Origin of the sequence: Dyadobacter koreensis, from assembly GCF_900108855.1 — a bacterium.
In the GTDB taxonomy this organism is placed as follows: Bacteria; Bacteroidota; Bacteroidia; order Cytophagales; family Spirosomataceae; genus Dyadobacter; species Dyadobacter koreensis.
In genome coordinates this window covers 519044-634386 of the sequence record NZ_FNXY01000001.1, presented here as the reverse complement: position 1 = coordinate 634386, position 115343 = coordinate 519044, and the positions used below count along the sequence as shown (strand labels likewise).

90 protein-coding genes and 1 pseudogene (2 of these 91 running past the window's edge) are annotated in these 115343 nt (G+C 43.0%); 51 read left to right on the top strand and 40 right to left on the bottom strand.

The window, feature by feature from the left end; genetic code table 11:
* The 3 genes in view from BMY70_RS02610 to BMY70_RS02600 are tightly spaced (at most 10 nt apart) and all read left to right on the top strand, a layout consistent with a single transcriptional unit that may run on beyond the window.
* Positions 1–444 carry the 3' portion of a cupin domain-containing protein gene (locus tag BMY70_RS02610; RefSeq protein ID WP_090332605.1) on the top strand. It extends 54 nt beyond the left edge of the window, so only the last 444 of its 498 coding nucleotides appear in the window; the start codon falls outside the window, past its left edge; it ends in the stop codon at positions 442–444.
* Between the two features lie 10 nt (positions 445–454).
* Positions 455–943 carry a cyclophilin-like fold protein gene (locus BMY70_RS02605; protein ID WP_218148554.1) on the top strand — a complete coding sequence of 163 codons (489 nt, stop codon included), beginning with the start codon at positions 455–457 and terminating at the stop codon, positions 941–943.
* Positions 944–948: 5 nt separating this feature from the next.
* Entirely contained in the window at positions 949–1524 is a 576-nt protein-coding gene (locus BMY70_RS02600) for a DapH/DapD/GlmU-related protein (protein ID WP_090331650.1), read from the top strand.
* Between the two features lie 186 nt (positions 1525–1710).
* Here BMY70_RS02600 and BMY70_RS02595 read toward each other — a convergent pair whose 3' ends face one another.
* A complete protein-coding gene (locus BMY70_RS02595; RefSeq protein WP_090331648.1) occupies positions 1711–2010 on the bottom strand; it encodes an antibiotic biosynthesis monooxygenase family protein in 300 nt (99 codons plus the stop codon).
* A 301-nt stretch (positions 2011–2311) separates the two neighbouring features.
* Complete coding sequence (locus BMY70_RS02590; RefSeq protein WP_090331646.1) at positions 2312–3544, bottom strand: PQQ-dependent sugar dehydrogenase; 1233 nt, start codon at positions 3542–3544, stop codon at positions 2312–2314.
* 847 nt (positions 3545–4391) lie between these two features.
* Between BMY70_RS02590 and BMY70_RS02585 the strand changes: the two genes are divergently transcribed.
* From BMY70_RS02585 to BMY70_RS02570, 4 genes are all read left to right on the top strand, one after another.
* Positions 4392–6863 carry a TonB-dependent receptor gene (locus BMY70_RS02585; RefSeq protein ID WP_090331644.1) on the top strand — a complete coding sequence of 824 codons (2472 nt, stop codon included), beginning with the start codon at positions 4392–4394 and terminating at the stop codon, positions 6861–6863.
* Positions 6864–6874: 11 nt separating this feature from the next.
* Entirely contained in the window at positions 6875–8218 is a 1344-nt protein-coding gene (locus tag BMY70_RS02580; protein WP_090331643.1) for a DUF4374 domain-containing protein, read from the top strand.
* Between the two features lie 122 nt (positions 8219–8340).
* Complete coding sequence (locus BMY70_RS02575) at positions 8341–9888, top strand: ankyrin repeat domain-containing protein (protein WP_090331641.1); 1548 nt, start codon at positions 8341–8343, stop codon at positions 9886–9888.
* An 86-nt stretch (positions 9889–9974) separates the two neighbouring features.
* Positions 9975–10460, top strand: coding sequence for a DUF2271 domain-containing protein (locus BMY70_RS02570; protein ID WP_090331639.1), 486 nt, complete (start codon positions 9975–9977; stop codon positions 10458–10460).
* Between the two features lie 305 nt (positions 10461–10765).
* Here the strand turns inward: BMY70_RS02570 and BMY70_RS02565 are convergent, their stop codons facing one another.
* The 3 genes from BMY70_RS02565 to BMY70_RS02555 all read right to left on the bottom strand — a co-directional run bounded on the left by BMY70_RS02565 (position 10766) and on the right by BMY70_RS02555 (position 15032).
* Complete coding sequence (locus tag BMY70_RS02565) at positions 10766–11374, bottom strand: hypothetical protein (protein ID WP_090332602.1); 609 nt, start codon at positions 11372–11374, stop codon at positions 10766–10768.
* Positions 11375–12039: 665 nt separating this feature from the next.
* Entirely contained in the window at positions 12040–14697 is a 2658-nt protein-coding gene (locus tag BMY70_RS02560) for an ABC transporter permease (protein ID WP_218148552.1), read from the bottom strand.
* Positions 14694–15032 carry a PadR family transcriptional regulator gene (locus tag BMY70_RS02555; protein ID WP_090331637.1) on the bottom strand — a complete coding sequence of 113 codons (339 nt, stop codon included), beginning with the start codon at positions 15030–15032 and terminating at the stop codon, positions 14694–14696. The genes BMY70_RS02560 and BMY70_RS02555 overlap by 4 nt, the downstream gene beginning before the upstream one ends.
* Before the next feature lie 471 nt (positions 15033–15503).
* On the opposite strand from BMY70_RS02555, the gene BMY70_RS30785 reads away from it, so the two are divergent.
* A complete protein-coding gene (locus BMY70_RS30785) occupies positions 15504–15668 on the top strand; it encodes a hypothetical protein (protein WP_177196942.1) in 165 nt (54 codons plus the stop codon).
* Between the two features lie 482 nt (positions 15669–16150).
* Here the strand turns inward: BMY70_RS30785 and BMY70_RS02550 are convergent, their stop codons facing one another.
* The 3 genes from BMY70_RS02550 to BMY70_RS02540 form a co-directional block, all read right to left on the bottom strand.
* Positions 16151–16462, bottom strand: coding sequence for a carboxymuconolactone decarboxylase family protein (locus tag BMY70_RS02550; protein WP_090331635.1), 312 nt, complete (start codon positions 16460–16462; stop codon positions 16151–16153).
* A 213-nt stretch (positions 16463–16675) separates the two neighbouring features.
* Positions 16676–17200: a DinB family protein gene (locus BMY70_RS02545; protein ID WP_090331633.1), complete on the bottom strand. Its 525-nt coding sequence runs from the start codon at positions 17198–17200 to the stop codon at positions 16676–16678.
* 155 nt (positions 17201–17355) lie between these two features.
* On the bottom strand, positions 17356–18513 hold the full coding sequence (locus BMY70_RS02540) for an acyltransferase family protein (protein WP_090331630.1): 1158 nt from the start codon (positions 18511–18513) through the stop codon (positions 17356–17358).
* Positions 18514–18911: 398 nt separating this feature from the next.
* On the opposite strand from BMY70_RS02540, the gene BMY70_RS02535 reads away from it, so the two are divergent.
* Positions 18912–19370 (top strand): hypothetical protein, encoded by a 459-nt coding sequence (locus tag BMY70_RS02535; RefSeq protein WP_090331628.1) that lies wholly within the window; start codon positions 18912–18914, stop codon positions 19368–19370.
* Positions 19371–19384: 14 nt separating this feature from the next.
* Here BMY70_RS02535 and BMY70_RS31620 read toward each other — a convergent pair.
* Positions 19385–19567 (bottom strand): annotated as a pseudogene (locus BMY70_RS31620) (helix-turn-helix domain-containing protein); the annotation flags it as partial.
* A 546-nt stretch (positions 19568–20113) separates the two neighbouring features.
* On the opposite strand from BMY70_RS31620, the gene BMY70_RS02525 reads away from it, so the two are divergent.
* Positions 20114–20854, top strand: a complete 741-nt coding sequence (locus tag BMY70_RS02525) for an SDR family oxidoreductase (protein ID WP_090331626.1) — start codon at positions 20114–20116, stop codon at positions 20852–20854.
* 43 nt (positions 20855–20897) lie between these two features.
* Positions 20898–21797, top strand: coding sequence for a helix-turn-helix domain-containing protein (locus tag BMY70_RS02520; RefSeq protein ID WP_229209444.1), 900 nt, complete (start codon positions 20898–20900; stop codon positions 21795–21797).
* A gap of 307 nt (positions 21798–22104) precedes the next feature.
* On the opposite strand, the gene BMY70_RS02515 is transcribed toward BMY70_RS02520, so the two are convergent.
* On the bottom strand, positions 22105–22629 hold the full coding sequence (locus BMY70_RS02515; RefSeq protein ID WP_090331624.1) for an ABC transporter permease: 525 nt from the start codon (positions 22627–22629) through the stop codon (positions 22105–22107).
* Positions 22630–23057: 428 nt separating this feature from the next.
* Between BMY70_RS02515 and BMY70_RS02510 the strand changes: the two genes are divergently transcribed.
* The 12 genes from BMY70_RS02510 to BMY70_RS02450 all read left to right on the top strand — a co-directional run bounded on the left by BMY70_RS02510 (position 23058) and on the right by BMY70_RS02450 (position 35723).
* Positions 23058–23360, top strand: coding sequence for a hypothetical protein (locus BMY70_RS02510; protein WP_090331622.1), 303 nt, complete (start codon positions 23058–23060; stop codon positions 23358–23360).
* A 318-nt stretch (positions 23361–23678) separates the two neighbouring features.
* Positions 23679–23972 (top strand): helix-turn-helix domain-containing protein, encoded by a 294-nt coding sequence (locus BMY70_RS02505; RefSeq protein WP_090331620.1) that lies wholly within the window; start codon positions 23679–23681, stop codon positions 23970–23972.
* 4 nt (positions 23973–23976) lie between these two features.
* Positions 23977–25224 carry a type II toxin-antitoxin system HipA family toxin gene (locus BMY70_RS02500; RefSeq protein ID WP_090331618.1) on the top strand — a complete coding sequence of 416 codons (1248 nt, stop codon included), beginning with the start codon at positions 23977–23979 and terminating at the stop codon, positions 25222–25224.
* A gap of 389 nt (positions 25225–25613) precedes the next feature.
* On the top strand, positions 25614–25916 hold the full coding sequence (locus BMY70_RS02495; protein ID WP_090331616.1) for a hypothetical protein: 303 nt from the start codon (positions 25614–25616) through the stop codon (positions 25914–25916).
* A gap of 149 nt (positions 25917–26065) precedes the next feature.
* The gene (locus BMY70_RS02490; protein ID WP_177196941.1) at positions 26066–26602 is read left to right on the top strand and encodes a hypothetical protein; all 537 of its coding nucleotides are present in this window, start codon (positions 26066–26068) and stop codon (positions 26600–26602) included.
* A 56-nt stretch (positions 26603–26658) separates the two neighbouring features.
* Positions 26659–27198, top strand: coding sequence for an RNA polymerase sigma-70 factor (locus BMY70_RS02485; protein ID WP_090332592.1), 540 nt, complete (start codon positions 26659–26661; stop codon positions 27196–27198).
* A gap of 54 nt (positions 27199–27252) precedes the next feature.
* Positions 27253–27930, top strand: a complete 678-nt coding sequence (locus BMY70_RS02480; RefSeq protein ID WP_090331612.1) for a hypothetical protein — start codon at positions 27253–27255, stop codon at positions 27928–27930.
* Positions 27931–28051: 121 nt separating this feature from the next.
* Positions 28052–29158, top strand: a complete 1107-nt coding sequence (locus BMY70_RS02475) for a DUF4374 domain-containing protein (RefSeq protein WP_177196940.1) — start codon at positions 28052–28054, stop codon at positions 29156–29158.
* Positions 29159–29312: 154 nt separating this feature from the next.
* Positions 29313–31673 carry a TonB-dependent receptor gene (locus tag BMY70_RS02470; protein ID WP_090331608.1) on the top strand — a complete coding sequence of 787 codons (2361 nt, stop codon included), beginning with the start codon at positions 29313–29315 and terminating at the stop codon, positions 31671–31673.
* 30 nt (positions 31674–31703) lie between these two features.
* Positions 31704–32909, top strand: coding sequence for a DUF4374 domain-containing protein (locus BMY70_RS02465; RefSeq protein WP_090331606.1), 1206 nt, complete (start codon positions 31704–31706; stop codon positions 32907–32909).
* A 76-nt stretch (positions 32910–32985) separates the two neighbouring features.
* Positions 32986–34152, top strand: coding sequence for a PepSY-associated TM helix domain-containing protein (locus tag BMY70_RS02460; protein ID WP_090331604.1), 1167 nt, complete (start codon positions 32986–32988; stop codon positions 34150–34152).
* A 1325-nt stretch (positions 34153–35477) separates the two neighbouring features.
* Positions 35478–35723 (top strand): DUF3253 domain-containing protein, encoded by a 246-nt coding sequence (locus BMY70_RS02450; RefSeq protein ID WP_090331600.1) that lies wholly within the window; start codon positions 35478–35480, stop codon positions 35721–35723.
* Positions 35724–36033: 310 nt separating this feature from the next.
* On the opposite strand, the gene BMY70_RS02445 is transcribed toward BMY70_RS02450, so the two are convergent.
* Positions 36034–36909 carry a helix-turn-helix domain-containing protein gene (locus BMY70_RS02445; protein ID WP_090331598.1) on the bottom strand — a complete coding sequence of 292 codons (876 nt, stop codon included), beginning with the start codon at positions 36907–36909 and terminating at the stop codon, positions 36034–36036.
* 374 nt (positions 36910–37283) lie between these two features.
* Between BMY70_RS02445 and BMY70_RS02440 the strand changes: the two genes are divergently transcribed.
* Both BMY70_RS02440 and nhaA read left to right on the top strand, forming a co-directional pair.
* The gene (locus tag BMY70_RS02440) at positions 37284–39386 is read left to right on the top strand and encodes an alpha-L-fucosidase (RefSeq protein ID WP_090331594.1); all 2103 of its coding nucleotides are present in this window, start codon (positions 37284–37286) and stop codon (positions 39384–39386) included.
* Between the two features lie 538 nt (positions 39387–39924).
* On the top strand, positions 39925–41235 hold the full coding sequence (nhaA, locus tag BMY70_RS02435; RefSeq protein ID WP_090331592.1) for a Na+/H+ antiporter NhaA: 1311 nt from the start codon (positions 39925–39927) through the stop codon (positions 41233–41235).
* A gap of 486 nt (positions 41236–41721) precedes the next feature.
* On the opposite strand, the gene BMY70_RS30780 is transcribed toward nhaA, so the two are convergent.
* Positions 41722–41865 (bottom strand): hypothetical protein, encoded by a 144-nt coding sequence (locus BMY70_RS30780; RefSeq protein WP_177196939.1) that lies wholly within the window; start codon positions 41863–41865, stop codon positions 41722–41724.
* Positions 41866–42172: 307 nt separating this feature from the next.
* Here BMY70_RS30780 and BMY70_RS02425 point away from each other — a divergent pair, with 307 nt between their 5' ends.
* Positions 42173–43594: an alanine/glycine:cation symporter family protein gene (locus tag BMY70_RS02425; protein ID WP_090331589.1), complete on the top strand. Its 1422-nt coding sequence runs from the start codon at positions 42173–42175 to the stop codon at positions 43592–43594.
* Between the two features lie 641 nt (positions 43595–44235).
* Here BMY70_RS02425 and BMY70_RS02415 read toward each other — a convergent pair.
* The 6 genes from BMY70_RS02415 to BMY70_RS02390 all read right to left on the bottom strand — a co-directional run bounded on the left by BMY70_RS02415 (position 44236) and on the right by BMY70_RS02390 (position 49920).
* On the bottom strand, positions 44236–45153 hold the full coding sequence (locus BMY70_RS02415) for a helix-turn-helix domain-containing protein (protein WP_090331585.1): 918 nt from the start codon (positions 45151–45153) through the stop codon (positions 44236–44238).
* 30 nt (positions 45154–45183) lie between these two features.
* The gene (locus tag BMY70_RS02410) at positions 45184–45942 is read right to left on the bottom strand and encodes an SDR family NAD(P)-dependent oxidoreductase (protein ID WP_090331583.1); all 759 of its coding nucleotides are present in this window, start codon (positions 45940–45942) and stop codon (positions 45184–45186) included.
* Between the two features lie 107 nt (positions 45943–46049).
* Positions 46050–46958, bottom strand: coding sequence for a helix-turn-helix domain-containing protein (locus tag BMY70_RS02405; protein ID WP_090331581.1), 909 nt, complete (start codon positions 46956–46958; stop codon positions 46050–46052).
* 17 nt (positions 46959–46975) lie between these two features.
* Entirely contained in the window at positions 46976–47320 is a 345-nt protein-coding gene (locus BMY70_RS02400) for a hypothetical protein (protein ID WP_090331579.1), read from the bottom strand.
* A 145-nt stretch (positions 47321–47465) separates the two neighbouring features.
* On the bottom strand, positions 47466–48254 hold the full coding sequence (locus BMY70_RS02395) for an SDR family oxidoreductase (protein ID WP_090331577.1): 789 nt from the start codon (positions 48252–48254) through the stop codon (positions 47466–47468).
* 388 nt (positions 48255–48642) lie between these two features.
* On the bottom strand, positions 48643–49920 hold the full coding sequence (locus tag BMY70_RS02390) for a sensor histidine kinase (protein ID WP_090331575.1): 1278 nt from the start codon (positions 49918–49920) through the stop codon (positions 48643–48645).
* A gap of 246 nt (positions 49921–50166) precedes the next feature.
* On the opposite strand from BMY70_RS02390, the gene BMY70_RS02385 reads away from it, so the two are divergent.
* Positions 50167–51051 carry a response regulator gene (locus BMY70_RS02385; RefSeq protein ID WP_090331574.1) on the top strand — a complete coding sequence of 295 codons (885 nt, stop codon included), beginning with the start codon at positions 50167–50169 and terminating at the stop codon, positions 51049–51051.
* A gap of 325 nt (positions 51052–51376) precedes the next feature.
* On the opposite strand, the gene BMY70_RS02380 is transcribed toward BMY70_RS02385, so the two are convergent.
* Positions 51377–51727, bottom strand: a complete 351-nt coding sequence (locus tag BMY70_RS02380; RefSeq protein ID WP_090331573.1) for a winged helix-turn-helix transcriptional regulator — start codon at positions 51725–51727, stop codon at positions 51377–51379.
* 137 nt (positions 51728–51864) lie between these two features.
* Between BMY70_RS02380 and BMY70_RS02375 the strand changes: the two genes are divergently transcribed.
* Complete coding sequence (locus tag BMY70_RS02375; protein ID WP_090331571.1) at positions 51865–52785, top strand: ClpXP adapter SpxH family protein; 921 nt, start codon at positions 51865–51867, stop codon at positions 52783–52785.
* 330 nt (positions 52786–53115) lie between these two features.
* Here BMY70_RS02375 and BMY70_RS02365 read toward each other — a convergent pair whose 3' ends face one another.
* Positions 53116–54591: a SusD/RagB family nutrient-binding outer membrane lipoprotein gene (locus BMY70_RS02365; RefSeq protein WP_090331567.1), complete on the bottom strand. Its 1476-nt coding sequence runs from the start codon at positions 54589–54591 to the stop codon at positions 53116–53118.
* A 20-nt stretch (positions 54592–54611) separates the two neighbouring features.
* Positions 54612–57947 carry a SusC/RagA family TonB-linked outer membrane protein gene (locus tag BMY70_RS02360; protein WP_090331565.1) on the bottom strand — a complete coding sequence of 1112 codons (3336 nt, stop codon included), beginning with the start codon at positions 57945–57947 and terminating at the stop codon, positions 54612–54614.
* A gap of 1161 nt (positions 57948–59108) precedes the next feature.
* On the opposite strand from BMY70_RS02360, the gene BMY70_RS02355 reads away from it, so the two are divergent.
* A complete protein-coding gene (locus tag BMY70_RS02355) occupies positions 59109–59543 on the top strand; it encodes a hypothetical protein (RefSeq protein WP_090331562.1) in 435 nt (144 codons plus the stop codon).
* Between the two features lie 81 nt (positions 59544–59624).
* Here BMY70_RS02355 and BMY70_RS02350 read toward each other — a convergent pair whose 3' ends face one another.
* The 4 genes from BMY70_RS02350 to BMY70_RS02335 all read right to left on the bottom strand — a co-directional run bounded on the left by BMY70_RS02350 (position 59625) and on the right by BMY70_RS02335 (position 63967).
* Positions 59625–60866, bottom strand: coding sequence for a sensor histidine kinase (locus BMY70_RS02350; RefSeq protein ID WP_090331560.1), 1242 nt, complete (start codon positions 60864–60866; stop codon positions 59625–59627).
* Between the two features lie 95 nt (positions 60867–60961).
* Entirely contained in the window at positions 60962–61576 is a 615-nt protein-coding gene (locus tag BMY70_RS02345) for a response regulator transcription factor (RefSeq protein ID WP_090331558.1), read from the bottom strand.
* Positions 61577–61845: 269 nt separating this feature from the next.
* A complete protein-coding gene (locus BMY70_RS02340) occupies positions 61846–63042 on the bottom strand; it encodes an FAD-dependent monooxygenase (protein ID WP_090331555.1) in 1197 nt (398 codons plus the stop codon).
* 46 nt (positions 63043–63088) lie between these two features.
* Positions 63089–63967, bottom strand: coding sequence for an AraC family transcriptional regulator (locus BMY70_RS02335; RefSeq protein WP_090331553.1), 879 nt, complete (start codon positions 63965–63967; stop codon positions 63089–63091).
* A 179-nt stretch (positions 63968–64146) separates the two neighbouring features.
* On the opposite strand from BMY70_RS02335, the gene BMY70_RS30775 reads away from it, so the two are divergent.
* Together BMY70_RS30775 and BMY70_RS02330 are read left to right on the top strand one after the other, a co-directional pair.
* Entirely contained in the window at positions 64147–64284 is a 138-nt protein-coding gene (locus tag BMY70_RS30775; protein ID WP_177196938.1) for a hypothetical protein, read from the top strand.
* 49 nt (positions 64285–64333) lie between these two features.
* Positions 64334–64918 (top strand): DUF4142 domain-containing protein, encoded by a 585-nt coding sequence (locus BMY70_RS02330; protein ID WP_090331551.1) that lies wholly within the window; start codon positions 64334–64336, stop codon positions 64916–64918.
* Positions 64919–65138: 220 nt separating this feature from the next.
* Here the strand turns inward: BMY70_RS02330 and BMY70_RS02325 are convergent, their stop codons facing one another.
* A complete protein-coding gene (locus BMY70_RS02325; RefSeq protein WP_090331549.1) occupies positions 65139–65393 on the bottom strand; it encodes a CBU_0592 family membrane protein in 255 nt (84 codons plus the stop codon).
* Between the two features lie 171 nt (positions 65394–65564).
* Positions 65565–66158, bottom strand: a complete 594-nt coding sequence (locus BMY70_RS02320; protein ID WP_090331547.1) for a TetR family transcriptional regulator — start codon at positions 66156–66158, stop codon at positions 65565–65567.
* A 215-nt stretch (positions 66159–66373) separates the two neighbouring features.
* Here BMY70_RS02320 and BMY70_RS02315 point away from each other — a divergent pair, with 215 nt between their 5' ends.
* From BMY70_RS02315 to BMY70_RS02305, 3 genes are all read left to right on the top strand, one after another.
* Positions 66374–69652, top strand: a complete 3279-nt coding sequence (locus tag BMY70_RS02315) for a SusC/RagA family TonB-linked outer membrane protein (RefSeq protein WP_090331545.1) — start codon at positions 66374–66376, stop codon at positions 69650–69652.
* A gap of 18 nt (positions 69653–69670) precedes the next feature.
* The gene (locus BMY70_RS02310) at positions 69671–71470 is read left to right on the top strand and encodes a RagB/SusD family nutrient uptake outer membrane protein (RefSeq protein ID WP_090331543.1); all 1800 of its coding nucleotides are present in this window, start codon (positions 69671–69673) and stop codon (positions 71468–71470) included.
* A 71-nt stretch (positions 71471–71541) separates the two neighbouring features.
* Complete coding sequence (locus tag BMY70_RS02305; protein WP_090331541.1) at positions 71542–72795, top strand: alkaline phosphatase family protein; 1254 nt, start codon at positions 71542–71544, stop codon at positions 72793–72795.
* Positions 72796–73270: 475 nt separating this feature from the next.
* On the opposite strand, the gene BMY70_RS02295 is transcribed toward BMY70_RS02305, so the two are convergent.
* Positions 73271–73561 (bottom strand): hypothetical protein, encoded by a 291-nt coding sequence (locus BMY70_RS02295; RefSeq protein WP_090331538.1) that lies wholly within the window; start codon positions 73559–73561, stop codon positions 73271–73273.
* A 299-nt stretch (positions 73562–73860) separates the two neighbouring features.
* On the opposite strand from BMY70_RS02295, the gene BMY70_RS02290 reads away from it, so the two are divergent.
* Positions 73861–74445, top strand: coding sequence for an alpha/beta hydrolase (locus BMY70_RS02290; protein WP_090331536.1), 585 nt, complete (start codon positions 73861–73863; stop codon positions 74443–74445).
* A gap of 179 nt (positions 74446–74624) precedes the next feature.
* Here the strand turns inward: BMY70_RS02290 and BMY70_RS02285 are convergent, their stop codons facing one another.
* Both BMY70_RS02285 and BMY70_RS02280 read right to left on the bottom strand, forming a co-directional pair.
* The gene (locus BMY70_RS02285) at positions 74625–75176 is read right to left on the bottom strand and encodes a dihydrofolate reductase family protein (RefSeq protein ID WP_090331534.1); all 552 of its coding nucleotides are present in this window, start codon (positions 75174–75176) and stop codon (positions 74625–74627) included.
* Between the two features lie 252 nt (positions 75177–75428).
* Positions 75429–76379: an SMP-30/gluconolactonase/LRE family protein gene (locus BMY70_RS02280; RefSeq protein ID WP_090331532.1), complete on the bottom strand. Its 951-nt coding sequence runs from the start codon at positions 76377–76379 to the stop codon at positions 75429–75431.
* A 246-nt stretch (positions 76380–76625) separates the two neighbouring features.
* Here BMY70_RS02280 and BMY70_RS02275 point away from each other — a divergent pair, with 246 nt between their 5' ends.
* On the top strand, positions 76626–77126 hold the full coding sequence (locus BMY70_RS02275; RefSeq protein ID WP_090331530.1) for a cupin domain-containing protein: 501 nt from the start codon (positions 76626–76628) through the stop codon (positions 77124–77126).
* Between the two features lie 235 nt (positions 77127–77361).
* On the opposite strand, the gene BMY70_RS02270 is transcribed toward BMY70_RS02275, so the two are convergent.
* From BMY70_RS02270 to BMY70_RS02260, 3 genes are all read right to left on the bottom strand, one after another.
* Complete coding sequence (locus BMY70_RS02270) at positions 77362–78021, bottom strand: carbonic anhydrase (RefSeq protein WP_090331527.1); 660 nt, start codon at positions 78019–78021, stop codon at positions 77362–77364.
* 397 nt (positions 78022–78418) lie between these two features.
* Positions 78419–78901, bottom strand: coding sequence for a DUF4385 domain-containing protein (locus BMY70_RS02265; RefSeq protein ID WP_090331525.1), 483 nt, complete (start codon positions 78899–78901; stop codon positions 78419–78421).
* 313 nt (positions 78902–79214) lie between these two features.
* On the bottom strand, positions 79215–79670 hold the full coding sequence (locus BMY70_RS02260) for a PA2169 family four-helix-bundle protein (RefSeq protein WP_090331523.1): 456 nt from the start codon (positions 79668–79670) through the stop codon (positions 79215–79217).
* 214 nt (positions 79671–79884) lie between these two features.
* Between BMY70_RS02260 and BMY70_RS02255 the strand changes: the two genes are divergently transcribed.
* From BMY70_RS02255 to BMY70_RS02215, 9 genes are all read left to right on the top strand, one after another.
* A complete protein-coding gene (locus tag BMY70_RS02255) occupies positions 79885–80352 on the top strand; it encodes a hypothetical protein (RefSeq protein WP_143072036.1) in 468 nt (155 codons plus the stop codon).
* Positions 80353–80795: 443 nt separating this feature from the next.
* The gene (locus BMY70_RS02250) at positions 80796–83549 is read left to right on the top strand and encodes a PQQ-dependent sugar dehydrogenase (RefSeq protein ID WP_229209443.1); all 2754 of its coding nucleotides are present in this window, start codon (positions 80796–80798) and stop codon (positions 83547–83549) included.
* A gap of 674 nt (positions 83550–84223) precedes the next feature.
* The gene (locus tag BMY70_RS02245) at positions 84224–85414 is read left to right on the top strand and encodes a n-acyl-d-glucosamine 2-epimerase (protein ID WP_090331519.1); all 1191 of its coding nucleotides are present in this window, start codon (positions 84224–84226) and stop codon (positions 85412–85414) included.
* A 1-nt stretch (position 85415) separates the two neighbouring features.
* Complete coding sequence (locus BMY70_RS02240) at positions 85416–86666, top strand: sugar MFS transporter (protein ID WP_090331517.1); 1251 nt, start codon at positions 85416–85418, stop codon at positions 86664–86666.
* The gene (locus tag BMY70_RS02235) at positions 86663–88279 is read left to right on the top strand and encodes a DUF4127 family protein (RefSeq protein ID WP_090331515.1); all 1617 of its coding nucleotides are present in this window, start codon (positions 86663–86665) and stop codon (positions 88277–88279) included. The genes BMY70_RS02240 and BMY70_RS02235 overlap by 4 nt, the downstream gene beginning before the upstream one ends.
* Before the next feature lie 110 nt (positions 88280–88389).
* Positions 88390–91470, top strand: coding sequence for a SusC/RagA family TonB-linked outer membrane protein (locus BMY70_RS02230; RefSeq protein WP_090331513.1), 3081 nt, complete (start codon positions 88390–88392; stop codon positions 91468–91470).
* 4 nt (positions 91471–91474) lie between these two features.
* Positions 91475–93169: a RagB/SusD family nutrient uptake outer membrane protein gene (locus BMY70_RS02225; protein ID WP_090331511.1), complete on the top strand. Its 1695-nt coding sequence runs from the start codon at positions 91475–91477 to the stop codon at positions 93167–93169.
* A 47-nt stretch (positions 93170–93216) separates the two neighbouring features.
* On the top strand, positions 93217–94929 hold the full coding sequence (locus tag BMY70_RS02220) for an FAD-dependent oxidoreductase (protein WP_090331509.1): 1713 nt from the start codon (positions 93217–93219) through the stop codon (positions 94927–94929).
* Positions 94930–95087: 158 nt separating this feature from the next.
* A complete protein-coding gene (locus BMY70_RS02215) occupies positions 95088–96293 on the top strand; it encodes an ROK family transcriptional regulator (protein WP_090331507.1) in 1206 nt (401 codons plus the stop codon).
* Positions 96294–96721: 428 nt separating this feature from the next.
* On the opposite strand, the gene BMY70_RS02210 is transcribed toward BMY70_RS02215, so the two are convergent.
* A complete protein-coding gene (locus BMY70_RS02210) occupies positions 96722–96973 on the bottom strand; it encodes a hypothetical protein (RefSeq protein ID WP_090331505.1) in 252 nt (83 codons plus the stop codon).
* Between the two features lie 307 nt (positions 96974–97280).
* On the opposite strand from BMY70_RS02210, the gene BMY70_RS02205 reads away from it, so the two are divergent.
* Complete coding sequence (locus BMY70_RS02205; protein WP_090331502.1) at positions 97281–98369, top strand: Gfo/Idh/MocA family protein; 1089 nt, start codon at positions 97281–97283, stop codon at positions 98367–98369.
* A gap of 126 nt (positions 98370–98495) precedes the next feature.
* Here BMY70_RS02205 and BMY70_RS02200 read toward each other — a convergent pair whose 3' ends face one another.
* Positions 98496–98702 (bottom strand): hypothetical protein, encoded by a 207-nt coding sequence (locus tag BMY70_RS02200; RefSeq protein ID WP_090331501.1) that lies wholly within the window; start codon positions 98700–98702, stop codon positions 98496–98498.
* A gap of 531 nt (positions 98703–99233) precedes the next feature.
* Here BMY70_RS02200 and BMY70_RS02195 point away from each other — a divergent pair.
* The 3 genes from BMY70_RS02195 (at position 99234) to BMY70_RS02185 (ending at position 100785) form a co-directional block, all read left to right on the top strand.
* Positions 99234–99488 (top strand): hypothetical protein, encoded by a 255-nt coding sequence (locus tag BMY70_RS02195; RefSeq protein WP_090331499.1) that lies wholly within the window; start codon positions 99234–99236, stop codon positions 99486–99488.
* Positions 99489–99534: 46 nt separating this feature from the next.
* Complete coding sequence (locus BMY70_RS02190; RefSeq protein ID WP_090331497.1) at positions 99535–100062, top strand: hypothetical protein; 528 nt, start codon at positions 99535–99537, stop codon at positions 100060–100062.
* A gap of 180 nt (positions 100063–100242) precedes the next feature.
* On the top strand, positions 100243–100785 hold the full coding sequence (locus tag BMY70_RS02185) for a Riean_0653 family protein (RefSeq protein WP_090331495.1): 543 nt from the start codon (positions 100243–100245) through the stop codon (positions 100783–100785).
* 75 nt (positions 100786–100860) lie between these two features.
* Here the strand turns inward: BMY70_RS02185 and BMY70_RS02180 are convergent, their stop codons facing one another.
* The 3 genes from BMY70_RS02180 to BMY70_RS02170 form a co-directional block, all read right to left on the bottom strand.
* Positions 100861–104628 carry a DUF4347 domain-containing protein gene (locus tag BMY70_RS02180; protein WP_090331493.1) on the bottom strand — a complete coding sequence of 1256 codons (3768 nt, stop codon included), beginning with the start codon at positions 104626–104628 and terminating at the stop codon, positions 100861–100863.
* Between the two features lie 315 nt (positions 104629–104943).
* Positions 104944–105528, bottom strand: coding sequence for a phage tail protein (locus BMY70_RS02175; RefSeq protein WP_090331491.1), 585 nt, complete (start codon positions 105526–105528; stop codon positions 104944–104946).
* 54 nt (positions 105529–105582) lie between these two features.
* The gene (locus BMY70_RS02170; protein ID WP_090331489.1) at positions 105583–106551 is read right to left on the bottom strand and encodes a methionyl-tRNA formyltransferase; all 969 of its coding nucleotides are present in this window, start codon (positions 106549–106551) and stop codon (positions 105583–105585) included.
* 654 nt (positions 106552–107205) lie between these two features.
* Here BMY70_RS02170 and BMY70_RS02160 point away from each other — a divergent pair.
* On the top strand, positions 107206–108963 hold the full coding sequence (locus BMY70_RS02160; protein WP_090332584.1) for an alpha-L-rhamnosidase-related protein: 1758 nt from the start codon (positions 107206–107208) through the stop codon (positions 108961–108963).
* 278 nt (positions 108964–109241) lie between these two features.
* Here the strand turns inward: BMY70_RS02160 and BMY70_RS02155 are convergent, their stop codons facing one another.
* Together BMY70_RS02155 and BMY70_RS02150 are read right to left on the bottom strand one after the other, a co-directional pair.
* Positions 109242–110021: a polysaccharide biosynthesis/export family protein gene (locus BMY70_RS02155; protein WP_090331484.1), complete on the bottom strand. Its 780-nt coding sequence runs from the start codon at positions 110019–110021 to the stop codon at positions 109242–109244.
* A 518-nt stretch (positions 110022–110539) separates the two neighbouring features.
* A complete protein-coding gene (locus BMY70_RS02150; RefSeq protein WP_090331482.1) occupies positions 110540–111904 on the bottom strand; it encodes a sugar transferase in 1365 nt (454 codons plus the stop codon).
* A 2010-nt stretch (positions 111905–113914) separates the two neighbouring features.
* Here BMY70_RS02150 and BMY70_RS02145 point away from each other — a divergent pair.
* Positions 113915–115343, top strand: partial view of a GumC family protein gene (locus BMY70_RS02145; protein WP_090331481.1) — the 5' portion only. The gene runs 935 nt beyond the window's last position; the window shows 1429 of its 2364 coding nt (coding positions 1–1429); its start codon is at positions 113915–113917; its stop codon lies beyond the right edge, outside the window.

Sequence of the window (115343 nt, the reverse complement as noted above, 5' to 3'; positions counted from 1 at the left end):
CTCTCTGCTGAGGATACCTTCGGTCAGTCCCCGCCAAAGCAGATAAATGTAAGTCAGGGTATTTTCCCCAAAGGTCAAAAGGGACCGGCATCCAATTTCACGGGTAATGCTTTCACTTACAGTTTGGTGAGTGCAGACACTACTTATTCTTCGGTTGTAGGAAACGTGTACTTTGAGCCGGGCGCTCGCAGCAACTGGCATACGCATCCGGCCGGTCAGATACTGATCATTACCGATGGTGAGGGTTTTCATCAGATAAAAGGTAAACCAAAAGAATATCTCAAAAAGGGGGATGTAGTTAAATGTCCGCCCAATGTGCTGCATTGGCATGGCGCAAGCCCAAATAGTGGTATGCAACAGCTTTACATCATACCCAATACAGAAAAAGGTATTGTCAACTGGATGCAGCCTGTGACACAGGCAGAGTATAACAGTGAAAATTGATTTGTTAAATATGCGTAGATCGCTCATTCCGATCATAAAACTTATGTTTGTGCTGACCGCTTTGATGGCCTGCAATACCGATGCTGCTTCCCCGGCCCAAAATACGGGGATAGACCAACAGGAAGATGCAGTAGATTCAACCCCGACAACCCGGATCATCGTCCGGGTTGGTTCGCAAACGTTCACCGCCAGCCTTGCTGATAACGCCACAGCCAAGGCATTCAAAGCGCGGCTTCCGCTTGTCATTTCGATGGCTGAGCTTAACGGGAATGAAAAGTACTATAATTTTTCTTCCAGCCTGCCCAGTAATCCAGCCACTGCGGGCAGGGTTGCTGCCGGAGACTTGATGCTCTACAATGCCAATACACTTGTACTGTTTTATGAAGCATTCAATACCTCATACCGCTATACCCGCATTGGAAAAATTGATGACGTATCTGGCTTGGTTGCTGCACTGGGATCAGGAAATGTAACGGTTAGTTTCACATTGGAACAATAGCTAAAATGGAGACCCTAGATCAATCAAAGGACATCTTTGCCCGCATGCAAGCCGGCGAAGTAATAAGAAAAACCGATCCGGGCTATGGCGAGTTTGGAAAAGTTGTTGCCCGGACCATTAAGTTATGTGTGGAAATGAATGCAAGTGCATCTCATCTTGATGATGTACGGCAAAGGTTAGGTGAGATCATGGGAATCCGTATTGATGAATCTACAACCATATTTCCTCCATTTTATATTAATTTCGGGCGTTTTACTACCTTGGGCAAAAATGTGTTTATCAATCACGCCTGCTCGTTTCTGGACATTGGTGGCATCACAATTGAAGATAACGTAATGATCGGGCCACGGGTAAATATCACATCTGAAAACCACCCGTTAGATCCATCGGATAGAGAAGCATTGATTCCTAAGCCGGTCATCATCTGCAGAAATGCCTGGATCGGGGCAGGTGCAACGATTTTGCCCGGCGTGACTATTGGCGAAAATGCAGTGGTAGCGGCAGGTGCTGTGGTGAGCCGCGATGTAGTTGCCAACACAGTAGTTGCAGGCGTTCCAGCCAAGCTTGTAAAAGAGTTATGACAAAGTTAGATAGCCTATGTTGGTTATTCTGGTGCAAAAAGCGTGGTGGTGAAAAGGCGATTCCGATGGCTTGTTAAATCGTCATAAAGATTGCGGTGAAAGTGGCTGATCGTCACTTTTGGTGAAAACATTTTAAATGTTGTAGCAGACTATAATATCTAGTATTTTTTGTAGACAGATTTGTTATTACGGGTTTGTCAATATCATTTCAAAGTGTTCTACAACTGGAAATGGATCGTAATAATGGTGTAACAGACGCTTCCAATCTTTATAGGCGTCAGATTCTCTAAAACCGATTGTGTGGTCTTCAAGCTTATTCCATTCTACCAGTAGTAAGTACTTATTAGATTGTTCAACACATTTTTGTAGCGTGTGCCTTATATAGCCAGTTGTCGAACTGATGTGTTTACCGGCTAATGCAAAGTCTCTTTCAAATTCAATTTCTTGATTCTTTTTGACATGTAGGATCGCTACTTCTAATATCATAGACAGAATGAAATTGTTCGAACAATATTTTTCGTCAGGGTTATGCAAAGATATAAAACCGGAATCGATTTATTTTTCACCAAAAGTGACGTAGAGCCGTGAAAGCGAGTCAGCACTCCGGGAATAGAATCGCACAGCAAAAAGGGAAATTTATAAATGCTGTACAAAATAAACGGTTTTTTATACGAAAAGCAGTGGCCTGAAAACAAGAAAATTCTCAAACAACGTATCTGGGCACGGGTTTGAGAATTTTCTGACCGAAGCTCAAACCTGATGTTAAAGATAGGTTTGAAATCTTATTTTATTTTTTGTAAACACGGTATAATCTGCCCTGGTCAGTCACGGCATAAAGCGCACCGTCTTTTCCTTCGGTAATATCACGGAAACGCTGGCCCTCGCCCGAAAGCAATCGTTCTTCGCCAACCACTTTATTATTTTCGATGATAAGTCTTGCAATATGCATACTGCTTAGTCCACCTATGAAAAGATTATTTTTCCACTCAGGGATACTGTCGCTGCTGTAAAAGGTAATACCGCTTGGCGAGACAACAGGGTCCCAGTAGTATACGGGTTGCTCCATGCCTTCCTTAACCTGGATTGAATCGCCAACTTTTTTGCCGCTGTACTCGATACCGTAAGTGATTGTGGGCCAGCCGTAGTTTTTTCCGGCTTCAATACGGTTCAGCTCATCGCCTCCTCTTGGACCAAATTCCACTTCCCATAAATCGCCTGTGACCGGATGAAAGGCCAGTCCCTGAACATTTCGGTGTCCATAAGAATATAGCTCTGGCTTAGCGCCACTTTTACCTTCAAATGGGTTTCCTGAGACCGCCTTACCCTCCTTGGTGATCCGGATTACCTTTCCAAGACTGGAATTCAGGTGCTGGGCCTGGGGTCTGGTAACAGTATCAGAACGCTCACCGGTACTAATGATCAGATTGGCGTTTTTGTCAAAAAGAATGCGCCCTCCGTAATGAAGATTTCCGGCATAGGCAGGAGTCGCCCGGTAAATGACTGTTGCTCCTTCGATTCGTTTTTCGTCCGAAGATAGTTTTCCTTTTGCAACCGAGGTCAGATTTCCGTCGGGGCGTTTCTCTGAAAACACCCAATAGACCATTCGGTTCATGCCAAAATCCGGATCTACCCGAATACCTAACAGACCACCTTGCCCGTCTGCATTTACCGGAGGGATACCCATGATCGGTGCACTCAAAATGCCTTCGGTAGTGGCTATTCGCATGGTGCCTGCTTTTTCAGTGATAATAAGACGGCCATCGGGAAGTGTTGTAATGCCCCATGGGCTTTTCAGTTCACTGCTTAATACTTTGCCTTCATAGGCGGTAGCCGACTTAACGCCTATGATCCGGGTTTGACCTTCAAAAGCAGGTTTGTAATCTGAATTGGCCTTCTGGGTCTCGACCGGTCCCGAGATGCTGTCGGTCTTAACGGCATCGGAGGTTTCGGAGGATTTTTTCTGGCAGGATGCAAAAACAAAAGCCGCTCCGGCGATAGTCACCAAAATACTTTTATGCATTGAATTTGAGTTAAAAGGTTTCAAAATATTACGCGAAAGGCAATGGACTTGCCCATATTGTATGCCAACCTACAAAGATTGACTTTAGGATCAAAAAATATATACCTATATTCAAAGTAGTCCTTCTAAAATTCAAATTACGAGTTGGGTGAGCCGGGCTGCAAAGAATCTGAATTAAGGAAAAGGTATTTAAAAAAAATAAAGAAACGACAGAACAGCCAAAAGGACCTTTTCTGCTGCAAGCAGCGCACATTGACGTGCGTGGTAAGGCCATTTCTTTTAGTAGCAAAGTCCGTACGATTGTCATTCTATAAAAATACTTCCAAAGCTGCTAAAACATAGAGAAGCGACACGGTCGACGAAGCATTATGTGTTGGATGGATTGCCAACATCGCAAAACCTGAGGCAAGACCGCCTAAGACGTGTTTTACAAGAGCAAACCAATGACTGATTAGTCAGCTTTTTTGTCCTTACCAGCAAGGCGGGCCGCCTAACTTTAAACGGGATGGAGATTTAAAGAAAAATTAGCTTTTTTCAGCCCTTCCATGCTGTGGCTGGCTGTTCGCACAAAACGGTCTTGGCAAGTGTAATTGTAAAGATTTTTTAAATCCGCCGGATCAAAAGAATATTTCTGTTGATTCATTCCTGTTTTTTACAAACAGACTCTTCTCTTAACCTAAAAAACTCCCGATTACGTCATCGGAATTCTCTGAAACGTCATTTTTACTCCATTTACCCATCTATATTTGCGTTCAGTATATTTAGTCTAAATAAGACCGAAAGGTAAGCCCTGCTTACTTGGCTTAACCGGTGCGGCTGCCAGGCAAATTAATATTAAGAAAAAATAATGTTATCGAAACATTCTTTACTCATTACAGCTATTGTAACGCTATTGAACCTGAATCTGTTTGCACAGACAACCGTTGCGAAAAAGGCGATTATCAAAGGTAAAGTAAGAGACGAAAAAGGTTCGGTGGTAAGCTTTGTGACCGTAAGGGTGGAAGGAACCAGTATTGCCACGTTTTCAGAAACAGACGGTACATTTCTGTTGAAAGATGTGCCTTACGGAGAGCAAACTATCGTCATTACTTCGATTGAAATTAAATCTAGAACCTCGAAATTTCACATAAACAGACCTATTCATGAATTTAATCCGGTTGTGTCAAGAACCGATCAGGAGCTTAATGAAGTGAAGATTGTTCAAAAAACAGAAAAGAAGGAAATTGAAACAACCGGTTTTGCAGTTGCAGTCATTGAAACCAAGGAAGCATCACTTAGAAATCTGACAACCAATGAATTGCTGGACAGGGCGGTGGGCGTGCGCGTTCGTCAAAACGGTGGGGTCGGTTCACGTGTTGAGTATAATCTAAATGGTATGTCAGGCAGTGCGGTGGGAATGTTTTTGGACGGAATTGAAATTTCCACTTACGGTTCTTCTTTCAATCTGAACAATATTCCTCCTGCGATGATCGAGCGCATTGAGGTCTATAAAGGGGTACTTCCTTCGCACCTGACAGGGGATTATGTCGGCGGGGCCATCAATGTGGTGCTGAAAAAAGATGCTTCGCAAAATAATATCACCGGGGCGATGTCGTATGGTTCATTCAATACATTTCAGGCTGATCTGTCGGGAATTTACCGAAATAAAACCACAGGCTTTACTACCCGGGCATCGGGCTTTTATACGTATACAGATAACAGCTACGAAACATGGGGGAAATTTTCCAAGTTTGTACACCCTGACCGAACGCTGGAACGCTACTACCGGGCTAAAAGATTCAACAACCAGTATAAGTCTGTCGGCGCGCGTTTTGAAGTGGGATTCACCAATGTCAAATGGGCTGATCAGTTCTTTTTAGGGTATAATATCTCTGATACGTACAGTGAAATACCGCATGGAACGACCATGGCCCGGCCTTACGTGGGTAGGTTTGGCGAATATCAGGCTCATGTGGCAAGTCTGAATTACAATAAGAATAATTTTCTGGTCAAGGGTTTGGCAGTCAACGTAAATGCCGTCAGAAGTTACAGAAGCACTTATGTTCAGGATACAGTTGGGCAGGTCTATAACTGGGATGGAAATCCGCGTATGCTGATCCGAAACGGCGCAATTATTCCTGTTCCGCCCACTGCGGGAATGGGCCAGCAGGGACCCAAAAGCATTGTTCAGGTGGACAGACAAATCACCAACATGAGAACCAATTTTGGTTATACGATTTTTCCTGGACACCGTATTTCGGTAAACCACAAGCTGGAAACCACCGACCGGGATGATAAGGATTTGCTTAATCCGGTTAACAAAGACTTGATTACGGTCAGCAGCGTGATGAATAATATCCTGGCATTTAACTACGAAGCCCAGCTTTTCAGCGACAAATTGAAGACAAATTTACTTGGTAAATATACATCAAACAGAACCATTCAAACGCGTCCTGAGCTCGTTGAGCAGGATGGTATCAATGTGGTCAACCGGATTGAGAAAAAGACAGTCAACAATAATAAAGGTTACGGCGCGACGGTTTCCTACAATGCAGTTTCAAAAATGTACATTATCGGCTCTACCCAAAATTCGTATGTGGCTGCTACTGAAAATCAGCTTTATGGAGATCCGGAAAATAATATCTTAGAAAACCAGGGTCTGGTTCCAGAAAAAAATGTGAACTACAATCTGGGTTTCCGGCACGGCCCGATGCAGATGGGCAAGCATAAACTTACACTATATGCGAGTGCGTTCTGGCGAAATGGCTTCAATAAAATCACCCAGCAGGCCGTGGAAGACCAGATCGTGCCGGGAAGAGAAAGTGACGCAGATATTCAGGTAACAAAATTTGTAAATATCGGAAGAACGCAGTCGAAAGGTTTTGAAGGGGAGATTATTTATGTGTATGACAACCGGCTGAATGCACTGTTTAATTTTTCCAAATTCAATACCTTATTCAAGCAGAAATTTGATCAAAAGGGTAACCCTCACGATCTATACAATTTACAGCTGCCCAATGAGCCATTTTTTACTATGAATGGCAGTGTGCAGTACCGTCTCAATGACAAGTTTCAAAAGAAGTCGATTCTTAATATCTATTATAATTCCGGCTTTGTTGGGCCTTTTGGAACCGTCTGGATGGAGTCAGAATGGTTCACAACCCCAACGCAGTTTTACCACGACATCGGTGCAAGCTACCGGTTTCCGAATGGGAAAATGGTTGCGAGTCTGGACTTCAAAAATATCCTGAACGCTGAAATGTATGACAATTTCGGTGTGCAAAAGCCAGGAAGAGCAATCTCCATCAAGTTAAATTATACCATAAGTAAATTTCTATAACCAATTTCAAGATGAAAAAAAGTCTCTTTAAAGCAATTGTATTAGGTGTTACATTGATATTTGCCGGTTGCAAGGACGACGACAATTCAAATCCTGCACCAGGAGAAGAAACACCAGGAAGCGCAAGAGAATTTATCTCATTAACAGCTTCTATTCCGGATGATGCAGGAACAGCAGGAAACGGAGGAACAATGGCGTATGCAATAACGCATGCACAGGCGATTGACCCTAATTTTGCAGTAAATATTTACGCCAACGGATTTGGTCTGAGGTCTGCGCGCACGGCCCGTGTGCAGGCATCTGAGGACGGAACAGAGCTATACAACATTCAGTATACAGGAGAAGATGGCGGCGTGTTTAATAAGTATCTGGTAAAGGGTGCGAAGGATTTTCAGGACACTGGCAACGAACTGGATTTATCCGATATTATCGGAACGTCTCCGCGCTGGACAAAAGCAGCTGAAAATATTGGCATCGGCGTTCATTTGACCGGGAGCACTACGGTGACAGAAGGTGTAGCGCCAAACCATGTTTTCAAATATACAAGAGGCAAAGTCAGAATTGCTGTCATTGATTTGGAAAATGCCAGAGTACCTAACTCAACGGAATTTGACTTTCCTTTTCCGGCCGATCTGGAAGCACAGGGTTATTCGGTTGGACGTATCGATGTGCCGGTATTAAATGAGGCGAAAGACAAGATTTACATTGGTTGCAATGTCAGCAAAATTGATCCTGCAAAATTGTCTTACAACACCAGCGGAAATCCGGTGTGGGCAAATGATGCCGCGAACAGAACACTTGGAACAACGACGCTTGTTGTGGATTATCCGTCTTTGCAAAATCCGAAACTGATTTACTCTACGGTTTCTAAAACAAACAACCATTCCTACCGCACCATGACGCAGTACGTAGGCTCAGACGGTCATGTTTACCAGGCTACTGCGACCGGCGGGAAAGATATTCTGCGAATCAGCAAAAGCACGAACGATTATGATAACACTTATAACTTCAATCTGGACGCAGCTTTGGGCGTAACCGATGCACGTATCCAGGCTTTCAGATATATCAATGACGGTATTGGGATGGTTTTGTATAATATCGCAGGAGATGGCGGCTATCTCGCGCTTGTTGACTTGAATGCCAAAACGGCGACTAAGATCAGCAGTGATTACGAAGCGGGACTGGACTTCGGTCAGTATCAAAATCTGGCGGTTAGCGGAGATTATATTTATGTGCCTTTGACTCCAACAGGTGAAGCCGGTAAATTATACGTAATCAACTGGAAGACAAAAGAAGTCATCAAAGGAGCAACACTTTCAGGACAGTCAGGATCAAGCTATCTGGGCTCTTACTAAGATTTGGCAGCTTTCAGCCAGAAAAAAAGTAAGATGATCAAGGATTGAAAAAATGAGATACAGCACGCAAATGCGGTATCTCATTTTTGGTAAAACAATAACATCCAACAACCTTTCCGTATATGAAGAAGATATTTCTTACAGCATTCATAGTCTATGCTTTACAGGTAAATGCGCAGCAGTCCGGGATGCCGCACGCTAGTACTTCTCAGACCAACACGCTGATGAGCGCAGACTTCTGGAAAACAAAGCCTGACGTGGCCGCGGTCAAGGCAGAAATTGCAAAAGGGAACAGCCCTTCCAAGCCCGATGCAGCGTCTTGGGATCCGACAGCCCGGGCCATCTTAAACGGTGCACCTTTGGAGACAATTAAATTTATGGTCGAGCAGGAAGGAAATGGTGTTAAGAAAAAAACGCACCACAGCGCATCGTATCTGCACTGGGCGGTATCCCGGGGTAATGCAGAGCTGGTATCCTATCTGATCGAAAAAGGTTCAGATGTGCATCTGACAGATAGTCACGGAAGCAGTGTGATCGGCAATGCGGCCTCAAGTGGAAATCAGGATAAGGGAGTTTACGAGGCTTTATTTAAAGCAGGAGTATCTCCAAAGACTAAATATGAAAACGGAGCTACGGTACTTATGCTGGGTGTGGCGGCAGATCCGGACCTTACGCTGACGGACTATTTTATTTCAAAAGGGCTTTCTATAAACGATAAAGATGAGTATGGCCGCACCGTTACCGACTATGCTGCCAGAACGGGCAATAAAGAACTTATCGAAAAGCTGATCAAAAGAGGTGTGAAACCAACAGGAAATGCTTTGTTCTTTGCTTCACAGGGATCAAGAATGTCAAGTAATGGCATTGAAACTTACAAATATTTGGTGGAGACCTTGAAACTGGATCCGAAAATGATCAATAAAGACGGCGCTACGATTCTTCACCAGCTGATCCGAAGACCGAACACAGAAGTGATTTCTTATTTTATTGACAAGGGTGTTGACTTGGAAAAGGCAGACAATGAAGGCAATACTTTGCTTATACTGGCTGCATCGGGAAGAGATATGACCCTAATTGAAAATACATTACTACCCAGCGTGAAGAATATCAATGCTGTTAATGAAAAGGGTGAATCTGCTTTGACCAAGGCCATCGCAGGCGGGTCTTCACAGGTAGCAGCATTGCTTTTGAAAAATGGAGCAGATGTCAGAGTGCTCGATAAAGATGGCAATAATCTTGCCTATTACTGGCTGGATTCTTACCGGCCAGGCGGGCCAGGTGCCGCTGGTGGACAAGCTGGAAATGGCAGAGAACGTGCTGAACAGGAATTTGAAAAAAAACTCGAAATACTAAAAGGCGCAGGTCTGGATGTTTCTGCACCGCAGAAAAATGGAAGTACGCTTTTTCATCTTGCCGTGGGCAAGGGAGATATGAATTTGTTTGAAAAAGTATCAAGACTTGGCGTTAATATCAATGCTCAGGATCAGGAAGGAGCAACGCCGCTGCATAAAGCAGCGCTTACAGCCAAAGACGATAAGGTTTTGAAAACACTGGTTTCGTTAGGCGCGAAAAAAGAGCTTAAAACCGAGTTTGGTGAAACGGCTTATGATCTTGCCAAGGAAAATAAATTCTTGGCAGATAACAATGTTACGCTTGATTTTCTGAAATAAAAATATCGGTTTCGCCGCACGAATGCAATTTAAACCCAGTCCGCGCGGCGAAACCTTCTCACTAATCTTAATAATAATACGAATCGATGAGCCGCTTTTTCAAACATCTTTTTTTCGCCGTTTTTATTTTCTTTATCGCTTTAAATGCTTCGGCCCAGACAAGTAAATTCAAATGTATGGTTCAGATGAATAGCTATCAGGGCGAAGCAGCTTATGTAGTGATTTCATTGATAAATCCGCAAGGCGCTTATGAGAAAACACTTTACGTTCTGGGATCTGATAAGCAGTGGTACAATACGGTAAAAGAATGGCACAAATATCAAACGAAAGCGAAGGCCAAGATCAGCGCAATTACGGGCGCATCGGTGGCTGGCGGAGACCGGGCTGTTCATGTGATCGAGGTGGAAGATGCCAAAATAGGAAAGGGATATAAGCTTCGTTTCGAATCAGCCGTCGAGGAGCAGAAGTATTACGCAGCAGACGTAGAGATTCCATTGACAACAGAAGCGATGGCCGAACGTACCAATGGAACCGGCTATATCCGGTTCGTACGACTTAGCAAAGTGCAATAAACTCATAAGGGCGCTTACAATAAGTAAGTTATCCTTTAAAACTTGATTCAGCTTTCATAGACTCATTGCAATGGGCACAATAAGAAACAGCGAGCTTATCTAAATCGTAGGAGATAGTGCCAAATAGGCTGATTTGGGATCTTTATGGTGCTTAAAAATAGAAGGATAATCTCTTGGAACCCTATGCTCCCATAGCGGTGCAGGTCAGACGTTAAATTTCCATGTGCATTTTATCGTGGCAATATAAAAAAAGTTATTCCGTAAATCAGAATAAATGGAAACCCTGGCCCATCGAGTTACTAATGCTACCTGTTTTTCTTACTACTGGTGACTTCAATGGTTTTTATACTTCCTACCGGGGCTATTTTTAAATTTTTATTGCCTTTTGTTATATAAAAATAGTATGAGCTATTTGAATTAATGAGAAAGACTTCTTCTTGTTTGTCGGACTCAAAATTGAATTTGTAATCGTAGGACAGATCATTATTCTGTATTTTTTTTGCCACCTTTTCGCCATTACTAAGACCTATGCCCACAAAAAAAGTAGCAAGGGCAACCATTAAAAAAACGATTGATTGTTGAATCACGATGTTTTTTATTTCGTCTTTCTGCAAATCAATTTCAGTAGGTTTTAGACCGAGTATTTTTCTAGCCCATTCTTTTTCGCTATTCTTTGTGAGCACTGTCTGAAGGATTAGGGACATCGCCAGCAAAAAAAGCGTTGCGTAAATGATGATGGGGCTTGATGTTAACTCGGCTATGGGACTTATTAAAACATCCATTAGCGAACAATACTTTAAAATATTTATATTCAGCTGATAGTAATATAAACTTTCTTTCATGATCCCTAACACAATCAGATACAGGTAGCCCAAGGGAAGTAAGCTCTGAAATTTTTCTAAAGGTCTCTCCAATTTTTGTTGATTTAGATGGATGCAATCAAAACAAGCGTTTGTTTTGTGTAGAAAAGAATTGGGGAAGCTACTTAATTTGTCAATTACTGACAAATTGAAAATGTAATTTCATTTAGCCAATAAATTGTAAAATAGTTAAAACTAATCTTTCAAAAGGATCGAGAAATAAACTTGTTACTATCAAAATCGAGATGCCAGAATAATCATAAAGCAGCGATCGATGCTAAATCTTATGATCTTATACACTCACCGGGTCGGATTGGAGTTGCAGCTATATTTACCTGTTTTGTGATTTGAAAGTAAGTAACACATTATTGAAACAAGACTTTTGGAAATTATTATGTATTATTTGGAGCAAAATCTGCCCATATTCTTGCAGTTGAATAACGAACAATCAAAAAGTATCTAGGCTAAAATTTATTAATTTAAAGATAAAAAAAGTGACTGCCGATTCGATGCTGTTCAAATTTCTTTGATAAAAAATACCAATGGAATATTAAGTGATGGCCCACGGAAAAACCAAGTCAGATGATTGATGCTGCATCATTGGTGAAGCCACAGCAGCTGTAAGTTGTTTTTTCTTCCAACGTCGAGCAGCAGATTAGGCGCAAGCTGTTCGGTTCTGCAATCCTGGCACCGAATAACTTACGCCTAATATAACAGTCTCATTCACTTTTGAGAGACGATACCGGATTCATTAGCGCTGATTTTATGGATTGGTAGCTGATGGTGAGTGCTACGATTAAAAAGGCGATCAGCCCTGCTAAAACAAAAATCCATAGGCTGATCTGCACCCGGTAAGCGAAACCTTCAAGCCACCGGTTCATCACATACCATGCTATCGGAGTCGCAATCAGAATGGCTATGACAACTAATTTTATAAAGTCGCTTGAAAGCAGTAGGACGATGGTCCGGAAATCTGCTCCCAAAACTTTTCGGATACCGATTTCTTTTGTGCGCTGCTCTGCCATATACGTGGCCAAGCCAAGCAGTCCCAGACATGCAATGGCTATGGCAAGGCAAGAAAATGTGGTAAACAACTTTCTGAAAATAAAATCATCCTTGTACTGGCGATTAAAGTCTTCATCCAGAAAACTATAAAGGAAGGGCCTGTGCGGTTCTATCTCACTCCACACGGCACCCACCTGCTGAATCGTTTTTGTCAGATCTTTTGACTTAACTTTAATGGATAGATACCGGCTTGCATAAGCCTGGAAAGGCAGGGTGAGCGGTTCAATTTTTTGATGCAATGAAGTGAAATTAAAATCTTTCACAACCCCGATCACAACACCTTTTCTTCCCCACTGACTGAATTTTTTGCCTATGATTTCTTCAGCATTTTTATATCCGTATTGTTTTGCTGCTGCTTCATTAATGACCAAAGCACTGCTGGAATCCGCGGGAAATTCCCGGGAGTATGATCTTCCTGCAACGAGCTTGAGCCCAAAATGGGGTATAAAGTCTATCCCGACTTCAAAGATTGGCTGTCCCATCATTTTCATTTCGCCATTCTTGGTTTCGATCTCTGTGCCGGCATATGGAAAAAAGCTTCCGGGAACACTTCGTGAAAACGCGACTGAAACAATAGATGGGTTTTCTTCCAGACTTGTTTTTAAAAGCTGCGACTTAGCATTCACGGCTTCATCGTAATTGTAGTCGATTACCAGCATACTTTCTTTATCGAAGCCTAAATCTTTATCCAGCAAATGATTCATTTGTGTATAGACGATAATGGTTACCGCGATGAGTAGTATCGAAAGACTGAATTGAAAAACCACCAATCCTCTTCTCAGATTTACGCCCCCGGTTGACTTGGTCATACCTTTCAACACATGCACCGGACTGAATCCCGAAAGAACCAATGCCGGATAAGAGCCCGCCACGAAAGCGATTAACACCATGGCTCCTAAAATGATAGGAATACTTTTCCATTGGATCAAAATGCCAGGTTCAAATTCTTTTCCTGTTAAGCCCGTCATAAAGGGTAATGAAATCACCACCAGAATTACTGCCGTTATCATCGATAACGAAACGATGACAAAGGATTCACCTAAAAACTGAGAGATCAAGCTACTTCTGGCAGCACCAATGGATTTGCGGATGCCGACCTCTTTGCTGCGTTCCATGGAACGGGCGGTAGATAAGTTCATGAAGTTGATCATGGCAATCGCCAAAATGAATAACCCGATGATCGAGAAGATGTACATGTTCGATAAGCTACCGGTTTCTCCCGGTTGGCGATCCGCATCAGATTTCAGGTAAACGTCCTTTAGCGATTCCAGCTCTATGACATATCTTGTCTTCGGGTCCTTGCGTTGCCGCTTCACAAATTCAGGCAGCTTTTCTTTAAAGGCGGCTTCATCGAATTGTTCCTTTACCAGAAAGTAGGTGTAAAAATCAGCATAGTCCCACATATCGAAGACTTCCGGATTCGAATTTTTAAACGTACTTAAAGAAAGGAGAGCATTAAATTTAAAGTGCGAATTACTGGGAAGATCGGCCATGATGCCCGTCACAATGTACTGACCGGCATTGGCTCTCCCGGGCGAATCGCTGCCTTTCAGCGTTTTACCTAATGCATTTTCATTGCCGAAATATTTCCGGGCCGTGCTCTGTGTCAATACGATGCTATACGGGTTTACCAATGCAGTTTTAGGATCACCTTGCAGCAAATCCCAGCTGAATACATCAAACACGGTGGAATCCATGAAGAATACCCCGTTCTCCTGATACTTTTTATCATCGTTCGTCAGCAGGATGTCGGATCTGCCGGAAAACTGTACTACTTTTTCTATTTCAGGAAATTCATTTTTTAATGTCGGTCCGACAGGTGCATTACCCCAAACCCAGGAGGGGCCTTCTTTAGATAGATTTCGGGGATCTTCAGAGACTCTCGTTCCATGAGTCACACGGTAAATTCGGTCGCGCTTTGTATGATATGTATCGTAAGAAAGCTCACTTTGCACAAACGTAAAAATCAGAAAGCAGCAGGCAATGCCTACCCCCAATCCAAGAATATTAATGGCCGAATACGCTTTCTTCTTAATCAAATTTCTCCAGGCGATCAGAAAATAATTTTTATACATGGCATAAGTCGTAAAGGTGTAAGATGATTTAAAATTTCTTAATAAGGCCGGACGAAGCAACTTGAGCATTTCCCAAGTATAAATTCGTTTTGCTTTCGGGATAGAATATTGATGAAGATTATCCTGAAAAATCTCCTCCATATCTCCTTCAATTTCTTCCAGGTATTCCGTCTTTATAATAGTCCGCATCAAACGAAGCGGCCATTTTGGCGGTTGAATATTTTCAGGCGCACTCATATCATCTTTAATTCAGAGGCTGTTAAAGGAATTGATCTCCACAGATCCGCGCGTATTGCTCTTATTTCTTCCAATACTTTAAGTGCATGGGAAGTAGTATAGTAAATACGTTTTCGTTTACCCCCTCTTTTCAAAGTGGCTTCGCCAAAGGCTGAGGTAAGAAAGCCTTTTTCTTCCATTCGTTTCAGCGCCGATTGAATGGATCCTACACTTAGTCTTTCTCTCAACCGTGTTTCCAACTCCCGTTTTATTTCCACACCGTACGCATCTTGCTGTAAGGCTGCTACGGTAAGCAATACAAGTTCTTCAAACTCTCCCAGTTTCGTCTTCTTCATAATCACCTATTATTCGTAATTGCAGTTAATATAGCGACATTATTTTATTCTTAATTGCAGTAGATATTAATTGAAACAAAATTTTGAATACAATGTACTGTATATCAGAGTTTTAAATTATAAAAAAAATATTGAGTTTACAAGTGAAATGATTGTGACGTTGAGGTTTTATTTAGCGTAGTTTGGCAGTACGGCTAATATCCCTTTCCGAACCAAAAATCAATGTGGATGAAATTTTTTATAATTGAAATATTAATGTGTTGCTTTAAAAAGGTTGAAATGAGGAAGCCAACTATGCTCAGAAATAGATATTTTTCAAAGAAATATTTCGGATATGGGAAGGATTTTGTCGCGAATATCTCTATGAAGTATGCTAAATTATTCTTTCAGTAACGATTTAATCCTAAAATCTCAAAGATAAGAAGAGAAAATAGTGTACTTTATCGTACTATTGGAGCATGTAGTAGACGAATGAGAAGCCAATTTCTGGATGCTCAATACGGGCTGGGCAGATGGCATTATGGGACAAGTAGCCAAACCAAAGGCTACAACCGCGTGATGGTCAATGCGGCACTGGAAGAAAACTCGGCAGGAGGCGACATTCACTGTTGTTACAAGATTTTGTCCGGTAGGTGAAAAGCCTTATAAAAGAACGATTGCATCCTAAAAAGTTTTAAATGGTATACTCTAATCTTGTTACAAATTTCAAGGGATGTAGAACGGCGTTAATTTTGCTGACGCATTTTGATTTAGCATCCCTTCCAAAAGCAAGAACCCCCACGCAACCAGTCAATTAAGTAGAGGTCTTCAATGCCTGGTAACAGACCCAATTCTTGATGTGTTAATTTTTAATTACCTTGTCCAGCCATGTTTCAAATTGCAGCAATTCGCGCGGGTCGATAAAATCGGGCATATTTGATTTGAAAATTTCAATACAATCATTCCGGTCTGATGCTGTATAGTCTCTGATAAGTGTCAGTTAATTTCTGAGTGGTCAATTCAATTTATTTTGGTAACCCATATGGCCGATGTTGTTGCTTTTCAAGGATGGGATTTTGATATAGCAATACGATGAAAAAGTTTCATGCATTTTTTGTAAAAATGTGCCTAGAACATGTTTAACAACGATCATAGCTGTCTAATGCCGGCAGCAGGCATGTATTGATCCCTTTTAATCCACAAACAGTTAAGGTTAGCAGAATCGTTTCCTTTATTTCATCCCTGCTGGCTCCCAATTTTTTTGCCATTGGAACGTGAAACATGATGGCTGTGTGATCTCCCTGAGCTGCCTTAATACCCAGGTAAATTAATTGTTTTGTTTTCGGATCAAGTGCTTTGGTATTCATAAGTGATTCGACCAGGCCATCGAAACCTTCAAAGACTTCGGGTGCTTCTTTTTGAAAAACCTCGTAAGGATTTTGTTCTTGCATCTTCTATTGTTGTATCGTATATCAATTAAAAAACCTGCGGATAAAAGCTATTCGCTATATGATAATGCCGCTGATGGTGGTGTAAAATTAATTATTGCCATGAAAAGAAATGATGACTTTTATCAGCTTCCTCGCTGAGAAATTTTTTTCTCGCAACGGCACAGAGAATTTCTCAAAGAGGTGGCAATAGGGCTGTTATGGACGTACACGTGCTTATTTTGAAAGTTTTAAACCAAAATCATAACGCTGGTCAACAATTCGCCTAAGCATACCAATTTGCCCGCAGTGATACATTGTGTGTTTAATGTTCCAGTCTATTGCTTCAAATTTTGTTGTTGCAATGGGATGGGGTGTTGGCGTAGGTTCCAATGGACTGTGCAGGTCAGAATCAGATAGCGCTGTCAGAATGTTCATCGACTTTTGTTGCATGACTTTCAGATCCTGCAATAATTTCAGTGAGTCTGTTTTTCCTACGGAAAGAATCGGAGATGACACCGTAAACCAGTCACTATAATCCTTGATCGGAAGCTTTTGCAGAATATCCATCTGATGTCCTTTGATTACCATAACGGAATGAAAGTAGTGACTGATGATCAAATGCCCAACCTGCCAATTGATACTGGATTCAATAGTATCAGGAATAATTTCCCATTTTTCATGCGGGATCGTCTCAATGAGCTTATTTGTCCAATCATAAGCACTTAAAGTCTGGCTGATCAAAATTTCTTTTTCTGTCATCGGAAGTAATATTTTTTGATTGTCAATTTGCTGGATTTATCCTTGTGGATCTTTAATTAGGAAAGTGGAGTGGCAAACCTGGCAGGTGGCTTTCATGTCCTCTCATGCAATAAAGTGAATGATGCTAGAACTTCCTGCCTAACCATATTTTCGCGCTAGACGAGTTGATTAACACCCGGGATCTTCACAACAGCAAAGCCTAGTAAGAAGCTGGCTGTAACGCCAAGCGGGGCGACAATTAAGAATTTAATAGACGGATCTACTGCCCAGTCTTTAAGCAAAAGCGATAGTGCCACCAAAACCAACGGATGGAGAATATACACTGCAAAGGCGCAGCGTGACATTTTATTCATAAAATTAGAAGACTTATTTAACCTTTTCTTTCCAAAGGTTAGCAGTGCAGCCATCAGGGAAACACCAATTATTTGTTCCCAGAGTGCATAAAGCAGTGCGGCAATATGCCATCCCCCGACAAACCATTCCAGCGGTTGTCCAAAGATAATCTTAAGAGAAAAAATAAACGGAAAGCCGATGAAAATCATACAAAAAACGAAAATATGGAGCTTCCGGTAATGCTGCTGATCGATCCGCGAGATCCAGTGGTTTTCTGCGGCAATTAATCCAAAGATAAACATGGCGATATATTGTGGAAAATGCCCTAGCTGAAAGCCCAGCGGTTCTAAAACCCAGCCTACAGCAAAAACAGTCCTGATCAAAAAAGTTATGAGTCCAAGCACTGCAGCGAAAAATAGAATTTGTTTAATAGATGGTAATGACCAGTCTTTAAAATCAGGCTTAGCTATTTTGGTATAAATAATGTAGCACAGCGTGAACAGCAGCAGAGCGAGCACAAACCATAGTACACCTACATCAATCCAGCCGTCGTAACCTAAGAGAAACTGTTTAAAGGTAATGTCATGGTTTTCTGCATAGCGGTAAACGAGAAAATTCATGATCGTTGCCTGCAATAAGGAGTAATAAATCAACGGAATTCCTAGTCTGAAAAATCGGTCTCTGACGAAAACCGCACTTCCTTTACGTTTCAGGGACCCGGGAATAAAGAGTGCAGAAAGAAAAAAGAAAAAGCCCATAAAAAAAGACTGGTCAATGCTAACGGCCATCGTCATCGCAATGACTGCGCCAGTTATTTCTGTTTTCTCAAAATAATACCAACCGCCGGGTGCTCCGTAAGTTACCAGGGCATGATGTATGATTACAAGTGCAGTCAATAGCACTTTAAGATGGTCAATATAAAGCAATTTGCCTCTAAGCGGCGGATCTGTCGAAGCGGATTGAGTAAAGGATGCAGACATTGATTACATTTTATTACTTAAATGGAAATTTGAAATGACATCCAATCCAACTACGGCTGATATATCTCTTCAATGGTATAGATTTTAGCATCGCCAAACTTGTGATAGCTTGGACATTGATTGATCGCAGATTGATGTTGTCTTAAATTGTAAAAGTCAGCTCGAAAGCTTACTGGTAATAAGGTTAGTGATTTGAAAGCTGAAATTACCTTCTTTTTTAAAATTTAGGGTTAATTCGCGGTCAAATTGAGAGATTCCTGCTATAGCTTCACACTATGAAAACAGCCGTTTTTCATTTATTAAAGTGAAATTAACAAATAGATTTTCTTATTATCTTGTATTCTATTAATGAATCCTAATAATAGCTGGCGTAATCTTCAATCAAATAGATCCTTTCCATGAAACAAACCATCTTCGTCCTACTCTCACTCTTTGTATCTTACAAAGCCTTCTCCCAGATTGACACAACCAGTTATCCAAAAGAAAGAGCGCAAATCAAGGAGCTGATGCGAAACAGAAAGCCAGATTTACAAATTGATTGCAAGGATTTCATTGCAGTGGGCGCAAAAGGCGATATATCTTTTTCACACGAAGCATGGCAGGGCGTGCAGTCGAAGCAAAAAGTTGTTTTTAAATCGGTTAGGCCGGTGCCAGGCAATGAATTTATCCGAATTTACGACGGTAATATGGCAGTTGTCAATTTTCTGATCAATGTCCTGTTGGAAGTAGACGGCCGCGAGGTGAATATGAAGGTGAGAAGGCTTGAGGTTTTTCACAAAACGGTCACTGGCTGGTGTCGCGTAGCAGGGCAGGGTACCGAAGTAGATGAGAAGCTTTTTCCGGTAAAAGCCAATTGAAGTACGCGCACTACTCAACTGTTAGCAGCCCTGAATTCCAATGGCGTTTGCCTGGTCTTCTTTTTGAAAAGCTTGCTAAAAGATTGCGGATAATCCAAACCTAACTGATAGGCAATTTCGCTGACAGATAGCTGTGTAGTCGAAAGTCTTTCCTTTGTGTATTCAATTAATTTTTCGTGGATGAGTTGTTGTGTCGTGCTGCCTGTAAGTTGTTAGAGGCAATCGCTCATATACTTCGATGATAAATTTAATTCTTCTGAAAGGAACTGCGCTGAGGGTAATCCGTTGTTCGCCTGATCCGACTCAAAGTAATTGTTCAAAATCTTTTCGAATCTGCTTAAAAGCTCGTTGCTTAATGTTTTACGCGTGATAAACTGTCTGTTGTACTGCCAAAGCTTCATCAATCCCGCCCGAAGCCCCGGTTATCAATGTATATTTCATTTTTTCTCTTCATTAATTGATCCTGCAAAGGATGCTCGTAGACGCAGAATAACTTGTAAATAAAAGTCGGTTTGTTGTGTTCGATGTGCGTACAAAGACGAGTAACTCCTTTTGGCTATTACCTTTCAAAGAACGACCGCGCTACATCTGCAAAGCAAAAAATCCGCTAGAATTTTCACGTCGTTCTCAAAAGATATAGGGATTGCACCAATATACCGATCATGACTACACATTATACCAGGATGGCTACACTTTGCCGCTGGTTCGTTCGCAGCTTTGTATCAACCAAATCTTGATACAATATGAAAAACGGAATTAAAGGAAAAGTTGTTGTCATCACTGGTGCAAGCAGCGGAATGGGTGAGGCTATGGCAGAGTTGCTTTCGGGCTGTGGCGCAAAAGTCGTGCTGGGCGCCCGGCGGGCAGATCGGCTGGAATCGTTGGCAAAACGAATTGAAGACACAGGTGGAGAGGTGGTATGGCTGCAAATGGATGTGACGCGCAGGAAGGAAGTACAAAATCTTGCAGACCTGGCAGTTGCTGCTTTTGGAAGGCTGGATGTGATGATTAACAATGCGGGTATCAGTCAGCTGCACCGCATGGAAGCGCTGGATATAGAAGGCTGGGAACAGATGATCGATGTCAATGTAAAGGGTGTGCTCTATGGTATTGCGGCAGCATTACCTATATTTCAGTCGCAGGGGTCAGGGCACGTTATTAATATTATCTCAACGGCGGGCATCAGCATTGTGCCAACAATGGGCGTGTATGCTGCTACAAAAAATGCAGTGCGGACAGTTAGCGAGGCACTGCGGCAAGAATCCGCCGGACGCTGGCGCGTGACAGGGATTTCGCCAGGTTTTGTAGCCACAGAATTTATCAGTAATATCCGCGATGATAGCTTGCGAACTGCTATTCAGAACAAAGCGGACGAAATTGCAATCCCGGCCAAAGCCATTGCCCACGCCGTTGCATATGCGATAGGACAGCCGGACAATGTGGATGTAGGTGACATTATCATCCGTCCGACTATTCAGGAATGAGCCGCCGCGTATAAATTTTTACAAAACTGTAAGTCATTAAGCCATGTTACCAATCGTTTTTGACAATATTTCTTCATTAATGCAGCGGCTTGATTTACCCAAGCCGCTGCATCCGCTTGTTGCCCTTGTGCATTATGACCAGACCAAACCAGACATCAGCGACGCGGGAAGCCCATATTTACTGCATTTTTATAAGATCGCGTTCAAATCCAAGTTTAGCGGGCGGGCAAAATACGGGCCTGGTACCTATGATTTTCAGGAAGGAGGCATCGCATTTGTCGCGCCAAACCAGTTGGTCGAATTATCAGCAGACCTTGATGAGCACGAGGGGTATGCCTTGTATTTTCATCCGGATCTGCTGTTTCGGTATCCGCTTGGTAAGAGCATTCATCAGTATGGATTCTTTTCGTATTCCGTTTCAGAGGCATTGTTTCTTTCAGAAAAGGAAAAACAAATAATTTCCGCGTTGTTCGAATCTGTCCGGATTGAGCTGGAACATAATATTGACCGTTTCAGTCAGGACGTACTCGTGTCGCAGATCGAGTTGCTGTTAAATCATTGCAATCGTTTTTACAACCGTCAATTCCTGACGCGTCATGTACTACATCACAATTTGATTGATCAGATGAATCTGTATTTAAACGTTCGTTCTGCAAATCAGCAGGCACTTACTAGCGGATTACCGACCACCCGGGAAATAGCAACACATTTAAAAGTTTCGCAGCGCTATTTATCTGATATGCTCAAATCTTTGACGGGGAAAACCACTCAGGAGCATATTCACCTTCATCTGGTTGAGAAGGCAAAAGAATTGCTGGGCAGCCAGCCGCTGACAACCGCGGAGGTGGCTTATCAATTGGGTTTTGAACATCCACAATCGTTCAATAAGCTTTTTAAACAAAAAACTGGCCTGTCTCCGGCATCTTTCCGGCAAGGACTTTAAAAGCTGCGGTAGCCATTCTTGCTACCCCCACAGTCGCGCTACGAATGAGGGATGTGAGCCGGATTTTAAGCAGCTTTATCTGCACAGCCTGACAGAGACAGTCCAGACTACTGGCTGAAATCTTCGGCTGCGCATAAGTGAACTGTCCGAATGCAGATACCAAGGATTTTTGAGAGGCCTGGATGATGATTCCATCGTAAAGCCAACAAAACTGGACAATTCGTAAAGTCAAAATGGCCCTCAGATCCGATAAATTCTTCAAGTCTGTCACCCGAAGGATTTATGTCAACTGTAAAATCGTGAAGTTTTAATAACTTCTTAAACTTCTAACCGTATCCATCAAAGCTGCTTTAATACTTTGCCACGATACAGTTAAGATTGACACTACCATTGTCAGTAATCCAGATAGAGCGAAGACCCACCATTTAATTTCAATTTTATATGCAAAACCCTCAAGCCAGCGTTGCATGCCAAACCACGCAAGCCGGGAAGCAATCAAAATTGCTAGTAAAATTAAGATCAGAAATTCTTTTGGTAGCATTCCTGCAACCGGGGCCCCCAGCACCTTTCGTACACCGATTTCCCTTGTCCATTGCCTAGCTGAGAAAGTTGAAAGGCCGAACAGCCCCATATAAGCGATCATAATGGCAATAACGGTGAAATACCACATAATATCAGCAGTACGCTGGTCTTTCTCATACCGCCGATCATTCAGGAGAACTTTTTGCTTGTGGGTCATCCTGACTTCGATACTAAAACATTGCATAGGTATATTACTGAAGGCAATATGGATAAGGCTGAACGCCTGCTTTCGAACTGGAATGGTACGCATACAGTAGCGATCTCGCCATCATAAGGCGGTTCTGGCTGGAAAATTTTAAGAAGCGTCCGGCAATAAAACCCCGTTTTATCATTCCGACTTCAATTCCATCATAAAGGGCATCAGTTGTGGTAGAGATATTACTATTGCATCGGATTACCTTGTGAAAGACTAATTGGAACAAAAGCAGTTGAAAGAAATATGGAAGGGCAAAAACCCGACACCGAATACCATCTACCTGACCTATAACAAAAATAATGTGACTACAGAGCAGATAGAAATGGTACGCAAGGTTTTACAGGTAAATTAAGTCTGTATGCAATTTCTTCATTGCAGTTCTTGTAAAGGATGTACTTAGATTAAATTGTATTGTCGTAAATAAAGCTTTTGGTTTGTCCCGTACTGGATTTTCTTTGCAGATTTTGTAGGATATTGATCCAATGGACTACGGTACGATAAAAGCAGAAATAGAGGAAAAGCTTGTGCGTTTGGAAGCTCGGCTAACGGAGATGATAACCAGCGTCGGAAGCCCTGTAAATCTTGAAAAGATGCTGGATAAGGCACTGAGCGCACTTTCGACTACTGACCTTGTATTTACAAGATCAGATACAAATCAGAAGCGTGAGATCATTGGTTCGATAAATCCTGAAAAACTGGTGTTTTCAGAAAATGAATATCGAACCACAAAAATCATTGAAGCTGCGACTCTTATCTTTCAGATAAACAGTGACTTAGATCAATAAATAAGCCGAAATTTAAGTGATTTCTTACAAGAGTTCGGCTTAGTACCCCTCCCGGAACAGTTGTCGAACCATTTTTTAGAAAGATTTAGAAAAAATAGTTAAGCTGATAGCATAAACAATTGATATTATTTATGATTGTAGCTGGTATCTTTCAAATGATAATTTTTTCCACTTGGTCGAAAGGACATTTAATCTAGGATGATTACTTCAATTTATAAATGTTGACGTTATGGGGAGGTTAGTGAACGTCAAATAATTTCTTTAAATGTTGTTTATAATCAACAATTATGTTATTATTGTTGATTATAAACAACATTTATGAACAGAAAACAGATCCTACTACCCAGATTTGCACAAATCCTTGGACAGTTAGGGGAGAATATTAAACTGGCACGGAAGAGGCGCAAACTTACGACAATACAGGTTGCTGAAAGAGCTGGTATTGACAGGACTACATTATATCATATCGAAAAGGGCAACCCAAGTGTATCATTGGGCGCGTATTTCAATGTGCTGAGGGTTCTTGGATTACAGGATGATTTTTTGAAATTAGCCGCTGACGATACTTTTGGACGAAAATTGCAAGATTTGGAATTGATCGGCAAATCATAATAGTATGGCAGATAAGACAGACATCTGGGTTTATGCCGACTGGATAGGAATGTCTGGTCCAAAATGTATCGGTATACTGGCTGCCCAGCAAGCGAAAGGAAGAAAATCTTTTAGTTTCACATACGATCCTGATTGGATACAGTCCAATGAACAACTGCTTTTGGATCCGGACATTGCCTGGTTTGGTGGCGCTCAATATCCAAATCAGAAAGAAAATTTCGGTGTATTTCTTGATTCAATGCCAGATACCTGGGGACGTACCCTGATGAAAAGAAGAGCCTCTATTCAGGCCAAAGAAAAAGGCAATACATCGAAGACATTGTATGACATTGATTTTCTTCTGGGCGTTCATGATGAAAGCCGCATGGGAGCTTTGCGTTTTAAACTTGATCCACAAGGACCTTTTCTTGACAACGATCCGGTGTCACCCACTCCCCCCTGGGCCACAATACGTGAATTGCAACATGGAGCATCCCTGATCGAGTCCAACGAAGACACCGCAGAGGTCAGAAAATGGCTGGCAATGCTGATGGCTCCGGGATCTTCTTTGGGAGGAGCCAGGCCTAAGGCTAACATTCTAGATGAGTACGGGCAGCCCTGGATTGCTAAATTCCCTTCAAAAAATGACAGCACCGACAAAGCTGCATGGGAATATCTCGCTTACCAGCTGGCGGATAATGCAGGTATAGAGATGGCTGAAAGTAAATTGGAGCATGTCGCCGGCCAGTACCATACTTTTTTTACCAAACGTTTTGATCGTGACAGGCAGGCACGAGTCCACTTTGCCTCTGCCATGACAATGACTGGAAAAAATGAAGACTTGATCCGGGACGATGCGCCGTCGTACCTGGATATGGTTGAATTTATACAATTTTCCGGAAGTAGTGTAGACGAAGATCTTAGTCAGCTCTGGCGGCGAATGGTATTTAATATAACAATATCCAATACCGATGATCACCTGAGAAATCATGGATTCATTCTGACTGCCAAAGGGTGGCGCCTGTCTCCCGCTTTTGACATTAATCCATCCATTGACAAAGATGGCCTTGCAATCAATATTGACATGGAAGACAATCGACTTGATATGGAAATAGCAAAACAGGTTGGGGTGTATTTCAGGCTGGGAGAGAAACAGATGGACCAAATTATAGATCAGGTCAAATCATCCGTTTCACAATGGCAAAAACGGGCAGGTGAAATAGGAATTTCAAGAGCTGAACAGACAATGATGGCACCGGCTTTCCGGTTGTAACATTTGGTATTTGTAATGAGAATATCGACTTCATTGTAAAAAGACGTCTTAATACAAAAAGGAAGATGAATACGGTTCAACAAAAGCTGGATATATGCAAGTCGCTTTTCAAAGGACGCGATGACGTATTTGCCACGTACTGGGAAAAAGATGGCAAAAGGGGTACTTACAAATTTTCGATACATTTGCTGTTTGTGTTAGTTGGAATTTGTCGTTTTATCCACCGAACTCAATGTGTATTGTCCTGATATTACTAGACTGCATAAATTCCGTTGAATAAGAATGACAACTGAAAAAGTGATTCGATAATTTGTTATCTTATATTAGCTACATAAAAAAGCTCCTAAGCTAAATGGTACCTTAAAGTCCTTCCTGAAATCTGGGCTAAAATGTATTATGTCTCTATTATTGCAAAGACATTTGTTAAATTAATTGGTGATCTCACTGAGAATCCCGCACAGAAAAATCTTAATCCACAGAAACATTTCCATGAAGCTATTTCATTAGTAAGTACCGTAACACGAAATGCGAAGGAAAGAAAATCACTACCACTTCAGGTAATTAATTTCAATGTTGCAGGAATTGATGTCGGTTCTCGAAGTCATCTGGTCGCGGTGGATCAAAACCAAGATAATGTCCGCACATTTGGGATTTACACTATAGATCACGAGCAGCTGATCCAACATCTTTAAAATCATGGTATCTCCTCAGTTACAATGGAAAGCACAGGCACTTATTGGCAGACCCTATTCAGTGCGCTTCAAAAAGCCGGTTTTAACGTTCTGTTAGATGGAGGAAGCCAAACTAAGAACGTGCAAGGGCGTAAAACAGATGTAATTGATTGCATTTAGATTCAGAAACTACATTCGCTGGGTTTATTGTCAGGTGCTTTTTACTCAGTGATGTGCTTCAGGAACTTCGTACCTATTATTACCATCGGCAGCATTTAATTGAACAAATTGCAAAGTATACGCACAAGATGCAAAAGTCGCTTCGGCTAATGAGCGTCAGTTTAGATGTGGCTATTCGGGATATTACGGGAAAATCTGGTCTGGCAATCATTGATGCTATTTTATCTGGAAATAGGGATCCACATTATCTGGCACCTCTTGTTGATATTCGGATGAAAAAGTCAAAGGAGGAAATCGCTGATTCACTGCAAGGTTGGTGGCGCGATGAACTGCTTTTCGAACTTAGCGCATCAATGGATTTTTACAGATTATATGAAAAAGCGCTTCAAGAATGCGACAAAGTTATTGAAAGGTCTTCGTTGGAATTTGCTCCTGATAGTACACTTTTGGAATCCGTTACGGAAAAGCCAAATAGAAGCAAGAAAAAAGTCAGCGAAAATGCCCCCAACAAGATTAAATATTGTTAAATCTTATTTGGACTATTTCTATTATATGGTATTTTTGTCTCAACAAGAGTTACGCTATGCCAGAGGTAAGTTCAATTAAGTCCTTAGTGAGAATCGACGAAGCCAGTTTTACAGAAATTTACAATAGTTACTGGAAAAAGGTTTACAGCATTTCTATGGCCAAACTCAATGACTCTGATTTGGCAAAAGGCATTGTACAAGAAGTGTTTAAATCGCTGTGGGAAAGAAGGGAAAGTATCGAGGTAATCCAGCAGATCGATCATTATCTTATACGTTCTGCAAAACTTAAAACGCTCGAATATCTGCGTAACCAAAGTATACGGTCAAAACATCACGAGGCTATTGCCTTGAAACAAACTTCTTTCAGCAACGATATGGAGAGTGAAATCATCCATAGTAATTTGCTCGATACATTATTACCTCTCATAGAAGCGCTACCACCCAAATGTAAAGAGGTTTTTAAAATGAGCAGAGAGAAGGAGCTTTCCAACAAGGAAATAGCGTCGATACTACTTATTTCCGAACGGGCAGTGGGTCATCATATTGCTAAGGCTGTAAGTATTTTAAGACTGCGTCTGGAGGGATTTTCGCTTTGATGTAATCTGGATTACCTTAATTTCTGCTAAATTTGTTTCCAAGACTCTTATCAAATGAAAGTTACCACGGAACTGATTGAAAAGTTTAATAGGAAGGAGTGTTCTGCTTCTGAAATTAGCGCTATTGAGCAATGGCTATTGAACGATGATTACGAAGATGAAGTAGAGATTTCAGAAGAATCAGAAAAGCAGATTAAGGCAGAAATCTGGGATGAGGTTTCCGCAGTTTTACCTTCCAAAAACAAGGAATGTGTATTAAATTTATTTCAACAAAATTTCAAATGGATAGCAGCAGCAGCTTCGGTTTCTATATTGTTAGTAATTTCAGTTGTTTTACTCTACAGTTTTGATATAAATAAACAAGGTGAGTCTGCTCTTATTAAAACACCGACAAAACAACTCGGGCAACAGAAGCAGGAAATATGGAATAAGGATTTTAATATTGTTTTGGGTGATAAAAGCAAGGCAAGTTTTGATTCTGATAAGAGGCTTGTAGATTTTTGCGGAGTCATTAAGATCAGTCCCAAAAAAGATATATCACTGTCGTTTAATGATATATGTTCGGGGGATAAGCCATCATCTAAGGGAATAGAATTTAAGAAAGGGGAGACGTATTTTGCTTTGAACTACAAAAATCAAGAATCCGATCAACTTGTGATCATGAACGAAAATCTTATTTTCGAATTACCACCATTACTTAAATACGAACTTTCGGACCAGTTTGATATATAGAAACCTTACTAAATCTTTCATTAACAGGAATTTATTGTCTTTCTGTGCTTTTTGTAGCATGTTATTGATGTTACTCGGTTGTTCCGGGCAGACTTCGGAAAACAAAAAAAAGTATAGCATCATGGTCATGTCGAAAGATAATGTTCAGTATATTATTCAGACTGATACGCTTGATGGCGGAGTGGCCTATCCGATTAAAAACGGAGCGCCAGTGCTTGCACCGCCCAGGATATGGTACTATATGATGGTAAAAGACGGGAATTACTTTTTTATCAATCGCAAAACTGAATATCTCATTCGTAATCAGGTTAAAGACAACAAATTCACAGCCATTGATTCTGTATCAGTACCGGGCATGAAGTTTCTTGAAAATTATAACTGGTATCATCCGGATTCACTCCTGATCATTTCCTGGCCAGGCGAAAGGAAGTCTCCCCGTTATGCACGCATCAATACGCGTACAATGAAAGCCAGCACAGGCGTTTTGCCTCTGCCGGCACCTTTTCTCCCTTTCAACAATATGACCGTTGGATTTTCTGAGTTTCGTAATAATCAGCTATGGCTCGGTTATTCGTATCATTATAGTAGTCCGACACAAGGTTATGGATCCAGTGACACCGTATATGTAGCCAGCTTGGATTATCCGGCTTTGTCCTTAAAGCAAATTTTTAAAGATCCAAGATCGGCATATCCGGGAAATGTCAATACAGCCCAGCAGAATACTTTCAGGGATGACCAAGATGATTTTTATTATATGGCGTGCCCGGGTATTGCCAGGGGCGCAAACCCTGGACAGCCTACGGCTATTTACCGGATTAAGGCCAATGAAAACAAACCCGACAGCAGTTATTTTTTTAACATTTCAGCATCGCCGATTGACAATCATGCATACGGAATGTGGTATATTGGAAATAATAAGGCCATTGTAAGAAGCGAGCGGCAAGGGTTGTTTAAAACATTTGAAGAACATTATTTAGTACCGCATATCGATTTTTTCGAAGTTGATCTTCAAACCAAAACCTTGCATAAGTTAGATCTTCCGTTAGACAAAGGAACTTCGCGCTCTTGCGTACTTGTCGAAAACGGCTTAGTTTATATTTCAATTAATTCAGACACCGAGGGGAATTATATTTGGGTGTATAATCCTAAAAGTCAATCTTTAAAAAAGGGTTTGAAGCTCGAAGGTAAGGTGGACTATATTTTTCGTTTAGAAAAATTGCACGGATAACTATTTGATGTTCTGGGTTATATATTCATTTAGAAAATAAATAGATATTTTTTTCTACACCAAGGTTCCGAAAGTATTGTGTTGTGCAACTTGTTTTAGGTGTGACAAACCGAAACGGGAATGTCATTACTGTATCAGGTAATGAGCTAACACAATGTATCGATCTCAAATTTTACGAAAAAGCCTTCCATTATTTTTAATTATTTGGTCTATCTGCGCTTATGGCCAAAGTGGAACTTTCCTGACCGGAACAATCAAAGAAGAAAGTGGTGGGTTGCTGGCCGGTGCCAGTATTGTTATCAAAGGTACGTCCACCGGGGTCACTGCCGACGAAAAAGGATTTTTTAGAATCGGGCTAAAAAAGGCCGGATCTTATACAATAGAGATTTCTGCCGTGGGATTTATAAGCCAGACCCAAGTAGTAAATTTAGCAGCAGGACAAGAATCAAACATTACATTTCTTTTAAAATCAAATGTAAAAGAGATGAATGAAGTGACGGTTCATGGGAAAGGTGAGGCACAGGAGTTGAGAGAACAGGGATTCTCGGTTAACGCAATTGATACCCGGAAATTAGCAAATACAACGGCCGATCTTGGGCAGGTGCTGAACCGGTCCACGGGTATAAAAATGCGGGAACAGGGAGGCGTTGGTTCTGATTTTGAATTTTCTATTAACGGCTTATCAGGTAAATCGGTAAAACTTTTCCTGGATGGCGTGCCGCTTGATGTGCTGGGTAGTGCCATGAACCTTAATAATATACCCATTAACCTGGCGCAACGCATTGAAGTCTATAAGGGCGTGGCTCCTGTAGAACTTGGTTCTGACGCATTGGGCGGATCTGTGAATATTATTACGAATAAGTCGCTGGATAGTTACCTTGACGTCAGCCACAGCTACGGGTCTTTCCAAACACATCAGTCAGCGCTTACCGGTCAATACGTCTACAAACCGGCCGGATTGGTTTTAAAAGCAAGTACTTTCTTTAATTATTCGAAAAATAACTACCTCATGAAAGGGGTGGAAATATGGGACGGGGAAAAATACGAGTATGTCACAAGGGATTTTCGCCGGTTTCATGACCGATATAAATCTCTGATGGGACAGTTGGAAATTGGACTTGTCAATAAAAAATGGGCCGATTTACTCTTTTTAGGATTTGGATACACTACCTATGACAAGCAGGTGCAAACGGGTGTTCGTCAAAGTATTATATACGGGGGTGTAGTGAAAGATGGTACCGGAAAAAACGTAAGTCTACGCTATAAAAAAGATAGCCTTCTTAATAACAGATTAAGTATAGGGCTATACGGTACCTATTCTTATGACCAATATGTATTGTCGGATACTACGCTGAGAAAATATAGCTGGGACGGTTCTTATGTTCCCGGCAACCCGGAGACAGGAAGTTTCCGTATGACACAGGTGAACCGCCCGAGGTTGTTTACAAGATTCAACGGAAACTATAATCTGGCCGAAAATCATGATCTGAATCTGAACTATACTTTTGATCAGGTAGAAAATCAAACTTATAATTCGTTGTCTTCTTCCAGGGATGATATGCCGGGAAAATTAGGGAAACACATCATTGGTCTGGCATATCAAATGAAACTCACTCCGAAATGGACGAATACTTTTATGAGCAAATACTACGGTATAGCCCTCAATAAGAAACAGTATGATTATAGTTTGTCCAAAACGGTGGTGCTGCGGGATTTTCAAAACTATTTCGGGTATGGCTGGGCATCGGTTTACAAGCTCAATAATAACAGCGGCGTAAAAGCTTCATACGAACATACCTATCGTTTGCAGGATGTAAATGAAGTTTATGGCGATGGTTATCAGGTATTGAACAACATGACATTGAAACCTGAAGCAAGCGATAATGTTAACATGGGCGGATTCTATGGTGGTAATAACGGCCGGCAGGAGTGGTTCGTTGAGGCATCAGCATTTTACCGGAGTGCCAAAGGATTCATTTATGCAAATCAATATGATAACAATCAGCTGCAATACCAGAATCTTTCCAATGTACTTGTGAAAGGTTTTGATGCGGAGGCCAGATACAATTATGGTAATTTGTTCAATGCTCTTCTTAATGTTACCTATCAACAGGCGCTGGACAATACCCGCTTTGTAAACAATAGCGGTAACGGGGCAGTATCTGCGACCTATAAAAACAGGATACCCAATCAACCGTGGTTATTCGGAAATCTGGATCTTGGTGTGGGCAAAAATCTTCGGTATGCCGGAAGTGGTCGACTGCAATTTACGTGGAGTACCCAATACACACATTATTATTACCGGTCATGGGAAGGTTTTGCTACCGCAAATTCGCTCGCAACGATTCCAAAACAGTTAGTCCATAACGTGATGCTGTCTTATTCTATGGCGAAGGGGCGTTACAATGCTTCCTTGGAATGTAGAAATCTTACAGACCAGTTGGTTTACGACAATTTCCGTTTACAGAAACCCGGCAGGGCTATCTTTTTTAAGCTTCGTTTTTTTATTATTTAACCGATACATTTTCGATAATCTCTAATCAATATGTTTAAATTCAATAAGTTCCTCCTTGGAGCCATCGCGATCGCCGCCACTTTTATTTCATGCAGTGACGATAGTCCGGTAACGGAAACTCCGGAAACGGAGCCTTCATCTTTTGCCGTTTGGGCACAGCTGGGCAGCTGGCCAAATACGAATTATTATATTATGGGTGTCAGCAGTCTTACCGAAGGATCTTTTAAGCTGGAGGGTAATGGTATTGATGTCACCACCGTTCTAAACAATTCAGTAATTACAAAAGGTGGGTTTTATTATTTTTACAATACCACTGAGGCTAAATTTGGCAAATACAAAATCGAAAATGGTAAAGCTACGGTTGTGAAAGAGTTTCCATTTACATACATGTTGTCCTTGGCCGGTCATACCTGGATCGATGATAATACACTCGTAATGGTCGGTGGCGTAACAGGCGGAAAAGCGGTAAACTATGCCATCATTAACACCAATGACATGACCGTGACCAGAAGCGGTTCGGTAAGCGGCTTACCAACGGCACCTGAAAGTCATCCGTTAACCCGGGTTGGTGGCGACATCCAGTACAAGGATGGCAAATTGTTCTTCTCTGTTATCCATTATAACGGTTCGGATTACACTTTGTATAAACAGCTTAACACCCTGGCAGTTTCCTATCCGGATTTTGCAGTTACAAAAACATCTGTGGATACGCGGACGGCTGGTTTGGGTAACACCTCAGGATACTACGCTACTTCGTTTGTTGACGAGGCGGGTGATATGTATTTTATTACCAGCTGGAACGGGATTGCCGATGGCGTTAATACAAAGAAAAGTATTTACCGTATCAAAAAAGGAGCTGATATACTGGACCCGACCTATTATATGGACGTTGAGGCTGAAATCGGATTTGTACCATCCTCTGGTTTGTTCATGAATCTGGGTAATGGCAAAGCAATTATCAAGTATATGACCAGCGCTGATGTTAATGCTAAGACAAGATTCTCGATTATCAATATCACTACCGGAAAAGAAATAAGGAAACTGACAGAGGTACCGGAGGCTGCGTCCAGCGAAAGAAATGTATATGTCGAAGACGGAAAAGCTTACATCGCTGCATTGTCGGGAACCGGGAAGGACTATATCTGGATCTATGATGCGGCTACCGATAAAGTGACGCAAGGACTTCGGCTCGAGGGAGGTTACACATCTTTCTCCCGTATCGATAAGTTAAACTAACCGACTTGGGTCATGTAAGTGTGCTCTTCTTCCATCAGGAGCACAATTACAATTTTTTACTGCTATCTCAATCACCATGGAAAAGCCTGCATTGCTTAAAGAAAAACAGACCGTAGCTGCCAAATCAAAGCCATTATGGCTAAGAAGGTTTAACGACTGGTTTCATTTATGGATTGGTATTGCAGCAGGTATTCCGGTGATCATCATCAGCCTGACTGGTTGTATATTAGTTTTCGAAAGAGAAATAGTGGAAATGACCCGCGCCTGGTGGGATGTAGAAGTTGCTGCGCACGGGGAACAACTTCCGCCATCAGTCATCCGGACGAAAGTACTGGAACAATTACCGGATATGAAAATTCGCCGTCTATGGTACTATGGCGAGGGTAAACCTGTAAAGATTTCGCCTGACAATTCGGACTCACTGATTTTTGCTAATCCTTATACTGGAAAAGTCCTCGCGCTTGAAGATCATGAAGATATATTTGAATTCATTGATGAAGGTCATCGTAATTTGTGGTTTCCTTCCAAAATTGGCAAACAGGTGGTAGGTTGGAGTACTGCTATATTTCTATTATTAACAATCACGGGAGTCGTGCTATGGTGGCCAAAAAACTGGAATACTCGTGAATTGAAACAGGCCTTTACTATCAAATGGACTGCGAAGTTTAAGCGTGTAAATTATGATCTGCATAACGTCCTTGGTTTTTACTCGTTGTCTTTTGCACTGATTATGGCTTTCACAGGTCTGATGATGAGTTTCAGATTTGTTCACAAATCAGTTTTAGAGCTTTTGGGGACAAAGCAGGATGAGCAGAAGGTTTTTGTTGTTCAGCCTGGACCTAAATTAGTGCCTGCGACGATAGAAGGAAAAGTTGACCTGGTTTGGAAGTTGGTAACGACTGAAATCGGGGAGTTTAACAGGGGCGAGATCAGTATACATTTTCCAAGCGAAGACAGCAAGTCAATCTATGCATGTACAGATATGTACCTTGGAACCTGGCGGGAATTGAATTTCGATTTAAACACGCTTGCATTACTTTCTACCTCGCATGCTAAACTCGCGCATGATACCACTGCCAACTGGATGAGACGTTCGAATCTTTCACTGCACGTGGGCTCATTCGGAGGCTTGTTTACCAAATGGTTATTTTTCTTTGCAAGCCTTATATGCGGCACGTTGCCGGTTACCGGATTTTATATTTGGTGGGGTAAATGGAGAAAACAGAACAAATCTAAAAAGTAAGTCACCGCCATTTCCACCGATCTGGACCTGCTACATTTAAGAGGACATTAAGTTAAGGGAAACTTTTATACCCTTACACATATGTCTTTAAAAAGAAGAATATTTGACAAGTAGTTCAAACTGATGAGCGTTGAACTGAGTAACAAGCGCACGGACCTTGGTGCACTGGCGAAAGAATTAGATATTCCGGCAGCAATGTTATACCGTTGCGAAGAGAATTTTCAACTAAACAAAACGTGAGTTTCCCAGGAAACGGAAAGGTGATTTTAAGCGAAACGGAACAAGAATTAGCTCTTTTAAGGAAAGAACCTCGCGATACACAACTTGAACGCGATTTCCTAAAAAAAAGGCTGTCGGCATTTTCACCAGGAGCGATGGCAAATATTCGGGTTCATAAAGAATCATAGAAAATTATTTCCCGTTGAGAAAATGCGTGTGGTTTTTAAGGTAAGCAGAAGCAGATTTTATACCTGGCTAAACAATGGTTTGTTAAACAATACTATTGAAAATCAAACTCTTACAGAGGAAATAAGAATTATTCATGGCAAAAGTAGACAAACTTACAAGCCCTAGAATCACTTCCGACTGCCTGGAGACAGGTTCGACCTGTGCGTATTCTGCATTGATCATATTGTAGATCAAATGAGGAGCCAAAGTGCCCCTTAGGTTTCTTAATTCTGCACGGATCACTTTGTTTTCTGCACTGATTTTAGCGCATTTTGCCTGTTGCCGTATTTTGCCATCTTGAGTGCCAGCGGAAGAAAGAGTAGCTTCATTTCCATCATATCGAAGGTAAAAGTCAAAAAATCAGAGCCTTTATCGAAACCCATCCGCTTAAGGTATAAACTACCGATGCCATAAAATACCGGGTATAAATTTTTGATCCCATATAAATTATCAATCAAAAGAAAATCAAGCGTCGTAACAATATGTATTAAAATCAGCGACGAGATCAGACTGAGTGCATACAGAAAAAATGGCCTTACCCGCGTCTTTAAAAAGTTAAATATCCATCCGTAGCAATAAAAGATGGGGACCATTCTTAAACATTGACGCAGCTAAGCCGTCCTGAGCGGGGCCGATAACAGCTCGCTTCTGAAAGCGGGCACAAAGTAGAGCAGGTTTTAACCAAGAAAAAACAGCCAGAAAATCCCGTGGAGAAAGATTGGTTGTTGCGTAACAACACGATTTCTAAATAAATACTGTCCCTTGCAAATAACCCTGGGTTGGATGTAAGCTGGAAAATAGTAAGATTAAACCATTAATTCCGGCAATAAATCTGGATCTTTGATGTAGTATTTCCAACGAGCTATTTTAGCATACGCATGAAACAGTACGAGAAAATAACAGAAACTATTCTTTCTACTGCCATTCATCGTGGCGCTCAGAAAAGTACCTGCCCCTCTGAAATCGCACGTCTGCTATTTCCTACAGACTGGCGTAAGCATATGAAAGATGTACTCCAGGTCGCAATTGACTTGCATAACAAAGGTAGCGTAGTAATAACTCAAAAGGGAGTACCTGTTGATGTTAAGGATTTTAAGGGACCTGTCCGCATTAAAATTACCTGACATTGTTATAGGGGAGCAAACCATCCAAAACGGATTTTATCTGTTTAATGCTTTCTACGTCGTGATGATGGTGAATTCCATGTCTTCATATTGATGAAAGCCGGCAGCGTCACATTTTTCAAATAACGCTAAATACGGCAGCTTGCCCAGCAATTCGAAAAATTTTCAAAACTTGTGCTGCAAAAGATATATCGTTATTCATCCACTGCCAAAATCCTGAGCTAAATCTTTGGCAATCATTTTAATTTTACTGTAACTATTTAAATTTGAGACTATTAGAGCTGATTTCTTTGCCCGTCGTATAAGCAATTCAAACTACGCTGTTGATTTTCTTATACTGAGTTGGAGTCTGCCCGGTAATATTTTTGAAGATACGGGAGAAGTAGGATAGGCTGTCAAAACCGGTTTCTAAAGCTATTTCTGAAAGAGCAAGATCGGTAGTAATAATTAAATATTGCGCCCGTTCTATTCGTTTTTTTTGAATGTATGCCAAGGGGCGTTCTCCGGTGTAGCTGGTAAACACTCGTGAAAAGTAATTGGCGTTATAACAGGCACGCCCCGATAAATGCTCGACGGTGATAGTATCTTTCAGATGTGTAAGAATGTAATTAACTGAGTCAAGAATCTTAGACGGAATTTTTTTAGCTTCCGATAATTGGAAATTCCCAGGTTTTAAAAACCGTGCGATCAGTTCAAGGATCAGACCTTTTGTTTCGATGTAGTCGCAGAGCGGTATTAAATTATTCCTTTTCTGAAATCCGGCGAGCGTCGGTTGTTTTTCGTACTCCCGGGGATTGTCTGTGTTTCTAAGATCCCTGCCCGGATTCAGATTCAGGATTTTTTGAAATCGGATAAGGTCCTCAGGCACTGATTCGATTTTATATATTTTTCTGTTTGCAGAAAAAAGAGAAGAGCCATCTGCGCTTTCTTCCAGCACATGAACATAAAATTGGCTTAGATATTTGGAGCAGTGGTGATTGCACAGGGTGAAACTGGGAACAAGATAAAGATATCCTTTTTCCAGCACATGTGCATGCTCAGCATCCCCGAGCGAACCGTTACCGCCGTCAATAAGGTAAATCCGGTAAAAGGGGCTGATTACATTCTTATAATTCCAATTTTTGTTCAATTGTACATAATCAGCATTTAATAAAGAAAATGTGGATTTAAAGTCAGTATTATCCATTAAAGCGTATCCTGATTGATGGATTATTTGTCAAAATTAAATATAAAAGTCCGATTTGTTAAAGAGCATGACACGTTTGTACAATTACGGTAATTTATTAAATTATAGATTTGCACCGTATTGTTATAGCTGATCTATCCCTAACTCTTTCAGGGGTTGATTATTCTTTCAAGCTTTATCAGGAAAAAAACAGCGCGTATGTTACATCTCAAAAGCAAGCATTTGCTTAGAACTGGCAGCGGTAGGGGAGCTGGTCGATTGCTTAATATTGCGAGAATTCCCTTAGAGCATACAAGTCAGCAACAGACATTAAAGCGGATATGCGTTTTGAGTCCCTGGCTAAACCGAGTATAGAATCCATACAACTTAAAAATATGATTAAAGTAAATTTTTATGCAGCGCTGATCTGTTTATCGATGATCGGCAGCTGCCTTGCACAGGTAAAGGCTCCAAGGCCAGTGGGTCCTACGCCGACAGAGAACCAAGTAAGGTGGCAGGAAATGGAATATTATGCCTTCATTCATTTTTCTACCAATACATTTACTGATCAGGAATGGGGCTATGGTGAGGCCGATGATGCCAAACTCTTTAATCCGACTAATCTGGACTGTGATCAGTGGGCAAGGGTTTGCAAAAATTCAGGTATGAAAGGTATTATCGTTACAGCAAAGCACCATTCGGGCTTCTGCCTTTGGCCGACTGAAACAACGGAATATTCCGTTAAGAATAGCCCATGGAAAAATGGCAAAGGTGATATCATCGCTGATCTGGCAAAAGCATGCAAAAAGTACGGACTAAAATTGGGAATATACATCTCACCATGGGATAGAAATCATCCGAGTTACGGTTTGCTTGACTCCGATGGCAGTGCACCTTATGTCAAAAATGTATTTCGTAAACAAATTGAAGAATGTCTGACCCTGTATGGCGATGTTTTTGAGATTTGGTTTGATGGTGCCAACGGAGGTGATGGCTATTACGGAGGAGCCAGAACCAGCCGTAAGATTGACCGGACTACCTATTACGACTGGGTAAATACTTATAAGATGATCCGGAAAATTCAGCCGAAAATCGTGATCTGGAATGACAATGGAGACCGGGCTGACCTGCGATGGGTTGGCACAGAGTCTGGATATGTAGGTGAAATCAACTGGAGTCTTCTGAATGCCAAAGGCGAGGTATCTCATGATATGCTGGCACACGGTCTGGAAAATGGCGATTCCTGGGTACCAGGCGAAGTGAATACTTCCATTCGTCCAGGGTGGTTCTATCATGAATATGAAGATAGCCGGGTGAAGACCTTGCCCGAATTGCTTAGAGTTTACTACAGTTCATTCGGACGGAATGGTGCCATGCTCCTGAATTTTCCAATTGACAAGACCGGACGAATTCATGCAACAGACGAAAAAGCTGCTTTGGAATTAGCTGGAGCAGTAAAAGAGGCGTTCGCCGTAGACCTGGCAACAAAAATGAAGGTAAGTGCATCAAACGTCCGGGGAAATTCAAAGCAATTTGGAGCTGACAAGGCAGTGGATGGGGATAAAAGTACTTACTGGACTACCGACGATGATGTGAAAACGGGATCTCTAATTATAGATTTTGGTGCTCCTAAGGCTTTTAACCGGTTTCTGGCTCAGGAATACATCCAGCTGGGTCAGCGGGTAAAGTCCTTCACGATTGAAGCGTTGGTAAATGGCAAATGGGAACAGCTCGATAAGCAAACTACCATTGGTTATAAACGAATACTATCATTTCCAACCGTTACCGCTTCGAAGCTGCGCTTTACGATCACCGAAGCCAAGGCAAGTCCTGTCATATCCAATGTCAGCATTTACAATGCCCCGCAACTATTGGAGATTCCCAGTATAACCCGCGCTAAAACCGGAGAGATCGCCATCGGTGCTTCTGATAAAGAATCTCAGATTTTCTACACACTGGATGGAAGCGTGCCAACGGATAAATCAAAGCGATACACTCACCCGGTTATGACTGAAAGCAAGGTAAGGGTTCGGGCTATTGCCCATGATCCGGCCTCGGGAAAAAATAGTCCTGTGGCAGACGAGCAGTTTGACATAGCCCGAAAAAAATGGACCATTCTCGGTGTTGACGATGATAAGGTTAACAGCATCATTGATGGAAACAAGAATACGGATTGGTTTCAACCCCAAAGTAAGAAGATGCCTGCCAGCATCGTAATCGACCTTGGTGAGCAGCAGAATCTGGAAGGATTTAGATACCTTCCCAGTCAGAATAGAAATGCCGGAATTATTACTAACTATCAGTTTTCAGTGTCTTCTGATAACAAACAATGGAGTATTGTAGACCAAGGAGAATTTTCGAATATTAGAAATAATCCTTTGTGGCAAATAAAAAAGTTTACAGCTGTAAAAGCGCGCTATGTCAAATTGGTGGCCATACGTAACACGCAGGAAAACGATACAGTGGGTTACGCAGAAATTGATGTAATTACAAAATAGATTTTCCCATTTTTTGTTGACCGGGTGCCGTCAGAATGGTGTGCTATGCATCTGTTTCTGACGGCATTTCTATTTTCGCCTTGTTGTATCTGGCTATTTGACATCCAGTTGCATTGAAGCTAAAGTAGCCCTCAAATTCAATCAAACCATGATTTAATTTTGTTCTGATCCTGTCGGTACAGGCAAATTATTTTTTTGCGCCGCTTTTTTGAATTTGGCTTTACACTATTATATTTTGTACCGCATTTTCTGGTATCATTTATAATAAGAGATTCTCGCTGTCTGTATCCATAAATTCAGCCGTCTTCAATTCCGCCATAACAGCTTCGTTGCGGGCTTTGCTTTTAAAACCATGCGCAGCTACAAACACGTTGCCAATTTTTATTGCAATGCTATAAAGGTTGTGTCACTGCTGGTTGAACGGGTCATCGAGCTTCGATCGGCAATCAGTCCGAGATAAATAATGGTCGAAGGACGCAGTGAATGATTTATTGGTAATATCTTTACCAATATCATTTTATTTACCAAATCCAATATAATGGCTAAAGCGCCGATCGACCATATACTACAGCCCGTCAGTAAATTCATTCACCAGGAATTTATGGGTGGTATCATCCTGTTTATCAATGTTATCATTGCCATTGCTTGGGTAAATTCTCCCTGGGCAGACTCCTATCATCATTTGTGGGAAACAAAAATTTCTGTTGGGTTTTCAGATTTTATTTTCAAGCAGCCACTGCATATCTGGATTAATGATGGCTTGATGGCCATCTTCTTCTTTGTGATCGGTCTGGAATTGAAAAGAGAATTCATGGCCGGTGAATTATCGACGCTCAAAAAAGCATCGCTTCCCATGGTTGCAGCCTTAGGCGGAATGCTTGTACCTGCGTTAATCTATTTTTTGATTAATCTTGGATTGGAATCGGAACATGGCTGGGGCATACCTATGGCTACCGATATTGCATTTGCCCTTGCCTTATTGTCGATGTCAGGTAAACATATTCCAGCTGCTGTGAAAGTGTTTCTATCAGCGCTGGCGGTGGCCGATGATTTGGGCGCTGTGTTGGTCATTGCTTTTTTCTACACAGCTCATATTTCATTTGCGCCGCTTCTTCTTGCCGGTGCTCTGCTGTTGGTTCTGATAGCGGGCAATTTGCTGGGAATAAGGGGTACGTTGTTTTATTTGCTGCTGGGAATTGCCGTTTGGGCCGGTTTTTTATTTTCGGGCGTCCATGCGACGATAGCAGGAGTGCTGGTGGCTTTTACTATTCCTGCTAGAACTAAGATCGATGAAAATGAATATGTCAAAAGTGTGAGAAAATATAGTCTCAAATTTGAAAACGCAATTCCGCAAAACGGGCCATTAACGACCCCGGAACAACATCAGACGATCGAAAAGATCAAAAAGCTAAGTACGGATGCGGAAACACCCTTGCAAAAAATTGAGTACTCGCTTCATCCCTGGGTTGCATTTGTTATCATGCCGCTGTTTGCCCTTGCCAATGCTGGTATGCATATCGGTCCTGATTTTTTTTCTGGATTGATCAATCCGGTTAGCACCGGAATTATCGCCGGGCTGTTGATTGGCAAATTCGTAGGCGTTTTTTCGTTTACATGGCTTCTTGTAAAACTTGGTGTGGCCGAGCTTCCTGATGGCGCAGGATGGCCGCATATCGCAGGCGTGGCAATTCTGGCCGGGGTTGGTTTTACGATGTCTTTGTTTATCACAGGACTTGCTTTCGAAAATATTGACCTGGTCGATCAGGCGAAATATGGCATACTCATCGCATCTGTACTTGCCGGAACTTTCGGAATTATTGTACTCAGAAGGCTTCGGAAAGCAAACTGACGGTTATTAAAAAAATCCTGGAAAGATTTGACATTTGATTTGAATGCAAGGGTAATTCAGCTCATGCATGAAGTGCTCGGCGGCAGCGTAATGATGCTTGTTTCGCCGCTGGCCGGATCCAGTATGCTGCATGGATTGTCACACTGCAAATTATGATTTGACCTTTGAAAAGAGGCAGCGTTATACCCTGCTTCGTTATTGCGAGTGCTTGGAACCGCCGCTTTGTAGCATAGGTTACCAGACTTCCCCAATTATGGTTGGACCACTTTGGCTATTGGACCATCCTTTTTTCATTGATTGCGCTGCATTGATCTCCGGGCGGCTGCTGCGCGATCCGATCAGAAACTATGCCATTAAGCATCAAAAAAGGATGACAAACTTGCCGGTAACGGAGTGTGAACGATTCCGGAAGTGCAAAAGCAAGACAGGTGTGACCGAAAGTATTTAAGGGTTTAAGCAGAGCCAAAATTATAGTTATGTCGGGATTTATTTCATTGATTTATTCAACGATTCAGGTAAAATGAGCAGTACCAGCTCAATAGAGTCAAAAGTGGAATCAGTCCGGTAACACGCAAGTACGAGCATTTTCACAGCATCGCTGGTAGGTGAAACCGCTTTTGTGAGATTCATTACCGCTCGGCCGTTCAGCATCGCATTTTTACAAACTCTTGCCGGGAGCAAACGTTTTGCGGTGATGGTATTTTACGGCGGATATTAGACTGGTAGAATACGATCTGACGCAAATCAGCCGACGATTAAAGGTTAACCAGGAGCGTTGTCCGCTCATTCGGTGTCTCTAACAGTCGATATTCAAAATAACACTATTTGAGGTATATATAGTTTTTTTAATAGGTGTTGGTGCGTCTGCGCAAAATATTCGTTTTATTTATTGAAAATATTCCAAATTCTTTACTACTCACTTACCCCTTTTTCCGGCATGGAACAAATTATTACTGCTGTAAACGATGTGATCTGGAGCAATGCGCTCATCATTCTTTGTCTTGGCACCGGCATTTATTTTTCTATCGTCACCCGTTTTCTTCAGGTCCGTTATCTAAAAGATATGGTGACACTTTTATTTGGTAATAAGGCTTCGGCAAAAGGAGTTTCTTCCTTTCAGGCCTTTGCCATTGCTATTTCCGGAAGGGTAGGGACAGGCAACATTGCGGGTGTAGCGACCGCCATAGCGATGGGAGGACCCGGTGCGGTATTTTGGATGTGGGCAATTGCTTTTCTGGGCGCGGCATCTGCCTACGTAGAAGCTACCTTGGGGCAAATTTACAAACAGGTAAAAGATGGCCAGTACCGAGGTGGACCTGCATTTTACATTGAAAAAGGGTTGGGCGTGAAATGGTATGCTGTGCTTTTTGCCGTGGCTACGATCCTTAGTACTGCGCTGTTTCTGCCAGGTGTTCAAAGTAACAGCATAGCGACAAGTGCAAAGACTGCGTTTGACATTCCTGTGGAGATTACTGGCGGCACAATTACGATTCTGTTGGGTCTGATCATTTTCGGAGGCGTGAAACGAATTGGTAAAGTAGCTGAATTTGTTGTCCCGTTCATGGCAGGTGCTTATATCCTGATGGCTTTGATCATTATCGCCATGAATATTACTCAGGTGCCTGCTGTTTTTGGTCTGATTATACGGTCTGCATTTGATATGGAACCAGCCTTTGCCGGGATTTTCGGAATGGCCGTATCCTGGGGTGTCAAACGAGGTATCTACTCCAATGAGGCTGGTCAGGGAACCGCTCCGCATGCTGCGGCTGCCGCTGAGGCAAGTCATCCTGTGAAACAGGGATTAGTGCAGGCGTTTTCCGTCTACGTCGATACGTTATTTGTATGCACCGCGACGGCACTGATGATCCTTTTTACTGGTAAATACAATGTCGTAAATCCGGCAGGCGGGTTTTTGGTAGAAAATGTAAAAGGCATGGCCATCGGCTCGGAGTTCACCCAGCAGGCAATCAATACGCACTTTCCTTCATTGGGCAGCGGTTTTGTTTCTATCGCGCTATTGTTTTTCGCATTCACCACGATTATGGCATACTATTATATTGCTGAAACCAATTTGAGTTATTTGATGAAAGAAGGTAACAGCAAAATCCTCTTGTGGGGCTTGCGGGGACTGATCATGGCGGCAACATTCTATGGTTCTATCAAGACGGCGGAGCTGGCATGGACTGTTGGCGATATCGGAGTAGGACTTATGGCCTGGCTGAACATCATTGCGATATTACTGCTGCGGAAGCCTGCATTGGACGCGCTCAAAGACTATCAGCAGCAAAAAAAGGATGGGAAAGATCCAGTCTATGTTGCATCGAAAATGGGGATTAATAACGCAGAAGAGTGGGGTTAGAAATACCTTGCCGACTGCAAGACAGACCGCAGCGGCAAGGCCAGCCATTCTGGGTTAGTGATCGGAAAATCCAGGCATTTCTCTAATTTTCCCGGAAGCAATCCTTTTTTTCCTAACCTTATTGAGTCAAAAAGGATGATTTGAGCAAACAATGTGACAATGATGAAAAGCCACTCGCGGATCACTTTCTGTACATCTATGAGGTTAGCGTTTTCTTTTTAGCGCATGCGCAGATAAAGCGCTTTAACACCGAAAACATTCTGGATTCAAGGCCGCTTTCAGCGGCTGTTGTTCTTGTGCTATTAAACCTGGTGGCTCGACCAGTATCTGACTCAGACCATGAATCCTTCCTCGATGAGTTTCTGACACGGAATTTTTTGATCCGGTAATTAAATTTAAGCTATCAGATACCTTTCGGATTGCAAAAGGGGTGTTTGCTTATAGCAGGCTGCTGCCAAAGATTATACGGCAGAATCATTATTTTTCATTTTTTAAGATCCAGGATTATAAAATATCAAGATTCTTTTAAATATCGTGTTTATCCAAGTGGCCAGTTGTGAAGATGCTTGGAAGAAAAATAATTTAAAATAAAAGCCTGCTATAAGAATGCAAATACAAAAGATTTCCGATGCAAGTGACATTCAATGAAATCCTGCCCTGAACGCCAAAGGACTCAGTTTGGTTTTGGCTTTAAACAATCGGCTGAACGATTGTGAATGCTCGAAGCCAAGCTCATAGGCAATTTCACCAATTGACAATTCGGTGGTTGAAAGCCTTTCTTTTGCTTTTTCGATGAGCCTGTCCTGTATTTGCTGCTGGGCACTGCGTCCGGTTAAATGGCGGAGCATGTCACCAAGATAACCTGGTGATAGGTTCAGCGCTCCGGCCAGATATTGCACTGTCGGAATGCCGTTCGTTAAAGGTTTTTGCATATTAAAATATTCATCCAGAATAGCTTCTAGTTTTTGCAGCAAATCGGTATTAACTTTTTTTCGCGTAAGGAACTGACGTTTGTAGAATCGCTTACTGTAATTCAGCAGCGTTTCAATTTGTGAGATCATCACATCCTGGCTAAAATCATCTAGCCTGCTTTGCAATTCCTGTTCTATATTTTTAAATATTGCAAGGATGGTTTCTTTTTCATTGACAGCCAGATGAAGTGCTTCGTTGGCTGTGTAGGAGAAAAAACCATATTGCCTGATGCTTCTTGCCAGCGGATAGGTCTGTAAAAAATCTGGATGAATAATTAAGGTATATCCCGAATGATCTCCATTATTGTCGCTGTTTGCCGTTAGCTGGTTAGGAGAAATAAAAAATAATCCACCCTGATCGAAATCATAGTATTGCTGACCGTATTTTAATTTTCCGCTCAGGTTCTGTTTCAGCGCTATTTTGTAAAAAGCGGACGTGTGTAGATCTGGAATATGAGCAGCGTTCAGCTGGTTTTCACTGTTATTGACCAGGCTTACAAGTGGATGTACAGGCATGGGCAGTCCAAGCATTCTATGTAATTCCGAAAGCGAGCTGTAATGGTGAGGTGTAGTTTTGTTCAGTTTCATCAGATAAATTTATGAAAATCCACTAGTTTTTTACCATGGAATTTCACCGGTTTGCGGATTGTTGTCGGCACAGAAAAATTTACCTGTTGGCCCGTTGTTATCTATCAAGGTATAACGCAGAATATGTTCTGCCCCCACCTGCACACTGCTCGTTCCCAGATAATGATTAAAGTCGGTGGCCGTGGATGGCGGGCTAACTGCGTTGACTTTAAAGTTGGTATTGCGCAGTTCAAAGGCGAGTGCAATGGTATACATGTTCAGCGCTGATTTTGAAGATTGGTAAACCGCTCCTTTGGCTTTGTAGTATTTATAACCTGGGTCACTATGCAGGGTAAGTGAACCCTGACTTGAACTTACGTTAACGATGCGAGGTTCTGATGATTGCTGCAACAAATCGATGAATGCCTGCGTTGTACGGATTACGCCGAATACATTCACTTCATAGACTTCTTTAAACTTATCGGGACCTGTGCCCAGGGCGGTATGCATCAGTGGCGTGTCGCCATCAAATTCTATCCCGTTGATCCCCGCATTATTAATCAGGATATCCAGCGAATTCGTTTTACTTCCTATCCTGGCCCGCGCAGCGTTAACTGAGTCTTGGTTGGTCACATCCAATTCTATAGATTCGATCGATTCTAATCCTTCAGAATTCAACTGATGGACCGCATCCAGGCCATTTTGCAAATTGCGGCTGCCCATGTAAATATAGTATCCTTTTTGGGCCAGCTGCCGGGTCATCTCCAGACCAATCCCTTTGTTAGCTCCTGTGATCAGTACTTTTTTCATTGCTTTGTAACTTTAAATGTTCGATACAAAGGTCGGTTCCACAAGGCCAATTTCTGTAACGCGATCGCTGTATTTTGTAACAGAATCGCAGCATTAATGTTAAATAGTCATTTGAAAGTTGCCCTGAAATCAAGGGGAGAAAGATTGGTTTTCGATTTGAACAGTTTACTAAACGACTGCGGATGCTCAAAGCCGAGCCCATAGGCGATCTCACTAACAGATAATTCTGTGGTGGAAAGTTTTTCTTTGGCTTTCGCGATAAGCTTTTCATGTATATGCTGCTGTGTAGTACGCCCGGTGAGTTGTTTGAGCAGGCTGTTTAAATATTTGGCCGAAATATTGAGCCTGTCGGCCAAATACTGTACGGTGGGTAAACCTTTGCCGTCGAGTTCCTGATCCTTCAAGTAATTCGTCAACGCGTCTTCGAAGCGGGTAAGGATTTTGCTGTTGGTAATTTTGCGTGTTATAAACTGCCTTTCATAGAATCTTTGCGCGTAGATCAGCAGTAGATCGAGCTGTGCAATGATTACGTCCTGACTGAATTTATCCATATTGGTTTTATACTCCTGTCTGATATTTTCAACAAGGGTATTGACCATCATTTCTTCCTTGTCCGAAAGAAACAGGGCTTCATTGGCGGCATACTCAAAGTATTCGTATTGCTTGATTTTTTTCGCAAGCGGTGTATTCCATAAAAAGTCGGGGTGAATAAATAGCATCCACCCTTCAAGGTTTGGCGGAATTTCACCTTGTTCACCGCGCAAAACTTGTCCGGGTGACATAAAGGCCATTAACCCTTCATCAAAATCATATTTCTGTTGTCCATAAAGCAGATTATTGCAACCTCTTTTGATGGATATGACGTAGAAATCAAAAATTACAGCATGTATATCAGAATCATTTTTGAATTGAGCCACGTTCACAATGCTTATGAGCGGGTGATGTGGTTTTTCAAGCCCGGTTAACCGGTGCCCTTCTGTGATGGATCTAATCCTGACCGGAGATGGATTTGCCATGTGTAAATCTGGTTATTCTAAAATTTAAAGGGATACTTAAGCCATATCAAAATCATGGGCATACTAAGAAACGGAATTTCAATCAGAGCTGTCCTGTTGTCACCAGCCCGTAGCGACAGCGCCATGATCAGCACAATAGTCACAGCATTCAGCACGTTGCTCAGAAAAAAGGTTTGGGGAAAAAATAGCATCAAGCCCATCAGGATGGAGAACACTCCAAAATAGGGCATTGCCTGTGGATGGATACCCAGGCTGGCCATCATTTTTGCCTGGGCAGCTTGAGCAGGCTGGAAAGCATCCCATCCGTGTTTCAGGCTAAGGAATGCGGACGTTACTAAAAGAACAATAGATACAATTTTCATATGTTTACCCTTAATGAAATCTGTTAATTTTTTTTACTTTCATGGCTTACCAGACTCTGCCCAGCGACGCATGCTTTTATTGGCAGCTGCCTGGCGAAGGCTGTGACATATACTAATGTCAAGGTATTTGCAAAAATGTGATGTTTCATTGTTGCGTGTTCTTCGTTTGTTCTTTTATTTTTTTTAACTCCTTGTGGCCCATGTTTAAAAGGAGCTTCGGGGCAATTCTGCTGGCAACTTTTATTACTTTTATCATCGCTGGTTCAAGCTCTGGCTTATCTTTCTGCAATCCTGTTATTGCAACACGTACCATTTTGTCAACATCCATCATCATGCGCGGATCAGGTTGTATCGCCCAGTCGTTTTGCAGGTTGGTTTTTACACCAGGTGGTATCATTTCGAAAACTTTTACATTCGTGTGCTCGAGTTGCAAACGTAATGCTTGTGTGTAGGCACGAACTCCGGCTTTTGCAGCGCTATATACCGGTGCCGCTGAATAAGCCATGAAGGCAATACCAGAAGACACGTTGACGATCGCGGCAGTTTTCTTTTTGAGCAGGTGTGGTAAAAATTGTTGTACCATTTGAATAGTCCCGGTAAGATTCGTAGCTATTTCCCTGTTGATGTCATCCAGGCTCAAGGTGTGATCCATAAGGTCGATCAGCCGCATCAGTCCAGCATTGTTGATTAGTATATTCAGCTCTGGAAATTGCAGGCTAACTTCCCGGTACAGCTGTTGAATGTCCTGTAGACTACCCACATCGCTTTGGAAGGTATGCACCTTTGGAAACATGGCTTTTGTTTTCTTCAAGGCATCCGCGTGACGCCCGGTAATAAGAATATTTGCCCCCTGTTCGGTCAGCTGTTTGACAAGCTCTAAACCGATTCCACTTGTGCCTCCTGTGATCAGGACAGTGCTGTTTCTTAGTTCCATTTATCTGCTGTTTTTGTTATTGCAAAGTTCAGCAGTCCTTACAAAAACCAATTAGCCAAAAGTCGCAATATCGAAGTTAAAAGGGACTATTTCCTACGGCTTAGATTCAGTATCCATACATTCTATCGCCAAATCGAATCAGTATTCGTTGTGTCACAGGAATGCAAACGCCCGCGGCATGCGGTTTTTTGAGGTTACGTTCCGATATGTATTTAGAATAAACATGTAAAATGGCCTAAGCTGCAGAATCCCAGTTCCCATTCCACCGCTGACCGTTACGGTTTCTGTTCTTTGGATATTCTGCCAGCTTCTTTTACCGGTAAGCTCTTTCCGTAGTTGGAAATACTTTCACCACCATCACAATTATCACAAAATAATCACCAACCAATTAAGTAAGCGTGTTTGGTTCTTGTTGCGATTGAAAACGAATACGTACCAGCGTTCCCTGTCCATTTTTACTTTCTATGTCCATGGTTGCCTTCATTAATTCACAGATTTTTTTTACAATAAAAAGACCTAAGCCTTCGCTTTCCTTGAAATGCTCATTGCCGGTTTGATCTGTTAAGGTAGGTGCCGGTTGCTGAAGCATTTTTCTTTCGTGATGTACGGCAGTCGTATGAATAGAAGGTTTTAATTGCTCGGCAAACAGCGCTGTAATACTATTTTTAGCAAATCCAGGTCCCGTATCCTGGATACTCAGGATCCATCTTGATTCATTTTCAACAGCCCATGAAACATATACGCCGCCTGAATCTGTATATTTCAAAGCGTTGTGAAGCAAATTTTGAAATACACGCTGAATTTGCACGGGATCACTTTGAACTTTTAAATGTTTGGGTCCGGTACCTTCAAGCACAATGTTCTTTTGTTCTGCGAGGGGCAATGTATTTTCAATCAGTGAATTTAGTAATTCTGATACGTCGAATTCTTTAATATGCAGCAATTCCTGACCTGCCTCTATACGGGAATAATCGGTAAGTTGTAAGAGCAAATCCCGTATTGAAGACAGGTTTTTGTTTAGCATTCCCATTAATTCTGTACGGTCCTTTTCAGAAGACGGCAGCTCCCATAATTGAGAGGCCATCATTAAAACACTAAAACTGGATCGCAAATCATGTGAACTATGGCGAAGATGCTCGTTTCTTGTCTTGCTTAACTGTTGCAACTGCTCAAGTGCATTTTGAAGATTTAAGGCCTGCTCGGCAGCCGTGGTTTGTCTGAGTTGATAATAATAGGTTATACTTCCCCGGATTGAATCAGAGTATATACTGAATACTTCTTTTTGAATAGCAATCAGCGACTGCGCCGTGAAATTTGAGTTATTCTCAGCATAGGCAAAAATCTGTTCCAAAAGCAGATTAAATAAATGCTCAAACTCGATGATCAGTTCATGGAGCTCATATCCTGATTGCCATCTGTGAAGACCGTGCTCACGGGCAACCTTGGCCGCATCTTCAATTTCCGGCTCCTGAAGTAGACGCTGTTCCAATATATTTAACAGAACCGGTATTTGATCGTTAAACTCTTCTCGTGAAAAGCTTGCTTTGCTGCTTAGGTTTTTATCCTGAAAACAGGCCTCCCTCCAGCTGTTAAATAATGATTCTCGCTTAGTTCGAAGTAAACCAACTAAATCCTGGTACTGCTGATTCTTTTTTAATTTGGCCATAGTTAAGGGCTGTGTGGATGTATTTTATTTGATAACGGCGAGGAGCCTCAAATCGCAGGTGCAAAATAACTCAATATTCAGCCTAAATAAATTACACTGTGACAATAATAAAAAATACTATACCTGATTTCTAGCAGTTCTCGCAATAATTTTTGAGTGCTAGGTGAGTCATTAGTAATTATATCATAAATTTGCCTGTGTGGCGGGATTTTGATTTACCTGACTACAAGATTGAATGATGCTTCTATGAATAGTACCAAGACGATTTTTATAGCTGATGATGACGAAGACGACAGGATGCTGCTTCGAGAGGCGATCCGGGATACTATTTCTGGAATTGTCATCAAGGAGGTTGCAGATGGGGAAGCGTTGATCGAACAGATCAAAAGGGAAGGGCCAGCAGCAGACATAATAGTTCTTTTGGATATGAATATGCCCAGAATGAATGGTCTTGAAGCGTTGGAAATACTTAAATCAGATCCTGATTTAATACACATTCCAATCATTATGATATCGACTTCATTGAACCCGGACCTAATTTCGAACGCCTATTTGAAGGGAATTAATGCCTACATTGCAAAGCCTTATCTGATAAGTGATTACGAGGAACTTGCCAGGGCAATTAATGTATGCTTTTTGCATAATTATTCATCATTTGATCATGCCACCAGTGTTGAAACTGTGTCTGCGAAAAGCATTTTGATTATTGAGGATAACATGGATGAAAGTAAGCTGATTCATCTTGCCTTGCAGCATAGTTTGCCCAATGTTGATATCATACATCTGAATGACAAGATTACTTCCTTGGAATTTTTGACTTACCAATGGGATAAGCGTATAGCCACGCCGCAATTGATTTTACTGGATCTATATCTGCCAGATCGAAAAAGTGGTCTTGCTTTGCTAGAATTAATAAAACAATTTCTAGTTTCAAAAAACTTATCTGCGGTTCCTATCATTATATTTAGTCAATCGGATGATCCCCAGGATGTACAGGATTGTTACCGTTTGCAGGCGAACGCATATATGACAAAGTCTTCTGATTTGACCGGCTGGTTTTCCTTTTTTTCCTACTTGTGTCATTTTTGGATGGATACTATCATCACGCAGGATAAGCTGTCAAGATATTAAGCGCTTGTGCTTGGTTCGGTAAACGGCTATTGGATAATTTGAAGGCATGCTATTACTTGTCGCTTCCGTCGAATGCAGTTTTTAGTAATTCGCTGGAATTTAAAAGTATTTCAAGTTTGATTCATTCTGGCAGTTTGAATTGCGTTGATCTTTGCTTAAAAAACACTGATAAGTAGAGATAAAGCCTGCGCTCAGATCTATTAATGTTAAAGCAAGAAGACAAAATCGCTCGGCATGATGGTATAGCTGCATTTCGTCCATTATCCGGACCGGTTAAGACCTTGTAAGGATTCTTTTCTCAGCGGTATCTGTCAGAAAGCATTTGCTACAAATTGTCCCGGTATTCAATGCCCCATTTGGAAACTTCTGTGATGACCTGTTGCAGTGACCTTCCCGCACTTGTCAGTTCGTATTGAACCGTGAGCGGTTTGGTATCAACGACAGTACGACGGACCAACTGGTTTATTTCCATGTCCTGTAATTCTTTCGATAGCATCTTTGCCGCGATTCCGTCAATCTCTCTGAGAAGGTCCATAAAACGCATTTTATCATGCAATAGAAGTGTTCCGAGTATATACAGTTTCCATTTTCCTGACAAAATTTCCATCGCGCTTTTTATTCCCAGAATTTGAGCTCTGCAAAGATTAGAGGTATTGTGAACAGCTTGTTTTTTCATTCTTTTCTGCGCATTTTAAGCAATTACAAAGGTAGTTTCATAAAGGTAACTAGTTTCTGATAGGTAATTTATGACAATCTTCTTCATTTGTGGGTTTACCTTTGACAGCTGAGCGAAGATCATTTAAATTACAGACCATGAAAACCAATCCACTTATCTGCGACCCTGAACTGGGCATCTGTGAATTGCCGCAGAGCAGCCCGGCTGATTCAGTAAAAATTGCACCTTCTGGCAAACAACTAAAGATCATTTACTTTACTGATCCGATCTGTTCAACCTGCTGGGGCATCGAAGCGCAGGTGCGAAGGCTAAAACTCGAATACGGTGCGGTTTTTGAAATCCAGTACCACATGGGCGGACTTCTGCCCGATTGGAGCTATAACAGTGGCGGAATCAGCAAGCCATCCGATGTAGCCCATCACTGGGACGAAGTAAGTGTACATTATCAAATGCCGATTGATGGTGACATATGGCTTGAGGATCCGCTTCATTCTTCTTACCCGCCATCAGTCGCCTTCAAGGCGGCTCAGCTTCAAGGAGGTGACAAGGCAATCGCTTTTCTGAGACGAATCCGCGAAATGGTATTTTTAGAAAAGAAAAATATTACAAAGTGGGAGCACCTTTCTGCCGCAGCATTACAGGTCGGCATGGATGCCGATTGCCTTAAAAAAGATTTAACAACGAAGGCTGAGCAACTTTTTCAAGCGGATCTGCAACTCGCCAAAAGATATGGTGTGAGAGGTTTTCCAACTATTTTTATAGAAGACGGAGTAAATAGACAGGAAAAGGTCTATGGCTTTAAAGTATATTCTGCATATGAAAACGCCATACAGCAAATGCTTCCCGATGCGCAGAAAGCCAGTTATGATCAAAGCTGGGAAGCACTATTTTCTTACTTTCAAACAATGACAGTCAGGGAATTTTCTGAGCTGAGCGGTCTTACTTTTTTAGAAAGCCACGAGCTGCTTAATAAGCTTGCAACGGAGGGTAAGCTCAGCAAATTTGACACAAAAAACGGGGCTCTTTGGAAAAGGGTCCTAGCTGGTGAATCCTTTTAAAATGGTGAAAAAGTATCAAAATTTAACCTAATCCATATTTTGAAAACAGCTACGTTTCTAATTCTGTCGGTTATTCTTGGGGTATCGGCCTATCGCCAATTCGATTTCCAGACGTTACAATTTGAAAATTTAGGGCTGGGGATTTTATATCTGATGTGTTTTGCTATTTGCCTGTTTGCTTTTATCAAAAGCCTGGTGAATCCCGACGATAGGGAATCCAGATAAGAAAGATCCGGCACTTTAATTCATTTGGAACCGGCCAGCAAATAAAAAGCTCAAATATCTTTTGACATGCAAAGGATATTTGAGCTTTTTTATGTGTTGGGAAAGTTATTTATCCCACCAGACTTTCGTGTTATACGTGTCTGCGCCTTGCCGGGCAACCGCTTCATTTAAACTGGCGGCGTTAAGCACTTGTTCACTGCGCGGATAAGCAAACCGCACTGGAACCTTCCCGCCATTGACATTATCGACTCCGGCGGTGATGGTTGGGATGCCGGTACGTCGCCAGTCGAACCACGCTTCAAGTCCTGTGAAAAACAGGGCGATCCATTTCTGTGTTCCGATGACCGTAAGAGCATCTGCATCACTGTATGCCACCCCTGCACTACTTAGGTAGTTTCCCGGCATCGTCACATCTGCATAATCAAAGGCAGCTTTTACACCTTCTTCGTAGTAGGACTGTGCCGTTTTAGTCGAGGTCACCAGGCCTTTTTTAACCGCTTCGGCCAGTACGAACTGAAGTTCTGGATAGCCCATGATATAGCCTTTGGCAACATCCAGACCTCGGTCGGTGATGGAACCCTTGTAAAAGAGTGCCCCAGCACGCGACACATTATTGGGACCGCCAGCATAATCCAGCGCAGCCACTTCATTCAGTCCGTTGGGAACCCCTGTATATTTAGGTGAGCCTGCTGCGATCGATGCGTCGGTCGGCTGGGCAAAGACGGTGATTCTTGGGTCTGACAGAGCGGTAAGCTTGTCACCCAAATTTTTGCTCAAACGGAATTCGTCAAATGAACCCTGCCGGGCAGTATACATTGGAAACTGGTTTGGTGCAGAAGTCAGATAACGAAGTGTGGCATTGTCAGCATTTTTATTAGCATCGCTGAAAATAGGTGTAGCGGTAGGATTGGCAACAATGGCCTGCATATCTGCCTTTACATCCTTGACATCGGAGATTCTTAGAAGATATCGAAGTCTTAAACTGTTGGCAAGCTTTTTCCACTGCTGCACATCTCCATTGTAGATCAGATCACCTACAACCGTTTCGCCCGGTCCCAGAAGATCATTTGCAGCTTTCAGATCGCTGAGAATCCCGGCATATATTACCTCCTGGGTTTCATATTTTGGGGTAAAAGTGCCGCTGATCCCTTTTGTTGCCTCAGTATAGGGAACATCACCATAGGCATCAGTTAAAAGTGAATACATCCATGCGCGCATGATCAGCGAAATCCCTTTGTAATTTTTGGAATTATTTTTCTCACTCAGCTCGATCAAAAGCTGCACATTGCGAAGATTGTTATACATATTATTCCAAAGACCATCGCGGTCTCCCCAGGTATAACGATCCTCGGAAACAAACTGGATTTTAGCTGTATGTTGAATGACGATATTGCCGATTCCCCAGCTCTGACCAACCATTTCATTCACTGATGTGCGGATAATCCCAGGAAGCAGAAGGTCCGGCGTTACGTCGGTAATCGCATTAGGGTCCGTATTTTTTTCTACAAAATCATCTGTACATGCGGGCAGAAAAAATAGCGCTGCGGCCAGCATGATTATATGTTGCATTGTCTTTTTCATTGTCGTAAGGTTTAGCCTGATTAAAAGTTGAATCCAAGATTAAATCCCCAGCTACGCGTGGTTGGCATGCCTACGGATTCAATTCCCGGAATGATCGTTCCGCCGCTCAGTGAAGATGTCTCCGGATCAATGTGCGGAACCTTGCTCCATACGGCCAGGTTACGGCCTACCACCGAAACATTCAAACCTTTTATTTTCGCTTTTGACAAATATTTGGCAGGAATCGTATAGCCAAGTCTTACTTCGCGCAGCTTAGCATAGGAGGCATTGAAAATACCTCCTTCGGGGATGTCACGGTTTCCTGTCCGCGACTGGTGATACTCACGCGCTGAAAGTTTTACATCATTTGGACGGAAACTTCCATCTGCATTTTCAATAACTCCCTGAGCGACTACACCGTTGCCTGGAATGGTCAGGTCATAGCCATTTGCACGGCCTTCCAACGTTTCTTCCAACTGGCCGGCCTCTAATCCTACTACGAAAGTTTCGGAGAAAATCTGTCCGCCGTGACGGATATCCAGCAGAGCCCCCAGGCTTACATTTTTGTAGGTAAAGGTATTGCGGATACCGGCCATCCAGTCGGCATTGTAGTTTCCAACCTTGATCCGATTGTTAGTACTCACGTAACGGCCCGACTCGTTAAGGATTTTCTGGCCAAAGTAGGGACTGTTTGGATCTTCGACACGCTTAAAACCAATCGCGTACATATCGCCCATCCGTTCGCCTACCTGCGCACGGATCGATACCCCATGACGTTCTGCCATTTGATAATCCTGAACGACACCGTCAAATTCAATTACTTTGCTGCGGTTTGCCGACCAGTTCACGCCGATATCCCAGCGGAAAGCCTCCGTTTGTACAGGGGTACCTGAAAGTACGACTTCAAAACCGTAATTTCTGATTTCACCTGCATTTACGATTCTTGTGTTATAACCAGAGGTAAGTGAAACAGGTACGGACGGAAGAATCTGATTGCGGGTGTTGATATTATAAAATGTGAAGTCTAGACCTGCACGGCTTTTGAAGAAACGCCATTCGGTACCAATCTCAAAAGAGGTACTGATCTCTGGTTTTAGATTGTAATTGACCAGCGTACTGTTCGAATTATAGATCGGATAATCGCCCCACGGATTGTCTCGGATGTAGCCCGATGTAAAGCGGTAAGGGTCGGTGTCATTACCCACCTGGGCTAAACTGGTACGCAGCTTACCAAAAGATACCCACTCAGGAAGCTGGACCATATCGCTGACAACCGCGCTTAAAGAGGCGGATGGATAAAAGTAGGAGTTGATGGTTTGTCCCAGCGAATCAGCTGCCGCCGGAAGGGTTAGAGCCGTTGACCAGTCATTGCGTGCGGTCACATCCAGAAACAGAAAATTCTTGTAACCAAACTGAACCGAGCCGTATAAACTATTGACAATCTTATTGATGTCATCAATCGAGCTGACCAACGCAACACGTGTGTTATTAAAACTGTATATCCCAGGAATCAAAAGCTGAGGCGCTGTTACCTCGAAGTTATTGGTTTTGCTGATCTGGCGGTTCCCTCCAAAATTTGCTCCGACAGTGAAGGTCTCATTGATTTCTTTCGAAGCGCTCAGTAGGAAGTCAAAGTTGGATTCTCCGTTTTTCACGCGCTCTTCACGGTAACTTCCGAAAGGAAACCGCTGTGTACTGAATGCGCGCTTTCTCTTTCTTAAGTCATTATTGAAATCTGTTCCGCCGCGCACCTGTAGATTTAGCCAGTCGTTAAAATTATATTTAACGGCGATATTTCCAAAGATTCTGTTTGCGCTCTGACTGTTTGTATTTTCGTATAGGTTGAAATACGGGTTGTCGTGGTAATTGTAATTGAAGTTAAACTGCTGTTTGTTCTCCATGCCCGGCATCCAGTAGTTTTTCAAACTGTTCAGATCCACATGCTGTCCCATCCAGCAGTGCAAAAGATAAATGATACTTTCTGTTCCGTAGGTTAAATTCGGGCGGTTATCACTGGCTGAATTTACGTAATTGGCCGAGATGCGAACTGACAGTTTAGGTGAAAGATTATAGCCCGTGTTAATGGCAAACGTGTTACGGGTAATATCGGTGTTGGGAATAATTCCTTTTTGATCAAGCAGGGTATAGGACAATCTGAAATCTCCCTTTTCATTCGCTCCTGTAACCGAAATATTGGTGTTTTTCGTCAGCCCTGTCTCGTAAAATTCTTTTAGGTTATTTCCAGGTACAAACGGGGTCGGCGTGATCGTTCCGCGCGCGGCCAAGTCAGCCGGTGAGCCTAACACTCCGTCATTAACCAAAGAAATATCACCGCCCCGATAGCCGTTTGAAGTAGGGGAGTTATGCTGTGCGATTAGTCTTCCATCCATCTGAGGTCCCCAGCTTTCGTCAACACCATCGCGAATACCACCCCCGTTTCCATCCACAAAATTGAATTCTCCATTGTTTCCCTGGCCATAAACACGTTGGAAATCAGGCAAAATCAGTGGGTTTTCAAAAGTTAGCCCCGCATTAACCGATACACCCAGCCCTTTGCTGTTTTTCCCGGATTTGGTCGTGATCACAATAACACCATTCGCCCCCCGCGATCCATACAAGGCCGAAGCATTTGCTCCTTTCAGTACAGTCATCGATTCTACATCATCCGGATTGATCAGTGAAGCTCCGTTCCCATAATCCAGTTCCTGAAAATCCCTTCCGCTGGAACCCGTTAGCGCATTTGTAATCGGTACCCCGTCGATAACAAAAAGCGGCTGGTTTTTATTAATGTCCAGGGATTTATCGCCCCGTATGGTTATACGTGCCGAGCCCCCGATCCCACTCGGGCTGCTCATAACCTGAACGCCGGCAATCTTTCCGGCAAGGCCGCTGACAAAGTTTGTCTCGCGGGCTTTGTCCAGGTCCGTTCCTTTCAATTCCTGTACTGCGTATCCTAACTTTTTGATCTCCTGCTTGATACCGAGTGCTGTAACGACGACCTCATTTAAATTTCTGGCATCAGGTTGCAAGCTGATATCCAGGGCTGTTGCGTTGCCTACGGCTCTTTCAATCGAAAGATAACCAACGTAGGAAAATATCAACGTGGCTGCATTATCAGAAACACTGATTTGATACTTTCCATCGCCGTCCGAGATTGTTCCCACAGTGCTACCTTTGACAATAACACTCACACCGGGAAGTCCGCTTCCGTTTTCATCGGTGATCCGTCCGGTTACGGTTTTGTCGGTTTTGATGCTGCTGACGACAGTAAACGCTGCTTTCGAAACGGGAATGAGGCAGCCTGCAAGCAGGGCTTGACAGAGCAGTACCTGCGAGAACTTCCGAATACGTTTAGGAATAGGTAATTTTTTTAACATAATAGTAATTTTAAGATGAGTAGTTGGGGACAATGATGAGGCGCCTGGATATAGGAAGATAGAAGACGCCGGCTGAAAGAATGTTTAGATTACGGTTCTTTTCGATAGGCATTCTGTTTAATTGAAAAAATAGATACGAAAGCTTCAAAACGGAACGATGTTATACGCGTTTCAAATAATCTATATACTGTCTATGGTAATTTTCACTGCTGATTTTTTTGTTTGTTGATTTCGGGTTAATTTTTGAAAACCTTAATTTCGGACAAAAATGAGTGTTTTACTGATCGTATTGCTAAAAACGAAAATGAAGAAATTGTTAATTGTGCAATGAATATGTACTCAAAAAATTGCGGTACGGCTTGTCGGAGCCAATTGTAAGAGCATTTTATGTTTTTCGGAATGTGTTTAATCCGGCTTTCTGACAGTTGCTGACATCTCTGAAACGGTCTTGGTTGACCTGAATGATCAAGGCTGGTAAAGAGTATCCCACAAGTCAGACTGCTTTGAAAGATATGAAAATTAAATATTCTGATCAAACAATTCAGCATGCATTTAGTGAATAATGCTGATTTTTCACCAAGCGTTATTTTGTTTTCCGCTTACCAGACTTTCAAGGTATGTGAACATTATGGTTATGGTTAAAACCAGGTTTAAATGGTCGTAATCAGAAGGGCAAGTCTTTACACCTTTGACAATGAAGATGCCAGCGATTAGTCACTTCTATCAGTTACCGAACCAGAAGATGAAATCATATACAACAAAATAGGATTACCGAATTTAATATTTATATGTATTTGCATATAATGGTAGTTATGTTAAGTCTTGAAAAACTTGAAACAATGCTAAGACAAGGCGAAGAAAAAATCTTGTCCTAACTGACGATGTGAAAAGTTGTTTTTTATCCGTTTCTTAAAAAGGCTTTCCAGCAGACTCCTGATGCCGCGATTATGCAATGATTTTGGAGGATTTTTAATAATTGATTCAAGTATGATATTGCTGTGCTCTATGAATTGCTGAATTGAAATCAGCTGGCACTGATGACTAGTAACCCATTTTGTAACAACTAAAAATCAAAAAGCTTCCAGGTTTTTAACTCCATTGGCATAAAATTAGTATTTCTTAGCTTACCGCTAAGTAGCAAATAAACTAAATAGATCTCCGATGAAGAAAAACATCAAATCTGCCGCGAGCAACCTGTATGGCTATTCATTACTTTTTGCAATCCTGCTAACGATCAACTCTTGCAGCAAAAAATATGTATTTGAAAGCTCTGCCATTGTTCCGGCTGCAGAAGGTACGATTAAGGTTAAAAAAGATAAAAATGAAAATTATGGAATCAAATTAGCGGTTCGGAACCTGGCTCCGGCAGAAAATCTGGTTGAAACTCGTAGTACCTACGTTCTTTGGGCGAATACGTCCGGCAATGGAACTAAAAATCTTGGACAATTGAAAAATTCAACTGGGCTGTTCTCAAAAGCACTTCGCAGTGAGCTTGTCACCGCGACACCTTTTGAACCTCGAAGTTTTTTTATAACCGCAGAAAATAAGGCGGACATAAACTATCCTGACGGTCAGGTTATCTTAAAAACAAAATGATCTGGTTGACTATAAAAGAAAATTGCGTATTGATCTTAGAGTCCTGAATTCATGGGGTCTTAAAATCCTACAAAATATTGACTAGGAATTAGATTTAGTGAAGCCAAGTATCACTTCAGTAACCGTATCATCAGAATGCATTTGAAGTTTTACTTCCAGTAGCAGCGATATTTCTTTGACCAGTAGTAATCCAATGCCATAGACCTCATTTTGATTGATGTTTTCCTGGGGCGGCACTTCGCTGTTATTACCATTAAACCAATCGGTAATTTTTGGCGGAATTATGTCGCCCATGTTGCGGATAGCTAATTCTGTAACTGCTCCCAAAGTACGGGCCACTATCTGAATGTTTCCGTTGGAGGAATATTTGTTAGCATTGTCTATGAGATTGTGCAAGACGATACCAAGCAAATTGTAATTACTTTCCACCTGAATAGATGAATCTACATCAATAATAATGTGATTCTTTTTGATGTTAATACTTCCGTCAAATAGTTGAGCCTTTTCATTTATAAGGCGTAATAAATTAACGTTTTCAGATTTTTCCAATTTTTTACGCACAGGCAGCTTTGTGAATTCAAGCAGATTTTTTACATAGCTCAACGTATTCTTCAATGTGCTGTTCAGTTCAGTTGCATACTTATGGATCGGACTTTGATCATCTTCTAAGGCAGCGAGTTTAGCAATTTTGCCCGCTATCAATACTGAAAATTTGAAGGGGGCCCTGATGTCGTGATTAAAGGAAGCAAGCAGTCTTGCCTGAATATAGATTTGGTGTTCAAGTTCCTGCTGGGTTTCTTGCATAGCACTTAAAGCATAGTGAAGTGCTTTGGTCCTTTCAAACACTTCACTCTCCAACAGCTTATTTTCTATTTCAAATTTTTGCAAAGCCAATTTCTGATGCTCCCGCTGTGCTCTTCTTGCTTCAAGATCCTTATGAACGTAATATGCACCTGGAATTAATATAATGCTCATTAAAATGCCCCGGCTAGATAGCATCAGTATGCGGATATACAGCGGATTGGTGGCCGTTCGAAAAGGAAAGTCCTTGAAGAAAGGATTGAAAGTAAAAAAGAACAGGTTCGACAAAAGACAGCAGCAGAGCAGGGAAAGAACCATCTTATGCCAACTTTTCAGATTTGGCTGGTTCTGTAAATAAATAATTGCATGCCAGCAGGCTAGACTCATCAGGAAGATCACGATTTCGGAGCCAATTAAATTCACCGGATCTTTCCACTGACCCTCGGATATTCTGGCCGGCAATACAAATAGAGGAATGGATCCTGCAATGATGATACCGGCCCTGTTTTGATACCTTTTCATTTTGGAAATTCAAGAAAAAAATAATAGTCTTTTCAGGATTGGGAGGCCATCAATTGCCAGTTGGCGTGATGGCCAAATTTAAATTCCAAAGCTGATTACTGAAGATCTTTATAGATATCGACCTTTTTAATTAGTTCAATGACATTTTCAACCTGGAGTTTTTCGAAAATTCTTGATTTGTAAGTGCTTACAGTAGACACTTTCAAATCCAGGGTAACAGCGATTTCCTTCGTGTATTTGCCCTGAATTAACAAATGCACAACCTGCTGCTCACGGCTGGATAGTTCTGAGAAGAGATCTTTTGCCGCCTTATTTTCTATACCTAATTGATGAGAATGATTTTCTTGAGCAAGTATTTTATTAATAGCCGTGATGAGCTGCCTCTCATCATCAATTTTGGATACAAAGCCATTTGCGCCTGCGTTAATATAATGTTCCGCATAAATTTCCTGCTGCAATCCGGTAAATACTAAAATCTTCACAGAAGGTTGTATGTTTCTGAATTTTTCCAGCATCTTACTGTTTTCGCTGCCTGGAATATTAATATCAAGGATTATAAGGCTAACTTCTTCTTTGTTCAGGTAATCCAGCGCTTCGAAGAAACTGGAAGCTATTTCGATTTGATAACTATGGAAGGATTCTTCAAGCAGAATTTCCAAGCCCATTTGAACGATGACTTGATCTTCGACAATTAATATTTTCTTTCTCATAATGACAAAGATACATAGCAATGTACATATCTGGTTACATTAATAACTAAAACCATGAAATGTATTCATTTGGCGATTTTGTACTTTCAGAACATACTTAATCCGGAGCTGTCATCTCCGGAAAGTATGAATTAATCGAACCGATTTTACAGTTAAAGTTCCTTGATAGGTAGAATAGTACTTAATGCGCGATGGGCCGCACGTGCCTTTTGGATACTGTTTGAAAGCAAAATCGTGATCATATTTTTAAGCTAGGGGAATTAAAGATATTACTTGTCTACGTAATCGGGAAGGTTTATTTCCTGTTTGGGCACTTTATTCCCATGGCTAAAAAGTCCCATTAAGCTTTTGGCAGCTTTGCTTCCTACCAACGACACAAAGCCGTTCAAAATGCCGACCCCCAATTTTGATTGTGGATATACCAGTCCTGGTATACCGGGAGGTAATTTTTGACATTTTTCGACATATGGGCGCATTTTACGTTCATATGCCTCAAATGCTTCCTGATGCGTTGTAGCAGTAGATAGTTCTCCGGCGAGAATGTAAGCACCTGCCATGGCCAGATCAGTCCCTTTGCCAGCGATGGGCGTCGCACAATAGGCAGCATCACCCACCAGGGCAACCCGGCCCTCGCTCCAACTAGGTGCTTTGACCTGGCTGATCCTGTCGAAATACAGGTCTTTAGTTTTTTGAATTTCGATGATCAGTCTTTCTGATTCCCAACCGCTTCCTTTGATACGATCAATCAGCACTGATTTTTGCTCTTCAAAAGACAATCCTTTATACTCATTCTCCCTGGCGGTAAATGTGATCGAGGCCCTTGTCAAGCCATAGTTATCAGGACGCAATAAGAAAACGATGCCTTTTTCGGCGTTACACCACCGCGCCCAGCTACTATCTGTTGGCCCTTTAGCGATAGTGAGGTAAGCGGTATGTAATCCTAAATATTTAAATTCAGGTTGATGGCTCAATGCAAGCTTGCGCGTTTGTGAACCGATCCCCTCTGCCACGATTACCAAATCAAATTGTTCAGTCGTTCCGCTTGCAAAGGTAACCTCGACGCCGGCCTGTAATTGTGTCAGTTTAGTGATATGCTCATTAAAACGGTAATCTACATTGCTTTTTGTTTTGTCATAGAGAATTTGTACAAGATCACCGCGAAGGATTTCCAGTTCTTGGGTCATGCTTAGCGTATCTTCTTTTGGGAATTCAGCCACGGTATCATTAGCAACAGTAACAAAGCGTAATCCGGTTTCGGTCGTGTTTTTGTCACGAATGACGTTTTCAATACCCATTTTGCGGGCAATTTGCTGTGCAGGACCTTTCACGTCAATATTTTGTCCACCCAACCTGAGTTCAGGTGCCCGTTCAACAACAGTTACCTTAAACCCGTAACGGTTTAGCCAGTAAGCCATTGTCGGTCCGGCGATACTTCCACCGGTAATTAGAATCTTGTTCTCTTTCATAACGGATTGATTTATTTTAGTTTGTATGAATCTTTTGGATAAAGGTTTATTTATTTCCGAGAATAGATTTTCTGGTGTTCCGGAAAACTGAGGGAGATTGTCCAACAATTTTGGTAAACAGTCGTATAAAATATTTATAATCAACGTAGCCCAGATTATATGCGATTTCTTTGACTGTTTTTGCCGAATATATCAATTGCTTCTGGGCATCGCCGATGATCTCCTGTTGCAAAAGGTAGGTAGCAGAGTAACCGGTACGTGATTTAATGGTATCGTTTAAATGGCTTACTGAAAGGTGGAGTAACCCTGCGTATGCCGCCGGCCTTTTTAAATTTTTAAAATGAACTTTGATCAGGCTCTTAAATTCCTGGACGATCTGGGCAGGCCGCGTGTCAGTACTTTCAGTGGTTGACTCCCGTTTCAGATGCATATGGGCGGCCTGGTAAAAAAGCCCGTTTATCAATGCATGTAGCATCTGCATTTGAAAAGGTCCTGGTGTTCTATCCTCCGATGCCTGATAAATGGCATTAAGCAATTGGTCTGTAAACAATAACTCATCGCTGTTTAATTCAAATAAGGCAATTGCTTCAACAGACTGCTCGGTGATGGCACGTACCTTGGTGTCTATATTTTTTGCATCAACGAACATGACCCATCCGGAAACATTAATGGATTCAACACACTGATGCACCTGCCCGGGCTGAACCAAAAGTAGAGATGAGCCCTCCATAACCGCTTCATATCCTTCCACAAGCATTTTTACTTCACCGGATTTCAAAAGGAAAATACCATAGGAATCGTTTCGGTGCAAATCAAAGGCTGTCGGCACATTATCCAAAGGAACATAAGATGCAAGCATTGGGGAAATGATCAACCCATAATGGCTCGCAGCCAATTCAAACAAATGTAATTTTTCCCTGATCATCAATCTTCGAACTTATAACCAGCCAAAGGTAAAGTAATATTTAACGTGGTTTGTCCGACTCAATACGGTAATTGGTGGACAAAAAGCGGTTTGTGTTTCATTCCACTAAAAAGATTTAAATCAACTGGTAAGTATCTTCACAGATAATCTTGCAAGTAACAGCTTAAAAAATCTGGTTAATGTCAATGCGACTCGCAAGAGCAGTTTTAAGCGTAAAACATGCGCTGGATGAGGACTGTATACCTGCAAATTTGGATTTGTTATCCCTGAAAGTGATTGGGGTAGGCATACTTTTTGATACTTATCAGGATACTTAGTCGGTATGAACGGCTAAATTAATTTTATCACCACTTAAATAATTCTAAAATGAGAATTGCATCAACATTCATGACACTGGCTACCATCTCGATTCTATGGAGCTGTGGGTCAAAATCGAACGAAACAACAGAAACAACTGAGTTTGCGGACAGCACCAACGAGGCAGTTGCTGAGAATGCTGGTTCGGATTCTGCATCTGCTGCCCTTGAACAGGACGCGAAGTTCGCAGTAGAGGCGGCAAATGGCGGACTGGCAGAAGTTGCATTAAGCAAAATCGCAGAACAGAAAGCTACCAATCCTAAGGTAAAAGAGTTTGCAAAACAGATGATAAAAGATCACTCGAAAGCAAATGACGAGCTCAAAACGCTGGCGAGTTCCAAAAATATCACGCTTCCTTCCGCGCCAAATGAAGAAAAACAAAAAGAAGCTGCGGATCTTGGCGGAAAAAGTGGAAGTGATTTTGACAAAGCCTATATCGCACAGATGAAGAAAGACCACAACCAAACGGTGAAACTTTTTGAGGATGGGCAGAAGGATGTGAAAGATTCAGAACTGAAAGCTTTCATCGATAAGACATTACCTGTGATTAAGGCGCATGAAGAACATGTAAAAAGTCTTGATAAGGCCATGTAAACAAAAATCGTATTTTAGAGGCTGGCGGTCACAGATTGTGACCGTCAGCTTTTTTGTGTTCAGAGCTTCTTTTTCACTAACGGCTGAGCGGCAAGTTTAGCGAAGGCCCATCTGGTAAAGAATTTGCTACCGACCGGCTCATAAATCTTTCAGGTAACTTTTTGTTTCGCCGTTTCCATAGCAGGGTGTTTTTTATACAGTAGATATCCGTACTTTTTTATCAGAAGGTACGCGTAGGCCAGAAAATCTTTACCATGGCTCCAAGCCCGATCAGCAGCCAGACAACGTTTACGATAATGCTCTGCTGATCATGGGTATGAACTGAGCTAATAATCAGTCCTGCCGCCCCGATCACATTTAAAGCCTGATACGGTAATTTGTCAGCATGAAGAATCCGAAGCGTCAGAAGTAAATACGCGATCAGATAAGATACCACGCCAATCCATCCGGCAAATTCAATCAGACTATCGCTCATAGCGGTGCAGGTTCTTTAATAACGGTGGGAAATGTAATAGAAAATTTGTTCGCCCGGCAAAATACAGATCATAGAAAAGGCATTTTGCTCCGGTTTGCTGACTTGTTTCTTCTTTAAACCGCCCAGGCAAAGCGAGCGTCAGCCCAATAACGAATCATTCTGGCAAAAGATTTAAATCTCGAGAACTTTGAGCGCTTTTTCTTTGTAAAGGGCGAGTTTACTTTTTGTAAGAATTGGATCTTTGCTCAGGCTTAGATAGAAATAGGCACCGTCCAAAATGATGAAAATAAGATCTGCGCACTCGCTGGGTCTTTCAATCGAAAGACTTCCGTCCTGGTTTGCCGCTTCAATGATTTCGGTAAGTTTGGCTCGCAGGCTGGAGAGCAGCGAGTGGTATCGGTTTTTTATTTTTTCATCTCGGAATGAGAGTGCATAACAACTATAAAAAAGTCCGTCGTCGAAAAGTTTGTTCCATTGTTTTGAAAATAAATTATCAATTACCGCAAGCAGGATCTCTCGTGCGGTTTTAGCGCTTTTGTTGGTTACTTCAAAAATCGGCGTATAACGGTCCAGGATGAATTCAATCAGCGCATAACTTAATTCTTCTTTCGTCTGAAAGTAATGGATAATCAGGCTCGGATTCACATCCATGGCTTTTGCGATTTTGGCTATCGAGGTATTTTCTATGCCTTCTTTTTTGGCAAGTTTATAAAATGCAAGTATGATTTCCTGCTGACGAACTTCCTTGAGACTCTTTCTTCCCATGTTTGCGTTTGAATTTGAACCTGCGATAATACAAAAGAAAAATAGTTTGAGTAGAATATCCTGATAAATGATTTTTATTGAATGAATGTTCAATCAATTTATTGACAAATTCTTAACATTGGCTTAAACTGTATGTGCTATTGAATCAGCAATTTTGCGAAACTTAAACAATGGTCGGTTACGGCCACATTCTTCATTTTAAACACGTCATCTCTATGGCACAAAATCTATCAAACTTATTTAAAAGGCGATGGTCCGGCTGCTTTTTTTTGCTGCTGACGAGTTTGCTGGCTGGTCTGTCTTTTCAGTCCCTTGCGCAGGCTGATGTGAAGGGAATCGTAACATCTGCTGACGGCAGTGGCCCGTTACCCGGTGTAAGTGTGCTGGTGAAAGGAACCCAGCAGGGAACAGTTTCGGATGGTGAAGGAAAATATTTGCTCAAAAGTATTACCCCTGATGCCGTTCTGGTTTTTTCTTTCATCGGTTATAAACCGCAGGAAGCCACAGTTGGGAAAAAAGCCGTTTTGGACATCACACTAGAACTGGATGCGGCCAACTTGCAGGAGGTTGTCGTGGTGGGTTACGGCGCCCAGAAAAAGGAAAATCTTTCCGGAGCTGTGGATGTTGTAGATGCCAAGCTGCTCGAAGCAAGGCCAATCCAAAATGTAGCGCAGGGTTTGCAGGGCGCTGTTCCGAATTTGAATATAGACTTTGTAAGTGGGGAGCCAGGTCAGGCTCCGAACATAAACATCCGTGGTTTTACTTCGATCAATGGGGGGAATCCGCTGATTCTGGTGGATAATGTTCCGATGGATGCGGCAGAACTTAATTTTATTGCTCCGTCGGATATTAAAAGTATTTCGGTTTTAAAGGATGCTTCTTCGGCTGCTATTTACGGAGCGCGTGCTGCTTACGGAGTGATACTGATCACAACAAAAACAGGAACGAAGGAAAAAATGAGTATTAATTATTCAAACAACTTTTCGTTTGGCAAACCTACGGTACTTCCGGATAAGATCATCGATCCGTATATATACATGCGTTTGTTGGAAACATCGACCGACAACACGCCATGGGACAATGTCAACTATACGGCAAGTCAGTATGAATGGGCCAGGCAGCGCTCTGATAATCCGTCAGGAACCGATCCGATCCGTCTGAATCCATTGGATAATTCGCTTTATGAATACATGGGAAATACCGACTGGACTAAATATTTTCTGGATAATTTCACGCTTTCACAGCGGCATAATGTTTCGCTCGCAGGCAAATCGGGTAAGGCGAGTTATTACGTGTCGGGCGCCTATGATTCGCAAAACGGAGCGCTCAGGATTGCCGAAGACAAATTTGATCGTTACACAACCCGGGGCAAGGTTAATTTGCAGCCTTTCAAGTGGCTCTCGATTGGTAACAACACCTCCATAGCGTTGACAGACAGGTCCAAACCCCGGCAACTTTCGATCCAAAGGTTGTATGATTTATTTCCCACTTCGGTAGATAAAAACCCTGACGGTACCTGGGCGAATACGGACGTGGGAAGAGTCGGAGCGCAGCTTACCGAAGGCGGACGCTATTTAAAAAAGAACAATATGTTTCAGACAACTTTTAATGCAGAGATGTCTTTTTTTGACAATATGCTCAAATTTAATAGTGATTTCACAGCCAGAAGAGAAAATATCAATTTAAGCGAAAATCAGTCGAAAATAAGAATTGGTTACGGTCCGGATGATATCCGTGAAGAGGGTAATAACATCGCTTACCGCAGAGCAGATAACATTAACTATTCGGTCTTTAATGCGTATGCAACGTTTAATAAGACTCTTGGATTTCATAATCTGAATGCAGTTACAGGTTATAATCAGGAATCAAACCGTGCAGAGTTCTTTACTGCCCAGAAAGCGGGTGTAATTTCTTCATCGCTTCCTAGCATCGGACTTGCAACCGGCGAGGCTCTTGTCAATGAAGGGATCCGTGAATGGGCGATCCGCGGCGCGTTTTACCGTTTGAATTACATTTATAAGGAAAAATACATTGTCGAATTTAACGGTCGCTATGATGGATCTTCCAAATTTCCAAAAGACAAACGCTTTGGTTTTTTCCCATCGGCCTCAGCAGCATGGAAAGTGGATGGAGAAAAGTTCTGGAAGCCGTTCTCCAAAATCGTCAATCATTTCAAGGTCCGCGGATCCTATGGCCTTTTGGGTAATCAGTTTGTCAATGAGTATGGATATATCGCGACAATGGGCACCGAGCGTGGCAGATATATCATCGACGGCAATGTTCCTCAGATCGTAACATCTGCGCCTTTGGTATCTCCCAATTATACATGGGAAAAAGTTTCTTCCGCCAATATTGGCGCTGATCTGGGCTTTTTTCAGCATAGAATTTCTGCCTCGTTCGATTATTATCAGCGGGCTACAAAAGGCATGCTTACCCAGGGCCGGGACCTGCCGGATGTGCTCGGAGCGGTTGAACCGAAAGAAAATGCCGCGGACTTAAAAACAAAAGGGTGGGAACTTTCGGTCGGATATGATGATGATTTCAATGTGGGTGGAAAGAATCTGCGGTTCAACAGTAAATTCACACTGGGAGACAGCCGTTCTTACATCACTGATTTTGATAATCCCAACCGCAATTTGACCCAGTATTACAAAGGCATGGAGCTTGGCGAAATGTGGGGGCTGAAAAGCGATGGATTGTTTCAGTCGCAGGAAGAAATCAATAAACTGGATCAAACCCAGATTATCCCCTGGGGAGCGCTCTCGATCGTACCAGGATGGCCCAAATATCAGGATCTGGATGGCAATGGAAAAATTGAGAAAGGGACAACTGTTGGCGCGCCAAAAGACCTTTCCAAAATTGGCAACGTAACCCCAAGGCTTCGTTTTGGTCTAAATCTGGGTGCAGAATGGAATGGTTTTGATATCCGCGCGTTCTTTCAGGGCATTGGGAAAATGGATTATTACCCGCTTAATTATCTTTACTGGGGTTCCTATCAGCAGCCCTATGCAGGTGGTTACGCGCATTTACTTGATTTTTACAGGGGAGCACCTGACAGCGATGTGCAGCGCGCACAGCACTCCCAGTCTTATATCAATGCAGGTCTTGCCGACGCGAATACTGATGCGAAGTTTCCGGTTTTACAATCCTGGCTGGCCGACAGAAATTTGGGAGAGCGAATTGACCAGTCGCAGGGACTTGCCATTCCACAGACACGGTATCTGCTCAGCGGTGCCTATCTGAGACTGAAAAACCTGACGGTAGGTTATACATTCCCGTCGGCGATGCTGGAAAAAGTCAAGATTTCCCGGCTGCGTATCTATGCCAGCGGCGAGAATTTGACGGAGCTATCGAAGGTTAAAAAGTATTTTGATCCCGAATCAATTACCGATAATGTCGATAAGGTAGACCCTTCGAAAAGTACGGAGAGCGGCTGGGGATATGCCTATCCGTTCCAGAGAAAATTCTCTTTCGGGCTTGAAATCCAGTTTTAATTTAATCAGGATCTGACAATGAAAAAATATATTCAAATGCTGCTGGCAGCCGGCATGATAAGCGTTTCTGGCTGTAATGACGATTTTCTGGACCGTGTGCCGCAGACGGAAATTTCCAAGGACAACTATTTCAACAGCGAGCAGGATCTGGAAACCTACATGAATGGACTGTACAATTTTCCGGGTACAGGCATTTATGTTAACGATGCATCTACGGACAATGCAGCCACGACCGGGGCCACAGAAATTAAAGCGATGATGGTTGGAAGTCCCTCTGCGTCCACAATCAACGCAGGCTGGGACTGGGTGGCGCTGCGTGATATCAACTTTTTCCTGGATAATTTCCGTAAAGCGAAAATCAGCGAGGAGTCGCTGAATCATTATGAAGGTCTTGCCCGTTTTTTCCGCGCCCGTTTTTATATGGAAAAAGTAAAGCGGTATTCGGATGTGCCCTGGTATGATCACGTTTTGGCGACCAATGATGAGTCGCTAAGCAAGCCTCAGGAAAGCAGGGCTTTTGTAGTTGGCAAAATATTCGAAGACTATGCTTTTGCTGCGCAGCACGTAAGGGACGATAACCGGTCAGGCGCAGTAAATAAAGCTGCCGTTCTGAGCTATCAGGCAAGGCACGCGCTCTATGAGGGGACATACAGAAAATACCATAGCGAGCTTTCTTTACAAAGCACAGCCAACGGCTTTTTACAAATCGCAAGGGATGCAGCCAAGAAAATTATCGACAGCGGAGATTATTCTATCCACAGCACTGGAAGACCTTTGCAGGATTATGCTGCGCTGTTCAACGATACGAAGCTGGAAGCAAATCCGGAAATAATTCTGGGTGTGTTCAACGAGCAGGATAAAATCAACAGCGGCTGGTGGGGAGCTTTTATGTTTGGAAATTACGAGGCCAGTCCTGCCAGAGATCTATTGCAGACCTACCTGATGAAAGATGGTACGCCTTATACCAACCAGGCTGGTTATGAGACGAAACTTTTCATAGACGAGTTCAAAGACAGAGATCCGCGTTTGTATCAGACCTTTGCTTACCCGGGATGGGAACTTGTAAACGCGACAACTTATTCGCAAGGGGCCGGTATTTACGTTCAGCAGTTTGCGAAAAACCAGTCCGGTTATCATCAGTTAAAGGGTTTTGTTAATGAAAAGGATGTGGCTGTGGCCAACAGCCTTGATACGCCGGTGCTTCGGTACGCGGAAGTACTGCTCACGTATGCCGAGGCACGCGCCGAGCTCGGTGAGCTAACGCAGCCGGATCTGGATCTTTCGGTTAATAAAATAAGAACCCGTGCCGGGATGCCAACCTTAGGTTTGGGTGCTGCCGTAGACGCGGTTTTAAAAGCACAATATCCGGCTGTAACAGCAAACAGTCTGGGCGTTTTACTTGAAATCCGGCGGGAAAGACGCGTAGAGCTGGCCATGGAAGGTTTCCGTTTTGATGATCTGATGCGGTGGAATTCCGGAAAGCTGATTGAAAAAGAGCCGGAGGGACTTTATTTCCCAGGACTTGGAAATTATGATCTGACCGGTGACGCTGTGGCTGACATTAAACTGATCGGCGTTTCGTCGGCGATTCCCGCGGAGGCTGACAAAGAATCCAATGCACTGGGCAAAAAACTGGTATACTACCGTGTTGGTCCCGTTGGCAGTGATGCATCTTTTTTTCTGAAAAATGGAAGTAGCGGAACGGTTGTGACAGACGCGGAAAGGGGCACTTTCCAGGAACCTAAATTTTATTACAGACCGGTTCCTCAGTCGCAGGTGACACTGAATCCAAATTTGAAACAAATTTTTGGCTGGTAATCGTTTCAGGATAGCTCTTTTGGGTTATCCTGAAATACAAATTAAATTTATTGCGAATTAAAAATAATCAAATGGCTTTGAACCGAACAGTATTTTCCCTGATTTTACTTTTTGCTTTTGGATCCGTCGCGACCGCACAAAACAGCAAAAATAAAGTGCTTTTTGTCATCGTAGATGGTATATCATATGAGCAGCTGAAAAAAGTGCAGACTCCAAACCTGGATGCGATTGCGAAAGCTGGTGGTATGAGCCGCGCATATGTGGGAGGCGAGAAGAAAACTTATTCTCAAACGCCAACCATTTCTGCGGTTGGTTATAACAGCTTGTTGACAGGTACGTGGGTCAACAAGCATAATGTATGGGATAACAATATTAAAAAACCCAACTATCATTACTGGACGATATTCAGGTTTTTCCGTGAAACATATCCTGCAAAACGAACGGCCATTTTTTCTACCTGGCTTGATAACCGTACCAAACTGATCGGGACGGACCTACCCCAGACTGGAAACATGAAAATGGATTATTTCTTCGATGGCTTTGAGCTGGATACCATCAATTTTCCTCACGATAAAAATGCTGAATATATAAGTAAAATTGATGGGACGGTTGTCGATGAGGCGGCTGAATATATTAGAAACGAAGGACCGGATCTGTCGTGGGTGTATCTGGAATTTACCGATGATATGGGTCACCGCTACGGAAACAGTGACCCATTTTACTCAGCGATCAGAAGGATGGACGCGCAAATGGGCCAGCTCTGGAAGTCGGTAAAGGAAAGAGAAACAAAGCACGGGGAAAACTGGCAGATTTTCATCACGACTGATCACGGCAGGGGAGAGCCTGCCGGAAAAAATCACGGCGGACAATCTGATGCCGAGCGCAGTACCTGGATCGTGACCAATGCACGTGATTTGAATGAGTACTTTACCAAATCGGCTGCTCGCAAACAGATACCTTCGATTGTCGATATTCTGCCAACAATGGCCCGTCATCTCGAACTTAAAATTCCCAAGGAGCAGTTCTTTGAGTTGGACGGCATCCCTTTGACGGGCAAAATTTCTCTTGCAGAAATGACCGCAAAAAAGGGAGATGGAAAAATCGATTTAAGCTGGACTGCTCAGAATTCGGATGGAAATGTAAAAATATGGCTCGCAGTAACCAATCAGTTTGAAACCGGAGGGAATGACCGTTATATGCTCATGAGCCAGGCGCGGGTCACCGACGGAAAAGCCGTGATTGATATCAGTAAGCTGCCTAAAGGGTTTTACAAGATTGTTTTGGAGGGGAAATACAACACATTGAACCGCTGGATTGTGGATTGATCTCAACCGAAGATTGCAATAGGGCGGCATGCAAAGTGTCGTGGGTAAAAGTTTGTCGCCGCTCTATCAAATGCAAATGATAAAGGAAAGCTTTAACGGTATTTCACTTCAATTCTTCGGCCGGATTAACCGGGCTGACAATGAGGATTGCCGCAAAATGATTTACTTCCTATTGACAGTCGCAGATGAATAATAAATATGCGTTTGTCACCCTGATTATGAAGCAGATTTAGCTTTGGGAAGAAGGTCCGCAAGCCATAGAACGAACAAAGTTTGAAACACCAACGTGAAAGGGATCACGGAAATATTTTTGAAAAACAAAATGATAGCCCATACCGAACTTTGGTCAGAAAAAAGATGACGCGATGTTAGGGTAATGAAAAGACATGTTTCGTAGGCGATGTGATCAATCAATAAATTGGATACGTAAGCAGGTAATGAAAACACCACGAAGTTGGCAAGGATCGATAACCATTCATGAAGCAATTTTTGAATTTGCAATTCGCCCGTATTTTCTGCGCTCACCTTTATGTTTTAACAGATTAGATATCCTGATAAAGCCACTTTTGATATTGGCCATCCCCAAAACATAAAGTACAAGCCCGATTCTGGTAGTTTCAATCATTATTTCCAGCAAAAAATTGGTCTGGGCGCTGATAGCGCCAAATGCCCGGAGCTGAATATTCTCCCCACAGCAGCGGTCAATCCAAGGGCAAAGATCACCATGAAGTGACTTCTGATAAAGGCAACCGTAAAGAAGCTCCATTGCAGTGACTGCCGTAGTCTTACATGTAGGTTCATGGGCGTTAGGGTTAATGGCTGTGTTAAGATACTTGATCGGCTGTTTTTTTGCAATAGTTATTATAAGAGCGGCAGGTAATTTATATAGCTGTCAATCATGATTTTAACTATCTTTTGGAGCATCTTGTGATTATTAAAACGATGTGCCGCCAAGCTGCTACAGGCTGGCACGAAATTATTAATTCAGTTTGTCTTCGTTTAAAGCAAAAGATTGAAAGATCATTGCGGAATTAAAAAAATGGTAGCTATTTATCCAATGTTAAGATGACAGCGCAGGTTATTTTTTTTCACGGTGGTGGCGAAAGACAGGACTACGAGCAGGATAAGAATCTGGTGGTTTCACTCAAAGAACAGTTAGGAGCTGCTTACTTTGTACATTACCCTTTTCTACAAAATACAGGATCGGCTGATCTGGGGCGCCGCGAGCAGATTACCCGGGAAATTTTAAACAGCCAGGATGGCGTAATTCTGGTTGGTCACTCATTAGGCGCTTCGATGTTACTTGCTTGTTTATCTGAAAAAAAGATACAAAGGAAGATTGGCGGTGTTTTTCTGATGGCAACGCCTTTCTGGACGGGGGATGAGCAATGGGTCAGGCCTTTCAAATTGCAGCCAGATTTTGCTGAAAAAATGGATCCGCAAGTTCCGTTGTTTTTTTATCATTGCCAGGACGATCAAGAAGTGCCATTCGTCCAGCTAAGCAAATACAGACAAAAACTTCCATGGGCATTTTACCGGCAATGTAGCTGTGGTGGCCACGATTTTAACAACGATTTGGCAATCGTAGCACACGATATAAAATCACTCAAAAACGGCGCTTACATACAAAGATTTAGTAGTGATTATTGAAATAAAGCTATGCACCTGGGGCCGAATTGATATGTACAGCGTTACCGATGAAGCCAGGATGTCTGCAAATCAGCGATCCTTAGGGTAAGAGATGCAACAGCTGTTGCACATACCGCCTGATACTTACCGGTTGATGATTCCCTCATCTGATTTTATTCATCGACCTGTGAGGTGCCCGTTCACCGTTTCAAATAGTGAAGCGCCACGCTGCCGGATTTGAAAAGGATCGTATCATTAAGTTTTAAGTTCAGGTTTTGGTTCAGATTAGCCACATCAAGCAGTCGTCTTCCTTTTCCGATCATTACAGGATGGACAACCAAATTAAACTCGTCGATAAGATCTGCTTCGATCAGCTCAGCAAGCATGCTTAAACTGTCAACCGAGATTTTTTTTCCAGGCTGCTGTTTTAATCTCAATAATTCCTTTGAAGGGTCGCTGCGAACGATTCTGGTTTTATCGTCAGTGCTGTGTAAGGACCGGGAAACAACCACTCGTTCAATTGCTGTAAGCTTTTGAGCAAATCTAATTTCGTCGGCAGTTCCGGATTTATTTTTAGCCACATCCGCCCAGTAAGGAAACATAAGTTCATACATCACACGGCCAAAAAATATAAGGTCGACCTCGTCCATCATTTGGGTGAAGTAGTCATGAACTTCCTGGTCGGGGCTAAAAGCTGTGTGATCGCAATATCCATCGATACTGATGTTCATGCCGAATGTTACCGTTCTCATCTTCTTATTTTTTATAATGACCATTCAAAAATAAGATATTGCATGGCTTCGCATGCGGGCGCACTGCGACAAATTAAAGGGGTATTTAAGCCAATCCGGTCAAACCGATAGCTGATACGCTTTCAGATTAATAGGTAAAAGATATTTTAAAAAATGGCTGCCTTAACGCATGGTAATATTGCAGGCGGCTAATTTAGCCACCTGCAAATCAAATACTGGTTAAAGCTTAGCATTTATTCAGAAAGAGCCCTTTTAACGGAATCTTTGTATACTAAAATCTTTGGCCTCGCCAATTGCTCCGATGCGTGCATTCAAGGTGTAGATCTGGTTGTTGACTGCCACACTGGTTGTGGCACCGGTGTAGCCAGATTCATCAAATTTAACGATGGATGCACTTTGCCAGTTATCATTGCTTGTAAGTCGTGCGACGCGCGAGCCGCCGGTGACCACATAAAGGTCCTGATTCAGAAAGGTTAGCCCATCGCCTGGCAGAGCACCAGTACCGGTAATCTCAGTGATCAGATTATTTTTTTGCAAATCCACTTTGAAGAGCTTTCCCTGTCCGGTATTTGCAACAATCAGGTAGCCATCCGGATGATAAACGATCCCGTTAAGCCCGAAGTTGGGACTGCTAAAGTTGGTTTCATCGCGGACAAGAACGCTGCCTGTTCCATCAGGGGCCACTTTGTAGATGACAGGGGAGAAAGAGTCTGTTACATAGGCAGTACCATCCGCTGCCAGCGTTACATCATTAGCAAAGTTTCGCTGTTCGGCAGGTATCAGCGAGGCAAGATCGGTACGGCGTTCCAGCTTCCGGGTAGTTAGATTAAAGACCAGCAGCTCGGCTGTTTGAAAAGCGCCCGCCTGCGTACTTTTTACGGATATTCCCCGGTCACTGTTGCAAACAAAAGCATAGTTTCCTGCAACTTTCATACCGATTCCGCTGATAAGCTCAGGCACATCAAGCAAATCTTCATAAGTGCCGTCGGTGCTCACCGTTCCAATTTTGCCCAGCGGAATGGAGGTGATCAGAAATTTGGATAATTGCGAAGAATAAGCAATGCCTTCGGGATACTGACGCGCGGCTACGAAATCGATGCGCTCAGGAAATGGGGCGTTCGGACTGTCGCGGTGGTCCTCACAGCCAAGCAGGCTAAATAAAGAAAGAGATGCAAAAGCGTAAAAGTGGCGAAATGGTTTCATAATCGAACAGGTTAGTTTGGATAAAAATCATTGACTATTTTTTAAGAAAATCACTAGTGCCGGCAGCGGGCATGAGCCTGTGATCTTGTGTTTTAGGTTTTGTTCTGGGTATAAATTATTGTGCCAAAATGTTTTAGCTATTTGAGAAGATTTTTCTTTCTTTGTTAACTGTCGATTATGCCTGTGAGCAGTGGGATAATTCAGAAAAATTTAAACCTGTAAGAGCGGACTATAAACAAGAAATGTATGGACAGTAAAAAAGAATCTCCTTTGATCATCACCCCTGAACAGGGGAGAAGTATTTCGGTAATGGGAGGAAATTACCGTATTCTTGTTACAGGTAAGCATACCGCAGGCGCTTTCGCAACAATAGACATGCTGATTCCGCCGGCAGGTGGGCCAGGGCCGCATTCACATCCGGATTTTCAGGAAACCTTTTACGTTGTTGAAGGTCAGGTTGAGGTCAAATCCGAAGCGGGCACGCACATAGCCACAAAGGGCAGCTATGTAATCATTCCCAAAGGTGGAATTGTTCACCAGTTTAAAAATAAATCCGATAAGATCGTCCACCTGCTTTGTACTGTGGTTCCCTCAGGCCTTGAAGAAATGTTTGAAGAAATGGGAGAACCAGTCGGCCCTGGAGAGTTTTTGCCTTTGCCGGTAATGGATCAGAAAATGCAGCAGCATATGAAAATGCTGGCCGAAAAATTCGGACAAAAGCTTTTTCCGCCAGATTACCTGGCATGAACGGCAGGCGCTAAAATTGCCAAATTCTTTGGCTGTGAGAACCGGATATGGTCTGGAGAATGCCTTTCTTTTTCTTCTTATATAACTGCCCGGTAGTTACAGTTTCATATGCCGTTTCGGGCGCTGGAACTGTAACTACTGGGCAAGCAGATTTGTGAGCTGACGACACGTTTTATTAGCGCTGACTATTACGCGCAGATGTACTTTAAAATCAACCGCTCAGTTAAATTCCCTTTTAACTTTTCTTATCTTGTTTTTCGGGTTCCTGCAAATCCAGACGGTAGATTTCCATGATGTTCTCCAGCAATTTTTTAAAATCGATTTTCAAATCGATCAAGTTTCCTGAATGCACATCAAATACCCATCCATGAACGGTTAAGCCCCGGTCGCGCTGCGCTTTTTGCACTTCTGCGGTTTTGATCACGTTGATGCACTGCTCCTCTACGTTTAGTTCTACGAGTCTTTTGTAACGAAGTTCTTCATTTTCGATCGCATTCAATTCTTCCTTATGCGTACGATAGACATCGCGTATGTTTCTAAGCCATGGATTTAATATACCCAAATCACCCGATTTCATGGCTGCTTGCACGCCACCGCAATAGTAGTGTCCACAGACCACGATATGATCTACTTTCAAGTGTTCGACGGCATAATTTATTACCGACATCACGCTCAAATCCGTATTTGGGACCATATTGGCGATGTTTCTGAGGATAAAGGCCTCGCCAGGCGCTATACCCATAAGCTCTTCGGCAGATACGCGGCTATCCGAGCAGCCGATGTAAAGTATTCCAGGCGTCTGGCCCTTTGAAAGGTCACTAAAATAACCTGGCTCAACGGCGAGTTTTTTTTGAACCCAGGTTTGATTGTTTTGAAAAATTTGAGCAATATCCATGTGATTTCAAGTTTGGTTGAAAATAATTCTAACTGAAATTAAATCAAGATTGATTCAACAGTGTTTTTTCTATCGCGGTCTTAGCTGACTGAGTAGTTTTAAAACTACAATATTTTGCCGTGCCGCAGTTTGCTGCGCAAATTAGCAAATTCCGGCAATTTTCGTTCGGTAAGCAGAAAACAACGTCAGCAAATAGCAGCGTTCTTACAGGTAGCTTTTTTGATCACCCAATCTTTTTTATCTTTAAATACAAACGGCATGAAGCGTCCATGTCGTTGTAAGTACTTTACACCAAGCCCTGAACTGTGTGGCTCTTTAATAAGTGTCTTCTATTAAAATGATGAAGACAAATTTATTGACGTGTTTACTTAATCTGCTTTATAACGCAGCAGCTGAATTAACCCAATGTGCTTTTCCAATTCTTCTTTAGATCTGAATATTTTTGATTACTTTCAGCCTCCTGCCATTTCTGGTAAAATATTTTTGCTGCATTCGCCTTTTGCATTTGACCGGTTCCTTTTTGCAGCAGCTGAAAGTTATTATCCTTATCATATTTTTTTCCTCCCTTGTAGTTTGCGTAGCGACGCGCGCGGGTGAAGCCCATTTGCAAATACTTACGTGCCATATCTGCTCCAACAAAATCATCGCAACCGAGGTAATCCAAAAAAAGTGAATAAATCTTATCACTGCTTTCCTGGGCTATGGCTTCGGTTTTGAATCGCCAAAGCGGCCCGATTTCTGATTTATACGGCTCGCAGATCAATACGCCCTGCTCTCCTTTTCCAACCCGGTAAAGCTGGGGATTTTGGCGGTAGTCGGTATCTGCTTTCCAGGCATAAGCCGGCTTATCGAAATGAAGGTAGGATGGTTTTTCGCCCATATCATATTTTAGCTGATGTCCTGCGGGTTATTCCGGTTATATTAAAACGCTGTTAATGATGACATGCTGGCGCCGGGTGAAGTCTGTTGATGCAAAAAAACTGTAATGTGCAGACAGCGTATCTTGTATTTAAGCAGGTGTGATATATCCCGCTATTTGAGCATTGATCTGTTAGGGTTTAATTTCCACAGTGGTATAACTACAGATTCGGGCAAATAGTCAGCAGTCGGTGGTATTCTCAGGATAGATAGGGCAAAAAACAGTAGAGCCGCCTTGTTGACAAGGCAGCTCTACTGTTTTAAAAAAACAAAATTTATGCTTTGGCCGAATCGCGCAAAGCCTTGATGTTATCGTGGGCAGCGTTGATCTTTTGTGCCTGATCCTGCACAATCGTTAATGCCTCAGAGGTTAATTCTGTGCTGCTGAGAGCGTCCTTATAAGCCTTTTTGATGGCATCTTCGCCACGTTCAGCCTCGGAAAGGATGCTTGCACGGTCACTTCCTCCAAACAGGGATTTAACATCGATCCAGGCGCGGTGTAAAGTTCCGCTCACACTATTTTCGGTTTCCTGATGTGGCGATGAGCCAGCTATTGCAGCCAGCTGCTGCACATTTTGGCGGCTTTGCTGTGCGTAATCTGAAAAAAGTGCTTTTAGATCAAGATTTTCGTCCTTAATATCTTCGATCGCTTTTTCAAAACCGGCTACGCGGTCGTTATTAATTTCGATCAGATCGGCGATAACGCCTGTTGCATTTGATGAAGTTGTCATAAACTAATTAAGTTGTTTGTTGATTTTGGTAAGTTTTAAAGAATATCATGCCAGAGGGTAATTCGGACTTGTGCATGTGTGCTGTCCGGCGCATATTTTACCTGATTTTACAATAGGGTAGGTAAAAACGTTTGGAAAGTTTATTTTCGTTAATAATTAACTAACTATAAAGCTGCGAAGGCTTTCTGGTGTGTTGTTTTTTGTCAGCTTGACTATGAAGAAGAACCAGGTTTTATTGAAATTTGTACTGTTTTTGCTGGCTGCATGGTGTTTTTTAAGCAGTTGCAATAAGGGTCAGAATGAATTCTCTGATTATGATAAAGCGGCCATCATTGAGCATGGAATTCATCACATTTTTCAATCGTCGCGTTTTGCTTCCGATTTTTATCTTAATCCCGTTCAGATCGTGAAATCCTCGAACGTTCCAGGTTCTGTAAGAATTGTGGTGAATGGCAGATCTTGCGCACTTATTGATGAGCTCTCAAAGGAATTATATCAGGAAGACCCAGGTCATCCGCTCCCTTTTGTTAAAGTTGTCAAACTTGATAGGATAGGTACTAATCTGGTTGGACTGGATGTGGAATTTCCTTCCATTGAAACAACTTTCTACATGAAAATAAAACATTCGCCCGGTGATATTCCCGAAATTGTCGCGCTGAGTAGTTCAAAAGCTAAGGAATGACGCTGCAAAGAATGACCTATGTCATTCAATGATTTTGGGTTCATTTCATTGCCCAAAAACCGGAATTGCTTGGCCTGGCAAAAAAATAGGTTCATAACTACAGTGAAGGTTTTCAAATTTTGAAGGCTGATCTTTACGGTTTAATCCCTGGCAATCAATTCATTTATGGCTAGCAGGAATGAATAGATACGATCTTATAGCTTCATGCTTTAAAAAAACGGGATGTGAGAAAAACCGGATGTATCATTTTCTTTTAGTCACGGCACTAACCTGGCTTTGTCAGGTAATAATTTCCAAACGTATGCTAACCTTTTGATCTGGTAGAAGAAAACGTACCGCTACTTGATAATTATAAATTTTATTTAAAGTTTATTTAGTAAAATAAAATATTAAGTTTTCTTAATTTCGCGGTAGTTATCTCTAACCCTTAATTTAAAATCCAATTGGTCTCATTTAAACTTATTGGCGGATTGCTATCGGCAGCAGTTGTGGTTTCTGTTACAGCATTGCATCGTATACCGGTCAGTAGTCAAAGTCGTATTTATCAGACTAAGAGCCAGGTCTCATTCATGGGAAGCAATGATGTAGCCCCGCATCCCAAAGGTGCAGTTTCCTATCATGCATCCCCTGACAGTAGCCGCTTTACACATATGATGCTTGCACAAGGTCTAGATGAGCCGATGGAAATGGCTATACTACCCAGTCTGGATGTTGTAATTGTCGAGCGTAAAGGTGCTGTAAAGCTTTACAGTCAAAAACAAAAACAGTTAAAAACGATCGCTCACTTTAACGTTTTCAGCGGAATCGAAGATGGTTTGCTTGGCGTTGCTGCTGATCCTGAATTTGATAAAAACCACTGGATTTACTTTTACTATGGGGTAAGCGGAAGTAGAAACGTGAGTAATCTGGAGCGCTATGAGATGATCGGTGATCAGATCCGTATGGAATCGAAAAAAATCTTACTTCAAATTCCAACACAGCGAACTTACTGCTGCCATTCGGCAGGTTATCTTACCTTTGATGCCAATGGATTTTTGTATCTTTCAACGGGAGATAATACAAATGCCGAAGAAATTGAAGGCCATAATCCAACTGATGAACGCCCTGGAAGGCAGTTGTCAGATGGTCAGGGTACGACAGCGAACAGCAAAGATTACCGTGGTAAAATATTAAGAATCAAACCCGAGCCTGATGGTTCGTACAGTATTCCGGATGGGAATCTTTTTCCAAAGGATGGTTCCTTGGGTTACCCGGAGATTTACGTTATGGGTTGCCGCAACCCTTTCCGCGTGTCGGTCGACCCTAAAAACAACTTCGTCTATTGGGGAGATGTGGGACCCGACACCAACGTGCCGGCAGAGGAAAACTTTCTGAGTTACGATGAAATCAATCAGGCCCGCAGGCCTGGCTTTTTTGGGTATCCGTATTTTTTAGGTAATAATGAAGCATTTCCAAAATACGATTTCCAGACCAAAAAAGAGGGGCCGGGGCAGGATCCGCTTCATGTTACCAATCATTCGCCAAATAATTCCGGAGTTAGAGATCTACCACCTGCCCAGCCGGCCATGATCTGGTATGGGAAAGGTGAGTCCAAGCGGTGGCCGTTGGTGGGGAAAGGTGGCGCAAGCGCAATGGCGGGCCCGGTCTATTACCGCGATTTATATCCGGATGCCAAATACAGATTGCCTGCGTATTACGATGGGAAACTCTTCATTTACGACTGGATCCGAAAATGGGTCATGGCCGTTTCCTTGGATGAAAACGGCAATTATGCAGGTATGGAGCCGTTTCTTCCGCATTTAAAATTGGCCGCGCCTATGGATATGAAAATAGCGCCCGATGGTGCGATTTATATGCTGGCTTATGGAACAAATTGGTTTGCAAAAAATACAGACGCAGCACTAATGCGTGTGGAATATTCGGAGGGAAATCGTAATCCCATCGCCGATATTCAACTCGACAAGCAATATGGTGCTGCTCCGATGGCTGTCGTGCTTTCGGCAGCGAAGTCGAAAGATTATGATTCCGGAGATAAGCTGAAATTTGAATGGACCATCGGAACAAAAAAAGCATCAGGGCCGAGTTTAAAACATATTTTTACAAAGGCAGGGGTTTATGACATCGCACTGACAGTCTCTGATCAAAAGGGAGGGAAAGGTGTTGCAACAATGCAGGTCAAGGTAGGTAATACACCGCCTGTTGTATCAATAACCAGTATGGCCAACAAGAGCTTCTATTGGGATAACGCCGTTTTTGATTACAGCATCAGCATCAAGGATCCGGAAGATAAAGCGATCAATAGGTCGGCTGTGACGAGCTCTTTTAACTATTTGCCTTTTGGGAAAGATTTGGCCACCGTGCTTTCGGGCGCAGGACATGGTAATCTTAAATATGCCGCAGCTGAAAAACTATACGCATCTCTGGACTGTAAGGCATGTCACACGCCGGATACAAAATCGATTGGGCCGCCCTTAAACCAGATTGCCCAGCGCTATAATGAAAAAGAAGGGGCGGCAGAGAAGCTGGCAGAAAAAATTATCAAAGGAGGTAGCGGAAACTGGGGGACTTATCCGATGCCGCCGCACGCTGATTTGTCTAAGAGCGAGGCTTTGGAAATTACCCGGTATATTCTCTCGCTGGCAGAAAAGAAAAAACAGCTTCCCTTCAAGGGGCGAATTGCGCTCAGCGAACATATTGGGCAAGGAAAACAAGGTGCTTATGTGCTGCAGGCTGCTTATACAGATCAAGGCGCCAATGCGATCGAGCCGCTGAAAAGCAGTAGTCATATCGTCCTTCGCGACCCACTTATACAGATGGAGGATTATGAAGAAGGTAGTGCCAATGTGGTCATTGCTACGATCAATACCGGATATATTTCATCGATCTGGGCTAGAAACGGCAAGTACGTAAGCTTTAAACATATTGATTTGACTCATGTTAAAAAAGTGCGGATTCGTCTGCAGCAGCAGGGTGCGGGCGGTCTAATCAAGCTGCGGCAGGGAGATTCGAAGGGGGTGGTGATCGGAAGTCTGGCCGTGCCGGCAGGGCAGCCTAAGGATGTCAAAACGGACTGGAAGGAATTTGACATCAATATAACGCCGTCTTCGGGTTTTAAAGACCTTTATTTTACCTTTTCAAATCCCGATTTAAGTAAATCAGGCTTGTTTTTTGTCGACTGGATCCTTTTTGAACACTGATCCTGGTTGGTAGCCAGCAAATAGGATGGTAGGCCGCATATATGTTGCAAAATTACAAGTACAGCACCAGAAGCGCTGATGCAGATTAGGGGCACTTCGCATCTGGTTGCTTTTTAGATTAGTAGGCTTTCGATTTTTTTTCTCACTAACCAGGCTGTCATTGCCTCTTATTATAATCGCTGGTCTGCTTTGCGCTGACCTGGGTGCTGGGTTGTTAAAACTGGTCGGCCGGCCGTGACTGCTATTTAAGGATTTTATTCTGAGCTAACTACTGCTGAGCGCCCTTACACCTTCAACTGCTCATCTTTTGCACGAAGGGTTCTAAGCCTTTATGTCCCGTAACCGGACCCATTTAGCAGGGAATACCGGTGGATTGATCGCGGCCTAGCAGGCTTTATTTGTAAGGCAAGCGGCGCTGCGGACAGTCAAGTAAAAATTATAAAATATTTTTTGGTATTAAGTATTGCATACTTAATAATTATATTGTTATTTTGAAGTATACAAAATAATATAAATAATTAAGTAGTTTGCCATAGGCGGACTTCCCGGATTAGACAGCGGCGGGTGAAGTGACCAGTCAGTATGCACTTCTGCTGCCGGACATAATTCCAGCGAGCCACAGAACTGCAATCTTGGCTACTGACTTTTTGATCTTACATATAAATTATAAAATAATGCAACCGGAAAAATACCTGAAACTGTACCGCGGCACCCTTCTTGATAATGTCATACCGTTCTGGCTTGAAAATTCCTGGGATCATCAGTTCGGTGGATATTTTACCTGTCTGGATGAACAAGGCGGCGTTTTTGATACTGACAAATTTGTCTGGCTTCAGTGCCGTCAGGTCTGGTGTTTTGCAATGCTTTATAACAAGGTTGAAAAAAAACAGCAGTGGCTTGATTTTGCCCTGCAAGGGGCAGCTTTTCTTGAAAAAAACGGACGGGATCAAAGCGGGGATTGGTATTTTTCATTGAGCAGGGAAGGTAATGCGCTGACGCAGCCTTTTAATATATTTTCAGATTGTTTCGCCTCGATGGCCTTTGGTCAGCTCTATAAGGCAACCCAAGATCCCCGGCATGCGAAGATAGCAACAGATACGTTCAACAGAATTTTGCAAAGAAAAGATACACCCAAAGGTGTCTATGATAAAAGTTTTCCTGGCAGCAGGCCTTTAAAAGGATTTGCCCTCCCGATGATCCTGTGTAATCTGGTTTTGGAAATCGAGCATCTGCTTGAGAAGGCATTGGTTGAACAGACCATTCAGGATGGCATCGATACGATCATGAATCAGTTCTACCGGAAGGATCTGGGACTTATTCTTGAAAATGTAACTGCGGACGGAGAATTTTCCGATACTTTTGAAGGAAGACTGATCAATCCCGGTCACGGAATAGAAGCGATGTGGTTTTTGATGGATCTTGCCCAGCGTTCGGGCAATCAGGATCTGGCAAAAAAAGCAACGGAAATTACCCTGCAAATCCTGGATTTTGGCTGGGATAAAAAACATGGGGGCATATTCTACTTTATGGATATTAAGGGCTTTCCGCCGCAGCAGCTGGAATGGGATCAGAAATTGTGGTGGGTGCACATGGAAACCTTGATCAGTCTTTTGAAGGGTTATTTGCATACAGGCGATGAAAGATGCTGGAGCTGGTTTGAAAAGGTGCACGCTTATAGCTGGGATCACTTTGCCGACAAGAAAAACCCTGAATGGTTTGGTTACCTTAACCGGCAGGGCGAAGTATTGTTACCTTTGAAGGGCGGCAAATGGAAGGGCTGTTTTCATGTCCCGCGGGGTTTATATCAATGCTGGAAAACTTTGGAAGCTATTTTAGCAAAAAAATCGTCAATTCAATATCACTAACATGGCCGCAATTCCTGTAAATACTGTTTCGGTAGCCGGGCCGGCCGGGGGCGAAAGGCAAAATTATACGCCTGCTTTATTGACCCTGGCCGTGCTTTATTTTATGATGGGATTTATTACCTGTCTGAACGATACGCTTGTGCCGTTTTTCAAAAGAGGCTTTACGTTGAGCTATTCTGAATCATCACTAGTACAGTTTTACTTTTTTTTGACCTACGCAGTTGCTTCCATACCGGCTGGCAGAGTCGTTGAAAAAGTGGGTTATAAAAAAGGAATGGTGTTGGGATTTTCAATTGCTGCGCTAGGCGCGCTGTTATTTTTTCCTGCATCGCTCATGCACCAGTATTCGCTGTTTCTGGCCGCCTTATTTATTGTCGCTATCGGCATTGTGCTTTTGCAGGTTGCAGCCAATCCGTACATCACGATTCTGGGGCCGGCAAAAACGGCATCTTCCAGACTTACATTAATTCAGGGCGTTGGCTCGATTGGAACGACTACCGCTCCGCTTTTTGGAGCCTATTTTATTCTGGCGCCCCTTGAAAATGCACAGGCTTCAAGTGAAGCTGTTCGCTTTCCCTATCTTGGAATCGGCGCGGCCTTGCTTATTATAGCGTTTATTGTGAGCCGTTTGTCTTTACCTGTAATCAAATCTTATCAGCGGATAACCGAATCAAATCAAGAATCCGGTACAGGCATTTTTTCGTTCCGAAATCTAAATTTCGGTATAATCGGATTGTTTGTCTATGTGGGTGCCGAGGTTTCTGTAGGGACTTTTCTGACCAATTACATCGCTGAACTTTTAAAAATCACAGAAAGTGAAGCCAATAATTACGTGGCCTTTTATTGGGGGGCCATGCTTGTGGGGAGACTAATCGGGGCAGTGCTGCTAAAATCGATTAAAGCCAGCTACGTTCTGAGTTTCTGTGCTGCTGTTGCGATCTTCTTAATGCTGGTTTCCTTAAATTCTGCGGGCAATCTGGCAGTCTGGACAATGATTTGTGTCGGGCTTTGTAACTCGATTATGTTCGCTATCATCTTTTCTTTGGCCGTCAACGGTTTAGGTAAATACACCACGCAGGCCTCCGGGCTTTTGTCCACAGCGATCGCAGGAGGTGCGGTCATTTCTTTTGGGCAGGGGTTGCTGATAGACCACACAAGCTGGAAAATTGCGTTTATGCTGCCGGTCGGATGTTATGGTTATATTCTTTTCTACGGACTTAACGGTTATAAGTCAAAATTTAGCACGTTATGAAAAAATACCTGATTGCGGTGCTTATTGTGGCAGCTTGCGCCAGTTTGAGTTTTGCGCAGCAAAAATCAGGACTTAGTTCGAGGATACTGCTTATTCCTCTGGACGCACGTCCTCCCTGTCTGAAACTTACTGAGAAAATGGGCCTGATCGGCGATGCGCAGATTGTTTCGCCTCCCTTGGAGCTGCTTGGTAACTTTGAGCAGCCTGGTAAATCTGAAAAAATTAACGAATGGATTTTACAACAGGATCTTCAATCCTTCGATGCTGCCATCATTGTGCTGGACATGATTGCCTACGGAGGCCTTGTGGCTTCGCGCAAATTTCTGATTGAATCAGATCAGGCGCTTTCAAGAATTGAGATTTTAAGGAATATAAGAAAAAAAGCACCCGGCATTCGAATTTACGGACAAAGCGTAATTATGCGCCTGGCTCCAAGCGCTGACGGGAAAAACGAAGCCTACCGCGAAAAGCTGGCAAGATGGGCAAAAATTTCGCCGGACACCCAGCAAGCAACCAGCGCAGCGGTTAAAAAACTGGAACAGGATATTCCTGCCCAGGTGCTGGCAGATTACAAAAGAGCAAGACAGAGAAATTACAAAACCAATTTGAAAGCCATTGATTATGTAAAGGACGGACTGATCGACTATCTGATATTATCGCAGGATGATGCATCTGCCAAAGGCGTTCATCTGATCGACCGGGAAAATTTGATCCAAACCCGTGAGCGCTTAAAGTTGCAAGATAAAATTGCTGTGCAGCCCGGAGCGGACGAAGTTTCGATGCTGCTGCTGGCCAGAGCATTAAACCAGCAGCACGATTTTAAACCAAAAATAAAGGCGTTTTATTCCTCCGAAAAACTGAAAAATTCGGTAATGCCCTTTGAAGACCGGATTCTGTCTCAGACCGTTAGCCACCATATTGCAGCGGCCGGATCTGAACAGGTTCAAAAGGAAGATAGTGCCGATATTTTATTCTACGTATTCGCTTCCAGGCGCGAGCCTGCGGTAGCCCAAAGATTTGCTGCGGAGATTGAAAGTAAACTGACAGCGGGCAAAAGGGTAATTGTGGCTGATGTGGATCCTGTTGGTGATGTTCAGGGTGGGGATTCGCTCTTTACAAATGCGCTGCAACAACGGCATATTTTTGCAGCGCTCAGTGGATATGCTTCCTGGAATACAGCCGGCAATACCATCGGAACAGCCTTGCCGCATGGGGTTATTTTTACACTGGCTGAATCGAAATTTTTGAAAAACAAAGCTATAGCAAACCGGATATGGACGGCTCAAAACTGGTTTATGATTAACCGCGTGATAGACGATTACTATTATCACAATCTAGTCCGGGCAAAGGCCAACACGTATTTATCCGCCGGGAAAAAATTGCCAAGCGCTACACTGATGAGCGTTCAGGATACTAAAAAAGTAGAAAACTATTGTCTGAATTTACTGCAAGCGTATATGCGTAGTTTTCTGGATACTTACTCGGTGGCAGATCAGAAACTGCAAAAAAATGTGACATGCATCAAACCTGTAAATTTGACCTTTTCGCTGCCATGGAACCGCACTTTCGAGGCAGATATTGATTTTGATATAAGTTGCCAATCAACACAGTGAGCTGACTATTTCTAAACCCCTAAAAACAAATGCTTCAATGTCCAGTACCCTTTCCGGCCCTGAGCCGGTAGGGAAAACTATGTCCAATTAAACCCCCAATCATTTAACCAATGCAGAAATTTACAATGAAAAATCTACGCAAGGGCTGGTGGCTCGCTGCGCTGATGGCGATTTTTATGCCGTATTTTTGTATAGCACAAAATCCGGAATTAAAAGGAAAAGTGACCGAAAGTACCGGCGGCACCCTGCCGGGCGTAACCGTTTTGATCAAAGGAACTTCAAACGGTACGACAACCGACGCGGAAGGTAATTACAAGCTGGCCTTAACGCAAACATCGGGAACGGTGGTGTTTTCATTTATGGGAATGGTTAGCCAGCAGATCGCCTTTAACGGTGCCGGCGAGCTTAACATTTCCATGGTTTCTGACAGCAAAACCCTCAATGAGCTGGTTGTGGTTGGGTATGGTACACAGAAAAAAGTAAACCTGACAGGTGCAGTGTCGGTCATTGATGGTGAAAAATTAACCAGCCGGCAAGTTGCCTCGACTTCACTGGCTTTGCAGGGGGCAGCTCCGGGTGTTACGATAACGCAGCAATCCGGTGTTCCGGGTGGCGATGCAGGAACCATACGTATACGGGGTATCGGCTCTATTAATGCCGGGCAAAATCCACTTGTTCTGATCGACAACGTTGAAATGAACCTGGATGCGATCGATCCAAACAACATTGAAAGTATTTCTGTGTTGAAAGATGCCGCTGCCGCGGCTGTATACGGTTCGCGCGCCGCAAACGGGGTTATTCTAATCACCAGTAAACGTGGGGCAAATGGGATAAACGTGAGTTATAACGCGTATGTCTCCAATCAGACGCCAACGGACTTGCCCCAAAAAGTAAACGCTCTGGAGCATATGAAATACTGGGACATCGCGCAGCTCAACAGTGGCCTGCCCGCTGCGTTTACAGGACAGATCGCAGCCTACGAGAAGAACGGGCCGGACAATTTTAGCCTTTTTAATACCGACTGGAAAAAATTGGTTCTGACCGCAAACGGCATGATGCAAAACCATAATCTGAATATTTCAGGCGGCTCTGACCGCATTAAAGTGTTCGCTTCGGGAAGCTTCATGGATCAAAATGGTCTGACTGCAAACACAAATTACAAACGATCGGATTTCCGCTTTAACACAGACATTGCCATAACCAAAAAGTTGTCGGCTTCGATGGATCTGGTTCTTAACAAGTCCAACCGGCTTTGGCCGGGACAATCTACACCCCAATCGATCATACGTCAGATGCTAGGGTTGCCCGCTACGGTTCCGGGAAAGTATGATAGCGGAGAATGGGGCGAAGGCTGGTCGAATGCCAATCCTGCGGCGCAGGCCGAGGATGGCGGTTTTTCCAGAGCTATAACCAATTCAAGAATCATCAAAGGTGCACTGACCTATAAACCTTTTGAAGGACTGGAAATTCTTGCCACATACAGTTCAAACTATTACACCACGCACGGGCGGAATTTTACGGATCAATACAAGATCTACAATGCGGATCCATCCACCAAGACCCTGGTTTTAGCCCGCCCGTGGCCGGCTCTGAACTCGCTCTCAGATAACAATTCGGAAAACACACAGAATCTTTTCCGGGCGCAGCTTACTTATAACAAAACTTTTGGCAGACATAACTTTACAGCTCTTGGCGGTTTTAGCACAGAGGATTTCAGCACATCCAATGTTAACACGTTCCGTCAAAACCTTCTTTCCCCTGATAGACCCTACCTTGACAGCGGAGATCCGCTCGGTCAGACCATCAGCGGAGGAGCCAGCAAGTATGCGATGGTATCGGCGTACGGACGACTGAATTATAATTACAATGAGAAATATCTGCTGGAAGTGAATGGGCGGATGGATGCTTCTTCGCGTTTCAGGCAGGAAAACTGGTGGAAACTTTTTCCATCTGTATCAGCCGGGTGGAGAATCTCGCAGGAAAATTTCTGGACAGCGGTCAACGCTGTTATCAACGATGCAAAGCTTCGTGCTTCTTATGGAACGTTGGGAAATCAGAATTTGATCAGAAATGATGTGCAGGATTATTACCCGAGTTATTCAACATTTTATTCAGGAACAGCCTACAACTATTATTTTAACAACGTAGTGAATGCGGGGTATGCGCTCACAACGGCAGCCAATCCAAACATTCGGTGGGAATCCTCGAAAATTCTTGATATCGGCGCTGATTTCGGACTGCTCAAAAACCGGTTGTCGGTTACTGCGGATTATTTTCAACGCGATATTTCTGATATGCTTCAGCTGGTGCCGATTCCTGGTTATGTGGGCCTGGCCTCGCCTTTTGTGAATACAGGTTCCATGCGCAATAAAGGATGGGAACTTGCCGTGGGCTGGAAAGACAAGATCAGTGATTTCAGCTATCAGCTACAGTTCAACCTATCAGATGTAAAAAACAAAGTACTCAAAAATGGCGGCACGCCCATTATTAACGGGGCCAGAATACAACAGGAGGGATATGCGTTGGATTCTTACTACGGATACCAGGCTGATGGGTTATTTCAGACGGCAGAAGAAGTGAAAAACGCGCCATTCCAGTACGGAAATACTGCCCCGGGGGACATTCGCTATAAAGATATCAGCGGCCCTGACGGTGTTGCCGACAACAAAATTGATAGTTACGACCGCACGATTCTTGGAAATTATTTCCCGCGCTATGAATACAGCTTTAATCTTGCGGCCCAGTATAAAGGTTTTGATCTTACGGCTTTTTTTCAGGGTGTTGGCAAAAAAGACAATTACCTGTCAGGGACCGGATCGCAGCCCTTTTATTCATCGGATTTTCAAGGGTCCATGTTTAAATACCAGCAGGATTTCTGGACGCCACAAAATACCGCAGCAGCTTATCCTCGCCTGACGGCCAGCAGTATTCCAAACAACTATGTGGCCTCTTCCTACTGGGTCAGATCCGCCGCTTATTTAAGAATTAAAAACTTGGTGCTGGGTTATACCTTACCGAAAACGCTCACCGAAAAGGTGAAAGTCAAGTCGGCAAGAATTTACCTGAGTGCTCAGAATCTTGTGACATGGAGCAATTTCTTTCCCGGCTTTGATCCTGAGCAGCGCGATACGGGAGGCATCTTTTATCCGATCATGAAAACATACACCGTAGGTATTAACATTAAGTTTTAAGAAAATGAAAAAGAAGATCATCTGTATCATTGCGCTTTGCCTTTCGCTGGAAGTCTTTACAGGTTGTAAGGACTATCTTCAGCAGGTGCCGCTGGACTCGCCAGCAACCGGCCAGTTTTTCAACAACCAGACTGAAATGAATGCTGCGCTGACCGCTGTCTATAAATCCGCTTACTGGAATACGGGCAATACGCCCTATCAGTCCATCATGGACGGCTGGACGGATCTTGCGCTGCTGCGCGCTCCGGATATGGGCGAAGGAAATTTTGATGTTTTTAATGCCAATGTAAAATCGATCTGGACACTTGCTTACACAACCATTCAGCGGGCCAATACAATGATCGAGGGGATGCAGGCAGGCAGAAGTAATGTGCCCGCGGCTGCCTATAACCGCATGCAGGCCGAGGCAAAAGGGCTTCGGGCATTTGCATACTTTTATCTGGTCAACATGTATGGTGATGTTCCCTTGATTACCAAACCGCTGCTGCCGGATGAATTTTATACGCAGTTGCGCGCTCCCAAATCTGAGGTTATAAAATTTATCTACGAGGATCTTGATGCAGCCGCCCAGGTGCTGGATTGGTCAGCTTCGGACCGGGGAAGAATCTCAAAGGCTGTGGTGCTGGGCATCAAAGCCCGAACCGCATTTTACAACAAAGATTACAAAACAGCGGCTGAGCTGACCAGACAAATCATCGAAGGGGCAGGGCTGGGGCTAAATCCGAAATTTCAGGATCTTTTTACCAAAGCCGGCCAGACGCCCAACGCCGGAAAGGAGATTATGTTTGAAGTGCTCTATACGGATGCAGATGCCAATTCGATAACTTATCTGCCCCTTGGCAGCATTTCAAGAACAGCTGGCGGACAGTCCGGCCGCTTTCCCCAGCAGCGTTTGGTAGATATGTTTGAAGCAAAAGATGGCAAACGGATCGATCAGTCCAAAGTATATGATCCGAAAAATCCAAGGCTGAACCGCGATATGCGGCTGAAATATACCGTAGCAATTCCTGGTGATACTATTACGATGAACCAGAGCACGTTCGTCTATGACATTTACAAAAATACCACGTCGGTCAAAAACGCGGACGGAACATGGAGCACCAAAGCGAATGCTGATTTCGATAATGCTTATGGGCCATCGAAAAGCGGGGTAGGACTGCTGCATGCAAAATACACGTTCACCGCAGAAAACGCTTTTGCGGCGCGCGTTAACTTTATTCTGATGCGTTACGCGGAAATTTTGCTTACATATGCAGAGTCGAAAATAGAACTCAATGAGCTAGACGCTTCTGTGATCATGGCAATAAATCTTGTGCGACAAAGGGCAGGCCAGCCCCAGGTGGAAGCTTCGGTTCAGACAGATCAAAATAAGCTTCGCCAGCTCATCCGAAGAGAACGTACAGTAGAGCTGGCCATGGAAGGATTCCGCTGGTTTGATATACGGCGCTGGGATATCGCCTCGATTGTGATGCCTGAAAAAATTGTAGGGATTCCCAAGGATCCGGCAGTGGGTGCGGCTGCTCCGGATTTTACCACAAACAGTATTAATGATCTTAATAACATACCGACCTATGCCGCCAGTGAAAGCAGCCGGATGCTGCGGGAAATCCGCTACTGGTATCCGAAATTGAAATTACTGCCAATTCCGCAGTCGGAGCGCGACATAAACCCAAAACTCACACAAAACCCGGAGTGGTGATCCCTTAACCTTTGTTATATCTGTGTTAGCTTCGTTAAATTTGAATTATGAATCGTAGAAATTTTATAGAAAACATTGCTTTAAGCAGCGGCGCACTTGCCACTGCCACTGCGTTTGTATCAGCACCGGCGGCGGCTGAGGCAAAGCCGCCGCAGCTGACTAAGTCTGAACTAAGTGCCGATGTGGTCATTGCCGGCGGCGGGTTGGGCGGCTGCGCGGCAGCCTTTGCAGCATTGCGAAATGGCTTGTCGGTGATTTTGACAGAGGAAACCGACTGGGTCGGCGGGCAGCTGAGCCAGCAGGGCGTTCCACCTGACGAGCACATGTGGATCGAAACCCATGGCGCGACACAGCTGTACCGCGATCTGAGAAATTCGATACGCCAGTATTATAAACGTAATTATCCGTTGACCGCTTTGGCAAAAGCAAGAAAAGAGCTCAATCCCGGTGATGGAACCGTTTCTAAACTTTGTCATGAGCCAAGGGTTGCAGTTGCCGTTTTAACCGAGATGTTTACACCTTACCTGAGCACAGGCAAATTAACACTGCTATTGGACACGAAAATCACGTCGGCTTCTGTGCATGGGGATCAGGTCAAGGCATTGGAGGCATCAAGTTTAAAAACGGCAACCAAGTACAATTTGTCAGCGCCCTATTTTGTCGATGCGACAGAAATGGGTGACCTTCTGCCTATGACCGGAACTGAATTTGTCACCGGTGCTGAGTCGAAAAGTGAAACCGGTGAGCTGCACGCACCCCAGAAAGCAGATCCTGAGAATAATCAGGCCTTTACCGTATGTTTTGCCATTGACTATGTTCCCGGTGAAAATCACGTAATTCCAAAGCCCAAAGATTATGATTTCTGGAAGAATTTCGTTCCCCAAATGGACAAGCCCTGGTCAGGCAAATTACTGGATCTTGCTTATAGCAATCCCAAAACCCTGGAGCCCAAATCGCTTGACTTTCATCCCGAAGGAGTCAGCCGTGGACAGACGCTGAACCTTTGGAATTACCGCAGGATCATCAACAAGGAAAATTTTGTCAACGGTACATATTCAGGTGATATCACGATTGTGAACTGGCCGCAAAATGATTATTTCCTGGGCAATTTAATCGGCGCAAGCCAGAAGGATTTTAAAAAACATTTTGACGCGGGAAAACAGCTGAGTTTGTCTTTGCTGTATTGGCTGCAGACCGAGGCTCCGCGACCCGACGGAGGGAAAGGATGGCCGGGTGTCCGGCTTCGCAAGGACATTATGGGCACCGAAGATGGATTGGCAAAATATCCCTACATCCGTGAGTCGCGCAGAATTAAATCAGTTTTTACGGTGAAAGAAGAGCATGTGGGCGCATTAAACCGCGCTCAGATCACGGGTAAAACCGAGAATACGGCGGCCGATTTCTACGATAGCGTCGGCATTGGCTATTACCATATCGATCTGCACCCAAGCACGGCAGGCAATAATTACATCGATTTTGCCTCCCTTCCATTTCAAATCCCACTAGGGGCACTGCTTCCCAAAAGGGTGGAAAATTTACTTCCTGCCAACAAAAACATTGGAACAACCCATATCACCAATGGCTGTTACCGGCTGCATCCGGTCGAATGGAGCATCGGAGAATCCGTGGGGCTTCTGATAAAATATGCGCTGGATAAAAAGGTGATTCCCAGAACGGTTCGCCAGCAGCCGCAGCACCTGAAAGAATTTCAAAGCTTTATTCGCAAGCAGGGGATTGAAACAGAATGGCCAAAAGCATAACCTTAATCTGACGTAAAATGATTAAGTAGCGCGTTGTGCTTTCAACTTGCTAAATATAAACCCGGCTGATGCGGGTCTTTCATTAATTCTGACTTTGAAATGCTAATAGTATTAATGAAAGTAAGTAAGTTTGAAAGAAAGTATCAGTAAAAAAAAATATGAGTCGAACGATTCGGTTGGTGGGCGCAGCAGGTAAAAAAGGCGATCCAAAAAAGATTATTTTAGGACATTTTGCAAATAATGGAAATACCACAATTCCTGAGCTTAGTAAGGATCTGGATGTGAGCGTGCCCAAAGTTACCTCCCTGGTCAATGAACTGATTCAGGAAGGGTTGATAAAAGATTATGGCAAGATCGAATCGAGCGGAGGCAGAAAACCTAATTTGTATGGAATCGTTCCGGATTCGGCCTTTTTTATCGGTGTGGATGTGAAACAAAGCCATATTAATATCGGCTTGTCTGATTTACAGAAAAACCTGGTTAAGATTTCTGAAAAGCTGGATTACAGGCTTGACAATACGGCCCACTCCTTGGAGTCGTTGTGTTCTTATATTGAAAATTTTATAGCAGAGATTGACGTTCCTTCGGGCCGCGTTTTAGGAATTGGCATAAATCTATCCGGACGCATCAATTACACGACCGGGCATAGTTACAGCTTCTTTCATTTTGATGAAAACCCGCTTGCCGAAATTATCCACAGCAGGGTCGGCATTCCTGTTTTTTTGGAAAACGATTCGAGGGCGATGGCTTACGGGGAGTTTTGTGCAGGTGCCGTGCAAGATGAAAAAGATGTGCTTTTTCTTAACCTGGACTATGGAATCGGCGTGGGCATTCTTTTCGATGGACAGCTTTATTACGGGAAATCAGGTTATGCCGGTGAGGTGGGACATATGCCTTTTTTTGACAATGAACGTATTTGCCACTGTGGAAAAAAAGGTTGTTTGGAGACAGAAGCGTCCGGCTGGGCGCTTACGCGGATGTTTCGCGAAAAACTTGCCGAAGGATCTTCCTCGGTTCTGACATCAAAAAGAAAAATGAAGCCCGAAGATATCACCATGGATCATATCATTGACGCAGCCCTTGGAGACGATGTGCTGGCCATTGAGCTGATTGCCAGAGTGGGTGAGAATCTGGGCCGGGGCATTGCAGCGCTCATCAATGTGCTCAACCCTGAACTTGTCGTGTTGGGCGGAAGCCTGATTTCAACCGGTGATTATCTTTACCTTCCCATCAAGACTGCGTTGAATAAATACTCGCTAAGTCTGGTAAATAATGATTCGCAGTTAAAAATGTCAACACTGGGCGAACAGGCCGGAATTCTGGGTGCCTGCCTGCTTGTCAGAAACCGGGTCCTGGCCATATGAAATAAAATTGAGACGGTTTGCCTTCTGGCTGCCGGGTGCAGTTACCGGCAGCCAGAAGCCAAACCTTTCTGCGCCTGCAAAGCAGCGGGAAAAAAAGTGATTCGTTGGTTTTGTCAAGAAATGAAATGGCTGTTAAGGATTACCCTTGCAGCTTTTTGCTGCGCCGCCAGCCCTTGCTGGCATGCCGGTTTTAACAAGAATGCTGTGAATGCGCTCATACCTTGATGTGTTGATCATAAACGATAAGGTAAATCGCCGGACAGCACGGTTTGCTATGCTGAAATGGCGATGTGATCCTTCGGTGAGACTGCGTGCTTGGGCAGCAGAAGGCCTTCTCTATTGCTCTTCTTTGATGTTCAATACTTGCGCTTGACAAGGCTGCTTTACTGTTTCATTTTCACTGAAAACCCTCTGTTTCACGGGTAGGGCTACTTATAGACCGTAATCCAGCCGGAACGATCCGCTGCAACCGCACCTAGAAATTCTTCCTCAGGGCTTACTGGCTTTAACTGAAATTTTCTTGAAAGCAGATCCATTACCTGCCGGTTATCTGATCTGACATAGGCTTTGCCCAGTTTTGCGTTGTACTGAATCTCAATATTTTTCACAAGCCCGTTAGGCTGCGCCGACAGAAAATCACTTAAATCTTCTCCATTTCCCCAAAACAATAATGTTTCCATAGCCAAAATGTGATTGGTAAGCAGAACCGCTGGTAAATAATCGAACCCGATATGCTAATATAAAGACAATTTTAAACTAAATAAAGAAAAAGTCCTACAGCTTCTTGTAGCAGCTCCGCTGACACCAGCCAGGGGAAATATCGGGAAACTTTCAAGGGAGATGGGCTTAGGACTCGGCGCAACAACCGGCTATAAAATGAACAGTCCTTCAAATGATTCAGCGTAAATTTTTTGATTTATGAGTAGAATCGCAGACTTTGGGTATTGTTTTGGCAAAAGGGTATTTTCAATCTCAAAGAACCTTGTTATGCATATAGAAAGACGTGATTTTTTATCGACCCTAACGATGGCCTCGGCCGCTACCCTGTTTTCAGGTAACCCGCTGCTGGCTTCGCTGGCGCCAAAAAAGGAAAAACTTGGCATCGCCCTTGTGGGGTTGGGCTACTACAGTACCGATCTTTTGGCTCCCGCGCTGCAATTGACCGAAAAGTGCTATCTGGCAGGTATCGTTACCGGTACGCCCGAAAAAGCCCAGACCTGGAAAGCCAAATATAAGATCCCGGAAAAGAATATATACAACTACCAAAATTTTGATAAGATCGCAGACAATCCTGATATCGATATTGTCTATGTAGTGTTACCGCCTTCCATGCACCGCGAATTTGTTGTAAGGGCAGCAAAAGCTGGCAAGCATGTGTTTTGTGAAAAGCCCATGGCACCATCGGTTGCTGACTGTGAGGCGATGATCAGCGCCTGCAAAACCAATAAGGTGAAACTCGCGATCGGCTACCGCTGCCAGCATGACCCCAACATTCAGGCTTATATGAAAGTGGCCAAAGAAAAGAAATTTGGGAAAGTGATGATGGTAAACAGTGCCGCTGGCTATTTGGATAACCGCACAACGCACTGGAAACAAAATAAAAAACTGGGTGGTGGTGTGATGGGGGATATGGGAGTTTATGCGCTGCAGGGAGCCCGGCTAGCTACCGGCGAGGAGCCTGTAAGCGTTACTGCGCTGGCCTCGACCACCCGTCCTCAAATTTACAACCAGGTAGAGGAGACGATGATGTTTATGCTTGATTTTCCAAGTGGTGCACGCGCTGCCTGCCAGACCAGCTTTGGTATCAACATGAATCATTTGCAGATTAACTATGAAAAAGGATGGTTGAAAATGGAGCCTCACTCTGGCTATTCGGGTAACAAGGGAAGCATGTCCGATGGAACCATTATCAACTATCCCATCCAAAATCAACAGGCCAAACAGATGGATGAGGATTGTTTGGCGATCATAAGCGGCAGTGAGCTGATCGCTCCGGGCGAGGAGGGGCTCCGCGATATCCGCGTTGTTGAGGCAATTTATAAATCGGTCGAGACAGGAAAAAATGTGAAAATCTGAAAAATTTGCGCCTCAGATCATCTGCTGTTTTCAAAAGTAGTACTTGGAGCTGATTTATATACTGTTGCCTGCCAGCTAAAATCGCGGGTTTTAAACTCGGTTTTAGCTGGCAGGCAACTTTGCGTGCTAATTATTTTTTTTCTTTACCAACAGCAGATCCTCTTTATCAAAAGTAAAAACCTGCTTTTGATTGCTTCTTCGGACTACAACACTGTAGGCGTTGGTCAGCTCATCTATCTCCAATACCTCTCCCAGGTTGACGATGAAGTCTCCGGTTCGAAGGCCGCCGATACTTGTTTCTTTAATGTTGGAAGGTGCTAGTTCTGTTTTCATAATTTTTTATTTAAGCTGGGTTAAGTTATTCAGGTACTTCATTGGGTCAGGCAACGTTTTCGTAGTTTTTCATAAGCATAGGTTAGGTTAGCCGATAATTATCTGGTTTTACCAGGGCACAAAATCGCAGCGATTTTAACGTTCTGTTCAGTGGTATTAAACAGATATACCAAAATCAGACCAGTAATCCGGGTGCCTTTCAAAACAGAAAGAATAGTTATTATTCGGTTAAAAGACTTTTTAAACGTTTTTGAACCTGTCTTCTCAGGATATTGACATGTGGTAGGTTTTGGCGTAACGTTTAAAATTTAGCCTTGATTTTACAAAATCAGTATACAAAAAATCCATAGCTGTATTTAAAATGTCGCTGTGTTATTCATCAAAGTGAAAGGTCTGACCGAAAGCTGAAACAGGTTTTCGGCAGAACTTTTCTCAGGTACAGTATTTGCAGTTGAAAGTTTCACTATAAGATCATTCCGGCCATAAAATGATGGCGGATCCACCTTTTCAGACAGTTAAACGACAGCATCAGTGAAAAAAAAGAGCGAAGTGAATTATAAACTTATGATGAACTGGAATCGTTATCGTCTTCGTCAAAACAAGCAGTCACTGGAAAAGCTGCTACTGCTGCTATCGAAGTTAGACAGCAGCGGACCAGCGGACGATAAAGCCTACGAGGATGATGTGGACGATCTGCAATCCTTAAAAATTATTTACGAAACGGGCATCCGAAGTTTTGAGAGTCAGATTGAAAAATATCAAAGACTTATCGGAGAACAGCAGTAGTGCTGCCCATGAATTAAAATCACTTAACCACTTTATTTAAATAATCATGGCAAACACCGTCGTAGCAATATTTGATAATAAAACCTCGGCTGAGCAGGCTCAGCAGTATCTTCTTTCTGCGGGGTTCAGTCCGCAGCAAATCGAAATGAAAATCGCTTCCTACAAGCCCGATGTTGAGTTTCCAGTCAGCGAACAGCAGGATAACGCATGGCTTGAAAAGGTAACCGCATTTTTCAGGGATTTATTTGGGGCCGATCATGAAGACGTTGATAGGTACGCGCACGCATCCAAAGCAGGTATTATCTTGACAGTACATACCGATACACGTCAGCAGGCTGAAAAAGCATCGGAGATGCTGGATGCCTATGGAGCAGAAGATGCTACCGAGCATTCCGAACGGCATGCAAGCAGCAGTGATTTTGTAGCATCCCATTCTCTGTCAGACCATGGCGAGAATCATACCTTTCAGCCGGGTGATGAGCTCAGCAGTGCTTACCGCTCGCGTGCTTCCAGAATTAAAAGCCGCATTGTGGAAAGGCATATGGGAAACCAAAGTTCCGAGCCCGGGCTTTAGGCAAGGTTTGCTACCTTATTTGTTTTAGCGTAAAGAGCATTTTTCTGACTTTTTTAAGACAGATTTCATCAGACGTACTTTTGAAAAAAGGCGGTTGGCAGCTTTGAAAGATCCAGTTGCATAAGAAATCAAAAGGTATTTCTTTGCATAAAAATTCAAGATAAACGTTGCCTTCAGCTTATGAATTATCTGATCAAAAATTTTATGGGGCTGATATGGGCATTATCAGCGCTGATGGGCTGTAAATCTCAGCAGGATGCTTTGCCGCCACCCTCGACAGAGGGCCTAAACATTTTCGCTTGCAAAATAAACGGAAAGTCATGGATTGCTAACGGGCGTTCCAATGATCAGGGACCATCTGGCAAGCCGGTAGAAATAGAGTTCAGAAAAGTCAGCGCCGATACTTTTTATCTGATGATCCATACGCATGCGGATACGAAGGATCGTGTGCAAATTACCTTGCCTGGCGGTGTTATCGGTGAAAATACGTTGACCGACCGGTACGGTGCCCCCTTTGGTATTTACTATGACAACCAGTTTCGGATCTTCAATTCGATGAGAAATAATCCTGGGAGCGTCAGAATTACGCGTTTGGATACAGTCAATCAGGTTATTTCAGGAACCTTTGCGTTTGACGCCCAGTATATTGTCGACAAGAGCATTATCAAAATTACCGAAGGACGTTTTGATATTGATATCAGAAGCTTACAGAAGGGATTATAATTTTAGGTGATCTTTACCTTCAAAAAAAACGCGGCATCTTTACAGAAGCCGCGTTTTTTTGCTGCATAAGAAGGCTTAATTTTTTAAGAACTTATAGCTGCTGGACTGATTGTTTACAGTGGTCAGTTTAAGCACGTAAAGGCCCGATGCCATCGATTGAACCGGAATGCCGTCTCTGCTATATGCCGCGGCAGAATAAATCAGGTTTCCCGACAGGTTGTAGATTTGAAGGGAAGCTATCTCATCCGTGTTTTTTAAATCCACAAACAGACGTTCGGTGACTGGATTAGGGTAGGTGCTGATTTTGACCTGCGTTTCTGCAAATACAACGCTTCTGATCCTGCTGAAGGCAAATGTCTGGTCTTTATCGATCATTTTCAGTCGGTAAAGGTTCTCTCCGCCAAGCGGACTGTTGTCTGAGAACTGATATTTTCGAAGTGAGGTGCTTTCATTGGAAGCCTGGACGGATCCGATCGTTTGCCAGTCTGTGTTTTTTGCGCTTCTTTGAATCTCAAAATGACTGCTGTTGGATTCGGATGAGGTAGACCAGTTTAAAAAGGTGCCCGCTTCGATTTTTGATGCGTCAAAATCTACCAAGGTGACAGGCAAAGGATCAGCAAGTACCTTCAAGGTTAGGGTTCCGGCCGCATTGTTGTAAGTAGTCTGCCATAGCATTGGAGCGATAGAGGGAAGGTTTACCGTGCTGAATGTCCCTGTGCTGCTGGCCGCATCAATCAGCATAAACTCGTCGTCAACCGAAGGTGTAAACCCGTTGATAAATGAGACATCCAGGGTTCCTCCCATGGTCATGGCCCCTGAAACCAGAATTTGATCGTAGCCGGTCCCTGGCGTTTTTCCACCAATCTCCATTGTCAGCGTGCCGCTGTTGACAAGATTTCCGGTGAAGGAAAGAATCCCCGGAGAACTTCCTGGCGCCAGGTTTCCACCATTCGTAAAGCTGCTGTGCACAAGTGTTCCCGAACCTTTCAGGGTCCCATTGTTTACAAAAGTACCTGCAACGGTTAGACTGCTGGAATTGACATTGATCGTTCCGCTATTGGTTAGATTTGCCGCTGTTGCGTTAAAGCCAGTCGGCAGATTAACCGTTTGGCCAGTCAGAACGTTTACCGAGCTTGCGGTTGCACCAGGAAACTCAGTGGCTGAAATCCAGAAGGAATTATCCGCGGATGATTCCCAGCTGCCTGTCTGGTTCCAGTCTGCGTTTGCTGCCTTCGTGCGGAAATAGTTTGAAGCGGTACTGTTTTTGTAGATCGTGTAAGAATCTGCGGCGGTAAACGTTTGATTGACTGTTGGCTGCGTACCGGAAAGCCCTGTAAAATCAAGGCGGATTGTGCCATTGCCTGATCCGGTATTGACAGATACGGTGTAGGTGGTGCCCGAGCCGCTCACCCCTGTCACAGCTGCCGAGCTGACGCCGGTGGTTGTCAGCGTAAAATCGGACGGATCTACCCCGGTAACACTTTGGGCAAACACAACCGTATAGCTGACCAGCAATGCGCTGGTCGGGGACAGTTGATCCCTGGTGATCGAGCTGACAGCTGTTTTCGTATAGAAGTCTACTGTGCTGCCATACGAGGTCCCTTTGGAGTTGATCGCATAAGCCCGGACGTAAACGCGCGTTCCCTGTGGAAGTCCGGCAACCGATTGGCTGAACGAACCCGTGCCCGATCCGATGTTTGTCTTGTTATTGGCAACGGTCGGGTCTGTAGAGGTATTCCAGACAATTCCGCGGTCGCTGACAGTCTTTCCGCCGTCATTGGTTACATTTCCGCCAAGGGTGGCGCTGGTTGTACCCAATACACTAACTGCTGCTGTGCTCACCGATGGAGCAACCGCTGCTACGCCTGTTGTGAAGGCAACCACATTGTTCTGCGTGATACCTAAAAAAATTCTACCCTCACCGTCCTTAAAAGCTCCTTTGTCGATTACAACGTAAAGAGCGGTTGTAGCCGGAAAATCAGAGGCCGGATTAATAGTAATGCTTGCCGTTCCGCCGCCTGTAACTTTTGGGTCAGTAGCATCTATTGTCGCTACGATCCCGTTATCACTTACACGTTTGATCACAATATTTTTGCCCGATACCCCCGAGACAGCCCTGTTGAAATTTAAGACGATATTGGATTCAATATCTACGGACGTAGCGCCGTTAGCGGGCGCCGAGCTGCTTAAAAGTGGAGGCGCATCGGTTTGTCTGTAAAAAATGTTTTGCGCTGATGCTGTACGGTAGGGCGTGAACACATCGATATCTTTGTCATTATCCCAGTCTGCGACAAATGCCTTTGCTGAATTGTTCAAAAATACACCTGTGTTAGGAAGCGTATTGAATGGATTTTGATCACCGGTAATTTTAGAGAAAGTTCCGCTTCCGTTGTTGCGGTAAAAATCCAATGTTTCAGCCGTCGCGGATCTGGCTCCGAGAATGTCCACATCACCGTCCGCATCAAAATCGCCATAAACCAGCTGGGTATCTTGTAGAAATACCATATCCTTAAAAGGGCTGCTTGCTCCGGAAATTTGCGTAAAAACGCCATTGTCGTTACGGAAAAGCATGTTGTCGCCGGCGTTTTTGTATTTGGTCACAAAAATGTCAACATCGCCATCATTATCCCAATCTGCCACATGTGCGTATTTAGCACCGGAGTAAAAGGCAGCTTTATCACCCAAATTGTTGAAAGGGTTAGCAGCACCTGTTACCTGATTAAACCCGCCGCTACCATTATTTCTAAAAAACTGATTGTCGCCTGATCCTGAATAGCTATGAATATCAATATCACCATCATTATCAAAGTCTCCATAGATTAGTTCAATGTTTTGTGAAATGACAATGCCGTTGAAAGGACTGTCAGTTCCTCTTAGTTCCTGGAAAACGCCCGCATTGTTTTTGTAAAATATGTTCTTGATTGCAACATTAGCAATGTCTCGTTTTGTAGTCCACACATCCACGTCACCGTCATTATCCCAGTCGGCTACAAATGCGGTGTTTGCACCGCCAAAAACAGCCTTTTGAATCAGTGAGCCAAAGGGGTTGTTATTACTGGTATGATCAACAAAAGTCCCGTTCCCATTATTTCTGTAAAATTTATTCTCTGTTGCTGTCAATGACGGAAGAATATGCATATCAATGTCGCCATCGTTGTCAAAGTCCCCGTAAATCAACTGATCGTCAGTGTAAATCTGTATTTGGTAAAAAGGACTTGCAGAGCCGGTAAGTTCGGTAAAACTGGGGACAAGCAGTCCCTGGAAATCAACAAATTTTAGCACATGTTTTTTCACGATCTGACCCGCTGTGTATTCCAGGTCCCAGTTTCCTCCTTTACTGCTGGCACCTGTATTATCTTCTGAACCCGCCACAGGAATTTCCAACATTTCATGCAGCCGGTCAACAAAGCTTTTTCCGGTAGCGGCGCTGGCCAGTTCGCAGCTGTAAATCATCAGTTCTGATTTTTCAGAAGCAAAACTTTTCTTAAGCGCAGTCCAGAACCCCTGGAACTCTTTTAGATTATGCTCATTAAGCTGCTGTCTTGCCAAAACTAAATTGCCCGAAGTTCCGTGTGTTAAAATATGGATGCGGGATATATTGTGAAGTTCGCTGATTTTTGCCTGAAGATTGCGAAGTCCCTGATCGCTGTTCTCGACCAGTATTACCTGTGCATCCACCGCGGAAGCTTTTACAAGCTGCTGATAATTTTGAAGCGATTTGTCGATGATAACTACATTTTTTTGCTTTTGAATTCTCAGGCCTGATTGCTCAGGCAAGAAAAGCACAAAGCCAGCTGCCAGCATCACACCGGCAAGCAGAAGATAAGTAAAGTTTTTTTTCATGACGATTAAGCGGTCAGCCAAGTTTGTTTAAGATTGTTAGAGGAAAGCCATGTAAAGCGCCAGGGGGGGAGGAGATAGGCTAAGACATAGTTTTCATTGGAAAAGTGCAATGTATAGAATTTATTCGATAGAGGAGTATCTAATTTATTTAACGGTTACATCCGCCGTTGTGAATCATCCATGACTTTTGGTTAAGACTAGTTTCTTGCGGCCGGATCAGACTGCCTTTGCCAGCGCAGAGGGCCCGGAAGGTCATTGCGGCAGGCCGGATAAGTTAACAGATAAGCCAAATGCGGCTTATCTGTTAACAGCGGGTTAGTTTCTTGAAGGGAAAATGCCTTCTATAGCAATGATATAATTTAAGGTCAAATACGGCTGAATATTGCTGTGAGCCTGATTTCCTCCGGCCGGACCTGTGGTGAATTGCGCGGGGCCAGCAGATGCCGCGTTCAGCGTCACGTCCGGAGCCAAAGAATTAAAACCAAGGGAAGCCGTAAAATCTCTTCCTGCGAGCGTGCCTGGCGTTGCAATACTGGCGCCGGCAGAAGCGGCACTGGCATCAGAATTCCCAGAGCTCACTTTAACAGGAATGTTTGTCACTTCGCCCGAATGCACGTGAGCAGGAATCTCTGTTGATAGAAGCGTCACATTTTCTGATCCCGCTGTTTGTCCAAGTGCGTAGGGAGATAAACCAGGTCCCTGTCCGGCACCGACAATAACCCGGCTCTGCAGGTTTGGCAAAGCAAATGTGGATTGACCATCCCCGCCATAAGTGGTTCCCAGCAGCGCAAACAATGCTGAATTCTGAGCGATCGACATAATTTGCCCGTTACAAAATGCCCAGCCTCTTGGGGCAAAATTTGGAGCCCATCCCATTACGGTGCCTAAGAAAACTTCCATAGTTGAATAAATTTGAATTGTTAAAGGATAATTTAAAATGTAAATTCTTGATGGTTATGCTTGAAAAGTGACAGAGTTCCGATCATGAGTGAAGGATTCAAAACGTTCTGTGGCCCGCAGTCCAAGTGCTGCCAGCCGTGAGCCGGAAATAATTCCTTCGGCCATTTCAAGGATGTTGATCCGAAGTATTCCATGCACGCATTGCACAAAAATGCCCTGGTTGATATCGGCGAACAGCACTGTGCCCGCAGTAGTCTCAGGCACATTTTCACCCAGATTCGCAGGGGAAACCTCTAAAATCCTTATCATCTGACCTCTTAGTATACTAATAGCCCCCTGGCATGCAGGATTGGAGGCATTAACCAGGTTTTCGATTTGCTGTGCGCTCTGACTTGCCCAGTCAATGGCTAAATCTTTGGCCGTGGGCCTTGGGTAGCTGCTGCTCTGGCTTTGGTCCTGTGGTTCGAAAGACTGCCTGCCATCCATGCCGGTAATAATATTGAGTGCCGTGCTGACTACGGCGGGCGTAAGCGCCGAAAGCCTTGATGCATAAAGTCCCTGGCTTTCGCCCGGGAAAATTTCGACCGGCAGCTGAGCTACGATCGGACCCGTGTCAAAACCCGAGTCCATTTTGTGCACGGTGATCCCTCCTTTTGGATCTCCGTTTTTAATTTGCCAGAAAAGCGGCGCAATTCCACGGTATTTCGGAAGAAGACTGAAATGAATATTATAGCAGCCCAAAGCGGGCAACTGTAAGAGCGCATTGGGTATTTTATAACTAAAAGTAAATACCAAAAAAAGGTCTGCATGTAAATCAGCAATCCAGGAAATGGCTGTCGAGCCGAGCTGAACGGCGCTGAACTGTCGGAAAATAATACCCTTTGAGCCTGCAAATTCTTCCAGTCTGCTTGTATACGGATTCGGCTCAGCTGCTGCAATTACAGCGGCAAGCGTATGCTGCTGGATTAAATTTTCAATCAGCGCAAACGGGTAAAAAGAGTTTGCAAAAAGTACTATTTTCATCTAACGTTGAGAAATTTTTTCGGTTAAGAAACTCGAATTATGGATTAGCCCGGCTGCAAACCGGCTGGCAAAGGCGCTGATAAACCATCTTCCAAAGAAAATTTTGCTAAATCGATGGGAGTAATGATCAAAAAAACGCTAGGGATTCACCTGCTTGTCCTGCTATGTCAAACAGGATATTCTTCTAACACCGGCTGATCCATAGAACCTGGCAATCCGTCCAAACGGTAGGGCAGCAAAACAGTTTCTGTGAAAAAGGGCCGGTTTGAAGGCGCGGTTAATCACCATCAGCATATGCAGTCTTTTAACTACTTGTTTTTCGCCGGGGAGGTCGCAAAAACGATATAGTCTCTCTTGAAGCTTTTGCAAAGTAAGGTCAATGAAACCAAAAGACTTATTCATGCTAAATATTTTCGTTGAGAGAAGGACTGCCTTGCAAATAGGACGGAAAAATATAAACTAAAAATTAAAAAGCAATATTATTCTTAGTTAACGGTAAAATATTGCCAGACCTGTAACGATAAGATATCAAACAGAAGGGCGTTGCCATTTCCTGTACCGGCGCTGCGAGCAGGATACAACAGGTTAGATTTAACAGGGTTTTTTCTTTGTTTTCCAGACAAATTACGATCCACCTACATAATCGCGAATCCTTTGAAAAGGTATTTATTTTTAGCCGCCTGTCTTTTGAATTTTCAGTATCCGGCCGTTTTTTCTCAGAATCTTCCCCCGGTTTTTTCGGCCGATACCCTTGCAGAAAAAGATCAAAGAGTCCGGCAGTATCTAAGTCCGGTACGTATTGTCTGGCAATCGGACCGCTCTGGAAAAGGTATCATTGATGCCGAAAATCTGCTGCGGCCAGGCACGGGCCAGGCGGATCTGGTCCACAAGAATTTTTGCACACTTAAAAGTACGGATGATCAGTATCCAGGACTTGTGCTGGATTTTGGAAAAGAAATTCAGGGAGGCATTCAGCTGGTTACCGACCAACCGGCTGATCACCGCCCAATTAAAATCCGGCTACGATTTGGCGAATCGGTCAGCGAAGCGATGTCAGAAATTGATACGGTCAGCGGTGCAACAAATGATCACGCCATGCGCGATATTATTACAGAAGTTCCCTGGCTTGGCGTTGCACAGATTGGAAACACCGGTTTTCGTTTCGTCAGGATCGATCTGGTGGATTCCGGCCGTGAGCTGCAGCTTAAAGAAGCACGTGCCATTTTTGAGTACCGCGACATTGCCTATTTAGGATCATTTAAAAGCAGTGACAATAGGCTGAATCAGATTTTTAATACCGGCGCTTACACAGTGCATCTGAATATGCAGCAGTTTTTATGGGACGGAATCAAAAGAGACAGACTTGTCTGGGTAGGGGATATGCATCCGGAGATCATGACCATTAATTCTGTTTTTGGTAAAAATGAGGTGGTCAATAAAAGCCTGGATCAGGCAAGAGACATCACGCCGCTTCCGGGCTGGATGAACGGAATCAGTGCTTATTCGATGTGGTGGGTTTTGATTCACCGGGATTTATATAAGTATCAGGGAGACTTGCCCTATCTGAGAAAACAACAGAAATATCTGGTCGAGCTGCTGGATTTATTAATGAGCAAAACCAAAGACAATAAGGAAGCGCTGGACGGAACACGGTTTCTGGACTGGCCTTCCAGCGAAAACCCCAAAGCGATTCACGCCGGGCTTCACGCGATGATGATCATGACCCTGGATGCGGGCGCGGAGCTTTGCACGATTCTGGATGAGCCGGCTCAGGCTAAAAAATGTAGGGACGCATCCACCAACCTAAAACTGTATGTGCCCGATGCAAACGGCTCAAAACAGGCTGCGGCCCTTCTGGCCTTGTCCGGAATCGTTGCGGCGCAAAAGGCAAACAGCGAAGTGCTGGCAGTGGACGGATGTGCGCGCATGTCAACTTTCTATGGGTATTACATGCTTCAGGCCAGAGCGAAGGCAGGCGATTACCAGGGTGCTATGGATTGTATTCGTAACTACTGGGGTGGTATGCTTGACATGGGTGCCACTACATTCTGGGAAGATTTCGATCTGGACTGGACAAAAAATGCGGCGCCCATTACCGAGATCGTGCCGGATGGCAAAGATGATATTCATGGTGATTTTGGCGCCTATTGCTACAAGAACCTGCGTCATAGTCTTTGTCACGGCTGGGCCTCAGGGCCAACCTCCTGGTTAAGTGAGCATGTTCTGGGCGTTAGCGTTTTGGAACCAGGGTGCAAATCGATCAGAGTTCAGCCGCATCTGGGAGATCTCACCTGGGTAGAAGGCACATTTCCAACGCCTTTTGGTGTGGTCAAAATCCGGCATGAAAAGACTGCTGACGGAAGTATTAAATCCCAGATCGATGCGCCGAAAGGGGTAAAGGTGGTGCGATAGTGATAACTTTTCAACCAAAACAGAATTGATTTGTTAAGCACCGCGTCTTCATCTTGCTGGTTCACACCGGAGATCTTTGAGTAAGTCCTCGCTTACAGCGCGTTAAGATTAGGCGTGTTTGACTTTGTGGAAATAAGTAAGTATCAGTCATGTGCGAAGCTGTTACCGATTTTAGCTGTAAAAACCGGTAACAGAAAGATTGTTCATAGCGGCTAACTGGAGGGTAATTCGATAAGCTGAGCTCACTCCAGCAGAAATCCTGACATTGTATTACAATTTCACCTAAATAAGTTAGATAGTACAATAGCTATAATCGATAGACCCGAAAGGACGAGCGTAGCTGTCCGGTATCCTCGATCAACGGTGGCATATTTCGTCCGGTCAGGCTGTACGTAAATTTCGTCGTTGTTTTTCAGATAGAAATACGGAGATTCGAAAAGTTTTTTCGAATTCAGATCGATGGGGATATAGCTTCTCTTTCCATCCAGTTCGCGTATAAGAATGATATTTCGTAACGCAGTAATATTCAAGTCCCCTGCAAGGCTTAACGCCTGGGTAATTGTAGTGCGCTCGTTTTGAAGATTATAAACGTTGGGGTGTAGCACATCACCATATACAGCGACCTTGATGTTTAGAATTCTAACATTGGTGACTGGATCTTTGTAATAGGTGATCAGCATTTTATTCAGTGTATCACGAAGCGCGGAGGTCGTTAAGCCGGATACTTTAAGGCTTCCTAAAAGTGGTAAATGTATTTCTCCTTTTTGATCTACAAGATAACCAGCCATCGAAGGGTTTTGTGAGCTGTTTTGCGGACTATCATCATTATTCCCATTCGCTCTATTGAAAATTGAGGACGACTCTGGATTTCTGCTGCTAACATTTATACCAAGCACATCGGCAATTTGTATGGTAAAAGGGGAATAGTTAGATACCTGCTCTTCTGTAGGTGTTAGCCGGTTCAAATCTTTAAAATAGGGAATGTTTGTATAAGAGCCACAGGAATTTAAAAAAGTTAAGAGTAATAATAAGGAAATCCAGCTAAATAATTTATTCATGATAATAACGATGATTTGTGAATAATTTTTGAGGAGTGAGTTGGAACCGTGATAGGTATATATTAAATAGTTTTTCTGCTTTAGGTTTTCTTCCTAGTTGAAACCAGAGCATTGTAAATCGAAATTAATTATACATACAAAAACATATATTTTTCTTTAAGGTTGTTAGCGACTAAATTACCAGCATTTAGCTAATTTTCGAATGTTGCTTGAACTGTTCACAAATCTTCGGAAAAGTTTTTTTCACTAAGGTAATTGCTGCTCTTGGTTTTTTAATTACCGCTAAATAGAAATTATGGGTCTGTTTTAAGCAACTCGCATCTTTCGGTCATAAAAGGTGAAATAAAGACCTGTCCCATTTGTTGGGCCTATCCTATACTAGAGAAATGTTTTGGAACGGTAGAGATGTTTATTTGTTTATTTATTAGATAACCTTCTAGGTGCGGCAAAGAGCTTTTAACTTTTTTGAAGTGTCCGTTGTGGCACAGAAACTTACAATTGTGACCTTAAGGACCAACTTACTGTCCCCTTCCGGAAACCATCAGCTGCATGGTTTTCAAAATTAGGGTTATATCTGAGAATATGCTGTATTCTTTCAGGTATTGCAAGTCATACTTTAAACGTTCCACGTTTTTAGCCACTGAATCTGCGTAGCCTACTTTGATCTGTCCAATGGAGGTAATACCCGGCTTTACAGTCAGCAGCCTTTGAAAATCATGTGGTTCTGCCTCCATCAGCATGTCGACATCATATTTATAAAGTGGTCTGGGTCCCACGATGGACATATCGCCCCGAAGAACATTATAAAACTGAGGAAGTTCATCCAGTCTGGATTTGCGAAGAAAATGTCCGATTTTTGTAATACGTTTGTCACTGCTTCCCTGCGAATGCTGCCCCATTTTATCTGCGTTCACCACCATACTTCTAAACTTGTAAATTTCGAACATTTTTCCCCACTGGCCGCACCGGTTCTGGCGGTAAAAGATTGGACCAGGTGAGCTCATTTTGATTGCAATCATCAGTAGAATAAATACTGGAAAACCTAAAATCATAATCGTTGATGAAATGATCAGGTCAAAAGAACGCTTTAACGTCTTTTCATTAACACTTGAAAAAGGTTTTGTATTAACCTGAATGATCGGCATTAAGTCATGGTATTCGATAGTTGCCATATTGGTCATAAAGCCACGAAAATCGGGTACGAGGCGAATATGGGTTTTTTGCCGTTCGCCAAGCCTGATGACACTTTTGATGTGATCATCACTCATGTCCGATAAGCAGCAGTAGACAAAGTCTAGCGTATTTTCTCCCATGATTGCTTCGAGCATGTCCTGATTCTCTGAGTTTTGATCCAAGTCAAAGGTTCCGCAGTAGCGATATCCAAGTTCTTTACGTTCATTGTAAAAATCAAATATCATCTCTGCAAGATCACCCCTCCCTAAAATGGCATAATTTCGGTAGTTGTAACCAGCCTTTCTGTACATCGATATCGTAAGCACAATAATTGCCCTTGCCACTAGTGCCATGGCTGCAAATACTACATAGGTCATGATGAACTGCTGCCTGGAATACTCATCGCCTCTGTGGGCAAGGTATAAGAGCCCCATGATAATAGCGGCATGTAAAAGCACAGCTTTTCCCAGGTTAACGACCTGATTTCTGAAATTGAATGAAATTCGGGTAAAGTGGTAGGTCTCAAGGATATAAATAACAAATATCCAAACCAGGTTGGCAGTCAATAAAAGGATGACATACTGCTGGTCAAATACATACTTCCAATTGCCAAACCGCTGAAAACATGCCACCAGAAACGACAGATTCAGCAGGATCACATCGATCCAAAGGTGGGCATTGGGCATAAGGCGAGGGTAGCGCTTTTTCATATTATTAAAATATTATGCTGTGAGAATATATTAATACATTCGTCGAGTTATGTAACCTGATGCTATTTTGTTCACTTCGATCTATGCTGCCAATAGTTGCTTTTTACAGATGTGTTTACATCTGGGGCAACTAGGAAAACAGCACATCTTATTCAATGTCAGGACTTCTAAAATTCTTTATCGCAAAGCGTGACCAATAGTTTGTAAATGATTTGGCATATTTTTCCCACCCCAGACCATTTTATGCTATCCTTCTATGGTTATCAGATCAGTAAACAAGCCAGACTCTTGTATTTAGTTGTTTTTTAGCTGTGTTATAAAACCATTTTCTTCAAAAAACAGCACAAGCGAAATCAAACCTGTTAATTCGGTCATTTATGGCCGCTTCATTTAATGAATTGCAAACGTATTCTGTCTACTTTAATCGTTTATTTGGGTATAAAATATAACCGCGAGTATAGCAGTTTGGTGCAGTGTGTGTGTTACTATATATTATTAGGAAGTATGATTATATCAATTTTGCTGCTGCCTTGAACAAATGCTCATTTGTCTTATGTGTTGGTAGTGGCAGTCTTAATCAATACAAATCTACCCGGGATAACTGTAATTTGCAAATTTATGATATCTATATTTTTCCTGGCGTTCAATCAACCTACTTTTTTTGGAGTTTTTAAAGTGATCTCCGAAGAAAATTTGCCGGTAGATAAGTTCCTTCGTACAGAATTTTTTCAATAAAAACTTTAATTTTACTAGTCTGATTGTAATGTGAATCTATTTATAAATATCTGTTAATTAGTGTGTTAAAGTAAATTCTAAAACTTTATACCGTATTATAGATGAGAGTTGAACAGGCATCACTTTACGATTTATCAAGACTATTTCAGGATTTTCGACTATTTATTAAATGGTAATTTTCAAGGCTGCAATAATCTCTATGGTTACAAATACCTATAATCTTTTAAAAGGTTCATAAAAGATTTCTTCATGAACTGTAATGAGTATACGTTCATCTCGTTTGTAGGAATTAATTTGAGTTGATTTCATACATGTGTTGTTATTAATTCTACAAGTTAGTTTGCGAAAAATTCCTTTCGTTTAATTATAAGTCTGTAAAGTGCAAAAAATGGATTTAGGCATTCAGATATTCTTCTAACAGCTAGCGTAGGTGTATAGAATTGATTGTATGATCCCGAGTTGAAATAGTTTTGGATTGATACACAAGTCATTGTAACGCAACACCCCCGCTGCTGGAAGTCTTGATTTTTATTTTGTTTGTGAATCATATCTGATTTAAGCCTTGCCACCGCAGCGAAAATCCTGAATTTCTACGGAGCGTAAAAATTTTTCTATCCATTGATCCGCTTGCAACAAAGTGGCATTATCAAAGTAATACTGAAAATATGACGGGTTTACTCTTTTTAGGAGTAGGTAGAGCCGCTGATGGTCTAGTGTAACACTAAAAATCTGCTCAAACTTATTAAACGGTTTCAGTAAGAAGAAATGAATATTTGTTAGTACTTAACAAGGAAATGTAGAAAACATTTTAGCGTAAAATTACTAAGTAATACGTACGTGAAGTAACGATAATTTTAGCTTGACTTACATAAAAGTCTGTAATAGGTTTATTTCACCATAAAATATTTGGTCAAAATGCCTTAAATATTTGTTTTAGAATATTTATCTCTACCTTTGCTTATGAGAAAGCGACACTGGTAGCATTTATAATTATTCAGTGAAACCTGGATGGAAAATTAACCTACCGGCAGCAAAACTCGCCCTTGATTTAGGAAATAGATACGATGCGTACGTGATATTCTCCAACCCTAGTTAATAAAGGATTTTTCTTAATTGTAATAGAAAAAATTCTAAATGCCGGGCTTGAAGTATATGAAGTAAATAAAGATTTAACCCTCTTGCAATGCCCGGACCATATGGCTAACAAAAAATAACTTCGGTTTTCCCTGGCACTTTATCATTGTTTTGTTTTTCGAACTAATTCAGGTAACGAATATGAGTACACAGCTAGCCCAGTTTACACCCTTTAGAATTCCGCTGGAAAAGCAGCGCAGTGTTAATTTGAGTAGCGTGCTCAAAAAATACTTGTATCACTGGCCACTTTTTCTGATCGGGTTATCGTTAGCAGCAGTTGGTGTTTTTACCTACTATCAGGTCGCAAAGCCGGTTTACGAAATCAAAGCAACCCTTCTGATCCAGAATGAGAAAAAGACAGCAGATCAGCAATCGCCTTTGCATGAAATTGATTTGCTGAGCACCAATCGTATCATGGAAAATGAGTTTGAAATTCTCAAATCCAAACAATTGATAGGGGAAGTTGTACGTGATCTGAAGCTGGATATTGTATACCAGAGAATGGACGGACTGGCAACGGAAGACCTTTATAAAAACAGTCCTGTTAAATTGACGCTTATCAATCCGACAGGGAATTATTCCAGCAGCACTGTAAATCTTGTCATCATCGATAAGAACTCGTTTTTTGTAAGTATGCCGGATGGGAATTTGAAGCAGTTTTCATTCAAGGAAACTTTTAAAAATAATTTTGGGAGCTGGAAGCTTGAACCAACGCCGGTGATTGGTGAATTTAAAGGGGCAAAAATCAGAATTGTTTTGCACGATCCGGATGCCTTGGCCATTCAGTACCAGAAACGAATAGGTGCGGCCTTATCCAGTAAATCGTCAACGGCCGCTGTCCTTTCCATTTCGGACGAGGTGGCTCAGCGCGGCAAGGATATTTTAAACCGTCTTATTCAAAACTACAAAGTAGCGGGTATTCTTGTGAAAAAACAGGAGACCAGAAGTACGCTGGATTTTATTGATTCCAGACTCACCACGCTGGCCAGTGAGCTGAACAGCGCTGAAAAAGGAATTGAAACCTTTAAAAGCAGCAGAGGGCTTACGGATTTGAGCTCTGATTCAAAAATTAGTCTGGAGAACATGCAGGCAAACGATGCGCGTCTGAGCCAGGTCAATGTTCAGCTAAGCATTATCGAAGGGATCGAGCGCTACATTAATTCCTCGCTGAACTCGGGAAAGACGCCGTCCACCTTAGGGATTGACGATCCGGCCCTGAGCAGCCTGATCGAAAAATTAGCTCAACTTCAGCTGCAACGAGAAAGACTTTTGGCAACAACGCCTGAGACCAACCCGGATTTTGAACCAATTAACCGATCCATTTCGATTACAAAATCGGCGATTAAGGAAAATGTAGCCAGTATCCGGTCGACGTTACAGAATACACAGGCGAAACTGCAGTCTTTTAACGACAATTTTCTTTATTCGATCAAAAATATCCCGGTTCAGGAGCGTCAGTTTATCAATATCAAAAGACAGCAGGCTATTAAGGAAGGGCTTTACACGTATCTGCTGCAAAAGAAGGAAGAGGTTTCCGTAAGTTATGCTTCCGCTTTGGCCAATGATAGAA

Excerpts from the sequence above, each read along its gene's own strand:
- BMY70_RS02460 (WP_090331604.1), top strand. The coding sequence starts at position 32,986 with ATGGAAAAGCCTGCATTGCTTAAAGAAAAACAGACCGTAGCTGCCAAA.
- BMY70_RS02440 (WP_090331594.1), top strand. The coding sequence starts at position 37,284 with ATGATTAAAGTAAATTTTTATGCAGCGCTGATCTGTTTATCGATGATC.
- BMY70_RS02275 (WP_090331530.1), top strand. The coding sequence starts at position 76,626 with ATGGACAGTAAAAAAGAATCTCCTTTGATCATCACCCCTGAACAGGGG.
- BMY70_RS02230 (WP_090331513.1), top strand. The coding sequence starts at position 88,390 with ATGCAGAAATTTACAATGAAAAATCTACGCAAGGGCTGGTGGCTCGCT.
- BMY70_RS02150 (WP_090331482.1), bottom strand. The coding sequence starts at position 111,904 with ATGAAAAAGCGCTACCCTCGCCTTATGCCCAATGCCCACCTTTGGATC.
- BMY70_RS02345 (WP_090331558.1), bottom strand. The coding sequence starts at position 61,576 with ATGAGAAAGAAAATATTAATTGTCGAAGATCAAGTCATCGTTCAAATG.
- BMY70_RS02535 (WP_090331628.1), top strand. The coding sequence starts at position 18,912 with ATGAAACAAACCATCTTCGTCCTACTCTCACTCTTTGTATCTTACAAA.
- BMY70_RS02375 (WP_090331571.1), top strand. The coding sequence starts at position 51,865 with ATGAAAACCAATCCACTTATCTGCGACCCTGAACTGGGCATCTGTGAA.
- BMY70_RS02330 (WP_090331551.1), top strand. The coding sequence starts at position 64,334 with ATGAGAATTGCATCAACATTCATGACACTGGCTACCATCTCGATTCTA.
- BMY70_RS02450 (WP_090331600.1), top strand. The coding sequence starts at position 35,478 with ATGAAACAGTACGAGAAAATAACAGAAACTATTCTTTCTACTGCCATT.
- BMY70_RS02290 (WP_090331536.1), top strand. The coding sequence starts at position 73,861 with ATGACAGCGCAGGTTATTTTTTTTCACGGTGGTGGCGAAAGACAGGAC.
- BMY70_RS02225 (WP_090331511.1), top strand. The coding sequence starts at position 91,475 with ATGAAAAAGAAGATCATCTGTATCATTGCGCTTTGCCTTTCGCTGGAA.
- BMY70_RS02595 (WP_090331648.1), bottom strand. The coding sequence starts at position 2,010 with ATGATATTAGAAGTAGCGATCCTACATGTCAAAAAGAATCAAGAAATT.
- BMY70_RS02175 (WP_090331491.1), bottom strand. The coding sequence starts at position 105,528 with ATGGAAGTTTTCTTAGGCACCGTAATGGGATGGGCTCCAAATTTTGCC.
- BMY70_RS02425 (WP_090331589.1), top strand. The coding sequence starts at position 42,173 with ATGGAACAAATTATTACTGCTGTAAACGATGTGATCTGGAGCAATGCG.
- BMY70_RS02315 (WP_090331545.1), top strand. The coding sequence starts at position 66,374 with ATGGCACAAAATCTATCAAACTTATTTAAAAGGCGATGGTCCGGCTGC.
- BMY70_RS02390 (WP_090331575.1), bottom strand. The coding sequence starts at position 49,920 with ATGGCCAAATTAAAAAAGAATCAGCAGTACCAGGATTTAGTTGGTTTA.
- BMY70_RS02285 (WP_090331534.1), bottom strand. The coding sequence starts at position 75,176 with ATGAGAACGGTAACATTCGGCATGAACATCAGTATCGATGGATATTGC.
- BMY70_RS02520 (WP_229209444.1), top strand. The coding sequence starts at position 20,898 with ATGTTACCAATCGTTTTTGACAATATTTCTTCATTAATGCAGCGGCTT.
- BMY70_RS02555 (WP_090331637.1), bottom strand. The coding sequence starts at position 15,032 with ATGAAGAAGACGAAACTGGGAGAGTTTGAAGAACTTGTATTGCTTACC.
- BMY70_RS02335 (WP_090331553.1), bottom strand. The coding sequence starts at position 63,967 with ATGATCAGGGAAAAATTACATTTGTTTGAATTGGCTGCGAGCCATTAT.
- BMY70_RS02605 (WP_218148554.1), top strand. The coding sequence starts at position 455 with ATGCGTAGATCGCTCATTCCGATCATAAAACTTATGTTTGTGCTGACC.
- BMY70_RS02415 (WP_090331585.1), bottom strand. The coding sequence starts at position 45,153 with ATGAAACTGAACAAAACTACACCTCACCATTACAGCTCGCTTTCGGAA.
- BMY70_RS02400 (WP_090331579.1), bottom strand. The coding sequence starts at position 47,320 with ATGAAAATTGTATCTATTGTTCTTTTAGTAACGTCCGCATTCCTTAGC.
- BMY70_RS30775 (WP_177196938.1), top strand. The coding sequence starts at position 64,147 with ATGTCAATGCGACTCGCAAGAGCAGTTTTAAGCGTAAAACATGCGCTG.
- BMY70_RS02500 (WP_090331618.1), top strand. The coding sequence starts at position 23,977 with ATGGCAGATAAGACAGACATCTGGGTTTATGCCGACTGGATAGGAATG.
- BMY70_RS02480 (WP_090331612.1), top strand. The coding sequence starts at position 27,253 with ATGAAAGTTACCACGGAACTGATTGAAAAGTTTAATAGGAAGGAGTGT.
- BMY70_RS02235 (WP_090331515.1), top strand. The coding sequence starts at position 86,663 with ATGAAAAAATACCTGATTGCGGTGCTTATTGTGGCAGCTTGCGCCAGT.
- BMY70_RS02470 (WP_090331608.1), top strand. The coding sequence starts at position 29,313 with ATGTATCGATCTCAAATTTTACGAAAAAGCCTTCCATTATTTTTAATT.
- BMY70_RS02445 (WP_090331598.1), bottom strand. The coding sequence starts at position 36,909 with ATGGATAATACTGACTTTAAATCCACATTTTCTTTATTAAATGCTGAT.
- BMY70_RS02475 (WP_177196940.1), top strand. The coding sequence starts at position 28,052 with ATGGTCATGTCGAAAGATAATGTTCAGTATATTATTCAGACTGATACG.
- BMY70_RS02545 (WP_090331633.1), bottom strand. The coding sequence starts at position 17,200 with ATGACAGAAAAAGAAATTTTGATCAGCCAGACTTTAAGTGCTTATGAT.
- BMY70_RS02580 (WP_090331643.1), top strand. The coding sequence starts at position 6,875 with ATGAAAAAAAGTCTCTTTAAAGCAATTGTATTAGGTGTTACATTGATA.
- BMY70_RS02575 (WP_090331641.1), top strand. The coding sequence starts at position 8,341 with ATGAAGAAGATATTTCTTACAGCATTCATAGTCTATGCTTTACAGGTA.
- BMY70_RS02350 (WP_090331560.1), bottom strand. The coding sequence starts at position 60,866 with ATGAAAAGGTATCAAAACAGGGCCGGTATCATCATTGCAGGATCCATT.
- BMY70_RS02505 (WP_090331620.1), top strand. The coding sequence starts at position 23,679 with ATGAACAGAAAACAGATCCTACTACCCAGATTTGCACAAATCCTTGGA.
- BMY70_RS02305 (WP_090331541.1), top strand. The coding sequence starts at position 71,542 with ATGGCTTTGAACCGAACAGTATTTTCCCTGATTTTACTTTTTGCTTTT.
- BMY70_RS02355 (WP_090331562.1), top strand. The coding sequence starts at position 59,109 with ATGAAGAAAAACATCAAATCTGCCGCGAGCAACCTGTATGGCTATTCA.
- BMY70_RS02295 (WP_090331538.1), bottom strand. The coding sequence starts at position 73,561 with ATGGAGCTTCTTTACGGTTGCCTTTATCAGAAGTCACTTCATGGTGAT.
- BMY70_RS02325 (WP_090331549.1), bottom strand. The coding sequence starts at position 65,393 with ATGAGCGATAGTCTGATTGAATTTGCCGGATGGATTGGCGTGGTATCT.
- BMY70_RS02270 (WP_090331527.1), bottom strand. The coding sequence starts at position 78,021 with ATGGATATTGCTCAAATTTTTCAAAACAATCAAACCTGGGTTCAAAAA.
- BMY70_RS02365 (WP_090331567.1), bottom strand. The coding sequence starts at position 54,591 with ATGAAAAAGACAATGCAACATATAATCATGCTGGCCGCAGCGCTATTT.
- BMY70_RS02380 (WP_090331573.1), bottom strand. The coding sequence starts at position 51,727 with ATGAAAAAACAAGCTGTTCACAATACCTCTAATCTTTGCAGAGCTCAA.
- BMY70_RS02155 (WP_090331484.1), bottom strand. The coding sequence starts at position 110,021 with ATGAATAAATTATTTAGCTGGATTTCCTTATTATTACTCTTAACTTTT.
- BMY70_RS02385 (WP_090331574.1), top strand. The coding sequence starts at position 50,167 with ATGAATAGTACCAAGACGATTTTTATAGCTGATGATGACGAAGACGAC.
- BMY70_RS02170 (WP_090331489.1), bottom strand. The coding sequence starts at position 106,551 with ATGAAAATAGTACTTTTTGCAAACTCTTTTTACCCGTTTGCGCTGATT.
- BMY70_RS02550 (WP_090331635.1), bottom strand. The coding sequence starts at position 16,462 with ATGCAAGAACAAAATCCTTACGAGGTTTTTCAAAAAGAAGCACCCGAA.
- BMY70_RS02205 (WP_090331502.1), top strand. The coding sequence starts at position 97,281 with ATGCATATAGAAAGACGTGATTTTTTATCGACCCTAACGATGGCCTCG.
- BMY70_RS02340 (WP_090331555.1), bottom strand. The coding sequence starts at position 63,042 with ATGAAAGAGAACAAGATTCTAATTACCGGTGGAAGTATCGCCGGACCG.
- BMY70_RS02255 (WP_143072036.1), top strand. The coding sequence starts at position 79,885 with ATGAAGAAGAACCAGGTTTTATTGAAATTTGTACTGTTTTTGCTGGCT.
- BMY70_RS02260 (WP_090331523.1), bottom strand. The coding sequence starts at position 79,670 with ATGACAACTTCATCAAATGCAACAGGCGTTATCGCCGATCTGATCGAA.
- BMY70_RS02310 (WP_090331543.1), top strand. The coding sequence starts at position 69,671 with ATGAAAAAATATATTCAAATGCTGCTGGCAGCCGGCATGATAAGCGTT.
- nhaA (WP_090331592.1), top strand. The coding sequence starts at position 39,925 with ATGGCTAAAGCGCCGATCGACCATATACTACAGCCCGTCAGTAAATTC.
- BMY70_RS02590 (WP_090331646.1), bottom strand. The coding sequence starts at position 3,544 with ATGCATAAAAGTATTTTGGTGACTATCGCCGGAGCGGCTTTTGTTTTT.
- BMY70_RS30785 (WP_177196942.1), top strand. The coding sequence starts at position 15,504 with ATGAGAAGCCAATTTCTGGATGCTCAATACGGGCTGGGCAGATGGCAT.
- BMY70_RS02405 (WP_090331581.1), bottom strand. The coding sequence starts at position 46,958 with ATGGCAAATCCATCTCCGGTCAGGATTAGATCCATCACAGAAGGGCAC.
- BMY70_RS02220 (WP_090331509.1), top strand. The coding sequence starts at position 93,217 with ATGAATCGTAGAAATTTTATAGAAAACATTGCTTTAAGCAGCGGCGCA.
- BMY70_RS02410 (WP_090331583.1), bottom strand. The coding sequence starts at position 45,942 with ATGAAAAAAGTACTGATCACAGGAGCTAACAAAGGGATTGGTCTGGAG.
- BMY70_RS02190 (WP_090331497.1), top strand. The coding sequence starts at position 99,535 with ATGGCAAACACCGTCGTAGCAATATTTGATAATAAAACCTCGGCTGAG.
- BMY70_RS02395 (WP_090331577.1), bottom strand. The coding sequence starts at position 48,254 with ATGGAACTAAGAAACAGCACTGTCCTGATCACAGGAGGCACAAGTGGA.
- BMY70_RS02360 (WP_090331565.1), bottom strand. The coding sequence starts at position 57,947 with ATGTTAAAAAAATTACCTATTCCTAAACGTATTCGGAAGTTCTCGCAG.
- BMY70_RS02525 (WP_090331626.1), top strand. The coding sequence starts at position 20,114 with ATGAAAAACGGAATTAAAGGAAAAGTTGTTGTCATCACTGGTGCAAGC.
- BMY70_RS02265 (WP_090331525.1), bottom strand. The coding sequence starts at position 78,901 with ATGGGCGAAAAACCATCCTACCTTCATTTCGATAAGCCGGCTTATGCC.
- BMY70_RS02240 (WP_090331517.1), top strand. The coding sequence starts at position 85,416 with ATGGCCGCAATTCCTGTAAATACTGTTTCGGTAGCCGGGCCGGCCGGG.
- BMY70_RS02215 (WP_090331507.1), top strand. The coding sequence starts at position 95,088 with ATGAGTCGAACGATTCGGTTGGTGGGCGCAGCAGGTAAAAAAGGCGAT.
- BMY70_RS02320 (WP_090331547.1), bottom strand. The coding sequence starts at position 66,158 with ATGGGAAGAAAGAGTCTCAAGGAAGTTCGTCAGCAGGAAATCATACTT.
- BMY70_RS02585 (WP_090331644.1), top strand. The coding sequence starts at position 4,392 with ATGTTATCGAAACATTCTTTACTCATTACAGCTATTGTAACGCTATTG.
- BMY70_RS02540 (WP_090331630.1), bottom strand. The coding sequence starts at position 18,513 with ATGTCTGCATCCTTTACTCAATCCGCTTCGACAGATCCGCCGCTTAGA.
- BMY70_RS02180 (WP_090331493.1), bottom strand. The coding sequence starts at position 104,628 with ATGAAAAAAAACTTTACTTATCTTCTGCTTGCCGGTGTGATGCTGGCA.
- BMY70_RS02600 (WP_090331650.1), top strand. The coding sequence starts at position 949 with ATGGAGACCCTAGATCAATCAAAGGACATCTTTGCCCGCATGCAAGCC.
- BMY70_RS02495 (WP_090331616.1), top strand. The coding sequence starts at position 25,614 with ATGTATTATGTCTCTATTATTGCAAAGACATTTGTTAAATTAATTGGT.
- BMY70_RS02485 (WP_090332592.1), top strand. The coding sequence starts at position 26,659 with ATGCCAGAGGTAAGTTCAATTAAGTCCTTAGTGAGAATCGACGAAGCC.
- BMY70_RS02200 (WP_090331501.1), bottom strand. The coding sequence starts at position 98,702 with ATGAAAACAGAACTAGCACCTTCCAACATTAAAGAAACAAGTATCGGC.
- BMY70_RS02570 (WP_090331639.1), top strand. The coding sequence starts at position 9,975 with ATGAGCCGCTTTTTCAAACATCTTTTTTTCGCCGTTTTTATTTTCTTT.
- BMY70_RS02465 (WP_090331606.1), top strand. The coding sequence starts at position 31,704 with ATGTTTAAATTCAATAAGTTCCTCCTTGGAGCCATCGCGATCGCCGCC.
- BMY70_RS02560 (WP_218148552.1), bottom strand. The coding sequence starts at position 14,697 with ATGAGTGCGCCTGAAAATATTCAACCGCCAAAATGGCCGCTTCGTTTG.
- BMY70_RS02245 (WP_090331519.1), top strand. The coding sequence starts at position 84,224 with ATGCAACCGGAAAAATACCTGAAACTGTACCGCGGCACCCTTCTTGAT.
- BMY70_RS02185 (WP_090331495.1), top strand. The coding sequence starts at position 100,243 with ATGAATTATCTGATCAAAAATTTTATGGGGCTGATATGGGCATTATCA.
- BMY70_RS02280 (WP_090331532.1), bottom strand. The coding sequence starts at position 76,379 with ATGAAACCATTTCGCCACTTTTACGCTTTTGCATCTCTTTCTTTATTT.
- BMY70_RS02210 (WP_090331505.1), bottom strand. The coding sequence starts at position 96,973 with ATGGAAACATTATTGTTTTGGGGAAATGGAGAAGATTTAAGTGATTTT.
- BMY70_RS30780 (WP_177196939.1), bottom strand. The coding sequence starts at position 41,865 with ATGAATCTCACAAAAGCGGTTTCACCTACCAGCGATGCTGTGAAAATG.
- BMY70_RS02515 (WP_090331624.1), bottom strand. The coding sequence starts at position 22,629 with ATGCGTACCATTCCAGTTCGAAAGCAGGCGTTCAGCCTTATCCATATT.
- BMY70_RS02510 (WP_090331622.1), top strand. The coding sequence starts at position 23,058 with ATGGACTACGGTACGATAAAAGCAGAAATAGAGGAAAAGCTTGTGCGT.